The sequence below is a fragment of the Microcystis aeruginosa NIES-2549 genome, assembly GCF_000981785.2.
Classification (GTDB): domain Bacteria; phylum Cyanobacteriota; class Cyanobacteriia; order Cyanobacteriales; family Microcystaceae; genus Microcystis; species Microcystis aeruginosa_C.
Genome location: NZ_CP011304.1, coordinates 1,958,266 through 2,071,953 on the forward strand (window position 1 = coordinate 1,958,266; position 113,688 = coordinate 2,071,953).

The 113,688-nt window shown below is 42.1% G+C and carries 119 protein-coding genes, 2 tRNA genes and 1 pseudogene (2 of these 122 cut by a window edge); 46 read left to right on the top strand and 76 right to left on the bottom strand.

Annotation, left to right across the window (positions count from 1 at the left end; translation table 11 throughout):
• Window positions 1-518 carry the 3' end of a protein kinase domain-containing protein gene (locus myaer_RS09560; RefSeq protein WP_046661922.1) on the top strand. Its footprint begins 1,024 nt before the window's first position, so 518 of the gene's 1,542 nt are visible here — the last part of the coding sequence; its start codon lies off the left edge, out of view; the stop codon is at window positions 516-518.
• A gap of 48 nt (window positions 519-566) precedes the next feature.
• Here myaer_RS09560 and myaer_RS09565 read toward each other — a convergent pair whose 3' ends face one another.
• Window positions 567-1,379 carry a rhodanese-related sulfurtransferase gene (locus tag myaer_RS09565; RefSeq protein WP_052734174.1) on the bottom strand — a complete coding sequence of 271 codons (813 nt, stop codon included), beginning with the start codon at window positions 1,377-1,379 and terminating at the stop codon, window positions 567-569.
• A gap of 77 nt (window positions 1,380-1,456) precedes the next feature.
• Here myaer_RS09565 and myaer_RS09570 point away from each other — a divergent pair.
• Window positions 1,457-1,529 (top strand) — tRNA-Ala (locus myaer_RS09570).
• A gap of 398 nt (window positions 1,530-1,927) precedes the next feature.
• Window positions 1,928-2,122: pseudogene (locus tag myaer_RS09575) on the top strand (RNA-guided endonuclease TnpB family protein); the annotation flags it as partial.
• A gap of 14 nt (window positions 2,123-2,136) precedes the next feature.
• Here the strand turns inward: myaer_RS09575 and myaer_RS09580 are convergent.
• From myaer_RS09580 to myaer_RS09605, 6 genes are read right to left on the bottom strand one after another with little or no spacing between them, the layout of a single operon-like run.
• Window positions 2,137-3,132 carry a DNA cytosine methyltransferase gene (locus tag myaer_RS09580; RefSeq protein WP_046661924.1) on the bottom strand — a complete coding sequence of 332 codons (996 nt, stop codon included), beginning with the start codon at window positions 3,130-3,132 and terminating at the stop codon, window positions 2,137-2,139.
• A 46-nt stretch (window positions 3,133-3,178) separates the two neighbouring features.
• On the bottom strand, window positions 3,179-3,343 hold the full coding sequence (locus myaer_RS09585; RefSeq protein ID WP_002743277.1) for a hypothetical protein: 165 nt from the start codon (window positions 3,341-3,343) through the stop codon (window positions 3,179-3,181).
• A gap of 14 nt (window positions 3,344-3,357) precedes the next feature.
• On the bottom strand, window positions 3,358-3,594 hold the full coding sequence (locus tag myaer_RS09590; protein WP_046661926.1) for a DUF4926 domain-containing protein: 237 nt from the start codon (window positions 3,592-3,594) through the stop codon (window positions 3,358-3,360).
• 12 nt (window positions 3,595-3,606) lie between these two features.
• Complete coding sequence (locus myaer_RS09595; protein WP_002764286.1) at window positions 3,607-3,927, bottom strand: DUF6883 domain-containing protein; 321 nt, start codon at window positions 3,925-3,927, stop codon at window positions 3,607-3,609.
• Window positions 3,928-3,976: 49 nt separating this feature from the next.
• Window positions 3,977-4,171 (bottom strand): hypothetical protein, encoded by a 195-nt coding sequence (locus myaer_RS09600; protein WP_002743274.1) that lies wholly within the window; start codon window positions 4,169-4,171, stop codon window positions 3,977-3,979.
• Window positions 4,165-4,365, bottom strand: coding sequence for a hypothetical protein (locus myaer_RS09605; protein WP_002800319.1), 201 nt, complete (start codon window positions 4,363-4,365; stop codon window positions 4,165-4,167). The genes myaer_RS09600 and myaer_RS09605 overlap by 7 nt, the downstream gene beginning before the upstream one ends.
• 215 nt (window positions 4,366-4,580) lie before the next feature.
• Here myaer_RS09605 and myaer_RS09610 point away from each other — a divergent pair, with 215 nt between their 5' ends.
• Window positions 4,581-5,372 (top strand): transposase, encoded by a 792-nt coding sequence (locus tag myaer_RS09610; RefSeq protein WP_046661927.1) that lies wholly within the window; start codon window positions 4,581-4,583, stop codon window positions 5,370-5,372.
• Here myaer_RS09610 and myaer_RS09615 read toward each other — a convergent pair.
• The 4 genes from myaer_RS09615 to myaer_RS09630 all read right to left on the bottom strand — a co-directional run bounded on the left by myaer_RS09615 (window position 5,306) and on the right by myaer_RS09630 (window position 11,492).
• Window positions 5,306-6,910 (bottom strand): GUN4 domain-containing protein, encoded by a 1,605-nt coding sequence (locus myaer_RS09615; protein ID WP_235614834.1) that lies wholly within the window; start codon window positions 6,908-6,910, stop codon window positions 5,306-5,308. The genes myaer_RS09610 and myaer_RS09615 overlap by 67 nt on opposite strands.
• A complete protein-coding gene (locus tag myaer_RS09620; protein WP_046661928.1) occupies window positions 6,910-7,296 on the bottom strand; it encodes a hypothetical protein in 387 nt (128 codons plus the stop codon). Before myaer_RS09620 ends, myaer_RS09615 begins: the two co-directional genes overlap by 1 nt.
• A gap of 147 nt (window positions 7,297-7,443) precedes the next feature.
• Window positions 7,444-9,555, bottom strand: a complete 2,112-nt coding sequence (locus myaer_RS09625; protein WP_046661929.1) for a TIGR00300 family protein — start codon at window positions 9,553-9,555, stop codon at window positions 7,444-7,446.
• A 173-nt stretch (window positions 9,556-9,728) separates the two neighbouring features.
• Window positions 9,729-11,492, bottom strand: coding sequence for an SWIM zinc finger family protein (locus tag myaer_RS09630; protein WP_046661930.1), 1,764 nt, complete (start codon window positions 11,490-11,492; stop codon window positions 9,729-9,731).
• Between the two features lie 115 nt (window positions 11,493-11,607).
• Here myaer_RS09630 and myaer_RS09635 point away from each other — a divergent pair, with 115 nt between their 5' ends.
• Window positions 11,608-11,889 carry a ParB N-terminal domain-containing protein gene (locus myaer_RS09635; protein ID WP_046661931.1) on the top strand — a complete coding sequence of 94 codons (282 nt, stop codon included), beginning with the start codon at window positions 11,608-11,610 and terminating at the stop codon, window positions 11,887-11,889.
• A gap of 13 nt (window positions 11,890-11,902) precedes the next feature.
• Window positions 11,903-12,595 (top strand): helix-turn-helix domain-containing protein, encoded by a 693-nt coding sequence (locus tag myaer_RS09640; protein ID WP_046661932.1) that lies wholly within the window; start codon window positions 11,903-11,905, stop codon window positions 12,593-12,595.
• Between the two features lie 55 nt (window positions 12,596-12,650).
• On the opposite strand, the gene myaer_RS09645 is transcribed toward myaer_RS09640, so the two are convergent.
• Window positions 12,651-13,499 carry a M28 family metallopeptidase gene (locus tag myaer_RS09645; RefSeq protein WP_046661933.1) on the bottom strand — a complete coding sequence of 283 codons (849 nt, stop codon included), beginning with the start codon at window positions 13,497-13,499 and terminating at the stop codon, window positions 12,651-12,653.
• A 109-nt stretch (window positions 13,500-13,608) separates the two neighbouring features.
• Here myaer_RS09645 and myaer_RS09650 point away from each other — a divergent pair, with 109 nt between their 5' ends.
• Window positions 13,609-14,985, top strand: coding sequence for a flavin monoamine oxidase family protein (locus tag myaer_RS09650; protein WP_046661934.1), 1,377 nt, complete (start codon window positions 13,609-13,611; stop codon window positions 14,983-14,985).
• An 85-nt stretch (window positions 14,986-15,070) separates the two neighbouring features.
• On the opposite strand, the gene myaer_RS09655 is transcribed toward myaer_RS09650, so the two are convergent.
• Window positions 15,071-17,596: a mannose-1-phosphate guanyltransferase gene (locus tag myaer_RS09655; RefSeq protein ID WP_046661935.1), complete on the bottom strand. Its 2,526-nt coding sequence runs from the start codon at window positions 17,594-17,596 to the stop codon at window positions 15,071-15,073.
• Between the two features lie 206 nt (window positions 17,597-17,802).
• Between myaer_RS09655 and myaer_RS09660 the strand changes: the two genes are divergently transcribed.
• Together myaer_RS09660 and myaer_RS09665 are read left to right on the top strand one after the other, a co-directional pair.
• On the top strand, window positions 17,803-17,994 hold the full coding sequence (locus myaer_RS09660) for a hypothetical protein (protein ID WP_043998683.1): 192 nt from the start codon (window positions 17,803-17,805) through the stop codon (window positions 17,992-17,994).
• Between the two features lie 167 nt (window positions 17,995-18,161).
• Window positions 18,162-18,235 (top strand) — tRNA-Arg (locus tag myaer_RS09665).
• Window positions 18,236-18,534: 299 nt separating this feature from the next.
• On the opposite strand, the gene myaer_RS09670 is transcribed toward myaer_RS09665, so the two are convergent.
• Both myaer_RS09670 and myaer_RS09675 read right to left on the bottom strand, forming a co-directional pair.
• Window positions 18,535-18,810 (bottom strand): hypothetical protein, encoded by a 276-nt coding sequence (locus myaer_RS09670; RefSeq protein ID WP_002795807.1) that lies wholly within the window; start codon window positions 18,808-18,810, stop codon window positions 18,535-18,537.
• Window positions 18,811-19,151: 341 nt separating this feature from the next.
• A complete protein-coding gene (locus myaer_RS09675) occupies window positions 19,152-19,700 on the bottom strand; it encodes an RDD family protein (protein ID WP_046661936.1) in 549 nt (182 codons plus the stop codon).
• A 231-nt stretch (window positions 19,701-19,931) separates the two neighbouring features.
• Between myaer_RS09675 and myaer_RS09680 the strand changes: the two genes are divergently transcribed.
• Window positions 19,932-20,291 carry a DUF6464 family protein gene (locus myaer_RS09680; RefSeq protein ID WP_042790991.1) on the top strand — a complete coding sequence of 120 codons (360 nt, stop codon included), beginning with the start codon at window positions 19,932-19,934 and terminating at the stop codon, window positions 20,289-20,291.
• 67 nt (window positions 20,292-20,358) lie between these two features.
• The gene (gene bioF / locus myaer_RS09685) at window positions 20,359-21,516 is read left to right on the top strand and encodes an 8-amino-7-oxononanoate synthase (RefSeq protein ID WP_046661937.1); all 1,158 of its coding nucleotides are present in this window, start codon (window positions 20,359-20,361) and stop codon (window positions 21,514-21,516) included.
• A 109-nt stretch (window positions 21,517-21,625) separates the two neighbouring features.
• On the opposite strand, the gene myaer_RS09690 is transcribed toward bioF, so the two are convergent.
• From myaer_RS09690 to myaer_RS09745, 9 genes are all read right to left on the bottom strand, one after another.
• Window positions 21,626-22,864: an RNA-guided endonuclease InsQ/TnpB family protein gene (locus myaer_RS09690; protein ID WP_046661938.1), complete on the bottom strand. Its 1,239-nt coding sequence runs from the start codon at window positions 22,862-22,864 to the stop codon at window positions 21,626-21,628.
• Entirely contained in the window at window positions 22,836-23,429 is a 594-nt protein-coding gene (locus tag myaer_RS09695; protein WP_046661939.1) for an IS607 family transposase, read from the bottom strand. The genes myaer_RS09690 and myaer_RS09695 overlap by 29 nt, the downstream gene beginning before the upstream one ends.
• 235 nt (window positions 23,430-23,664) lie before the next feature.
• Entirely contained in the window at window positions 23,665-23,907 is a 243-nt protein-coding gene (locus myaer_RS09705) for an antitoxin family protein (RefSeq protein WP_046661940.1), read from the bottom strand.
• Between the two features lie 394 nt (window positions 23,908-24,301).
• Window positions 24,302-24,730 carry an aspartyl protease family protein gene (locus myaer_RS09715; RefSeq protein ID WP_046661941.1) on the bottom strand — a complete coding sequence of 143 codons (429 nt, stop codon included), beginning with the start codon at window positions 24,728-24,730 and terminating at the stop codon, window positions 24,302-24,304.
• Window positions 24,723-24,875 carry a hypothetical protein gene (locus tag myaer_RS09720; RefSeq protein WP_223210630.1) on the bottom strand — a complete coding sequence of 51 codons (153 nt, stop codon included), beginning with the start codon at window positions 24,873-24,875 and terminating at the stop codon, window positions 24,723-24,725. Before myaer_RS09720 ends, myaer_RS09715 begins: the two co-directional genes overlap by 8 nt.
• A 332-nt stretch (window positions 24,876-25,207) precedes the next feature.
• The gene (locus myaer_RS09730; protein ID WP_046661942.1) at window positions 25,208-25,612 is read right to left on the bottom strand and encodes a hypothetical protein; all 405 of its coding nucleotides are present in this window, start codon (window positions 25,610-25,612) and stop codon (window positions 25,208-25,210) included.
• 99 nt (window positions 25,613-25,711) lie between these two features.
• On the bottom strand, window positions 25,712-26,101 hold the full coding sequence (locus myaer_RS09735) for a type II toxin-antitoxin system VapC family toxin (protein ID WP_046661943.1): 390 nt from the start codon (window positions 26,099-26,101) through the stop codon (window positions 25,712-25,714).
• Window positions 26,094-26,333: a hypothetical protein gene (locus tag myaer_RS09740; protein WP_002739406.1), complete on the bottom strand. Its 240-nt coding sequence runs from the start codon at window positions 26,331-26,333 to the stop codon at window positions 26,094-26,096. Before myaer_RS09740 ends, myaer_RS09735 begins: the two co-directional genes overlap by 8 nt.
• Before the next feature lie 348 nt (window positions 26,334-26,681).
• Complete coding sequence (locus myaer_RS09745) at window positions 26,682-28,133, bottom strand: RecQ family ATP-dependent DNA helicase (protein ID WP_046661944.1); 1,452 nt, start codon at window positions 28,131-28,133, stop codon at window positions 26,682-26,684.
• 228 nt (window positions 28,134-28,361) lie between these two features.
• Here myaer_RS09745 and myaer_RS09750 point away from each other — a divergent pair, with 228 nt between their 5' ends.
• From myaer_RS09750 to myaer_RS09770, 4 genes are all read left to right on the top strand, one after another.
• Entirely contained in the window at window positions 28,362-28,547 is a 186-nt protein-coding gene (locus myaer_RS09750) for a DUF3285 domain-containing protein (protein ID WP_046661945.1), read from the top strand.
• Window positions 28,548-28,558: 11 nt separating this feature from the next.
• Window positions 28,559-29,071, top strand: coding sequence for an rRNA maturation RNase YbeY (gene ybeY, locus myaer_RS09755; protein WP_046661946.1), 513 nt, complete (start codon window positions 28,559-28,561; stop codon window positions 29,069-29,071).
• Window positions 29,072-29,099: 28 nt separating this feature from the next.
• On the top strand, window positions 29,100-29,588 hold the full coding sequence (locus tag myaer_RS09760) for a diacylglycerol kinase family protein (RefSeq protein WP_046661947.1): 489 nt from the start codon (window positions 29,100-29,102) through the stop codon (window positions 29,586-29,588).
• Window positions 29,589-30,191: 603 nt separating this feature from the next.
• Window positions 30,192-30,431, top strand: coding sequence for a DUF4327 family protein (locus tag myaer_RS09770; RefSeq protein WP_002738935.1), 240 nt, complete (start codon window positions 30,192-30,194; stop codon window positions 30,429-30,431).
• A 228-nt stretch (window positions 30,432-30,659) separates the two neighbouring features.
• On the opposite strand, the gene myaer_RS09775 is transcribed toward myaer_RS09770, so the two are convergent.
• Window positions 30,660-31,850 (bottom strand): class I SAM-dependent methyltransferase, encoded by a 1,191-nt coding sequence (locus myaer_RS09775; protein WP_046661948.1) that lies wholly within the window; start codon window positions 31,848-31,850, stop codon window positions 30,660-30,662.
• 286 nt (window positions 31,851-32,136) lie between these two features.
• Here myaer_RS09775 and myaer_RS09780 point away from each other — a divergent pair, with 286 nt between their 5' ends.
• The gene (locus tag myaer_RS09780) at window positions 32,137-33,417 is read left to right on the top strand and encodes an AAA family ATPase (RefSeq protein WP_046661949.1); all 1,281 of its coding nucleotides are present in this window, start codon (window positions 32,137-32,139) and stop codon (window positions 33,415-33,417) included.
• The gene (locus myaer_RS09785) at window positions 33,414-34,046 is read left to right on the top strand and encodes a retron system putative HNH endonuclease (protein WP_046661950.1); all 633 of its coding nucleotides are present in this window, start codon (window positions 33,414-33,416) and stop codon (window positions 34,044-34,046) included. The genes myaer_RS09780 and myaer_RS09785 overlap by 4 nt, the downstream gene beginning before the upstream one ends.
• 599 nt (window positions 34,047-34,645) lie before the next feature.
• On the opposite strand, the gene myaer_RS09795 is transcribed toward myaer_RS09785, so the two are convergent.
• Entirely contained in the window at window positions 34,646-36,346 is a 1,701-nt protein-coding gene (locus myaer_RS09795) for a hypothetical protein (protein WP_162496089.1), read from the bottom strand.
• 28 nt (window positions 36,347-36,374) lie between these two features.
• On the opposite strand from myaer_RS09795, the gene myaer_RS09800 reads away from it, so the two are divergent.
• Together myaer_RS09800 and myaer_RS09805 are read left to right on the top strand one after the other, a co-directional pair.
• Entirely contained in the window at window positions 36,375-36,590 is a 216-nt protein-coding gene (locus myaer_RS09800; protein WP_235614835.1) for a hypothetical protein, read from the top strand.
• A gap of 196 nt (window positions 36,591-36,786) precedes the next feature.
• Window positions 36,787-36,936, top strand: a complete 150-nt coding sequence (locus tag myaer_RS09805) for a hypothetical protein (protein ID WP_004163638.1) — start codon at window positions 36,787-36,789, stop codon at window positions 36,934-36,936.
• A 79-nt stretch (window positions 36,937-37,015) separates the two neighbouring features.
• Here the strand turns inward: myaer_RS09805 and myaer_RS09810 are convergent, their stop codons facing one another.
• Together myaer_RS09810 and myaer_RS09815 are read right to left on the bottom strand one after the other, a co-directional pair.
• Complete coding sequence (locus tag myaer_RS09810) at window positions 37,016-37,396, bottom strand: hypothetical protein (protein WP_046661953.1); 381 nt, start codon at window positions 37,394-37,396, stop codon at window positions 37,016-37,018.
• A gap of 59 nt (window positions 37,397-37,455) precedes the next feature.
• The gene (locus myaer_RS09815) at window positions 37,456-37,821 is read right to left on the bottom strand and encodes a phasin family protein (protein ID WP_046661954.1); all 366 of its coding nucleotides are present in this window, start codon (window positions 37,819-37,821) and stop codon (window positions 37,456-37,458) included.
• 431 nt (window positions 37,822-38,252) lie between these two features.
• Here myaer_RS09815 and hemB point away from each other — a divergent pair, with 431 nt between their 5' ends.
• Entirely contained in the window at window positions 38,253-39,239 is a 987-nt protein-coding gene (hemB, locus tag myaer_RS09820; RefSeq protein WP_046661955.1) for a porphobilinogen synthase, read from the top strand.
• Window positions 39,240-39,476: 237 nt separating this feature from the next.
• Here the strand turns inward: hemB and myaer_RS09825 are convergent, their stop codons facing one another.
• Window positions 39,477-41,594, bottom strand: a complete 2,118-nt coding sequence (locus myaer_RS09825) for a hypothetical protein (protein ID WP_046661956.1) — start codon at window positions 41,592-41,594, stop codon at window positions 39,477-39,479.
• 76 nt (window positions 41,595-41,670) lie between these two features.
• On the opposite strand from myaer_RS09825, the gene myaer_RS09830 reads away from it, so the two are divergent.
• A complete protein-coding gene (locus myaer_RS09830; protein ID WP_046661957.1) occupies window positions 41,671-43,008 on the top strand; it encodes a proton extrusion protein PcxA in 1,338 nt (445 codons plus the stop codon).
• Between the two features lie 35 nt (window positions 43,009-43,043).
• Here the strand turns inward: myaer_RS09830 and myaer_RS09835 are convergent, their stop codons facing one another.
• Together myaer_RS09835 and myaer_RS09840 are read right to left on the bottom strand one after the other, a co-directional pair.
• A complete protein-coding gene (locus tag myaer_RS09835) occupies window positions 43,044-43,838 on the bottom strand; it encodes an Rpn family recombination-promoting nuclease/putative transposase (protein ID WP_046661958.1) in 795 nt (264 codons plus the stop codon).
• A gap of 36 nt (window positions 43,839-43,874) precedes the next feature.
• Entirely contained in the window at window positions 43,875-45,182 is a 1,308-nt protein-coding gene (locus tag myaer_RS09840) for a hemolysin family protein (protein WP_046661959.1), read from the bottom strand.
• A gap of 267 nt (window positions 45,183-45,449) precedes the next feature.
• Here myaer_RS09840 and myaer_RS09845 point away from each other — a divergent pair, with 267 nt between their 5' ends.
• The 3 genes from myaer_RS09845 to myaer_RS09855 all read left to right on the top strand — a co-directional run bounded on the left by myaer_RS09845 (window position 45,450) and on the right by myaer_RS09855 (window position 48,791).
• Window positions 45,450-46,934: a glycosyl hydrolase family 57 gene (locus tag myaer_RS09845; RefSeq protein ID WP_046661960.1), complete on the top strand. Its 1,485-nt coding sequence runs from the start codon at window positions 45,450-45,452 to the stop codon at window positions 46,932-46,934.
• Window positions 46,935-47,155: 221 nt separating this feature from the next.
• Window positions 47,156-47,599, top strand: a complete 444-nt coding sequence (locus tag myaer_RS09850; RefSeq protein WP_071846451.1) for a cobalamin biosynthesis protein — start codon at window positions 47,156-47,158, stop codon at window positions 47,597-47,599.
• Between the two features lie 16 nt (window positions 47,600-47,615).
• Window positions 47,616-48,791 (top strand): lipid-A-disaccharide synthase-related protein, encoded by a 1,176-nt coding sequence (locus tag myaer_RS09855; RefSeq protein WP_046661962.1) that lies wholly within the window; start codon window positions 47,616-47,618, stop codon window positions 48,789-48,791.
• Between the two features lie 42 nt (window positions 48,792-48,833).
• Here myaer_RS09855 and myaer_RS09860 read toward each other — a convergent pair whose 3' ends face one another.
• Window positions 48,834-49,682, bottom strand: coding sequence for an alpha/beta fold hydrolase (locus myaer_RS09860; protein ID WP_046661963.1), 849 nt, complete (start codon window positions 49,680-49,682; stop codon window positions 48,834-48,836).
• A 58-nt stretch (window positions 49,683-49,740) separates the two neighbouring features.
• Between myaer_RS09860 and myaer_RS09865 the strand changes: the two genes are divergently transcribed.
• Window positions 49,741-50,634: an alpha/beta fold hydrolase gene (locus tag myaer_RS09865; RefSeq protein WP_046661964.1), complete on the top strand. Its 894-nt coding sequence runs from the start codon at window positions 49,741-49,743 to the stop codon at window positions 50,632-50,634.
• Window positions 50,635-50,650: 16 nt separating this feature from the next.
• Here myaer_RS09865 and aroH read toward each other — a convergent pair whose 3' ends face one another.
• Window positions 50,651-51,052: a chorismate mutase gene (gene aroH / locus myaer_RS09870; RefSeq protein WP_046661965.1), complete on the bottom strand. Its 402-nt coding sequence runs from the start codon at window positions 51,050-51,052 to the stop codon at window positions 50,651-50,653.
• Between the two features lie 68 nt (window positions 51,053-51,120).
• Window positions 51,121-51,942 (bottom strand): signal peptide peptidase SppA, encoded by an 822-nt coding sequence (gene sppA, locus myaer_RS09875; protein ID WP_002793030.1) that lies wholly within the window; start codon window positions 51,940-51,942, stop codon window positions 51,121-51,123.
• Between the two features lie 166 nt (window positions 51,943-52,108).
• Between sppA and myaer_RS09880 the strand changes: the two genes are divergently transcribed.
• Together myaer_RS09880 and myaer_RS09885 are read left to right on the top strand one after the other, a co-directional pair.
• Window positions 52,109-52,381, top strand: coding sequence for a DUF4160 domain-containing protein (locus myaer_RS09880; RefSeq protein WP_235614836.1), 273 nt, complete (start codon window positions 52,109-52,111; stop codon window positions 52,379-52,381).
• A gap of 2 nt (window positions 52,382-52,383) precedes the next feature.
• Entirely contained in the window at window positions 52,384-53,229 is an 846-nt protein-coding gene (locus tag myaer_RS09885; protein WP_046661967.1) for a DUF2442 domain-containing protein, read from the top strand.
• A gap of 4 nt (window positions 53,230-53,233) precedes the next feature.
• On the opposite strand, the gene ligA is transcribed toward myaer_RS09885, so the two are convergent.
• From ligA to myaer_RS09900, 3 genes are all read right to left on the bottom strand, one after another.
• Window positions 53,234-55,243 carry an NAD-dependent DNA ligase LigA gene (ligA, locus tag myaer_RS09890; protein WP_046661968.1) on the bottom strand — a complete coding sequence of 670 codons (2,010 nt, stop codon included), beginning with the start codon at window positions 55,241-55,243 and terminating at the stop codon, window positions 53,234-53,236.
• Between the two features lie 14 nt (window positions 55,244-55,257).
• A complete protein-coding gene (locus tag myaer_RS09895; protein ID WP_046661969.1) occupies window positions 55,258-55,824 on the bottom strand; it encodes a Uma2 family endonuclease in 567 nt (188 codons plus the stop codon).
• Between the two features lie 172 nt (window positions 55,825-55,996).
• On the bottom strand, window positions 55,997-57,319 hold the full coding sequence (locus myaer_RS09900; RefSeq protein ID WP_046661970.1) for an aminopeptidase P N-terminal domain-containing protein: 1,323 nt from the start codon (window positions 57,317-57,319) through the stop codon (window positions 55,997-55,999).
• 61 nt (window positions 57,320-57,380) lie between these two features.
• Here myaer_RS09900 and myaer_RS09905 point away from each other — a divergent pair, with 61 nt between their 5' ends.
• The gene (locus tag myaer_RS09905) at window positions 57,381-57,854 is read left to right on the top strand and encodes a hypothetical protein (RefSeq protein WP_002784701.1); all 474 of its coding nucleotides are present in this window, start codon (window positions 57,381-57,383) and stop codon (window positions 57,852-57,854) included.
• A 294-nt stretch (window positions 57,855-58,148) separates the two neighbouring features.
• A complete protein-coding gene (locus myaer_RS09910) occupies window positions 58,149-59,093 on the top strand; it encodes a PhzF family phenazine biosynthesis protein (protein ID WP_046661971.1) in 945 nt (314 codons plus the stop codon).
• A gap of 270 nt (window positions 59,094-59,363) precedes the next feature.
• Here the strand turns inward: myaer_RS09910 and myaer_RS09915 are convergent, their stop codons facing one another.
• The 6 genes from myaer_RS09915 to myaer_RS09940 form a co-directional block, all read right to left on the bottom strand.
• Window positions 59,364-59,663, bottom strand: a complete 300-nt coding sequence (locus tag myaer_RS09915; protein ID WP_046661972.1) for a ferredoxin — start codon at window positions 59,661-59,663, stop codon at window positions 59,364-59,366.
• Window positions 59,664-60,195: 532 nt separating this feature from the next.
• A complete protein-coding gene (locus tag myaer_RS09920; protein WP_046661973.1) occupies window positions 60,196-60,966 on the bottom strand; it encodes a peroxiredoxin-like family protein in 771 nt (256 codons plus the stop codon).
• On the bottom strand, window positions 60,963-62,099 hold the full coding sequence (locus tag myaer_RS09925; protein ID WP_046661974.1) for an anhydro-N-acetylmuramic acid kinase: 1,137 nt from the start codon (window positions 62,097-62,099) through the stop codon (window positions 60,963-60,965). The genes myaer_RS09920 and myaer_RS09925 overlap by 4 nt, the downstream gene beginning before the upstream one ends.
• 33 nt (window positions 62,100-62,132) lie before the next feature.
• Window positions 62,133-62,342: a sulfur carrier protein ThiS gene (gene thiS, locus myaer_RS09930; RefSeq protein ID WP_002743890.1), complete on the bottom strand. Its 210-nt coding sequence runs from the start codon at window positions 62,340-62,342 to the stop codon at window positions 62,133-62,135.
• Between the two features lie 136 nt (window positions 62,343-62,478).
• Window positions 62,479-63,495, bottom strand: coding sequence for a thiamine phosphate synthase (locus myaer_RS09935; protein ID WP_046661975.1), 1,017 nt, complete (start codon window positions 63,493-63,495; stop codon window positions 62,479-62,481).
• A gap of 136 nt (window positions 63,496-63,631) precedes the next feature.
• Window positions 63,632-64,243: an IS607 family transposase gene (locus myaer_RS09940; RefSeq protein ID WP_046661976.1), complete on the bottom strand. Its 612-nt coding sequence runs from the start codon at window positions 64,241-64,243 to the stop codon at window positions 63,632-63,634.
• Window positions 64,244-64,899: 656 nt separating this feature from the next.
• Between myaer_RS09940 and myaer_RS21995 the strand changes: the two genes are divergently transcribed.
• The 7 genes from myaer_RS21995 (at window position 64,900) to myaer_RS09975 (ending at window position 72,939) form a co-directional block, all read left to right on the top strand.
• The gene (locus tag myaer_RS21995; RefSeq protein WP_235614837.1) at window positions 64,900-65,616 is read left to right on the top strand and encodes a PEP-CTERM sorting domain-containing protein; all 717 of its coding nucleotides are present in this window, start codon (window positions 64,900-64,902) and stop codon (window positions 65,614-65,616) included.
• An 867-nt stretch (window positions 65,617-66,483) separates the two neighbouring features.
• Window positions 66,484-67,122, top strand: coding sequence for a PEP-CTERM sorting domain-containing protein (locus tag myaer_RS09950; protein WP_052734175.1), 639 nt, complete (start codon window positions 66,484-66,486; stop codon window positions 67,120-67,122).
• A 288-nt stretch (window positions 67,123-67,410) separates the two neighbouring features.
• Window positions 67,411-68,292: a glycosyltransferase family 2 protein gene (locus myaer_RS09955; RefSeq protein ID WP_046661977.1), complete on the top strand. Its 882-nt coding sequence runs from the start codon at window positions 67,411-67,413 to the stop codon at window positions 68,290-68,292.
• Between the two features lie 163 nt (window positions 68,293-68,455).
• On the top strand, window positions 68,456-69,091 hold the full coding sequence (gene hisIE / locus myaer_RS09960; protein WP_002751320.1) for a bifunctional phosphoribosyl-AMP cyclohydrolase/phosphoribosyl-ATP diphosphatase HisIE: 636 nt from the start codon (window positions 68,456-68,458) through the stop codon (window positions 69,089-69,091).
• Window positions 69,092-69,406: 315 nt separating this feature from the next.
• The gene (locus myaer_RS09965) at window positions 69,407-70,792 is read left to right on the top strand and encodes a dihydrolipoyl dehydrogenase family protein (RefSeq protein ID WP_046661978.1); all 1,386 of its coding nucleotides are present in this window, start codon (window positions 69,407-69,409) and stop codon (window positions 70,790-70,792) included.
• A gap of 25 nt (window positions 70,793-70,817) precedes the next feature.
• Entirely contained in the window at window positions 70,818-71,441 is a 624-nt protein-coding gene (gene tmk / locus myaer_RS09970; protein WP_046661979.1) for a dTMP kinase, read from the top strand.
• Window positions 71,442-71,445: 4 nt separating this feature from the next.
• The gene (locus myaer_RS09975) at window positions 71,446-72,939 is read left to right on the top strand and encodes a thymidylate synthase (protein ID WP_046661980.1); all 1,494 of its coding nucleotides are present in this window, start codon (window positions 71,446-71,448) and stop codon (window positions 72,937-72,939) included.
• Window positions 72,940-73,130: 191 nt separating this feature from the next.
• Here myaer_RS09975 and myaer_RS09980 read toward each other — a convergent pair whose 3' ends face one another.
• The 4 genes from myaer_RS09980 to myaer_RS10000 form a co-directional block, all read right to left on the bottom strand.
• Entirely contained in the window at window positions 73,131-73,562 is a 432-nt protein-coding gene (locus myaer_RS09980) for a DUF4278 domain-containing protein (RefSeq protein WP_004163613.1), read from the bottom strand.
• 616 nt (window positions 73,563-74,178) lie between these two features.
• Window positions 74,179-74,934 (bottom strand): ABC transporter ATP-binding protein, encoded by a 756-nt coding sequence (locus tag myaer_RS09990; protein ID WP_002781161.1) that lies wholly within the window; start codon window positions 74,932-74,934, stop codon window positions 74,179-74,181.
• Window positions 74,935-75,738, bottom strand: coding sequence for an ABC transporter permease (locus tag myaer_RS09995; RefSeq protein ID WP_174236442.1), 804 nt, complete (start codon window positions 75,736-75,738; stop codon window positions 74,935-74,937). It lies immediately after the preceding gene.
• 485 nt (window positions 75,739-76,223) lie between these two features.
• Window positions 76,224-77,099, bottom strand: coding sequence for an ABC transporter ATP-binding protein (locus myaer_RS10000; protein ID WP_046661982.1), 876 nt, complete (start codon window positions 77,097-77,099; stop codon window positions 76,224-76,226).
• Between the two features lie 163 nt (window positions 77,100-77,262).
• Here myaer_RS10000 and myaer_RS10005 point away from each other — a divergent pair, with 163 nt between their 5' ends.
• The 4 genes from myaer_RS10005 (at window position 77,263) to myaer_RS10020 (ending at window position 80,303) form a co-directional block, all read left to right on the top strand.
• Window positions 77,263-77,763, top strand: coding sequence for a L,D-transpeptidase (locus myaer_RS10005; RefSeq protein WP_046661983.1), 501 nt, complete (start codon window positions 77,263-77,265; stop codon window positions 77,761-77,763).
• 126 nt (window positions 77,764-77,889) lie between these two features.
• Window positions 77,890-78,144: a SemiSWEET transporter gene (locus myaer_RS10010; protein ID WP_002739519.1), complete on the top strand. Its 255-nt coding sequence runs from the start codon at window positions 77,890-77,892 to the stop codon at window positions 78,142-78,144.
• Between the two features lie 153 nt (window positions 78,145-78,297).
• Window positions 78,298-79,551, top strand: coding sequence for an FIST signal transduction protein (locus myaer_RS10015; protein ID WP_046661984.1), 1,254 nt, complete (start codon window positions 78,298-78,300; stop codon window positions 79,549-79,551).
• 38 nt (window positions 79,552-79,589) lie between these two features.
• Window positions 79,590-80,303, top strand: coding sequence for a Uma2 family endonuclease (locus myaer_RS10020; RefSeq protein WP_046661985.1), 714 nt, complete (start codon window positions 79,590-79,592; stop codon window positions 80,301-80,303).
• Here myaer_RS10020 and myaer_RS10025 read toward each other — a convergent pair.
• The 12 genes from myaer_RS10025 to myaer_RS10085 all read right to left on the bottom strand — a co-directional run bounded on the left by myaer_RS10025 (window position 80,300) and on the right by myaer_RS10085 (window position 93,386).
• Entirely contained in the window at window positions 80,300-81,079 is a 780-nt protein-coding gene (locus myaer_RS10025) for a DUF1350 family protein (RefSeq protein ID WP_046661986.1), read from the bottom strand. The genes myaer_RS10020 and myaer_RS10025 overlap by 4 nt on opposite strands.
• Window positions 81,080-81,398: 319 nt before the next feature.
• Window positions 81,399-81,947 (bottom strand): response regulator, encoded by a 549-nt coding sequence (locus myaer_RS10030; protein WP_046663685.1) that lies wholly within the window; start codon window positions 81,945-81,947, stop codon window positions 81,399-81,401.
• Window positions 81,948-82,103: 156 nt separating this feature from the next.
• Window positions 82,104-83,312 carry an RNA-guided endonuclease InsQ/TnpB family protein gene (locus myaer_RS10035; protein ID WP_046661987.1) on the bottom strand — a complete coding sequence of 403 codons (1,209 nt, stop codon included), beginning with the start codon at window positions 83,310-83,312 and terminating at the stop codon, window positions 82,104-82,106.
• A gap of 301 nt (window positions 83,313-83,613) precedes the next feature.
• A complete protein-coding gene (locus myaer_RS10045) occupies window positions 83,614-85,392 on the bottom strand; it encodes a S8 family peptidase (protein ID WP_046661988.1) in 1,779 nt (592 codons plus the stop codon).
• Window positions 85,393-85,527: 135 nt separating this feature from the next.
• The gene (locus myaer_RS10050) at window positions 85,528-85,962 is read right to left on the bottom strand and encodes a VOC family protein (protein WP_046661989.1); all 435 of its coding nucleotides are present in this window, start codon (window positions 85,960-85,962) and stop codon (window positions 85,528-85,530) included.
• Window positions 85,963-86,212: 250 nt separating this feature from the next.
• On the bottom strand, window positions 86,213-87,568 hold the full coding sequence (gene ovoA, locus myaer_RS10055) for a 5-histidylcysteine sulfoxide synthase (RefSeq protein WP_046661990.1): 1,356 nt from the start codon (window positions 87,566-87,568) through the stop codon (window positions 86,213-86,215).
• 40 nt (window positions 87,569-87,608) lie between these two features.
• Window positions 87,609-88,619 carry an L-histidine N(alpha)-methyltransferase gene (gene egtD / locus myaer_RS10060; protein WP_046661991.1) on the bottom strand — a complete coding sequence of 337 codons (1,011 nt, stop codon included), beginning with the start codon at window positions 88,617-88,619 and terminating at the stop codon, window positions 87,609-87,611.
• 229 nt (window positions 88,620-88,848) lie between these two features.
• Window positions 88,849-89,133, bottom strand: coding sequence for a hypothetical protein (locus myaer_RS10065; protein WP_046661992.1), 285 nt, complete (start codon window positions 89,131-89,133; stop codon window positions 88,849-88,851).
• A 32-nt stretch (window positions 89,134-89,165) separates the two neighbouring features.
• Window positions 89,166-89,759 carry a DUF3177 family protein gene (locus tag myaer_RS10070; RefSeq protein ID WP_002740183.1) on the bottom strand — a complete coding sequence of 198 codons (594 nt, stop codon included), beginning with the start codon at window positions 89,757-89,759 and terminating at the stop codon, window positions 89,166-89,168.
• A 175-nt stretch (window positions 89,760-89,934) separates the two neighbouring features.
• Window positions 89,935-90,159 carry a Calvin cycle protein CP12 gene (locus myaer_RS10075; protein ID WP_046661993.1) on the bottom strand — a complete coding sequence of 75 codons (225 nt, stop codon included), beginning with the start codon at window positions 90,157-90,159 and terminating at the stop codon, window positions 89,935-89,937.
• Window positions 90,160-90,261: 102 nt separating this feature from the next.
• A complete protein-coding gene (gene ltrA / locus myaer_RS10080; RefSeq protein ID WP_046661994.1) occupies window positions 90,262-92,106 on the bottom strand; it encodes a group II intron reverse transcriptase/maturase in 1,845 nt (614 codons plus the stop codon).
• A gap of 983 nt (window positions 92,107-93,089) precedes the next feature.
• The gene (locus tag myaer_RS10085; protein ID WP_046661995.1) at window positions 93,090-93,386 is read right to left on the bottom strand and encodes a hypothetical protein; all 297 of its coding nucleotides are present in this window, start codon (window positions 93,384-93,386) and stop codon (window positions 93,090-93,092) included.
• A 190-nt stretch (window positions 93,387-93,576) separates the two neighbouring features.
• Between myaer_RS10085 and myaer_RS10090 the strand changes: the two genes are divergently transcribed.
• Complete coding sequence (locus myaer_RS10090; protein ID WP_046661996.1) at window positions 93,577-93,912, top strand: hypothetical protein; 336 nt, start codon at window positions 93,577-93,579, stop codon at window positions 93,910-93,912.
• 58 nt (window positions 93,913-93,970) lie between these two features.
• Here myaer_RS10090 and myaer_RS10095 read toward each other — a convergent pair whose 3' ends face one another.
• The 6 genes from myaer_RS10095 to myaer_RS10120 form a co-directional block, all read right to left on the bottom strand.
• The gene (locus myaer_RS10095; protein WP_008207104.1) at window positions 93,971-94,252 is read right to left on the bottom strand and encodes a type II toxin-antitoxin system YafQ family toxin; all 282 of its coding nucleotides are present in this window, start codon (window positions 94,250-94,252) and stop codon (window positions 93,971-93,973) included.
• Window positions 94,249-94,464 carry a hypothetical protein gene (locus myaer_RS10100; RefSeq protein ID WP_002782275.1) on the bottom strand — a complete coding sequence of 72 codons (216 nt, stop codon included), beginning with the start codon at window positions 94,462-94,464 and terminating at the stop codon, window positions 94,249-94,251. The genes myaer_RS10095 and myaer_RS10100 overlap by 4 nt, the downstream gene beginning before the upstream one ends.
• A 299-nt stretch (window positions 94,465-94,763) precedes the next feature.
• Window positions 94,764-95,438 carry an HAS-barrel domain-containing protein gene (locus tag myaer_RS10105; RefSeq protein ID WP_002759297.1) on the bottom strand — a complete coding sequence of 225 codons (675 nt, stop codon included), beginning with the start codon at window positions 95,436-95,438 and terminating at the stop codon, window positions 94,764-94,766.
• A 2-nt stretch (window positions 95,439-95,440) separates the two neighbouring features.
• Window positions 95,441-95,635 (bottom strand): NAD(P)H dehydrogenase subunit NdhS, encoded by a 195-nt coding sequence (locus myaer_RS10110; RefSeq protein WP_002759298.1) that lies wholly within the window; start codon window positions 95,633-95,635, stop codon window positions 95,441-95,443.
• A gap of 559 nt (window positions 95,636-96,194) precedes the next feature.
• Window positions 96,195-96,374 (bottom strand): type II toxin-antitoxin system HicA family toxin, encoded by a 180-nt coding sequence (locus myaer_RS10115; protein ID WP_002782277.1) that lies wholly within the window; start codon window positions 96,372-96,374, stop codon window positions 96,195-96,197.
• Window positions 96,371-96,589 carry a type II toxin-antitoxin system HicB family antitoxin gene (locus tag myaer_RS10120; protein ID WP_046661997.1) on the bottom strand — a complete coding sequence of 73 codons (219 nt, stop codon included), beginning with the start codon at window positions 96,587-96,589 and terminating at the stop codon, window positions 96,371-96,373. The genes myaer_RS10115 and myaer_RS10120 overlap by 4 nt, the downstream gene beginning before the upstream one ends.
• Window positions 96,590-96,841: 252 nt before the next feature.
• Here myaer_RS10120 and myaer_RS10125 point away from each other — a divergent pair, with 252 nt between their 5' ends.
• Window positions 96,842-97,393, top strand: a complete 552-nt coding sequence (locus myaer_RS10125; RefSeq protein WP_046661998.1) for an REP-associated tyrosine transposase — start codon at window positions 96,842-96,844, stop codon at window positions 97,391-97,393.
• Window positions 97,394-97,903: 510 nt separating this feature from the next.
• Here myaer_RS10125 and myaer_RS22665 read toward each other — a convergent pair.
• The 5 genes from myaer_RS22665 to myaer_RS10150 form a co-directional block, all read right to left on the bottom strand.
• Window positions 97,904-99,754, bottom strand: coding sequence for an RHS repeat-associated core domain-containing protein (locus tag myaer_RS22665; protein WP_235614838.1), 1,851 nt, complete (start codon window positions 99,752-99,754; stop codon window positions 97,904-97,906).
• A 153-nt stretch (window positions 99,755-99,907) separates the two neighbouring features.
• Window positions 99,908-100,369 carry a hypothetical protein gene (locus myaer_RS10135; protein ID WP_046661999.1) on the bottom strand — a complete coding sequence of 154 codons (462 nt, stop codon included), beginning with the start codon at window positions 100,367-100,369 and terminating at the stop codon, window positions 99,908-99,910.
• Window positions 100,370-100,405: 36 nt separating this feature from the next.
• Window positions 100,406-102,058, bottom strand: coding sequence for a hypothetical protein (locus myaer_RS10140; RefSeq protein ID WP_046662000.1), 1,653 nt, complete (start codon window positions 102,056-102,058; stop codon window positions 100,406-100,408).
• Between the two features lie 9 nt (window positions 102,059-102,067).
• A complete protein-coding gene (locus myaer_RS10145) occupies window positions 102,068-102,826 on the bottom strand; it encodes a hypothetical protein (protein WP_046662001.1) in 759 nt (252 codons plus the stop codon).
• 40 nt (window positions 102,827-102,866) lie between these two features.
• The gene (locus myaer_RS10150; RefSeq protein WP_046662002.1) at window positions 102,867-104,513 is read right to left on the bottom strand and encodes a serine/threonine protein kinase; all 1,647 of its coding nucleotides are present in this window, start codon (window positions 104,511-104,513) and stop codon (window positions 102,867-102,869) included.
• Window positions 104,514-104,853: 340 nt separating this feature from the next.
• Here myaer_RS10150 and myaer_RS10160 point away from each other — a divergent pair, with 340 nt between their 5' ends.
• A complete protein-coding gene (locus myaer_RS10160; protein ID WP_046662004.1) occupies window positions 104,854-105,351 on the top strand; it encodes an HNH endonuclease in 498 nt (165 codons plus the stop codon).
• On the opposite strand, the gene myaer_RS10165 is transcribed toward myaer_RS10160, so the two are convergent.
• From myaer_RS10165 to myaer_RS10185, 5 genes are all read right to left on the bottom strand, one after another.
• Window positions 105,348-105,701: a hypothetical protein gene (locus myaer_RS10165; RefSeq protein WP_046662005.1), complete on the bottom strand. Its 354-nt coding sequence runs from the start codon at window positions 105,699-105,701 to the stop codon at window positions 105,348-105,350. The genes myaer_RS10160 and myaer_RS10165 overlap by 4 nt on opposite strands.
• Before the next feature lie 92 nt (window positions 105,702-105,793).
• A complete protein-coding gene (gene hypD / locus myaer_RS10170; RefSeq protein WP_046662006.1) occupies window positions 105,794-106,906 on the bottom strand; it encodes a hydrogenase formation protein HypD in 1,113 nt (370 codons plus the stop codon).
• 135 nt (window positions 106,907-107,041) lie between these two features.
• Window positions 107,042-107,305, bottom strand: coding sequence for a HypC/HybG/HupF family hydrogenase formation chaperone (locus tag myaer_RS10175; RefSeq protein WP_016517080.1), 264 nt, complete (start codon window positions 107,303-107,305; stop codon window positions 107,042-107,044).
• A gap of 456 nt (window positions 107,306-107,761) precedes the next feature.
• Window positions 107,762-108,541, bottom strand: coding sequence for an ABC transporter ATP-binding protein (locus tag myaer_RS10180; RefSeq protein WP_080949735.1), 780 nt, complete (start codon window positions 108,539-108,541; stop codon window positions 107,762-107,764).
• Between the two features lie 27 nt (window positions 108,542-108,568).
• Window positions 108,569-109,201: a 2OG-Fe(II) oxygenase gene (locus myaer_RS10185; RefSeq protein ID WP_046663689.1), complete on the bottom strand. Its 633-nt coding sequence runs from the start codon at window positions 109,199-109,201 to the stop codon at window positions 108,569-108,571.
• A gap of 191 nt (window positions 109,202-109,392) precedes the next feature.
• Between myaer_RS10185 and myaer_RS10190 the strand changes: the two genes are divergently transcribed.
• Both myaer_RS10190 and myaer_RS22005 read left to right on the top strand, forming a co-directional pair.
• A complete protein-coding gene (locus myaer_RS10190) occupies window positions 109,393-109,638 on the top strand; it encodes a helix-turn-helix domain-containing protein (protein WP_002749478.1) in 246 nt (81 codons plus the stop codon).
• A complete protein-coding gene (locus myaer_RS22005) occupies window positions 109,619-110,389 on the top strand; it encodes a hypothetical protein (RefSeq protein WP_235614839.1) in 771 nt (256 codons plus the stop codon). The genes myaer_RS10190 and myaer_RS22005 overlap by 20 nt, the downstream gene beginning before the upstream one ends.
• Here the strand turns inward: myaer_RS22005 and myaer_RS10200 are convergent.
• Complete coding sequence (locus tag myaer_RS10200) at window positions 110,381-111,721, bottom strand: DNA cytosine methyltransferase (protein ID WP_008199447.1); 1,341 nt, start codon at window positions 111,719-111,721, stop codon at window positions 110,381-110,383. The genes myaer_RS22005 and myaer_RS10200 overlap by 9 nt on opposite strands.
• Before the next feature lie 170 nt (window positions 111,722-111,891).
• Between myaer_RS10200 and pheT the strand changes: the two genes are divergently transcribed.
• A protein-coding gene (gene pheT / locus myaer_RS10205) for a phenylalanine--tRNA ligase subunit beta (RefSeq protein WP_046662007.1) crosses the window boundary here: on the top strand, window positions 111,892-113,688 show its 5' portion. 639 nt of this gene lie beyond the right edge of the window; only the first 1,797 of its 2,436 coding nucleotides appear in the window; it begins with the start codon at window positions 111,892-111,894; its stop codon lies beyond the right edge, outside the window.

A 113,688-nucleotide genomic window follows, 5' to 3' on the forward strand; every position in this document is an offset into this window, starting at 1 on the left:
ATTCTTTTATCGTTCTTATTATCGCAGCTTTATTAGGTGGTTATATCTGTTTTCGCTTACAACAATGGTCAACTTTTCAAGATTTAAATCTTAATTTTGATATTCCCAAAGAAATCTGGGTTTACTATGCAGCAGGATTAAGTGCAGCTGGAACAACAATTTTTGGTTTTGCTTTATTTATAGCGGCAATTATCTATAATATTCAAGCCAAAATTAACTTTACTCACGAACATATTGCCATTCTGACTGCTCTTGGTTTAGGAATAGTGATTAAATGGTTATATTATGTTTTCTTAGAATATCTTTTTAAAGCCACTATCGGTAAAATGTTTTTTGATTTATCCGTCACCGATAGCCAAGGCCGACGCATATCTTTTGCGAGAGCCAATCGCCGCTACTTACTAAAATTTCTCTCCACTGCTCCCTTATATTTAGGCTTTTTACTGGCAGCATGGACAAAGAAAAAGCGCACCATTCATGACATGATTGCAGGTACACAAATCCGCAAGAAAAAGTAACCATATATTAGAAAAGTAGGGAGAGGGGAGCGGGACGATAGGATAAAATTAACTACAATAGGGACAAGATATTCCTGCTTGGTAATTGGGGTATTGTTTATCTTTTTCATCGATGGGATGACCGCAAGCGGGACACATTTCATAATGTCCCACCTCTAAATTAGCTGTTAGGGCCACTCTTTGATCGAAAACAAAACATTCTCCTTGCCAAAGACTCTGATCGGGACTAACTTCTTCTAGGTATTTCAAAATACCTCCCTCTAGCTGATAAACTTGAGAAAAGCCTTGATTTAATAAAAAAGCTGCCGCCTTTTCACAGCGAATTCCCCCCGTACAAAAAAGAGCTATTTTTTTATCGTTAATACTATCAAAATTGTCGTGAATATACTCAGGAAATTGGCGAAAATGCTGGATTTCTGGGTTAAGCGCTCCCGCAAAAGTACCGATCGCCACTTCATAATTATTACGAGTATCGATCACTACCACGTCCGGCTCTTTCAGCAATTGGTTCCACTGTTCAGCTTTGAGATGAATTCCTGTTTTTTCGAGAGGATTAGCCTTGGCTTGACCGAAAGTCACAATTTCCCTTTTTAAGCGAATTTTTAAGCGTTGAAAGGGCAAATAATCGCAAACAGACTCTTTCACCTCTAGATTAGCCAAACGAGTATCGGTTTTTAACCAACTAATCACCTCAGCGATCGCTTGACGGTTCCCGGCGATCGTTGCGTTAATCCCCTCGGCTGCCAGAAGAATAGTTCCTTTAATTCCTCTTTCTTGGCAGTATTTTTGTATTTCTGGCTGTTTTTGACGATAATCTGACAAAGCCACAAACTGGTAAAAAGTGGCGACTAGATAAGACATGGCAGGCAAGGGAAAAATTAACTTGTAATATTTTTCACTATAGGTTATAATAACAAAAGTGTCCTAAAAACCAGATCGGGGGTTTAGCTCAGTTGGTAGAGCGCCTGCTTTGCAAGCAGGATGTCAGCGGTTCGAGTCCGCTAACCTCCATAGCATCTCTAGCCTTAGTGTTGGCCAATTCTCAGAACTACCATCCTGCTTGCAAAGCACCATCTCTCCGATTTTTCTCCCGTTTACTTCACTATCATAGGATGGTCAACCTGAAAAAAGTTAGAAATGGGTGTTACTCCTAATGTCTCCTACCCCCAGCGGTTGTTAGTTTCCACTACCCCACCACTGTGAGTTCTAATGTTATAGAGACATCATAAGTGCAAGTTATAATTAATATAACCAAGAGTTATCTAAAGGTAGTAGTGAAATGATTACCTAAAATGTCGGATGAATACCCCCGCTACATTTTTCGACAAGATACTTAGCAAAATTAGCGGGGGATGAAATCCGACCAGAATATCAACGTCTCGACTCTTCGGCGTAGTTCAGAGGCCACTTCGCTCGACGTTGAGTATAAACTAACAGGCTACAAACTATCTGATGAGCGACGTAAAATCAGATTTACTGACGGTTTTAACGCAGGAGAATTTGATTTATGGTGTAGTCAAAAGACATTAGTTTATTATTCAGAGCAACAGATTAAACGGGTAAGAATTGTTAGACGTGCTGACGGCTATTATCTAAAACTCCTGAGTCGAAAATAAACTTAATTAAGTTTTCGATTGAACGAGAATGAATTAGTTGATGCTTGCTCAACATCTAACCAAGACTCGATTACAGAATTAACCACAGCAGCTACGCAGGAAATCGCTACACTATTACCCGTTAATTTTCGCATAGTTTGATAACTGCCGACAATTTGATAATCATCAGGAAAACCTTGTAAACGTAGCATTTCTCTTTCTGTTAAGCGTCTTTTCCCATCCACTAACAAATAATTATAGGATGCTCCTGCTCGCAAGGCACAGGAATAGGGATAAGCACTGACATTACCTCCTTTATTTTCGTGCCAGATAGTCGGTTCACTATAAGGTTTTTTTCCCTCTCTTTTCAGCAGGCGACTTTTTTGAATTTTTTCGGAAGCATAATAAAAATCCGAAACATTTTCCTCTAAGATTTCTGTTAAACTTGTTCTAGATAAAGCTGGTTTTGGCCAGATAAAATCTCTCGCTTCTCGGAAACCAACGATAAAAATCCGTTCCCGTTTTTGCGGTAAACCAAAATTAAGAGCATTTAAAACCCGATAATCGGTATAGTAATCTAAATCTTGCAGAGTATCGAGAATAACTTCTAAGGTTTTTCCCTGTTGATGTCCCTGCAATTGCTTGACATTTTCCAGAATAAATGCTGCGGGTTGTTTGGCTTTTAAAATGCGAGCAATCTCAAAAAATAGCGTGCCTCTGGTATCGTCAAATCCCTTTAAATCACCACAAATACTAAAGGGTTGACAGGGAAATCCCGCCATTAAAATATCGTGATTGGGAATATCTAGGGCAGCAATTTCGGTAATATCTCCCCGGGGGTGGTCGTTAAAATTAGCCTGATAAATTGACCGAGCATCTTTATCTATATCACAGGAAAAAACACAATCAGATTCTAAGTTTTTTTGGCGACAAACTTGTTCAATTGCCAATCGAAACCCTCCCAAACCACAAAAGAGGTCAATAAAACGGATTTTTTTACTATCTTTCAGGAGATTCATCGATAGTTGAGATTGTGGTGATAGGGATATTCTCTTTGATTTTAACTTATTCAACTTTCACCAAAGAGCGGACGGTAAATATTTCATTGGCTTGTAGGGGTTTAATCGCCGAAATTGGCACAGTAACTACTGAAATTGACTCACCGAGAGCGTTAAAAACCTCTAAAATTGCTCCCATTTCGCCATTGCTAGGATGGGGGATTAAATCCACTAAGAATAACAGAATTATATAATTTGCAATTCATCCTGTTTAAGATTTTGAATCGATTCAATCTTGGAAACTTCTACAGCGATAACTGTATAGGCTTTTCCCTGATTATTTAACACTTCTAAAACATAGCCATCCTCGTGGCCTTCGGGTCTAGGACAATAATCCACGATAATCGCGTGAGTGCCACGAGACAAATTAGATTCTGGCAAATCTTCAGTTAATTGAACTTCGGAAAACATATCAAATTTCATAGTCTAACTCTTTTAATCTGGTAATAAAGTCACAAATCTTGTTTCTTTCGTAAGTGAGTCGATAATCCAATAGGTAGAGACTCGTAAGTTTATCCCGTTCACCCCTTGTAAAAGTCCTTTAATTTCATAAATATCACCGAACTTTGTTGGTTTATTTAAGGTGGCCTCGTTGAGAAGAATACGTCTTAAATCTTGTTCCAATACCTGCCAGTTGTCTAAATTATATCCCGCTTGTGCCAGAAAGCCTGATTTATCATCTTTGGGTTGTAAAACTAGCAAATACTGGGTTAATTTAGCTGGTGGGATTGTCGCATTGGGATTTAAATAAGGCATTTATATTGTAATTTAGCCAATTTCTTTATAGACTTCTATAAAATAGATTTTACAGTATATACGGGCAGTATTGCCAGGCTTTTTCTTTGTCTAGGATTTGATCATTTTCAACTTCTTCGATGAGTTTTCCTAGTCCGTAATCCTCTAGGATTTCTTCGATTTTTTCAAATTCAGCAATGGGAATCTGAACAGCAATCGGCTTTTGATCTTTGTCTAATACATAGCTTTTGTTAATTTCTAGCATTTGTTTCTCTCAATAGTATCATTTTCGCTATTTTTTGTCATGTTTTGGGCGGTATTTAACCGAACTAATTTTCTACCACTTTTCCCTTGTCTCTCCCTCCAATCGGCGCAAATCGCTTTTATATCGTAGTTGAAAGACTTGGCGTGTTCTTCTCTAATCTTATGAATTTCTTCGAGTATTTCATCTTCCCACATAGCTCATTCTCCCATTAACTCGTAAGGTGTACAGATTAGCGGTAATTTGTAGCCGAAATCCGCGCATATATTGAGAAGTTTTTTCTGAATTTGAGCATTAGTAATATGTTTACAGTTCCATGTTAACAGATAAAAGTTGCGGACAGGATAAAGATAGCGGTATCTTTCTGTTAGGTGTTATATTCTACAAGTCCTCGCGGGGAAAAATACGCAAAATGTCACGAGCAAAACGAGAACTAATCCCAGGCTATTCCTATCATATAACCATTCGCTGTAATAACCGAGAATTTCGCCTGACCCGTCTAGAATGCCGACAGGTATTACTCTACGCTATCAAAAAAGCGATCGAAAAGTACGGATTCAAACTCTACGCGCTCTGTGTGATGAGTAACCATATTCACTATCTCATCGAACCGAAAGACGCGGAAGACTTACCCAAAATTATGCACTGGTTGAACTGGTACACCGCCATGTGTTTTAACCGAATGCTGAATCGAACTGGTCACTTCTGGGAAAAACGCTATCACAGTAGCGGTTTTCCCACCACGGATACTAAGCGAGCGCTGAATACCCTACGCTATATTCACGCCAATCCGAAGGCTGCGGGAGTCCAAGTCGGATTCTTCTACGATTTTAGCGATTACGGGGTCTATGACCGACTCGGAGACGATGGCTTAACCACTTGGCATCCTGCGTTTTTGAGTCTGGGAGAAACCCTAGAGGAATGGGCGGCCAAATATCGCGGATTCTGCAAGAAATACCGGCCGCGACCGAAACCGGAAACCCGCAACCACTGGGGAAGTAAGCTACTCGCGGGGATAAAGCCGAAGAAAAGGTCTAAAAAATCCTCTCCGGGCCAATTGTCTCTCTGGTGGGAGGAGTGGGAGGAAGTCACCCCAGAAATTCTCGCGGTGGCGGATCAGTTCGTTTTTGCCAACGCCTACAACCCCCGCGTCGCCGGAGACATACTACAATCATGTCGCGGATCGGACCCGGGGCCTGGGTGAGGTACATCGAAAACCCAGAAGAAATACAAAAACCCCCGACCCAAAAACCCATACCAAAACCCAAACAAAACACCCGAACCCCGACGTACACCCAAAAAACCAAAAACAGAACCCCGACGTACACCCAAAAAACCAGAGGGTCCAGGGAGGTGTCCTAGGGGTGCTTTTAGGTCAAAAGTAACATCCCTGTAGTATATCCAGCTATTATTCACTCGCCAGCCTACCCTATCTCCGAAAGCGTTCCAAACTCTTTCATTATACTCCCCCGTCCCACCGAGTTCGCAGTAGATTTTCGCCTGCACGGAAAAACCAAAGCGACCGCCACTATATTTAACCCATAATTGGTCAATGGTTCGCAAATCCTCGTAGGGGAAATTATCCATATCCTCTACCTGTAGCCATCCTTCTTTTGTGCGATTTACCTGTAGCATCACGACTCTTGTTTCCTCGTCCGCTTCCCTCCATTGCTGCCGTTTTAATAAATCTTCTAAGTTCCGATAATCGATTCCTTTGGCGCTTTTAAGTTCGATTTCTGGCGGTGGTGCGGGTTTCGGGGTTTCTGTTATCGTTTTCGCCGACTCACCATTTATCGGTTCCGTTTTAGGGGACGGTGGGACGGGTTGTTGTGCTAGTTTCAGGGTAATCCGGTCATAAACTTTTAAAACCTTCGGATTCGTGGGGTCTAAGGCTAATACTCGCCTCATTAACTGTTTTGCTTCTTCTAGTCTCCCGTCACCTTCTAAATCTAACGCTTCCTCTCGCAGTAACGCGATATCGGTGATAGTTGCTTGTTTCGGTAACAGAATCAGATGATTCTTGTAGTTTGGTTCGACGGTGGAGTGGGGAGTCTGCGGGGGTTTGTTGTATTGTCGGTTGATTTCCGGAACTCGATGGAATAGATGATTACAAAGTCTCTCCACCGTCGCGCAATTCCTTTCCCCCTCAATTCGCAAAGCCTCCAGAAGCGCGTAGGTAAACGAACTCATTCCCAAAGCGGGAATTTGATAGGATTCTTCCCCCGGACTACAGGAAGCGATGGTAATCACTCCCTGTTGGGGTTTTCCTCCCGCGGATTTATTGCCGAATCGCGTCTCGTTCCGGCAAGAGTCCAACAACAGAATGATATTATCCGCGCCGCATTTGCGTAAGCGTTGGGTGAGATAGGTGAGAGAAATGGTGGTATCTGGGAGCAATTGGGAGTGTCCATCGTGGGGAACGAGGTAATCCTGTTCCTGATGTCGTAATCCGTGGCCGCTGAAGAAAAACCAGAAGTTATCCCCCGTCTCCAACTGCGGGGACTCGAAAAATTCATGGAGGAAGATTTTTAAATTTGTGGCGGTGGGTTTCGTTTCTAGAAAAGTACCGCTAGGCGTTTTAATGGAGTCAGAATCATCGGTAAAGAGGAAAACTTCGTCAAACTTGGCTTCTTCTTTACAATAGCGAAACATAGCCTTCGCGTCTTCGATGGCGCAATCTAGCTTGTTAAAGTGTCCCTGTTTATAGGCTGTAATGCCGATGATAAATGCCCAGTTCGCCATTAGTCCGCAGTCGGTGTGTTTTTCTCGTCTCGCTTGAATTTTAGGGTTAATCCGCCTTTGGTGCCGGTCTTAATCCCCGTCCCTAACAATTTTACTTCACCCTCCCCGGTAATCTCTACGCAAAGCTCTACTTCATCGAGTTTAAAACCGGTTTGTTGGTTGACCTGTTTCTGTGCTTGATTGAAGACTTTGCCGATAAGCTGGAGAAAATGGGAAAGTTCTGTCTCTAGCTTCTCTATGCTCACTTTTACGCCACGAGTCGCAGCTTCGGTGATAGTTTTCCTCGTGTCCCAGGGATTGCGATAGGTGTCGTTTCCTTTCGCATCTTCATCGACGGTGACGGGGGTATCTTCTGCGGTGATAATCCAAATGGTTTCTTCTGGCATAGCGCTCTCGTTTTTCGGCAATGGTTCTCCTTTATTATTCTAGTTACCCATTGCTAACTCACCTATAGAGATAGGGGTTAATAGTCCCAAAAAAGGGGGTTTAAATACCCCCAAAGCTCATAAGTTTTATGTTTTAGAGTATTGGTTTTAAACCGTTTCTACCAAGGGACGGGTTAACTTATCCAACTGTTGGGTTAACAGACTCAGGAATAAACCCACATCGGTGACGATACCCACGGATTCTACGGAACCTCGATCGCTTAATTTTGTCACCACGGCCGGGTTAATATCAACACAGACCATTTTCACCCCCGCCGGTGTCATATTGCCCACACCGATGGAATGGAGCATACTAGAGAGCATGAGAATCATGTCTGCACCTTGAATTAAGCGGGAATATTCTTCCTGTGCTTTAATTAAATCCATCTCCGTATCCGGAAGCGGACCATCATCGCGAATTGAACCGGCCAAACTGAAGGGGACATTATTCTTGACGCATTCATACATTACGCCTTTTGTCAATACCCCGGCCGATACAGCTTTGGCGATGCTGCCGTGGCGACGGATGAGGTTGATAATCTTGAGGTGGTGACGATGGCCACCGCGCACGGGGATGCCTTTCTGCATATCCACCCCTAAAGAAGTACCCATGATCGCCTGTTCCATGTCGTGAACTGCGATCGCATTTCCCCCCAGTAAAGCGTGAACGTAACCATCGCGGATTAAACGGGAGAGATGTTGCGCTCCTCCAGTGTGAATGACCACGGGACCTGCCGTTACTACCACTTTACCGCCCTGGTCGCGAATTTGGCGCATTTCCCAGGCAATCTGCTCGACGGTTAACTCGACTCGGCGCTCGCTGGAAACCCCCGCACCCATAAAGGTAAATTCCTGGGTGCTGTTGCGTTGTTCCCTGGATTCCGCCTGTCGGATAGTACGGATGCCCTCAACTCCCACCATAACGCGATCGCCAGCTTTTAAATCCCGCAGCAGAGTACATTTCGCGGTTTTGCCTTCTGGACTTTCAGTGACGACGATGGCTGCATCCATGCGTTGATTTTCCACCCGCACCCATTCACAGTTAACCCGCACTTCCGTGGGATAGATGGTGCTGACATAAAAATCATCGGGAGCGACCCCATCTTGAGCGACAATGGCGGTATTGACATCACAGATTTCTTGGGGACGAGCGGCCGCACCGAGGTCGATCAATTGTACCATGATCTCCTCCATTACCTCGTGAGAGGGTGCAGAAACGCGCACTTCGGCCGAGGAGGTACTTTGGCGCTCAATCCCTAAAGTGAAGTTTAAAACCTTGAAGCTGCCCCCATTTCCCACCACAACATCGAGAGCTTTATTCATAATTCCCGCGTCGAGCAGATGACCTTCTAACTGGAGAATGCGACTTTCAATGGTGACATTTGCGTGATGGTCTGGAATTAGGGGTTCGGTGGTACGCAGGGTTAAACATTTAGCGGCTCCTCCTGCTTTTAAGAACTCCGTCAGGGGAGTTTGTACCACTTCAAATCCTTTTGCGGCTAAGTTATGTTGTAAATCGTCACTAATTTTATTCATGACGATTACTTGACCGATATTCACTGCATTACAAGCAAAGTTAACCGCATCGGCTTCTTCAACGATAATGCGTTTTTCTTCGGGAATTTTTAACTCAATTAATCGATTAGAATAGGCATCAAAAGCATCAGGATAGTAGAGGAGATAACCGCCACTAAGGGGACAAAAACAGGTATCAAGGTGATAGAAACGTTCATCGATTAAACGTAGGGATAAAACCTCGATATCGAGCCATTTAGCGATTAAAGGGTGGGAATCTAACTCGGTTCTGAAGCCATATCCTGCCCATAACCAACGTCCTTCCCGATCTAATAATGCGTCTCCTGCACCTTCAAAGGGTAAATCTTTTGGCAGTTCGTGAACTGTAAAACCGTTATCTTCAAACCACTGTTTAAAATAGGGTTCTTCTCCCTGTCTTTCTTTGTGTAAAAAGCGACTGAGAACGACAGTTTTTTCCAGAACTAAACCTGCATTAGCGGTAAAAACCATGTCGGGCCAGCCTTTTTCTGGTGGGACTAAATCCACAATCGCCCGATCTTTGAGAACATGATAAAGCTGCTGCCATTGTTGCCTAGCTTTTTCCTGGGAAGATTTGTGAATGTTGCCCTCCATCCAAGGATTAATCACATAATCCACATCGTAATGATCGGGAGAACACATCAAAAAGCGAATGGTTTCAGTCATATTTTTTGACAATGAATATTCAGTATAAGTAGTCTGGAGATAAGTTTAGACCAATCTTCCATTATACTCCACTTTGCCCCGAAATGTCACTAGGTCTAAGATTAGGACAATTACCGCTCTACAAGCTAAAAACAGCCCAGTTTTAGCCGATAACTGACGGCTAGAAGCTTAAATCATTGTAAATCCTGATGTTTAAATAACCCCATAAATTTCGATTTGCGTCCGTGTTCCTTAATTAAATTTTCCCGATAAGTTTGCCATTCTTCCCGTCTTCCTGACATATAAAAGGCATTACGAGCTTTTTTTAGCCATTTAATCGCTTCTTCGTAGCGATCAGCCTTTTTTTCGTCGAGTATCTTTTCCGCAGGAGGACACGCGCGATCGATCACCCAGTTAGGATCGACGGTAGCAGCCGCATCCATTATCCGCCAAATTAGGTGAGACTGCACATAGGAATTATCAGAAACGACTTTAATTGCATCTCTAACTAAATTTTCGTGGAGAAATATATCGATTTTAGCCTCTGTGGAACGTCCACCGCTAAACTCGCGCAAGTAATCTAACAAGTCTAATTTTAAATCGGGCCAATCTTCCCCCGCTAAAGACTCAATTTTTTGGTAATGGGAAAAGGAAGGTTGGTCTTGAAATGCCTTAATTCTAGCAGCCAAAGCTGTATCTATATCCCCTAAAGACTGCGCTAGTTCACTTGTCCAGAGAGCTAATTGATAATAATAATTCCCAGGGAAATTTAGACCACCCCTGGCAATTATTAGGGCGGATTCTGGTGCGGATTCATCGCGTAAAGCTTTGGCAAAAAAGAAAGCTTCATCGTTTTTAGTTATCATATTTTTTGCCGCTGCCATCGCTTCGTCAATGCGATCAAGATAGACTAACTTAGTTAGGTATTCTACCACTTGTCCTGAAGCTAAAGCTAGATTCAAATATTCCTGATCTTTTTCCTGCTGCTCGAAAATTTCTAAGCGAATAGAAGTTAATTTTTGGGCATAATGGGGGATATTCCCTGACCACATTTCTGAAAAATTAGCCGATTCTCCTCGTAAAATCTTCTCTAAAACAGGATCGTCCCACCCCTGTTGTAAGGCTGCTAAACTCATCTCAAAATCGGCACTCCATTCATCTTGCCATTGCTCGATCTTTTCCATTAAATCTTGCTTTTTTTGGGGATTAAATTCTTTACTTAAAATTGCCTCAGTTAGAACTCGATCGATTCTAGCACTTAAATCATCATTGACAGCACCGTAATTTTCTAAATCATCCCATTCCTCGATACAGGCGCTAATAATTGCTTCTAAAATAGCGATCGCATTATCTGGTTCTCCCTTTTGATAATAATCTTGGGCCTCATCCACCAGGGCATAAATTTCATCAGAAATTGGATCTTCTTCGCAGTAATCTTCTTCGATCGCTCGTAGGGATTGCCGCAGTTCATTAAGGACAGTATTACGATAAGCTTTGACATTAATAGTTATCTTTCCTACCGCTTTATTAACTGGGATAGCTGGAAATAAAAACTTATCAATTGTCTCGATAATTTCTGGGTGTTTAGCCACTAAATGATTAAGCAATTTTCTTAATTTACTTTCATCAATCGGTGTCAATAACTCCTCTAGGGAGGCTTTTTTAATAATTAATTCTGGTTGGCGAGAACAGGTTAATAAAACCGCCACAATATGCTTACACCAACCCTCGTAATCGTAGGGACAGGAACAGGAGACATTCTCAAGATTTTCTTGGTTAAAATCGATAGCAACTCGATAGGGTTTAACCTCACTACCACTCACTAAAGCTTGCAGATTTTGCCCCCGTTGCCAAAGAGAAATAACTGCACCGCTATCGTAATAATATTGACCGCGCTGATAGGAAGCATTGGTGCTATTTTGCCGGATAATTTTTTCACTGATAGGAGGAATAGTCATAGTCAGCAAAGGAGAGGATTGGGTGATAAAATCTTGTCTGTGGCCAGAAAACTACCGGCAGCGAGGCGGACCACTGCATCAGCAACCGAGTCCACTTATCTTCAGTTTAGCCTAAATGTGCTATAGTAAAAACACTATGGAAATTAAAAACATTCCTCTGTCCCAAATTCGTCGTCCTTTACCGCGACAAACCGATCCCGAAAAAGTTAATCAGTTGATGCAATCGATCGCTGAGGAGGGATTACGCGAACCGATCGATGTTTTGGAGGTGGATGGTAACTACTACGGTTTTTCCGGTTGCCATCGCTTTGCAGCACATCAGCGTCTCGGTAAAGCAACAATTCTCTGTCGAGTTCGTCGCGCTCCTAAATCCGTTTTAGCTAAACACATCGCTTAAGCTGAGAAGTCCCATGAATGAGTCCTTATATAAATATCATCGGCAAAAATTAGAGCAGTTAATGGCAGAAATTGGCTGTAAAAACCTAGAAGAATTGAGTCGGTTATCGGGTCTATCTTCTTGGCAATTGCAGAGAGTTCGCCATGGTTTAATCGCCAAATTATCCTCTGAATCTTTGGTGAAATTAGCTAATGCGCTGCAGCTGCCAGTTAGCGATCTCCTCGCTCATTTTCAAATCCCGACGATGGGGACAGAGGATCGTTCAGGGGAATTAAAAATTCTCGAACAAGAGTATCAAAATTTACAGCAACAATTAGACCAGCAAAAAGAAGAATTAGCCGCAGAATTTCAACGTCAAAGCATCGAAGCGCTCGAATCTTGGTTAGTTCAATGGCCCACGGCCGAGGCCGTTGCCCGCAAAAATCCCGACCTAGCAGCCGTCAAAATCCTCTCCCTAGTTAAACCGATTATGCAGTTACTGGAGCGCTGGGGAGTGCAACCAATTCACAGTGTCGGTGATCATGTCGGTTATGATCCGCAAATCCATCAATTGATCGATGGTCAAGCGGAAATAGGTACACAAGTTCTAGTGCGTTATCGGGGCTATCGTCATGGGGAAAAACTACTTTATCGTGCTAGAGTGAGTTTAATTAAAGTAGAAATGCCGGAAATTCAACCAGTAGAAACAGAAAATGTCACCGCTTAAAGTGATAATTCTTCCAGAGCCTTGGTGCTGTGAAAAATTCCCCCGTAGTCTGCTTTTATCTTATCGGTAAAGATTGCAATCCAAAACAAAGACCTTGACACACTCGCGTTAGGAAATTTAAGTCTAAAGTAGCGATTGTATCCCGAGAACTATGATAATAGGGATTACGCATATTAGCAGTATCTGTCACCATAATTGCCGAATAACCGCGACTCCAAAAGGGAGAATGATCGCTGCGTCGAGTATCGGGGACGATATAACCTCCAAAAATTACCGGCAACCACTCGCAGGGAGTCTGATTTTCTCTCATGACTCGACTGAGAAAATTTAAATCCTTGCGGGTTTTGAGATTGCCAATCAAAGCGATAAAATCCCCGGTGTTGGGGTAAAAATATTCTAGAAAAGCCGGATATTTTTGAGAATGGGGATTTTTATCACAGTAACCGAGCATTTCTAAGGATAACATTAACCTTAAATCCTGCTTAGTTTGTTTTAATTTTTCTGCGTAGGCAATGCTCCCCAGTAATCCGTATTCTTCTAGATCGAAGGCAATTAAACGAATTGGATAATTAGCCTGATTCTCCCCAAAAAACCTCGCTAATTCTAATAATACCGCTAATCCCGTGGCGTTATCGTCGGCCCCCGGCGACCCCGGCACCGTGTCATAATGAGCGCCAATTAAAATCGGAGGTTTTTGACTATTATTAGGCAAATCCAAGATTAAATTTTCGTAATTTTTTCCCTGAAAATGGAAAAAATGTGATTCAACCTTTCCCCAATTGCCTAACTCTTGCCGCAGGTATTCTCGCACATAAAAATGTCCTTGACTAGAGAAAAAAGGGTTTCTTTCTCGGACAATTTGTTCTAGGTGTTGGCTTAAGCGATCGCTAAGAAGATCAAACATTGATGGTAGCAGATAATTTAATTAAAAGAGCCAATAGATAGAGAAACTGAGGTAAAAATCGGGGAGAATAATAATTGTTAATTATCAGGTATTCTGTGGGGCTAAAATCATGACCAATCTCCAGTGGACTAGCTATGATTGTATCGTTGTCGGGGCGGGATTAGCAGGATTAATCGCCGCGCGTAATCTCCAGAGGCGAGGTCATCAAGTTCTGGTGATCGAAGCGCGAAATCGTTACGGTGGCAGAATGTCTGGACAATATCTCCCCTCCGGACAGTGGATCGATCGAGGTGGTCAGTGGGTGGGCCCAACCCAAGAGCGTTTTTTAGCCCTCCTCGACGAGTATAAAATACGTCGTTTTCCCTCTCCCAATCAGGGAAAAACCGTCCTAGTGTTCAACAACAAACGCTATGAATTCAATGGTTTTTTTCAAGGTTTCCACGAGGGAGAAGTACCCGATATCGGCGCGGCAGAATGGCAAGATGCGATGTCAGCATGGGCGCGTTTTCAAGAACTAGCCAAAACCCTACCTTCAGGTTATCCCCAAAGCAACGATCACACCAAAAAACTAGACAGTAAAACTTTTGCCCAGTGGATTGAAGAAAACACCAGCACAGATTTTGGTCAATGGTATTTTGCTTATATGGCCCGTGCCGTCGGGTTTCTCGGACCGGCCGAACCCCAACAAGTCTCACTGCTGCACGTTCTTTGGGGACAAAATTGCGCCCCTCAGGCCGAACATCCAGAAGCCGAACTGATCCATGGCGGAGCGGGACAAATTCCCGACAAGATCGCGGCGGAGTTAGGAGAGCGAATTCGACTGGGGGAACCGGTTTTTCGCCTTAATTATGACTCGGCCGGCGTGACCGTAAAAACCAGCCAGAACACTTTTACCGCCAAATTTGCCATCATTGCCATGCCGCCCCATCTTGCCGGCCGCATTATTTATCATCCCCCGCTGCCACCCCAGCGAGAACAACTAACCCAACGAGTACCGATGGGATGCTGCGCTAAAGTCCTGATTTCCTACGAGCGACCTTTCTGGCGAAAACAGGGACTAGCGGGAGTTGCTCAGGGGAATTGTCAATGGTTGGAACTCTGTGCTGATAGTTCCGATCCCGAAACCGGCGTCGGGGTAATCGCCACCTTCCTAGTTGGCGATCGCTATAACCGTTGGCGCTCCATGAGTAGTCCGGCGCGTCGTGCCGCCGTCCTCTCGGATTTAGCTATTTATTTCGGTCAAGAGGCACTTTTCCCGATCAGTTACGATGAGGTGGATTGGCCCGGGGATCCCTGGACTGGTGGCGCATATTCCGCTTTTATGCCCCCCGGAGTCTGGACAAGTTTCGGCGAGGCTCTTTTTACTCCCGTCGGACCGATTCACTGGGCCGGCACAGAAATGGCCGATCGCTGGCCGGGATTTTTTGAGGGAGCGATCCGCACCGGTGAGGCGGCGGCCGATCGAATCGCCTTCCTTTTGCGGTAAAAATGAGCATTTACAGGGCTACGCCACCTTTTAGGTCAAAAAAGTCATCATAGTCAAGTTTCGGGGCTAATAGGGCAGAAAACTCTTAAATCATCACTATTTCGCCCTGGTAATGTTCGACGAAATACTGCACACGGTGACGATATTCTTTAATTGTCCGATCGACCCATTCCCGCTGCTCACTGTTAGCGTAGATATGCACTAAAGGTTCTCCGGCATCGGGTAAAATCAATACCCAGTCATCATTAAGGGGATTAATCACCTTGACTCCATCGATTAACTCTAGATTATCGGTAGCGTGAGTCTCCACCAGATAGCGCATCAAGGATCCCTTTACTTTCCAAGGACAACGCACCGCCGTATTCTTATTGTAAATGCGCGGTAACTCGGCCCGCACCTGAGCTAGAGAACGTTCCTGAATGGTTAACATCTCCAAAAGTTTCGCCACGCTGAACATGGCATCGAAACCGGGATGTAATTGCGGAAAAATAAACCCAGTTTGCCCAGAGCCTCCCAAAACCACGTTAGGATTGGTTTGACATCCTTCCATTAAAGCGCTAGGACTGGCTTTTGTCCGCACCACCCGGCCATCGTGACGACGCGCGATCTGTTCCACGGCACTAGAAGCATGAACCGGCACTACCACTGTACCGCGAGGATGGGCGGTCAGAATTGTATTCACCATTAGAGCAGTTAATTGTTCCCCGCGAATCGATAAACCACTCTCATCGACGAGGACTAATTGTTCCCCGTTGGCCGAAACTTGTACCCCTAAGTTCGCTTTCAGGGCCTCCACCACATGGCCCAATTGATGGATCAGTAACTCTCTTTCCTGCATGGAAAGGGCATTCTGACGTAAACTGGCATTGAGAACCACGGCATCACAGCCAAATTTAGCCAGTAATTCTGGTAAAATCGCGCCAGAGACTCCGTAGGCGTAATCAATGACGATTTTGGAGCTACTATTGCGAATAGCCTCCACATTTAGCTGAGTTTCAAAGGTTTTGCGGTAATTATCGAGAATATCAGCCGGATAGGACATACTGCCGATTTCCTGCATTCCCACCCGTCGCAGATCTTCTTTAAAATAGGCCCCTTCGATTTTCTTTTCCTTGGCTTTGGAAACATTAATCCCTTTTTCGTCTAAAAACTCGATTAAGAGAAAATCTGGGCGATCGGGATGGATACGGACGTGAATGCCACCGACTACGTTTAATTTAGCCACCAAAGTCCGCGAAATCGGTAAAGCATTCGCTTGTAGGTTTTGGATATTAACTCCCACGGACATTAAACCGGCAATCAGCGATCGACTGACCATGCGCGAGACACTACGTTGATCCCGGGAGACGATTACCGTTGACCCCGGTTTCAGGATGGAACCGTAGGCTGCCCCCAGTTTAACGGCGAATTCGGGCGTGATATCGATGTTAGCGAGTCCCGATACTCCTCGTTGACCAAAGAGGTTTTTATGGGCAGTATTTCCCCAAATCAGGTTAATATTGAGGATGGCTCCCGATTCGATCTGTTTACTCGGCCAGACTCTGACCCCGGAATTGATCTGCGCTTCTTCCCCCACGATCGATAATTGTCCGATCACCGCACCTTCGTGTACCTGGGCCCGTCGATCGATTCTGGTTCCCCTAGCGATCGTACAAGCGGCTAAATTGACCTCATCCCCGATCACCACACCATTCCAGAGAATGGGACGTTTCAGATCGGAACCGGCACCGATGGTGACATTATCGCCGATAACCGAACCCCTCTCGATCAGAACATTTGCACCAATGCGGCAATGATTGCCGATCATGGCCGGGGCCTCGATCTGGGCGCTAGGATCGATATAAGTATTAGTGCCGACCCATACCCCGGGGGATGTTTCTCGATAGGGAAATTCCAGGTTAACTTTGCCGGATAAAGCGTCGTATTGCGCTTCTCGGTAGGCCTCCAGATGACCGACATCGCACCAATAACCATCGGCCACATAACCATACATAGGTTCGCCCCTTTGCAGCAGCAGCGGAAACAAATCTTTAGAAAAGTCGGCTTCTTCTTTGTAGGGGAGATAATCGAGGACTTCTGGTTCAAGAATATAGGTTCCGGTGTTGACGGTATCGGAAAAAATCTCGCTGGTGGATGGTTTTTCGATAAAACGGCGAATTCTGCCTTCTTTGTCGGTAATCACTACCCCAAATTCGATCGGATTGGCAACCCGCGTCAGGACTAGAGTTGCTTTCGAGTTTTTGCTTTTATGGAATGCGATCGCTTTTTGCAGGTCAAAATCGGTGATACTATCGCCACTAATCACCAGAAAGGTATCATCTAACCATTCGGCGATATTTTTCACACATCCTGCGGTGCCTAGGGGTTGATCCTCCTCGACAGCGTAGGTGATTTTTACCCCAAAGTCGCTGCCGTCTTGAAAGTAGTCGCGCATGACATCGGGGAGATAGTGCAGGGTGGTGATAATTTCGGTAATGTCATGCTTTCGCAGTAAATTAATAATATGTTCGGCGATCGGACGGTTGAGAATCGGGACCATCGGTTTGGGAAGATCACAAGTAAGCGGACGTAATCTTGTCCCCGAACCACCTGCCATTAGTACCGCTCGCATAACTTCCTCCCAAGGCTATCTTTTCGCCGTTTTTAAATATTTTTTGCAAATTATGGCTTTAGTTTTCCTATCTCGATCGAGCTAGTTCCTAACCGGCATTCTAACACCGTCTCCCGGATTCAGGACAATATTTTCTTTTCCCAAGCCGGCAAAACCCAAGCTTACAATGGGAGATGTGAATTGTCTAAATCCAAGGATGAGATGGCATGAGACTGGTTATTTTTATCTTAATAATTTTTTACGGTGTCGGTGGTTGGAAATTCTGGAATGGATACAGAAGCACTAATTTTAGTTCCAGTTTACCCAATCGTTTAGCTCTAACACTGTTCTGGCCGCTTCTGTTGGCTGTTAATCCCGCCTACCGCAAGAATTTTCAAAAAGCCCTCAAGGGCAAATAAAATTAACATACTGCCAAGGTTGCGGCCATAAAAAAGAAAGGGGGTGGGTATCGAAGCGTTTTCTGCTGGATTAGTCGAGATTACCCCCCCCCAAAAAAAACCCTTAAATAATCCATGGTGATCAGCAATTTAGCTGTGGATGGCTTATCATGGTTAGGGAAAAAATTGGGGTCGTAGCTCAGTTGGATAGAGCGAGTGCCTCCTAAGCACTAGGCCGCCGGTTCGATCCCGGCCGATCCCGCCTTTTTCAGTGATCAGTGATCAGTAAACAGCGAAAAGATGCTGGGAAACTGCTATTTAGGGCTGGCTGAATAATGATAAAAACCTTGTTGGGTAAGACTTTTAGACTTTTTGTCAATCAAAAAGTACCAGGCATGGGAGTGATGAGGGGGAAAATTGAGGCACTTTTTCCCTGAAAATGAGGTAATTGGCCACCTCAAAACCGCTAAAACCCCACACCCCACACCCTGTCCCCACGAAAAACTTTTTCAGCAGACCCTAATTAAGCCCGTAGGCACGGCTACGGGCAACTTCTAGAGGTTAGGCTTGATCGCTTCTGTTTTCGTTAATCTGTCGGATGATTTCAATCATTTGAGCGTGTCGATCATCCATTCTCTCTAGATGCCGGTAAAAATCGGCTTGAGTCTCATAAAAATCTGATTGTGCGCTTGCTATTCGAGCTAGGTAATCGTAAAGCCCTTTTTTCTCCTGTTTCCGTTCCTCGCGGTCACTAGCGACGGCATCGGCTAGGGCTTGAATAGCGCGAGCGTTCGATTCCACTATTTTCTCGATCCGCTCTAATCTGTCTTCTGACATTTTGGTAAACTCCTAATATACTAATTCTTCTCCCCCACCGATGCCCGTCGGATGGGGGAATAACTTTAATTATGGGCTTTTCGATGCCAACGCTGATCCGATTCCCTAAATTCCCCCTGTAATGCGATCTCATCAGGAGTCTTAATCTTTACTGACTATTACCAAGTCATACTAAATCCGTTGAGTATAGGCTATATATCAGGACGGGAAAAAGGCACTCATGCAAGAGGCAAAAGGGGGAATAAATAATCAGTTTTTAATAACTGGATTTAGTATCACTCAAAACTCAAAACTTAAAACTGATAACTGATAACTGATCACTGATCACTGATAACTGACATTTATCTTCTCATTCTGCCCTTAACTTGATACCAAAGCCTTCTTAAACGTAGATCGAGAGAAAAACCTCGACGGGTGGGAATAACAATCGTGCCACCGATGCGATCGTGGAAAGCTTGGTTAAATCGATCATCACCGATCGCCATACCACAATCGGCGAAAAGGGGCGAAGATAATAAAATCAAACTTAAAGGATTGCCAAAAAAAGTATTTAACCCTAGCATCATTAAAGCTGCCCCGCCACCAGCGATCGCCTCTCGTTTGCTTAACTCCAAAATTCCGGGTAAACGCTGAAGTCGTAGATCGATGATCTTCATATCCAAGGCCCAACGTCCTAAACTCTGACCCTGATTCTGCGCCACCAATAACACCCGCAAACACCACCAAATCAGGAGAAAAAGGAAAAATTGCAGTACAGGCGCACTATTAGCAAAGGAGCTTAAAAACCAGATCGAGGCAAAGTCGATCAGGAAAGCATAGGCCCGACGATCTAAGGGAATTTTCGGAAATTTTTGCGGTAGATTATCTTCAGGCGGGATGGGGTAAACCATAAACTAAATTCTCGGAAAAATCCTGCGGTTTATCTTCTACTCTAATCGGGAAATTGGCAATTCTAGGGTAGTTGTCCCTTGTCTTTTTTCTCCCCCTGTCTCGGAGTCTTCTGTCTGGGAGTCTGCTTACCTAACCGAAGATTTTTGATTTTTGCAGGAGATATAATTATTAATCGACTCGGAGATCTAGGCTACCATTGAGCAAAGGTAGCCCAGAATACAGGGATAATCATGGAGCAAGATTCATTAACAACGGAGGTTATTCTAACCCATCCACGGCAAAGTTTGGGAGAGATCCAACTGGATTGGATGCCACAACCGGGTAATTATTTGGCCTTAAAAGGACAAACCTATGCGGTTTTGGAACGTCACCACCAGTATCAATACAAGATTGGTGGCTATTGTTTACGCAAAATTTCCCTTTATGTACAAACTGCTCCCACCCCTAACGAAAAAAGTTTGATTGAAGGACGTTGGGTGATGGGGGATGCTAGTTGTCGTTTTAACGCCAGATCCGAACTGTTACGCTGTGCGATTAACCCCCCAGGTCCCTGTCAAGATTGTCGTTTTTACGAAACTATTAAGCCTTAAAAGAGCCTTTTTCGGCAACAATCTGGCTATTTTTCCCCTAGCTGACTGCTATATTGACAAATCGCCTATGAATCATCCTTATTCTTGGATCGAGGACAGCTTAAAAACCCTCCATCGGGCCAATTGGTATCGAAGGGTTAAAACCATTCAAGGCCGGGGCGGAGCCGTTATAGAATTAGAGGGTCGATCGCTGATTAATTTTGCCAGTAATGATTATCTGGGATTAGCAGCCGATGAAAGAATGATCGCGGCAGCCATAGCAGCAACACAACGCTATGGAACTGGAAGCACCGGCTCGCGTCTATTAAGTGGACACCGAGATCTTCATCGAGACTTAGAATTAGCGATCGCATCCTTTAAAAATAGCGAAGACGCGATCGTTTTTAGTTCGGGATATTTAGCCAATTTGGGGACAATTACCTGTTTAGTGGGGCAGAAAGACCTGATTTTAGGCGATCAATACAATCACTCTAGCCTCAAAAATGGAGCCAAGTTAAGCGGTGCCACGGTGAAAGAATACCGGCACAATAGTCTCGAAGACTTAGAAAATCAGTTATTAGCCCACCGTCATCACTATCGTCATTGTTTACTGCTCACTGATACAGTGTTTAGTATGGATGGGGATATCTGTCCCCTAGCGGGAATTCTCGCTCTAGCCGAGATTTATAATTGCATGGTTTTGGTGGATGAGGCCCACGCTACCGGGGTTATGGGGGAAAATGGCACAGGTTGCGTGGAATATTGTGGTTGTCAAGGACGGGAATTAATTCAGATGGGGACCCTGAGTAAAGCTTTGGGCAGTTTAGGGGGATATGTGACCGGAAACGCCAAAATTATCGATTTTATCCGCAATCGCGCCGCCACCTGGATTTATACTACCGGTTTATCCCCCGCCGACACCGCCGCCGCTAGAATGGCTTTAGAGATTATTCGTCTGGAACCGGAACGTCGCCAACGCCTACACCAAAATATTAATTTTGTCAAGAGTAAATTAAATAATCTTAATATATTGCCTTCGGAAGCGGCGATTTTATGTTTACCGGTAGCCAATCCGGGTCAAGCCCTAGAATTATCACAAAAACTGCTAGAAAAAGGGATTTTTGCCCCCGCAATTCGTCCTCCTACCGTTCCCACCAGTCGTCTGCGGTTTACTGCCATGGCCACCCATAGCCGCGCCCATCTAGAGGTTCTTGTCCAGTCTATTGGCGAATCTTTGCCCATATAGGGAAAAAGTTTTTGGTGGGAGCAGGGTATGGGAACGGCTTATGCTGCGGCAGGTTTAGGGACTCTTGAAAGGATTGACAATTTTCAGCCCATCAATGTCTGAATAGTTACTAATTCTGTACGCAAATATTGCATCTAGAATTAGCTTTGTACGCTTTGACCCGTACTGGGTTAACTACGAACCTCTCTATCGGATTCCCGCTAAAGGCGGCCTCTCCGACTACCTTTCTTCCAATATTTAAGGAACCATTAATATCTGCTCCATAGAAATAACCCGACGAGCTTCTGAATAGTCCTCTTTTAATTCTCTTGCCTAAATAGCTTTTTTGCTTTTGAATAGACTCTAAGTCTAAGAAACTACATTTAGAGGTATAGCTTTCATTAGTTGTTTTGACCTCTATTCCTACTAAATTTGCTTTATAGGTAAGTTGTTCGATAAACCTTGAATGAGGAATATTTACGAATGACTGGTTATTTCTATCTCCAATATTAATGTTTTGTTTCCAGCCTTGATTATGACCAATAACTAAAAGGTTAATTTGATGAGCTAGTAATTTATCAATAATATATTTACTAGCGGTGTGGAGGTAATAATCCACCTGGCAATTACGCTTTAAAGTTAAACCTTGTATTCTTTTACTGGTCTTCTGTAGACTGGGTAATTCCGATTTGAGTTTAGCTAGTGTCTTGTTGTACTTTTGATTGCAGGATTTTAAGGCTTTTCCACATACTAAAGTTGGCTGAAATTCGGGAATATTAGAGGTAACAGCAGCTAGGTTATTTAAGCCTAAATCGATAAAAGCATATCTTTCTCCCTCTTGACTTGATGAGGATGGTTGTTCATAGACAATCTCTAAACAATAAGCACCCAATTTAGGAATAATCCTGACCTCTAAGACTTCCTTTAAATTAGTTTTAAATTCTAAATTAGTCCCTGATAGCTTGATTAAACCTTGCTTCAACGCTTTTTTAGAAATGGCTTGATAGTTATAAGTTAAAACGTTTCTACCTTTTTCCTTGTCTTTGTATCTTGGCAACTTAGGCTCTCCTGTAAATTTATCTGGCGATTTTTTGTATTGTTCTTTCGCTTTTTGGTAGGATTTAAAGGTTTTTTCTACTTGCTTTAATACTAACTGACTTACTTTGGCGGGTAAGGCTTGATAATCTGGACTCATTTTTAAGGCATGATGTAACTCAGTCATTGTTAAAAATGGTTGATGTGAAAAGAAAACTTGACGGTTTAAATAAACAGCACAATTATACAGATTCTTCGATAAAAATCCTAATTTATCAATTACTGAATAATTTTTGTGATTAAATTTAATTAGATGTTTTTGAACTAATTTCATCATTCTCCTCAAGGCATTTAATTAAACATTCTGTCTTTCTATTTCGTTGTCTTAATGAGTATAATCGAGCGCAAAATGAGGTAATTATGCTCACGAAGTCTTGCCTTAAATCGTCTTTTCTTTCTTCTGCTAGATTAACGACCTCTATATCTCTATTTGTTTGACTTAAAAGAACTTTCAGATAATTAAACCCTACTCTGCTTAAACGATCTTTATGTTCTACGACAATCAAATTATCATCAGTTTGTTCTAGAAGTTTTAATAATAGCTTTCGATGATCATTGACTCCACTTCCTACTTCTTTAACTACTCGAACAATTTGATAGCCTTTCGCAATACAATAAGCTTCCAATCTTTTTGCCTGAGTCTCTAAGTTAGATTGATTTTCTGAACTAGAAACTCGCGCATAAATAGCTACTTTATTTTCACCGCAAGAACGGTCATCTTCAAAAATAATAATTGTTCCTGTAGGAAGACGTTCTCCTTGTAACTGCCCTCGATTCCACATTCTCCAAGCAGTGTCATAACTGATCCCTTTTTTCTTAGCATAATCTGATAGTTTTATATGAACTGCAATGTAAACTTGTACTAACCATATTAGCAGTTGTTTGCAGTTATTTGCATATATTTTTTATAAAACTTTACAATACCCAAATGGCTCAAGTTTGCGGCTTGCCGCTAAATATTCGCAGGCAACCTGCCAAATTAAAACTCCCTCTGTCAGATTAGCTACTAGAGAAGCTGCGATTGCCTGCTTACTAGGATAACGCGAATCATTGACGTAAATTAAAACATTTGTGTCAACGGCGTTCATGCAACATATCTCTAGTAAACTGGGGAGCATCAGAGGGAATGGGGTTTTGTTGCATTCGCTCAACAAGCAGTCTTAAAAAATTCTGCCTAGCCGCAATATCGGTAATCTTTGGGGGAATAATTTGAGGTGATTTGACAAAAAGCTCCACCTCAGTGCCTTCAGGTAAATCGTAAGCTGTTTGAAGGATGAACGTACCACTATGATAAATCGCTTTCAAGGCTTGGGGCATGGGGAAATCTCTATCACAAGAATTAGGGGTGATTTAGTTAGCTGCTTACAGTCTAGCCTACAGGATTGCCCCTCTATTTTAACCAACGCTAACATTCCTCAACTTGGCCCACCAGAGCGGCATCGCACTTTAACCCACAGCTTCAATAAATGTGCATGGTGCGTTCCCCAAAAATCGATCAGTGGAGCAGTGGGAGCCACATTAGGGAACGCACCCTACAGCTACAAGATCAGCGTGCTGCTACGCAGTGCCTTCGGCATCGCACTACCTCCGCCAAAAGATGAAGCGGTATAACGGTAAAGTGCAGCGGCGGCAGATACCCTCAAACTCAACACAAGCGGCTTTCGCCCGTCCGCTGCCACGCAGTGTTAGCTGGCTGGCAAGAGCAACCAACCTATCCCGAAACAGGAGCTTTGGGGCTAACTGCAAACTCTAGCTGTGAACGGTAGAAGCAGACATCAAACTCCATAAAGAAGTTCACCTGCCCCAAGATAAGCGGCAGGTTGGTAGCTTGTGTCCAGGCAAATACCAGTTGCACGGGATCAAATTGCCCAACGACCGCTTGAGCAAGTACGACACGCGCCTCATATTGAGCCAAATTTCCTGTCAAACTCAGTGCTGTTGTTTGCCGATCCCATTCGTACCCAAGCTCGACTCCTACTGAATATGGTAGTACGTTTACACTTGCTCCAGTGTCCAATAGACCGGATGCTGTGACAGAAGCTTGTCTGTAAAACAGAGTAAAAGGCAAATGCGGACGAAAACTGGCTTCACCTAATGCCGCGTCACCAGAAACAAATGGATATCGCTCAGCGTTACCCATGGTCTTGAGCTTTGGTAGCCTGTAGCACTTTTAACATCGTATCTGCTGCCTCAACCGCATCATAGGGCGACCACACTGGGTAAGCCTGACCCTGTTTAATCAAATCTGTCTCCTGTTGGGCTAGTTCTGAAATCAGGAGCTGCATGATATAAAACTTATCTGAACGACCCAGTTCTCTCAATGCCGAGATTAATTCTGATGAAACCATATAAAATGAAATGCTCTTGTCAAGCTAGGTTTACCCTTTTATTCTAATCGCGCCAACCCGATGCAGTGACGTGCTCGCTGAGCATACACGATACAAGATCGGCGATCGCTTGGATGTTCGGCTAACTAAGCTTTCTTGAGCATTTTATCTCCTCGTCTTTACTCATTTTATTATAACAGGATTTGCTATCACAACTTCAATCAATGTGCATGGTGCGTTCCCCAAAAATCGATCGCTGGAGCAGTAGGAGTCACATTAAGGAACGCACCCTACGGCTGTAGCATTGAGGGATTTGCAATAAGTCCTCCAAGACCAATGGCTACTATTAAGAACAATAGAGCAAACGCGATTGACATATAGGTTAAAGTTTCGGCATGAGGTCGCCAATCAATTCCAAGTTCTGCCTGATGATGCTTCACCCAATTTGACAAATCCCAAGTCTTCCATGTGCCGAAACAAAACATAATGAACGTCCCGATGCTGAGTAGAAATGGTAGTTGAAGAGCAAGCCGGATTAAGTTTTCGCTAAGTTTAGCGCTGATTACATAGGTCAAAATCGCCCCAATAATTCCAAAGGAAAAAGAGGCGGATTTGCATAAATTTTCAAAATAAAATTTATGCAAATCTATCAGTTGTTCAAACTGAAGCCATTGATACTCTTTATCCTCGCTCAAGAACCAATTCTCCTTTTTTAACTTCAGATACCGATGAACTAGCCCTGTTTACACCCTCCACCGAGGACTTGCGGCATAACGGTCTAGTTAGGCTTTTCGCTAAGGGTAGGGTAATACATTTAAATTTTGAATAAATCGGTAGTCTCGTTGATTCTTGGTGATAAAAGGGTAATTCCATATTATTGCTGTACCTGCAATCAAGCCATCGGCAATCAGCAAACCGTGACTTAGCCGATACAAGCGAAGTAAGTCAACCGCTTTGTCTGAAATAAGTTGGTCAATTCTGATTACATCAAACTGTTGAAGGAATTTTTCCAGCGTCCGTAACTCTGACTTGTTAGTGCAGCCAACAATTAGTTCCATTTGTGTAACTACGCTAATTGCTAATCTGGAACTTGATTGTAGCCTTTGCAGACAATTGACTGCTTCAGAAATACCACGACCAACATCAATGATTATGTCGGTATCTACGATAGTTGAACTAGCCATTTGTCTTTGACCACTCGCTTTCTCGTAAATTTCGCACCCAAGTAGTACTATCTAAATCTTGACGATCGCGCCACATTCCAACAAAGGGATCATTAACTAAATCAACATTTGACGATGCAGACAGAGGTTCAGAATATATGTACTTTTGTTTCAAAAAAGCGATCAGGCTGACTACTTGGCTCTGTGCTTCAGCAGGCAAAGATAAAAATTCACCTAAAATCTCATGAGTCATGGTTGTATCCTCCCCTATATCACGCCCAAAAGCGTGTTAGCCAGATTAGCTTACTGCAAAAAGCTTCCTTTAAGGAGACTTATCACAGAAGCCTTCTGGGAATGTAGCAAAGATTCTTATATCTGGCTGCACTTTGTCACAAAATTTCACTATTATTTCGGGTAAGGTATGGTAAATCTCTTGATAGATAGGCCAGCGTTTTAATCGGGACTAACTTCTGGGAAAACCGCTATAGATCTCCTGCAAAAATCAAAAACCTGACCTTAGGTTAGGAGAATCCGAGACAGGAGGAGAAAAAAGACATAAAAATTTAGTACAAATGCTCTGCTCTCCCTGCTCTGGCGCTCCCTAGCTTACCAGAGGTCGATTGCGACGACAATTATCGCAATGACCACAGCGAAAATTATCGGCATTTTCCTGAAACCCAAAGGCATTTAAGAGAAAGTGCCAACGACAGCGACGGGTATAGAGGTAGGGAAATATCTCATTTTTGGGTTTAAAAGTCATCTTGGCTGAATTATGGCGATAAATAAGCCGATAATGAAAAGGATCGAGCCATTCTAGGCGATCGAGACTGTGTAAAAGGGAGAGAATGAGCGCACCATCGGGAAATTCGGCACTAATCGCCTCTACTTTGCCCTCTAGGGGAATTTGGGCTAAAATTTGCCAAGCTTGTCGGTATTGGCGTTCCTGTTGGGAGTTAAAGAATTTTTGCTGGTTTTTATCGCTATTATCTAACCATCCCGTCGGTTCACTAATTAAGGTGAGAGCCTGCATTTTACCCCCATCGCGACCACCGCGGCCGATTTCCTGTAGGTATTCCGATAGTAAAGCCGGGGGTTGGTAGTGGACAACCCAACGCACATCGGGTTTATTGATACCCATGCCAAAAGCTGAGGTACAGACAACAAAAGTTAAATCCCCCCGCAGCCAATTTTGTTCTATGTCCCGACGCTGAAAGGGGGATAAACCGGCATGATAGGCGCTGGTGCGATAGTGGAGAGATTGCAACCATGCCGCTAAATTTTCACTATGGCGACGGGAACGAGTATAGATCAGGCCGGATTGTCGAGGTTGACTGGTGAGGAAGTTTAATAGTTGATGACGACGACAACCGGGGCTAATACATATTTTGGTGCTTAAGTCAAGGTTTTGACGGTAAGGATTTATTAAGAAAAGCTGCGGTTTTTCTAGTTGTAAGACGCGGGTGAGAGTCTCACGGGTGGCGGGGTTAGCGGTGGCGGTAAAAGCAGCGATCGCTATTTGGCTGCCGGCCGGTTTCGATTGCAGCAGAGCGGGACGGACAGCACCGAGACGACGGTAAGCAGGACGAAAATTGTCGCCCCACTGGGTTAAACAATGGGCCTCGTCGAGGATGAGAGCGTTAATTTTAACGTGGGGAAGGGTTAATTTTGACCAGAGGGGCGGACTTAAGAGGGTTTCTGGGGAAAGATAGAGAAGTCGCAGGGTTTGATCTGCGATCGCTGCTAAGGTTTTCTTTCTCTGTTGTCGGGGGATTTCGTGATGAATCAGGGCGACGGGTAGTTTTTTGGCTAATAATTCCTCCACCTGATTTTCCATTAGGGCCACTAGGGGAGAAATCACTAGGGTTAAGCCAGTTTTTAATAAAGCGGGCAATTGAAAACAGATAGATTTACCGAATCCCGTGGGCATGACAATCAGGGCATCTTTTGCCGCTAGAATTGTCTCGATAATCTCCTGTTGGGGAAAGCGAAAGCTATCATAGCCCCAAATTTTCTGAAAAATAGTCTGGATGCTTTCGGTATCGTGGGAAGACATGGTTAGACTGCTGGGGAAGTGGGGTGTGGGGTGTAGGGGAGAGCATTTGTATTAAAATTCAGGGGACTGTTTAAAGGCGCAACTGGTTAGAAACCTCTGGTTTAAACAGTTTGAGCGGTTGTTACTATCCCGGACGGGTAACAATTTTTCCCATAATTGAATTTTTTTTGCACTTTTTTAATAATCTGTTACACTTATAGCGATCAATCCTTGTCTGGGGAATTACTGATGACTGAACCTGTTAGCACCACTGACCCCGCAGTAGAAACTGGCGCCGAAGCGCAACCCAGTTACGTCAAACTGGCGATGCGGAATATGGTCAAGAAAAAAGGCGTCTCGTTAAAACACTTTTTTTTGACTACAGCAGCCCTATTAGGCTTTTTTGTCGGTATTTCCTATCTGACGCGTCCCTAGGGTGAAATCTGGTGAGTGAGACTTTGCCCCTAGGGGTGGATTTATGCCTACAGGATAATTATTTTGATCCCGGAAATAGTCCTGTGGATGAGCAAACTTGGCACTATTGGTTGGAGACATGGTTAGGCTATCTATCGGATTATCTCCCCGTTGCCGACGGTTATGAACTAAGTTTGCGTTTAACAGACGATCGAGAAATTCAGACCTATAATTGCCAATATCGCCACAAAGATCAACCGACGGATGTTCTCGCCTTTGCCGCTCTGGAAGTGGATTTCCCGGTCGATGAGGGCATTTTAGAGACAGAACCTTTATATTTGGGGGATATTATCATCTCTGTGGAGACAGCACAACAACAGGCTTTAACACAAAATCATTCTTTGGCGCGAGAATTGGCCTGGTTAACTGCCCACGCTTGTTTACATCTTTTGGGTTGGGACCATCCCGATGAAACAAGTCTGTTAGAAATGCTATCTTTACAGGAAACTTTGTTAAAAACCGTCGAAATGCCGATACATAGTTAGTTGTTTTTGTCAAGCATTATTGAGGAATATGAAGACAAACTATCATCAAGCCAACCAATCTACCAGCCTATCTAATCCCTATCTCAACAATAATTTTATCCCTCGATCGGGACAGCTGAGTGAGGGCAACAATCCCAATCAAAGAGAATACGCTTGGCAAGTCGCCTCGAATCTATTAGTCAGTTTTCGCTACGCTTGGGCCGGAGTCCGTTATGCTTTTGTCAGTCAGAGAAATTTTCGCATTCACACCCTGATTACCCTAGTAGCGATTAGTTGGGGCTTATTTTTGCGGGTTAATGCCCTAGAAATGGCGATTGTCTCCCTTACCTGCGCTCTGGTGATGGTCTTAGAATTAATTAACACTGCCCTAGAATCAGTGGTGGATCTGACGGTGGGGCAATCCTACCATGATTTAGCCAAAATAGCGAAAGATTGTGCGGCCGGTGCCGTTTTAATCGCCTCGATCGCCGCTTTACTCGTAGCGGCTTTTATTTTTATTCCCCATTTGCTAGGGTAAGCGGGAAGCTTTTTTCAGTGATCAGCTGTACTGAATTTAAACTGCGTAGGGAAAAATTAAGTACAAATGCTCTGACTTCTCCTCCCTGCTGCCAACTCCGGCACTCCAGTGCAGTCCTAACCAGTAATTTAGATAGGGTTTGCGACAAAAAGTACGGGCGAAGCATTCGGATAGAAAATCTCCGGTTTCACCGATAGGTTATTGCCCGAATGCTTCGCCCCTACAGGACGCGGGCCGATGAAGATGCAAGGTTTTGAACCACGATTCTCTCAAAATCTTGCACCTGTTTCGCAAGAAAAGCCCCAAAACCCTTACCTTGCCTACATTTCACATTTATTCAGCCAACCCTAGATAGTCAACAGCTTAACTGATCACTGATCACTGATCACTGATAACTGATTTGGCATAAGGGGACTCGACAACTTTTAGCCGATAAATTTAACTTTTCTTAACCTAAGCCTAAACTGGCGAGGGGAGAGGGTTCCGCTATATATTATAAAAAATTGTCATCGTCGATACAGCAAAAAATCTCTTTTGTCCCTCTATAGGTTAGACTATAGTTAGTGATAAGACTTCTTTTGTAGATCTTGCAGGAAATCTCCCATGAGTGCCATAACTTTCTCCACCGCTCCCACCGCTTACTCTATCAGGATGATTAAGGACGAAGTCCGTCAGATGGTAGAACAGGGGGTAGTGAGCAGACACCAACCGATCTACACCCTCTGTCAGTTCATTCCCCCCCGGGAGTGGGTTTGTGTTGAATGTGAACTAGAACGATGTGACTACCTTCTCAGAGATCAAATTGGTGACTTGATCGCCTCGGAATCTTGGGATAATGATTAAACTCTCCCGGTTGCCGATGGGCAAAAATCGGACTGATCAGAAATTTAGCAGCCTTGTCCACTTCCTTAAACTATTATAATTCAGCCCCGGTTAATTCTGGGGCTGAAACTATGGGGACAGGAGGGGGATAATTGTTGAGAAAAAAGAAGTTTTTGTAAGATTTAGCCAAGTTAGTTCACAAGTTACCCATTGCCAAGGGACGCTATCTCTAACATCCCAGAATTTTCCCTAACTTAAAATCAGTAGTTGGCGCTGTTGTAAGGAACGCACACCAGTTAATCCTAAAGCAACTTGAGCGTCGATTTCTCCCACGCTTAAACGACCATCACAAGCTTGTAAAAAAGCAAATTCTCTTTCCGAGAGATTAACCGGCCGATAATCGTAATCTAGAACACTTGCACTAGGCCAACCGTAAAGACAGGGATGAACTTCGGCCACTGCATTCTCTAGGACTTGATCCCCGGACCAATCGGCAGTCAAAATCGGTGGTTTAGCGAGGAAAAATTCATAGTGGGTGATTTCTGGGTCTAATAATTCCGTCAAGCGATAACGTTCCCTTTCCCCTAAATTTTGCGCTCTAGCCATCAATTCGGGTGATTTACCCAATAAACGCTCTAATTGCCAGTAGGAAGGGTTAGAAAAGCCAATAAAAGCTAATCCTGACGCATCAATCAGGTGAAAGAGGGTATCGATATTATAGTCCACTTCCCGGGGGTGAACATACATATCAGCGAAGGACTCATCGCGATGATTTTCCATTGACCAACGCTCTTTTTCCCGTTTCAAAATGCGATTATTTTCCGGTAGGGAGGCAAAAATCTCTCGGCCGACAGCGACCCCATCTTTATAATCCCCGCGTCGGTCTCCCTGCAAAAGTGCGATCGCAGATTGCATTAACTGGATTTCCCAGCGTCCCAATTGAGCATAGACGAAAATATGCAGCAGACCACCAGGGGCCAGTTTTTGCGCGAGGGATTGAATACCTTTAATCGGGTCCGGGAGATGGTGCAGCACCCCGACGCAGTTAATTAAATCAAATTCTCCGGGGAGATTAGTGGCGGATTCAAGGGGTAAATGGTGAAAATCCAGAGAACCTCGGTGTTTTGCTGCGACTCCCGAACGATTACAGCGTTCTTTGGCAATTTCTAGAGCTTTTTCACTGATATCTATCGCGACTACATGAGCGAAAGGGTTGAGAGCGAGCAGATATTCGGTTCCCGCACCAGTACCACAACCTGCATCGAGAATCCGAATATCCTCTCGTTCGGGTTTACGATGACAACAAAAGTTATAGGCAGCAATCCAATTCCAGCGCCAATTGTAACCCGGAGGAGGTTCATCTAGGAGCGGTTCGGGGGGGAAAGGATAGGTATTGTAGAGACGTTGTACAGCAGTGCGAATAGTAGCGTCGTCGGACATGAAAATTGGCAGAGTTTAGGATAACACTCGATCGATTGTCTCACAGACGGCAGCGATCGGGAAAGTCAGCCTGGTTTTTTTTGAGTTAGTCGAGGGTAAATGATAAATAATCATTATGACTATCCGGTTCTGTGCCAAAATTAGATATTATTTCTTTGGTCGATATTTTTTTCTATTCCTTGTCCTACTGTCTCTTAAGCCTATCTAAGTTTTACTGGCAATTATTCGAGAGTCATTCTCTAACAATTATCTCAAATATAAGCAAATCTTGCCGATACAAAAAACCATGAGAATTAAGTCTATAAAGCTTATTAATTATCGAGGTGCAGTCAGTTTAAACATCGACTTTCATCGGCAATTAAACGTATTTATAGGAGTTAATGGGGCGGGAAAATCAACCATTTTAGACAGTTTGGCTATTATGCTTTCATGGTTAGTTAATCGCCTAAAAAACACTAATGCCAGTGGACAACAGATTAGCGAAACCGAGATTAATAATGGTCAGGGGACGGCTATAATTGAAATCACTGGGGTGACGGAAGATAGTCAAGAGATTACTTGGAAAATAGTAAAAACTAGGACTGGATATATCCACGCTGGAGAACGGAGTAATTTTAGCCAATTAAATGAATACAGTCAAGAAATACAACGACAAATTACTGAACATCAAGGACAAATTAACTTACCTTTATTTGTTTATTATTCTGTTAATCGAGCCGTGGTAGATATACCATTAAAAATTAAAACAAAACATCAATTTGATTCTCTAAGTGCCTACGAAAATGCTTTAACCAGTGGATCAGATTTTCGCACTTTTTTTGAATGGTTTCGCGAACGTGAAGATTTAGAAAATGAAAATAGAAAATATCAGGATTATCTAATTAAACCAGAAGGTTTTTGTTTTCCTGATCCCCAATTGGAAGCGGTTCGGGAAACGATCGAACGTTTTCTACCCGATTTTACTAATCTTAGCGTCCGTCGTAATCCTTTGAGAATGGAAGTAACAAAAAAGAATAAAATAGTTACTGTTAATCAACTTTCTGATGGAGAAAAATGTCTGATTGCTATGCTTGGAGATTTAGCTCGAAGAATGGCGATTGCTAATCCTCAAAATCCTTATCCCTTAACGGGTAATGGTGTTATTATCATTGACGAAATTGATTTACATTTACATCCTCAATGGCAAAGATTTGTAGTACCTAAATTACTAGAAGTTTTTCCTAACTGTCAATTTTTTATTTCCACCCATTCTCCTAATATTATCACTCATGTTCAACCAGAAAGTTTACACTTCATGGAACAAACAGAAATGGGAATAAAATTTCATCCCGTGCAAGAGTCCTACGGCAAAAATGTTGATCGAATTTTGGAAGATTTGATGGGATTAGAGACAACTCGTCCCAAGGAAATCGCTGAAGCTTTGAAAGATATCTATGAACAAATTTCTCAAAATCAATTAGAGGCAGCTAAAAATAAAATCAATGATCTCAGAGCTAAAATTCAAGATGATCCAGAATTAATTAAAGCTGAAGTTATTATTCGACGCAAGGAAATTATCGGAAAATGAAGTATATTAGAAAAAGACAAGAACCACCAGAGTTTAAGAATTGGAAAGAGCAAGCTAACTCAGATTGGCAGCCCGACTTTAGAAATTTAGCGGGAAAACCAAAAGAAATACTAATTAAAGCTTTGATGACAGAACAGGGGGAAATATGTTGTTATTGTGAAAATCGATTGATTGATGGTAAATGGCATATAGAACATTTTAAACCTCAAAGTGATCCCAGTGTTGATCCCCTAGATTATGCCAATTTGCTATGTTCCTGTCAGGCAAATCTTAAGCCTGGTGAACCTCGGCACTGTGGTAATCTAAAAGATAACTGGTTTGATGAAAATCTCTTAATCTCTCCACTTAATCCCGATTGTGAGTCTCACTTTGCCTTTAACTATGATGGTACAATTAAACCTGCACAAGAAGATGATCAAAAAGCAATTAATACTATCGAAAAGTTGGGATTAAACCTCAATAAACTCAAGGCACTTCGTAAGGCAGCCATCGATCCTTTTTTGGATGAGGAGATAGATAATGCTCAATTAAAAGTTTTTGTCAATGGATATTTATGCTTAGATGATCAACAAAGATACAATCCTTTCTGGACAACAATCAAATATTTGTTCAGTGATTTAATTGAATAATCTTTCCTTGACAAAAATACAAGAATTATTATAAAAGTTTGGATAAACCAGAAAAACTATAAAGTCTTATGAAGATTATTCAAGAATTATCTCAAAAGTCAACAATTGATGAGATTCTGTCCAGATAATTGGGGTGGTAGATCAACCTTATCCGAAACAGAGATTGTTGTCGAGAGTCGGAGAGAAAAGCAATGAATATCAAGGATACGTTACAGAATGTTGTCCAGTACCTAACAGACAGGGTAAGGGTATCTTAAAAATCCTTGACAAAATGAACTTTATGTGAGTTGCTTACCCAGATGACGATTCAGGCATATTTGAGGAGAATTTGCCATCTCAATTGTTAAACAAAAATCGACCAAATGGGTCCAGTTCGTAACTATTCTGATTGACTGGTATCACTTGAAATGCCCACACAATTTGCCAATTGTCAATAGGGTATGATACTAAATCCGTTTTTAATAGTACGATTAACTCCCAAGAATGATAAGGAGTAGCAAAATAAAAATGGTTTTTCGGTCACTCGATTGATTTCACTTGCAGTTCTATTGATTGCTAATCCTGCTACCAAAAAATTGATCGCCCGCAAAGGGAAATCGTTATTCCAGGGATTCTCGAAGATCACCGCCTCCCGATACGGTTTTCCAACCGATCACCAGAAAAATGATTAAAGCAACTATCGCCATAAATAAGCCGATCGGAGTACCGATCAGATCCCGGGCGAATTGTAAACTATAGTTAGTTTTTAGATCGGCATTTCCATCCCAAACTACCGTTTTTTCCGCACCGAGAAATAACAAGTGAATCCCCCGAGAAAGAACGAACTCTCCCACGATAGTGAAGAGAATTAACTGTTTCAGTCTCACGGGTAACATGGCCAGATATTCGGTAACGATCAAGAGCAACAGAACCACGATAGGAGTCATACTCTCGCCGATAATTCCCCCTCGATGAAATCCGGGTTGCAGGAAACAACCTCCCAAAAAACCGCTCGCGAGTACCGATACTAAAAATGATCTGGGAAACAAAGGTTTACCCTTAACTTTTCCGAAAACTCGTTTCCCGAAAACCGTCAGAAGGACGGCGCTCAGGGTTATCGTTATAGAGCCGGCTAAAACACTAAAATACAAGCGAAACCATGAATTCCACAGCCGATAGCGTAAGATGTAAAACTCGCCCCCCTCTCCGGGGCCTTTCTGGATTCGATCTTGAACCGCGTCGGAAAGTTCTAGGGGATAAACGGTAGACCACGCATTGTTGAAAGCATCGGAAATTCTAACGCTCGCGGTCGCCCCCCCCGTCGTTCCCATTGCCGTCTGGAAGATAGAAGCGAGACCGAAGTGAGAGATTCCCCATAAATACCAGGGAAGACACACGGCGATCATGAGGATTAATGGAAAAAATAACTGACGGACTACAAGAGCTAAATTTTTACGATTTACCCAGAGATTATCGATGATCGGGGCGATAACATAGAGTATAGCGGAAGGATGACTGAGAAAAGCTAATCCCCAACTAACTCCACAACCAATCCCAGAAAGCGAATAGACTCTTGTGCGGGGATTGTTTCTCAAGTCGAGATAGAAATAGATGCCGGTTAAGATATAGACCGTGGCCAATACCTTCGGCCAAGGGTAGGTGATTATATTACTCAAATAGGGACTAAAAGCCACGAGGAAAAAGGCTAACGGAATTAACGACGGACGCAGAAAGAGAGGGATTAGGAGGGTCAGGAATACTCCTGGTAAAATTGCGGTAATTTGATAAACCGCAAATGAATTTTCTAAAAGTGCCAGATAATAACTAGAAAATAGATTAAATAAAGGAGTTCTAGAAGTAACATTATAAGTTCCAAAGTAAACCGTATCGGTTTTCTGAAGTCCCAAAAAAATTTGAGCGATATCGAAGTGCATCCACCAATCCCCGTAGTAAAATCCCCCACTGTAAAGCACGACGAAGAATTGCATCCCTAGCAGGACGAGCCAGAACAAGATCGCTAGGTATAGCCATCTATAGTTTTCTCTTTCTTCCGCTTGCCACAATTGTCGCGTCAGTAACCATAGAGAGATAATAAATAAACCAGCCGTCGCTAACAGAAAAAAAGTTCTTCCGGAAAAGCCACAAAGAAAATTAACGAAAGCGATCGCCGATTGTAAAGCCATTCCCCAAGCACCAGCAAGGGCCATACATTCCTTGACGGTAAAGCGCGAGATCGCTCTCAGGCTAACATAGCCGAGGGTGAAAGTTAGGGTTAGCGAGATCGCCCCGAAAAAAAACAACTGTAAAAAGCTTATATTCACGATTAACTATTTACCTGAATCTATTTTAGTGACCCCATCTTTTAATACTATCGAAAAGTTGGGATTAAACCTCAACAAAATTAAAGAACTTCGTCACAAAGCCATCGAGCTTTTTTTGGATGAGGAGATAGATAATGCTCAATTAAAAGTTTTTGTCAATGGATATTTATGCTTAGATGATCAACAAAGATACAATCCTTTCTGGACAACAATCAAATATTTGTTCAGTGATTTAATTGAATAATCTTTCCTTGACAAAAATACAAGAATTATTATAAAAGTTTGGATAAACCAGAAAAACTATAAAGTCTTATGAAGATTATTCAAGAATTATCTCAAAAGTCAACAATTGATGAGATTCTGGCCAGATAATTGGGATGGAGGGGTGAATCAACCTGATCCGAAAAAGAGATTGTTGTCGAGAGTCGGAGAGAAAAGCAATGAATATCAAGGATACGTTACACAATTTTGTCCAGTACCTAACAGAGGCTTTCGCTCGCATTTTTAGTCCCAGCAATGATGAATATCCCGATGTGGGGATGCAGCCTTTTGATTCTGAACCTTACCATGCTCCCAAGGGTAATTCTTAACTAAAAATGACGGGTAATTGCTTTGAGATAAAAGCTATGGGTAGGGATAATAACCCTACCTGATTTTATAGAAAAATAACTAATTCTCTGCTTGCCAATCAGGACAACTATCACTATCCCAACCGTAGGGATGGAAACCGCAGACGAGAAGATTACCTCCGTAGATATAACCGTGATAATTACGGCAACCGATACAAGCAGGATGGGTGTTAGGATCGGGGTTAACCTTAGGAGTGAGGGTAAAATCCGAGGGTTCATCTGATTCCGAAAAGGGGTATTCATCGAGGTTAAAAAATTCTTCTAATTCCTGGGGTAAAACCTCTTGAATAAACTGTTCCAGATCGATGATAATCTCCTCATTAATTTCTTCGATAGTTTGGGCTACTTCTTGGAAAAAAGTTTCAATTCCCACCGCCACAGTTTCGATCACTTCCCAAAAATCTTTCTGCCAATCGTCCATGTTTATACTTGCATCCCTTGTCTGGTAATAATTAATTATTTGTTGCTAAAATCTAGGTTTTAATCCCGTTGCAGTTTCCGTAATTCTTCCTGAAGACGTTCCACCTGTTGCCGCAATTCATCTACTTTTGGATTGGCTGCCTTGGTGTCTTCCTCATCTTCAATGATTTCTATCCGTCGGGGTTCATGGGGAATATTAGATTCGTTACCTTCTACCGTTTGCTGTTGTGCCTGTTTCACCAACTCATCAACGTATTTGCGCGCTTCTTCCGCGTTTATTTCGCCGCGAGCAATCATCTCATCGGCTAATTTTTGGGCTTGATTTCTTAATTCTTGTAAATTTACTTCAGCTTTTTCGGCGGCATAAGTAGCAATGCCTACACCCAAATAAACTGCTTTTTTGACTAAATCACCTAAGTTGGCCATAGCAAAAATCCTGAATTGATCGCTCTTACCTACTAGAATAAACGATCCTTCTCCCAAATGGAGATGGGTTTTGAGAGTCAGTGAACAGTGAACAGTAATCGGTGAACGCTTGCACCTCTATCCAAGAGAGCCATCAGTGAACTGATAACTGATGAGGTAAAGTTTTGTAAATAGATGCGGTGGTGGCGACGGCAAAATTGATCGCTATAAAGATGAAATTTTAGTCAAATTGCTGGTTTTTCGCCTTAAAAACGACGATAGAGCCTCATTAGGTCATTTTTAACCTAAATAGTGTGATTAAGCTCAAAATGACTAAATATTGCCGATAGCTGCCAGCAGCCCGCAGCTGGCTGAATTGATTTGTGTTCATCCTAACCAAAGATTTAAACTAAAGAATCGAGACCAGATTCCCGATTTAATCACAAAAAACTATGTTTCCTATTCATCGCCCCCGTCGTCTGCGTCAAACCCCTCAAATGCGCCGTCTGGTGAGTGAAACCGTCTTGACAGCCAATGACTTTATCTATCCCCTTTTCGCCACGACGGGGGAAGGTATCGCTCAGGAAGTGAAATCGATGCCGGGGGTGTACCAATTATCAATCGATAAAATTGTTAACGAAGCCAAGGAAGTGCGTGATTTAGGAATCCCAGCGATTATTTTATTCGGGCTGCCAGAAAGTAAAGACACAGAGGCGACGGGAGCGTGGCACGATCATGGTATTGTGCAAAAAGCGGCCACAGCAATTAAAGAGGCAGTTCCCGATCTACTCATTGTCGCCGATACTTGTTTGTGTGAATATACCAACCACGGTCATTGTGGTTATCTGCAAACGGGAGATTTAACCGGCAGGGTGTTAAACGATCCCACTCTGGAATTATTGCAAAAAACCGCCGTTTCCCAGGTAAAAGCAGGAGTGGATATCATTGCACCTTCGGGAATGATGGATGGTTTTGTGCAGGCAATTCGTCAAGGATTGGATGAGGCGGGTTATAGTGATACACCGATTCTTTCCTATACGGCTAAATATGCCTCTGCCTATTATGGTCCGTTTCGGGATGCGGCGGATTCTACCCCCCAATTTGGCGATCGCAGAACCTACCAAATGGATCCGGGTAATGCCAGGGAAGCTTTAAAAGAGGTGGAATTAGATGTATTAGAGGGAGCAGATATGTTAATGGTTAAACCTGCTCTATCTTATATGGATATTATCTGGAGAATCAAGGAAATGACTAATTTACCCGTGGCTGCCTACAATGTATCGGGGGAATATTCAATGATTAAAGCGGCGGCGTTAAATGGCTGGATTGACGAAAAACGGGTGACTTTAGAGACTTTAACCAGCTTTAAACGGGCGGGGGCTGATATTATCTTAACCTACCACGCTAAGGATGCCGTGCGCTGGTTAGCAGAGGGTTAAACTTGTTGATTGAACCCACCATGCTGATTATCGGTTAAACGGCGAAGCATCGGACCTACCATGACAATATAAACGACTCTCTCATGATTCTCTGGCAATTCCTCATAATTCCCACATAATCCTCTAGATTTATCAACCCAGACCAAGTTCTCTCTATTATCCATCGCCGGGCTGCATTGGTGATGGTGAGATAGGAAGTTTTCCTTTTGGGTGGCCAGTCGTCAATAGCAACTTAGGTTATACTTCATCTTGAGGAGAAATGCTGTAATTATATTCTTTTGCCGCTTGTACTAAGGATAAAAGTTGTCCGGTTTGATCGGTTCCCGATACTCCTAAATCACTGTGACAGAGGATAACTTTTTCGCTTACCCTTGCTAACAAATCCCTTAAAACTCTCTGTAAACGGTCCTGATTTTCCTCTAATTCTGCTTCTGTTGTCCAGGGTTGATAGGGACTTTTTAGCCAAAAAATTGGCGCAGCAAAAAGAGTAGCAGCACCTCCTTGTTCCCAGAGTGGAGAAGAACAATCTAGCCAAAAATGCCAACGATGACTAGAACGAAAAGAACGATATTGAAAGATATTGCCTAGGGTGACTGCTGAGGAAGATTTAATAAATTGTCGCACAGGATAGGGATTAGCAGTAATTGTACCACGGCGCAAAAGTTGGATAAACTGACTAATAGTTTCGCTGGGACTTTGAAAAGAGGGTTCACTCTCACGCAAACGCCGATCGATCTCCCAAAAATGTTGGGCAGTTTCCATTAATTCTCGCAAAGCTGCCAAGTGATCGAAGGGCAAATTTTCCCCATCGTTTAATAATTGTTCGATCGCTTGATTTAAGACAAAAATCGGGAAAAGTTTGGCTTCTTGCTGCCGTTTTTTCATCCCTTCGATCCAGTGACAAATTCTTTCGTAGGCAGTACAAGCTTTTTGTCCTAAGCGATCCCAACGGGGAAAAGTTTCGATCGCTAATAAACGAGGATTTTCTGGATGCACTTGATAACAATGATCGGCAATTAATCCGGCGCGAACTGGATCGATATCGGGAATTAAATTTTGTTCTTCATCCCAGCGATAACGGCTAAAAATCACCAGCATTTCCGCTATGGCCTCTTGGGGGGCTAAACGCCCCAAATTTTCATAAACAAGGGCGAGAAGGGTCAATAATGCCCGAATCAGAGGACAACTGATCAGGGGTCGTTGTTCGTTCAGGGGTTGAACGGCTATCCCGGCACCGGTTAAAATTTCCATCAGGCTATAACGGGCGATTTCGTCTAAACCGGGGGCAATAACGGCGATTTCTTCGGCTTTTACTGCTCCTTGATTGACTGCTTGAATAATAGCTGTGGCTGTCTTCCGCAACAATTCAGCGCGAGAGGTGGTTTGCAGGGAGATGAATTGATCGGGAAGATTGCCAAGATAGTTACCGTCGCTGATTAAGGAGAGAATCGTCTCGCTAAACTGAGCCGCTAACCCGTTAGTGGTAGATAATGGCATAGTTTGACAGCGTGCCGCTAATTTTTGTAGATAATCGGGATCGGCAGTTAATCCTAAGCGGATTTTTCCCTGGGGATTGTAGGTAAAAACGCTAAAACAGTCATGATCGAGGAAAAAACTGAGTAAATCCTTGGCAATAGCCGGATAATCGTCCACATCGTCCGCAAAAACTGCCCGGAAGCGTTTTAATAGTTGCTGTTGATAACGACTATCAGGGAATAAATAGCGCCAATAGAGTTCGTAGATGATACCATAACTTAATAAACCACGTTCTAGAGACCAATCACGCCATTGAATGATTAATTCTCCCACTTTTTCTGGTGTTTCCTGCTCATTAATCGCTAAAACTCGTTTTAAATCTGTTTCTGATAATCCGTCGGCTAATCTTTCGGGTATCTTTTCTGCGGGAACACCACTAGCGCCGGCTAATTGTAACAGATCGAGAACTTGACGGACGAAACGATATTCATTTATGCTAGTAAGCTGGAATAATTTAGCGATCGCTGGTTGCCAGAGACGGGTGGCGAGTTCCTGCTCCGTTTCTGGGCGTAATCGGCGGGGAAATTGCGCTTTTAGCCCCAAAAACTCGAAAATTAACGGCCAAAACAGGATGACTTCATCGGTGAGAAAACCTAAAGGGGTTTTGCAGAGAATCGGATGGCTACCCTTAACAGCAAGGGCTAATCGATCGGCTAATTCCCCTTTATTATCATCGTTGGCAGCGAAAACTAAGATCGATCGAGGAAGGGGCGATGATTTCAGTTGATCGCGAGACACCCAGCGCTGAAATTCCCTGACTAAAGCGGTGGTTTTTCCTGATCGCGTGCCACCTTCGATCCAAATTGGTATGATTGACATCGTTTTTTCTCGATTGTATTTGTTAAGATGACTGATCGGTACTCTAGCTTTTTCCTTGTGGAAGTAATTGTTTTCTATGAATCTTAATCGGATTTTACAAGGTGTTAATCAATGGTTATTACAAACTCCTGAACGTTCTTTAGATGAGGCGTATCATGCAGCTTTGAAGATTAAGGAGATAGAAGACAAGCATTTTCAAGGGCGAAAAGTGGCCAATGGGTTCTCGAATTATGGCAGCAGCACTAATTCCTATTTTATCTCAGAAGTTAAAGGTTATCTGCAAAAAATTAAAGTCAGATTGACGGAGTTTAAAGCTAGTCGCTCGATCGTTAATACCTTTGGACCAAATCAACCGACAATTAATAATGGGGTGATTACTGTCACCACAGATGTTTGTCTGAAAAAACTTCAGTTTATCGATAGTGTTATCGGAAAATATCAAGATAATTATTGGCAAGAAGATATTCAAGATGTACCCAAAAGTCTCCAGAACCGAAATTTTGAGCAGGAAACATCTAAAAATAAAACTTCGAGAAATCGCTCTTTTTTAGCGGCCGGTAGTCCTGAAGAGGAGGAAATAATCAAAAGTAATAAATCCCAAAAAGCTACGGAAAAACCGGGGGTTTTACCCCGTTCTTTTGTCAATACTTTTAATCGCATTAAACAGGAAATCGATCCGCAAGCGGAGGAATCGGAGGAGGCAGTTTTAAAGAAATTTCGCAACTCTCGTTATAAAACCGCCATTTCTCTCAAGTTTATTTTACTGTTAATTATTGTTCCTTTATTAACCCAACAATTAACCAAAACTTTCCTGATTACCCCCTTGGTTAATAAATATTTCCAACAACAGGAACAGTTTATTTTTATCAATCAGGATTTAGAAGAAGAGGCTTTTTCGGAATTGAGAAGATTTGAGGAAGCTTTACATTTTCGAGGTATGATTGGTTTAGCACCCAAATTATCTAACGAAGAAATCGAGGGAGAAATTACTAAAAAAGCGGCGGTACTAAGTGAAGAATTTCGCCAACGAGGTTTAAATGCGATCGCTAATATTTTCGCCGATATTTGTTCCTTGATTGCCTTTGGTTTTGTTGTCGCTTTTAGTCGTCGAGAAATCGAGATTGTCAAGTCTTTTCTCGATGGCATTCTCTATAATCTTAGCGATTCAGCTAAGGCTTTTTTAATTATTCTCTTTACCGATATATTTGTCGGTTTCCACTCTCCCCACGGTTGGGAAGTGATCCTAGAAGGGTTAAGTCGTCATTTCGGTTTACCGGAAAATCGCGAGTTTAATTTTCTCTTTATCGCCACTTTTCCCGTGATCTTGGATACAGTCTTAAAATATTGGATTTTCCGTTATCTCAATCGCATTTCTCCCTCGGCAGTGGCTACCTATCGTAATATGAATGAATAGGGTAAAATCGGGGATAAACTTGTTAATTTACCCTTCTAATTTTGGGAGGATAATCTTGCCGCTGTCTCTTGTACTTTGGTAGATTCTAATTGCAAAGCAGTGGCAATCTGTTCTATACTTAAACCTAAAGCTAGTAAACCAGCGATCGCTTCAGTTTTAGCTTCTTCACGACCTTCTTGTTTAGCTTCTTGATAAAGTCGAGTTTGTCTGAGATCATCTAATCCGAACATAGCTTCTAACTCCGTGCGACTAAGATTAGTAAATTTATAGGCTAAGGTTCTTTCAATTAATTCTATAACTTTTTGCTGGAAAACTAGATCATCAATTTCAGCGATCGCTTTTTCTAAAAGTGGTTTCCCTCGTTGCTGTGCTAATTGGGGTGTAGCGACGATTAACTGAATAATTCCTAAACCCAGAGACGGATCGAGATTATCGATTAATTCATCTAAATAAATACGTCTGATCTGTCCCGTTATCTCAAATCCCCGCAGTTGATAGGGAAAGTTATTATCGAGATCCCTGGAGGCAAATAAAGCGACAGCTATCCAATCCTGAACGGGTTTATACTGATTGAGATAGATGACAATTTCTGTTAAAAACCGCCAATAAAAATCACTTTTATCCTGAAATTGCACTTCAACAAAGTAAATAATTAGTTCCGGTGCTGCTGTGGTCGGTAAAAAAATACCGTCAAAACGACGCGCTAATTCTTTGATTTCTCGGGAGGAGAATTGATAATTTTCAGCTTTCTGGGTTGATTCTCCCAGTAATTCAAAAATTAACCCCGGAAAAGTTTGCAAGAGTTGATAAAAAATTGTATCGGTCTTCACAAGCTTAAAACAATCTAGATATTTACTAACAATTACTTACAAATCATCCAACAATAGCGTTACTAACACCTTATCGACGCGATTACCGTCCATATCCACCACTTCCAAACGCAACCTTTGCCATTCAAAATGATCAGCAGCCCCCGGAATCCTGCCAAGATGGGTAATAATAAAACCCCCTAAAGTGTGATAATTGCCCTGTTTTTCCCCGGGTAATTCACTGATTTCAAATAATTCTTTAAAATCTTCGATCGCCACTGTGCCATCGATCAACCAAGAACCATCTTCCCGCTGCACGATCTGAGCATCTTCAATATTATCTAATTGGGGTAAATCGCCGACAATTGCCTCTAAAATATCCTTGCGCGTCACCAATCCTTGAATCACCCCGTACTCATCCACTACCAAGGCAATATGATGACCACTTTGCTGCACCAATTCTAAAACCTTTAAACCCCTAGTGCTTTCCGGCACAAAAAGCGGCTGTTGTAAATCCTTCGTTAGGTCGAAACTTTCACCGTTTAAACAATCCGCTAATAAGTCTGTGACTTCAATTACCCCCAAAACCTCATCTAAACTGCCCTGACAGACTGGAAAACGGGTATGATTGCTCTCAATTAGCTTCTGGCGGTTAATTTCGGCACCATCTTCCAAATCTAGCCAAACAACATCCGGACGCGTGGTCATAATCTGACTTACTCGGCGATCGCCCAATCCTAACACCCTTTCCACCATATCCTGTTCTGCTTCCTCAAAGGTTCCCGCTTCGGTTCCCTGTTTAAGCATAATTTTCAATTCTTCTTCCGTAATTGGGGAATCATTATTATCACCGCTAATCCCCAACAAACTGAGAATCAGATTAGTCGATTGACTCAAAAGATGGACAACGGGCGAAACAATTTTTGATAAGCGATCAAGAGGACCGGCAACAAGGATAGCGATTTTTTCGGGATTACTTAAACCTAACCGTTTCGGCACTAATTCCCCCACCACCAGGGATAGATAGGTAATAATTAACACCACTAATCCTAATCCCAAAGCTTGATTGTAGGGGGCTAAAACAGGAACTTGCGCTAATAATTTCGCCACACTTGCCGACAAATTCGCTCCTCCGTAGGCCCCGGCAAAGATTCCCACTAGGGTAATGCCAATCTGCACCGTAGATAAAATTTGATTGGGATCATTGGCCAATTTTAAGGCCACCGCCGCCCGTCGATCATCTCTGGCTAATTGTTCTAAACGGACTTTGCGGGCCGAGACAATGGCAATTTCCGAGAGGGCAAAGACTCCATTGAGGAGGATCAGGAAGAAGATAACAAGAATTTCGGTAGTCGCCGAGAACATGGTTAAAAGTTACAGGTAAAAGGGCGGATAGTTGTTTGGATCATAGTGCGAGGATCGGTTAAGTTCAGTAAAGAATCATCTTGATTTTTAACGAGTTACGAAGGCTTGTGTCTGGAGGGAGGTACTCCCAGTATAAATGGGATAGGATCAAGTCCGCACTCTTAGCTCAGTTAGCAGTGAACAGTCAAGAGTGACCTGTTGCCAGTCAAAAAAGTTGTCCCTGGGAGAGTGGGGACAAACCATCTCAATCTATTCGCCTGAAAAATTATGATCGCTACACCCGTATCATCGAAATCGAACGCTATCACGGAAATCCGCCCCGGACTACCGACTATTTGCGGTTGGGAACAGGAAATCGCAGCGATTGTCAATCACGATGATCCGATCTTTTTACGGACAACAAATCTCAAATTAGACAATATTAAGGCTGGTTTTGCCTGTGCTTTGCATATGCACCAACCCACCATCCCCGCGGGTGTTAACGGTGAATTAATCTGCAATCTCCAGCATATGTTCGAGAATCAGGGGGATGGTGATAACCATAATGCCAGCGTTTTTGCCTGGTGTTACAGTCGCATGGGCGATTTTATCCCAGAATTGGTGGCGGAAGGCTGTAATCCCCGGATTATGCTCGATTATTCCGGCAATCTCCTCTGGGGTTTGGTACAGATGGGACGGCAGGATATCCTCGATAAACTCAAATTAATCACCTGTAACAGTCAATATCAACCATTTGTGGAATGGTTGGGGACGATGTGGAGTCATGCGGTGGCCCCTTCCACACCGATTCCCGATCTAAAATTACAGATGCAAGCATGGCAAACCTATTTTGCCTCGATTTTTGGTCTGGATGCCCTAAAACGAGTCAAAGGGTTCTCTCCCCCGGAAATGCACCTTCCTAACCATCCTGATACCCTCTACGAGTATATTAAAGCTCTGAAAGAATGCGGCTATCGTTGGTTATTGGTACAGGAACACTCGGTGGAAAATCTCGACGGTTCGGGATTGAGTCAGGAACAAAAATATATTCCTAATCGCCTGGTGGCCCGTAATTCTCGCGGTGAAGTGATTGCGATTACTGCTTTGATTAAAACCCAGGGTTCCGACACCAAATTAGTTGCCCAAATGCAACCCTACCACGAGGCCAAATGCCGCGGTAAACAGCAAATCGGTGGCGTTTGGGTTCCTTCCCTAGGTTCCCAGATTGCCGACGGTGAAAATGGTGGCGTGATGATGAATGAATTTCCTCGCGATTTTCCCAATCCTTGGCGGGAAATGCAGGGGGGTTCCAGTGTGGCAGGATTTAACGGTACGGAATATCTGGAGTTAATCGAGGCTGCTGGCGTTAATCCCGAAGATTATCCGGCAATTCAAGCCGTACACCAGCATAAAATCTGGCAGCGAGTTAATCCCGATGCCGCTACCCCAGAAGCGGTAGAACAGGCGATCGCTGAGTTAAAACAGTCCGACCACCGTTTTAGCATGGATGGGGCCTCTTGGACAAATGATCTCAGTTGGGTGCGCGGTTACGAAAATGTCCTCGAACCGATGAACCAATTAAGCGCTCAATTCCACGAGAAATATGATCCTTTAGTACAGGCGGATCCTAGTTTTACCCGACGACCGGATTATCTGGAGGCACTGCTTTATAATTTGCTTGTGCAAACCAGTTGTTTCCGTTATTGGGGCCAGGGTACTTGGACCGATTATGCCCGCACTTTATACGCAAGAGGCGCGGCCTTAACCCGCTAGGATAGTAAGGTATCTAGGGCGCAGATTCTGCGCTCTAGTAGCACAGATGTATTAAACTAAATCCTGTTTAAAAGGTATCGGGGAGCGGCGAGAAACAATCCATCTTCTTTACATTAATTTACGAACCCTCTCTTCGATGTTTTTTAGCTGACCAAAAAGCCCCAAGGTGATTCTCCCCGTTGGCAACCCTAATCCCGCAACAATTAGAGGCAACACCGATGATGACTGGCGCTTCCCCTGCTTTCCACTCACCCGCCGATTCTTCCGGGGCAAAAGTGCAATGCCATGGACGATTATTATGGCTAGGCATAGGTTGCATCCGTGGCACGGAGAAAGCGGTCATAGATAGGGCAATTAGGGCTGTTTTTCAGCGTTATCACCTCTCTTTAGCCGCTATTGCTGGTATCGCCACCCTTGACATCAAAGCTGATGAACGGGGTTTAATTGCCTACTGTCAGGAGAAAGGATTGCCCCTAAAAACTTTTACTGCCCAGGAGTTGAGAGATATTAAGGTCCCCAATCCCTCAGCTATTGTCAAGAAGAAAGGGGGAACCCCTAGCGTCGCTGAGGCTGCCGCTTTAAAAATGGGCGAGATTTTGCTAGTTAGCAAGCAAATAGAAGCCAAATCGGTGACGGTGGCGGTTTCTTTGGCAGCAAGGGAATAGAGAGGATACCAAATCGATGCTTAAACAGGTTTTATTTCTTAGTAATGGTCATGGCGAGGATTTAAATGCTAGTTTAATTGTGGGGGAATTACAAAAAATTCAGCCCCAATTATCTATAGCTGCTTTGCCTTTAGTGGGAGAGGGAAAAGCTTATCAAAAATTGCCAGTACCAATTATTGCCCCCACTGCCACTATGCCATCGGGGGGAATTATTTATACCAATCCTTTTAATTGGATTAAAGATATTGGCGCGGGATTAATTAGTCTAACTATTAAACAAATTCAGGCAGCTTTTAAAGTTAGCAAGAATTGTGATTTATTGATAGCAGTGGGGGATATTGTGCCGATTGCGATCGCTCGTTTAACCGGTCGTCCTTTTGTGGCTTTTATTGTTTCTACTTCCAGTTATTACGAAGGTACAATTAAATTACCTTTACTCACAGAATTATGCTTAAGATCGAAGAATTGTTTAAGGGTTTTCACTAGGGATAAATATACAGCAACAGATTTACAAAATCGGGGTATTAAAAAAGCGATTTTTGCTGGTTATCCAATTATGGATGTGTTAACACCAACGGGTAAAGATTTAGAATTAGATAGTCAAATTCCCATGATTGCTTTATTAGCGGGGAGTCGTTTACCTGAAGCTTTGAGTAATTTAGCTTTACAGTTAAAAGTCTGTGAGGAAATAGTTAAAATTAAACCGATGCAGTTTCGGGCTGCTATCATTCCTAGCATCAGAGAAACCGACTTAGAAAATTTGGCTAAACAAGAGGGATGGCATTATTTAGGAGCGGGAAAATTAGAGAAAAATGGGGCTTTATTGTGCTGTTATCGTGATGCTTTTGCCGATATTCTACACCATTGTGACGCTTGTTTAGCCATGGCGGGGACAGCAGTAGAACAAGCGGTAGGATTAGGAAAACCCGTCCTACAAATACCCGGATTTGGTCCCCAATTTACCTACCCTTTTGCTGAGGCACAAATGCGCTTATTAGGGGAATCGGTGATAACTATTGGAAAGAAACCCACGGAGGTAAATTTATTTAAAAATGCTGCGGTTAAAATTATCGATATTTTGGCAGATTCTCGTTATTTACACAGATGTTTAGAGAATGGCAAAATTAGAGTGGGAGAGTCCGGAGGTAGCAGGAAGATTGCCGAGGAAATTTATATAAACTTAGGGTGTTAGGGCAGCGTAATCCAGCTTAAAATTAACTCAATTACCTTCTAATTAAACATCGTCATTTTCCTGAACGGATAAAAACTCAGCCACCGCTTGATTAAAAGTTTCAGGTTCCCCTAAAAATGCCCAATGATTACCCGGTATCTTTTTAATTTCTAGAGACTTTAAATACTTTTTATAGGATTGAATTTGCCAAGCAGTGCGATTTAATCCCTGTTGAGGAAGGATCAATAAACTGGGAATATCTAAAGCTTTAGTTAATCCGGCAAACCCCATGACATCCTCAAAAATTTCCCCGCGTGCCGATAAAGTAAATTTACTGCTCCAACTGCCATCCGCTTTTTGTTCGATGGCATTTTTAAACACCTCTTGCTGTAAATTTGACCAACCTTTATATTGTTTTAATTGACGAGCGATCGCTTCTATGCTCTGATAACTATCAAAGGAACGAGTAATCTTTAAAAAGGGCAAAACTTGATAGAGAATTGGAAAAGTTATCCTCATCCAACTAGGCATTTTATCGATAAAAAAGGGATCGACTAAAATTAAACTCTTAAATACTTCCGGCTGTTTAGTTGCCCAAATTGCCGCTATTTTAGCACTCCAAGAATGACCTAAAATATGTGCTTGCGTCCAACCTAAATGATTAATTAAAGCCCTTAAATCGCTGATATAATCCTGAAAGTGATAACCAGTTGCCGGTTTATCGCTTTCCCCATGTCCCCGCAAATCTGGAGCAATAACTTGATAATTTGAGCTTAAATAATCGCCCAAACTTGACCAAACCAAAGCATGATCCGCCATGCCGTGCAATAATAATAGAGGTATACCTCGATCGCTCCATTGTAAATAGGAAATTTCCATCGAGTTATTGGTAAAAGTCTGGCGTTGTGGCATAAATTCTCGACCGATTTTTATTCTATAATTTAAATATCACTTAATAAAACTTCATACAATGGCACTACAATCGCCCCTCACTGCCACTAGCTTAGAGCAATTGTCTTGGACATGGCAAGGTCACACCATCCCCTACACCGTGCGGGGAGAAGGACAACCCCTAGTATTAATTCACGGTTTTGGGGCATCTATCGGTCATTGGCGCAAAAATATCCCCGTTTTAGCGGAAAATGGCTATCAAGTCTATGCCCTAGATCTCTTGGGATTTGGGGGTGCGGATAAGCCCGCTTTAGATTATAGTCTCAACCTTTGGCAGCAGCAAATACAAGACTTTTGGCGGGAAAAAATCGCAAAACCGACCGTATTTGTCGGTAATTCCATCGGGGGACTGATTACCTTAATGCTGATGGCAGAATCTCCCGAAATCACTGCCGGAGGCGTAATTATTAACTGTGCCGGAGGATTAAACCATCGTCCCGAAGAATTAAATTTCCCTTTGCGTTTAATCATGGCTGCCTTTACCGGTTTAGTTAGTTCCCCCGTGACAGGAAAGTTTATTTTTGAACAGGTAAGACAGAAAAATCGCATCCGGAACACCTTAAAACAAGTTTATCGGGATCATACCGCGATTACCGAGGAATTAGTCGAAATTCTCTATCAACCCTCCTGTGATGCGGGTGCGTGGGGAGTGTTTGCATCGGTGTTGACAGCACCCCCCGGACCTTCTCCCCAGGAATTATTACCGCCAATCGATCGCCCTTTATTGGTACTCTGGGGAGAGGATGACCCTTGGACACCGATCGCCGGTTCGGTAATTTACCAAGAAAGAGCTAAAATGGGAGATAATACCCAATTTTATCCGATTGCCAAAGCTGGTCACTGTCCCCACGATGAACATCCCGAAAAAGTTAATCAATTAATTTTGAGTTGGCTGTCGGAAATGGGGATTTAGTCAGTTATCGAAGATTTTAGCGATTAATAGTTACTGGAGAAATCTGCCAATCGGGGCGAAGATTTTTCGCCCCCCGGAGATAGACGTGCTGCATTTCCCCTTGTAGTTTGAGAGTATTAACGTGGAGAATTACGCGAATACACTTGTCCAGACTACCAGCGACCTGCATCTGTTGCACATCGAGGAGGGGGACATTTTGCCAATGGGGACGTTCGCGAGCGATAGCAGCGGGGAAAATCACGTCTAAATCCTGAGTTGCCGTAAAGATAACACTAACAATATCATCGGGGTCGAGACTATTGTGAATTTCGATCGCTTCGAGGAGTTCTGTTACTGCTTCTCGTATAGCTTCAATAGTATTAACCGTTACTGTCGTCGCTCCCCGAATGGCTCGAACCTTCCACTGCACGATTGTCATCCTCCGCTAATCCTGATGAGTCAATTTTAGGGGTTAACGCGCCCTTTTTCTCGACTTTAATCTGGCCATCAGGGGCGGTATAACCACAATAGTTGTCCGTTAACTTCCAATTCAAATTCTAGACGCTGTAGGGTTTTTTGTAATCCTGGGGGTATTTGGGAACGATTGCCCGTCAGACGACTGAGGAGGGGTTTCGGTTCTTCGATAGTCTGACATTTAGTTTTATCTGGGGGTAATCCTGCCAATTCTAGCGCCCAAAGTCGGGCATCTTCCTCGGTTCCCAGGCGATCGACCACTCCTAATTCTAACGCCTGTTGACCGGTAAAAATGCGCCCATCGGCAAAACTTTTCACCTGATTGACATCTAAATTTCTGGCTCCGGCGACGGTTTGCAGAAATTGCTGATAACTGGTATCGATCATATCTTGGAGAATTCTTTCTTCTTCATCAGTTAATTCTCGATCGAAGGAGAGAATATCTTTATAGGGGCCAGATTTAATCACTTTAAACGAAACTCCCACCTTATCCAACAATCTTTCCAGATTGTTCCCTCTCAGGATAACACCGATCGAGCCAGTAATCGTGCCGGGGTTAGCCATAATATAATTAGCCCCCATACCGATATAAACGCCACCAGAGGCGGAAATATTGCCAAAACTAGCGATTATTTTCGTGGTTTTTTGTAACCGCTTCAATGCTTCATAAATTTCCTGGGAATCCCCCACGGTTCCCCCGGGGGAGTCAATGCGGAGAAGTAGGGCGGGATATTGCCTTTCTTTGACGATTTCTAGGGCTTTTAAGACCCTTTTGCGGGTATCGGAGGCAATTGCACCTGTAATTTCTATTCGAGCGATTTGTTTGCGGGTTTTCGGTTTAAAAGGCCAGACCATCAGGTTTAAATATCTCTCAAAAAAGGACTCTTTCTAATCTAACGCTTTGATCGTTCTAGGTTAAGCAGACATTATATTTCAGAATTTAAGGACAAAATGTCTGGTTAAGTGTATAATAGCATTAAGTGACCAGAGTTGAGGTAGGCGAGGTGAAGATTTGGGCAAGGTGGAATCCTTTAATTTAGATGGCTTAGATCTGTTTTTCAATTCTCACGATCATTGGCCACCTCATTTTCATGTTCGTAAACCGGGCCAATGGGAAATTAGAGTTTTTTTCTTACTTTGTAATCAAGAAAATGGTCTAAATTTTCAGGTGAAATGGCCCGCCAATGCCAAAATATCTAGTAAGGAAAAAAAGCAAATACTCGACCACGTTTTAGCCAATCGTTCTACACTCCTGATTGAATGGGAGGCAAAGGTCTGTACCTGGGAGAATTAATTATGTTAAATAAGCCAGAAATTACTGTTATAATTGAGGATAAAGAAATTTATAATTTCTTGCCAGAGTTTCAATCTGTGCAGATTCTTTCTTTACCAGATTTAAAGAATATTGATTCTTTAAAAAACATCTTTATTTGTACTTCTTTGAACGGTTTAAAATCAGTGTCAGATATTGCCAGAAATGCTAATGATAAACATCATCTGCGAGGTCTTTTTATCCGAGCAGACATTGATTCTATCTGCTTGCCGCAACTATTTAAACGGGCCAATTTACGCACCCTGCGAAATACCCTCGTTTATCGAGATTTTACTTTACCGACAAGGGTGATTAATGCTTGGAGTTGGGGAGCGCAAGAGCATTTAATCGCCACAGCTTTAGTTATTGAGGAAAGTTTATTAATCAGTCGCTGTGATCTCAATGAGCTAGAAATTCCCTTTGCATCTATGCCAGCTTTACAGCGTATTCCTCTAGAAGAAAGAGAGAAGTTTATCATAGCAGAAGATGGTAGTTATATTCATTGGCCAGTCGTGGACATTCATCTTGATATAGAGGCTTTTTTGAGTGTGATTGAACCAAAAGCAAAACAAAAGTTTGCAGCGATTAAATTAAAACATGATCAGATTTTTGGTCGAGCGATTGCCTCTTTACGCAAACAGCATCAACTGCGACAATCAGATATTATAGGAGTATCCGAGCGTCAAGTGAGACGCATTGAACAGGGAGAAGGAACAAAGGTAGAAACCCTTAATTTATTTGCCCAAGCTCACAAAATGGAACTTAATGATTATCTTGATGCTGTTGCTGGGTTAATCGATAATACTTCAGTAGATTTGCTCCAATCTTAAGCTTTTAACCCTTGATTAATTCGAGTAATTGTGCTTCGGTTAGCTGAGTAATGCCCAATTCTAGGGCTTTTTCTAGCTTAGAACCCGCCGCTTCTCCTAGCACTAAATAATCGGTTTTTTTGCTGACAGAACCCGTCACTTTCCCCCCAGCTTTTTCGATTAATTCTTTCGCTTCCTCCCGTTTGAGAGTTGGTAAAGTGCCAGTAATCACAAAGGTTTTCCCTGCTAAAGTCGCTTTCGTGGTGGTGGTTTTTGCTGCTGCGGCAAATTGTAAACCCGCTGCCTGTAATTTAGCGACTAAATCCCGATTAGCGGCGATTCTAAACCAATCATAGACCGATTGAGCGATTTCTTCACCGATACCATAGACAGAGGCTAAATTAGTCACGCTGGCGTTAGCTAACTCCTCCACTGTCCGAAAACTTTCGGCGAGAATTTTGGCGTTAACGCTGCCCACATAGCGAATTCCTAGCCCATAAAGTACCCTCGACCAGCTTTGATTTTTGCTTTGAGCCATAGCTGTAATCAAATTTAAGGCGGATTTATCGCCCATTCGGTCTAATTTGGCAATTTCCGTTTTTTCGAGGCTGTAGAGGTCAGAAATGGCGGTAACTAATCCCTGTTCAATCAGCAAAATTACCACTTTTTCCCCTAATCCCCGGATATCGAGAGCATCGCGACTGGCCCAATGTACCACACTTCCCCGCAAAATCGCTGGACAGGAACTATTAACACAGCGCGTCACCGCTTCCCCCACCGGACGGACTAGGGGAGATTGACATTCAGGGCAATTAGTGGGCATCTGGAAAGGTAAAGTCTGGCTAGGACGCAATTCTGGTAGGATTCTCACCACTTCCGGGATAATTTCCCCCGCTTTGCGGATAATTACCGTGTCACCGACTCGGATATCTAATTCGGCCACTCGATCGCTATTATGTAAAGTAGCCCTTTGTACGGTGGTTCCTGCTACCTGTACCGGTTCCATCACCGCCATGGGTGTGACTGCGCCGGTGCGTCCCACATTGACGATAATATCTTTAACTACCGTGGGGACTTCTTCGGCTGGATATTTTAAAGCGATGGCCCACCTGGGGAATTTTTGGGTGAATCCTAAGCGATTTTGTCGCTGTAAATCGTTGATTTTGACTACGACACCATCGGTCATGTAGGCTAATTGATGACGTTTTTCTTGCCAATCTTGATAGTATTGCGCCACTTCTTGCAGGGATGGACAGAGTTGACGGTGGGGATTAACCAGAAATCCCATGGTTTTTAATCTATCTAAGGATTGCCATTGAGTAGTGATATGGTTATCGTCTAAATGCAGGGTATAGGCAAAAAATTGTAAGCGTCTTTTATCAACTATTTTCGGATCTAATTGTCGTAGGGTTCCTGCTGCCGCATTGCGGGGATTAGCAAAGAGAGATTCCCCTTTTTCTTCTCTTTCTTGATTGATTTTATCGAAGGTATCGAGGGGTAAAAAAGCTTCGCCGCGCACTTCCACAATTGCCGGGGGATTGTCTATATTTAAGCGTAAAGGAATAGAGCGAATTGTCCGCACATTGGGGGTAATATCTTCGCCAGTGACTCCATCCCCTCTAGTAACACCTCTGACTAAAAAGCCGTTTTCGTAGGTTAAAGCTAATGCGGAACCATCGATTTTTAATTCACACACATATTCTGTGTCTTGGGTTTCATTTACATATCTTTGCCAACGGCTGCCCCATTTATTTAATTCTTCGAGGTTAAAGGCATTTTCGAGACTATAGAGGGGAATATTATGACGGACAGAAACGAATTGACTAGAGATTTTATCTCCGACTCTTTGGGTGGGACTATCGGGGGTGATTAATTGGGGATAACGCTTTTCTATGTCCTCTAATTCCCGATAAAGTTGATCATAAACGCTATCGGGTATAAAAGGATCATCAAGAACATAATAAGCATAACTGGCTCTTTGTAGTTCTGTTTTTAGTTGTTGGCAACGTTGTTGGATTTCTAAGGGGATAGTCATAATCGTTAATAATGCTACTGTGCAAAAACCATTTGAGGAGTTAATTGTAAATCGGGAAATGTCACCGATATTATTCTATCTTCGTTGTGAAATTCTGCCAGTTCATAAAATCCCGAAATCAGGGTTAAAACCGATATTTTTAGGGACATAGGATCGATAATCCAGTATTCAGGAATGCCTCTCACCGCATATTCTGAACGCTTATAACGGTAGTCATCATCGGCATTACCCGGGCTAACAATTTCTACAACTAAGAGGGGAGGAAATTCAATCACTGCTGTGGTCATATTTCTAATCTCTTGACATTGTTCAGCAGTTAAAATCATTAAGTCTGGGATTCTCGATTTAGCTTTATCGGTGCGAATTCCTACAGTAGCGGGCATAACTTGCCAGTCTAATTGTAGCCTCTCTATTTCCCTTTCTAACACCTTAAATATATATCTAAGTATCAAAGCATGAAAGCCACTAGCAGGAGGCATGGTAATTAATTCTCCGTTAAATAATTCGTATTTATTATCTGTGGAGTCCTGATAATTTAAATATTCTGTAAAGGTATATATTTTTTGTTGGGTAGCAACCATAATAATCTCTAAAAAAAACTTAATTGAATCTCCTTAAGGGGGGTAGGGTTGATTCATGAATCAACCCTACTATAAATCAACCCTACCATGAATCAACCCTACCATGAATCAACCCTACTATGAATCAACCCTAGGGTTAGGGGGGAACTGACAATTTTTAACACCTAGCTTTTTACTTAGATTCGATATCCTCAACTTTTTTGGGAACTGTTGCAGTTAAAACCTCATTTCCTGTGGCAGTAACTAACACATCATCTTCGATACGGATACCGATACCTCGCCATTTTTCCGGCACTTCTGGCTGTCCTTCAGCTGGTTTAATATCGGTGGCGATATAAATACCCGGTTCCACGGTTAAAACATGACCAGGCTGCAAAGTTTGCCAAGTTTCTTCGTTAACTTTATAACCTCCTGCATCATGGACATCTAATCCTAACCAATGACCAGTTCTGTGCATATAAAAAGGCTTATATTTTTCCTCTTTAATTATCTCATCAATATCGCCGACCAATAGCCCTAAATCTATTAATCCCTCCACAATTGTCCTCACGGCTGTGTCATGAAAAAGATTATAAGGATTACCTGCTTTCACCACTTCAATCGCCTTTAATTGCGCTTCCAGAACAATTTCATAGATAATTTTTTGTTCGGGGGTAAATTTACCATTAACGGGAAAAGTGCGGGTAATATCACCGTTATAGTAATTGTAGGCACAACCGGCATCAATTAACAAAAGCTCATTTTCTTGTACTTGGCGATTATTGTTGATATAGTGCAGAATACAGGCATTAGCACCACTAGCGACAATAGAAGGATAAGCCGGACCCATACCCCCTTCTAGACGAAAAGTATGCTCGATTTCCGCTTGAATTTGATACTCATAGTGACCAACTTTGGTAAATTCTCTGGCCCGATTATGTGCCTGTGCTGAAATAGCAGTTGCTTGGCGAATATTGTCCAATTCGGCTGCGGTTTTCAGCAAGCGCAAAGGATGGAGAATAAAATTAGTATCCTCTAAAGCAGTCGGTCCAGTGCCGCGACGGGGAAAAGTGGCGATTAATTTTTGCCAGTGATTGAGAACATTTGTATTAAAAGTTTTGTCCCGTCCGAGATGATAATAAATTCTTTCGGCTTTTTCGAGATATTGGGGTAATTTTTCCTCCAATTCTTGGATAGAATAGGCCTCATCAGCACCAAAAATCTCCTTTGCTCCTTCCACACCGTGGAGATAGCCGGTCCAGGTTTCTTTTTCGGGGTCTTTTGGCTGCACGAACAGGATAAACTGATGTTCGGGGTGATGGGGTGCTAAAATCGCCACCGCGTCCGGTTCATTAAATCCTGTCAGGTAAAAAAAGTCACTATCCTGACGATAGGTGTATTCTACGTCATTGTGCATGACCGCCATGGGCGCACTGCGAAAAATTGCGGTTCCATTGCCGATTTTTTCCATTACTTGCTGACGACGGTGCTGAAACTCTCTGCGATCGATGCTCATAGATATTCCTAAAAATGTCACAATAAGTCTTAGAGTCTATTATCGCTAATCTTTTTAGTTTATGACCCCTGAAGAACCAGATTTTTCCCAAGATATCATCGAAAGGCGTGAGTTTACCCTAGCAGATTTTATCGCTCAAGAGGGGGCGGATTTCCTCAAAGGGGAATCACCCGTCCCCAAATTGGTGCAAGTTACCACAGAGATTAAACAATTTATTGCCGCTAATTTAGGGGATTCTTCGGGAGCTTTGCAGATAATTTTACAGCTTATCGTCGATGAAGAATTAACCAAAGTCAGTCAAAATTTAGATAATCCCGTTCAAGCTTTAGAGTTAATCCTAGAAGAAATTTTAGACAATCAAGAATTACTCTATGAATTAGTACACCGAGTCGATGTGAAATGGGGACAATTATACGGGGAACGTCCCTATTTTCAAAAACCCCATCAAAAACCCCACCCTGAAGACGAATACACCCACAATTCCGTCAGAGATAAGTTAGTCAGTTTATTAGCCAGATTAGAACCGAATAAGTAGTAGAGTCTATAGCAGTTAGGCTCTCTTATTCTTTGTGTTATGAGTTTAACTTATATAGGAGCGATCAATCTTTGTGTCCTTTGTGTCTTTGTGGTTTTTCCCATAGGAGACTCCGAGACGATTCAAGACATACCTTATCTTTAGGAAAAACTCTGTATTTTAATTATTTCTTAATAGAAACCAACAGGACTGACAAGGAGTATCTATCCCTAGACAGACAACCGGGGGGCGGTCAGAGGTGAAAATAGGTGTAAGATCAAAAAATTCTCCGATAACTGTTGCCCTATCCCCCGCGTGCCTACCTATTCCTACTATACCGCCGATGTTTTTAGCGATTGCATTTTTGGCGGTAATCCCTTGGCGGTTTTTCCGGAAGCATCTGGATTAACCCGCACCCAGATGCAAAAAATCGCCGCCGAATTTAACTTCTCGGAGACAGTCTTCGTTTTTCCGCCAGAAACGCCCCAAGGCACTAAAAAAGTCCGGATCTTCACCCCCAGTACCGAATTACCCTTTGCAGGGCATCCTACCGTCGGCACAGCCTATATTTTAGCCCTAATCGGTGCTATTCCCCCTTACCGAGAAACCACGATTTATCTAGAGGAAGGAGTCGGTTTAGTACCGGTAAAAATTCTCATGGAGGGGGAAAAACCGGTCTATAGTGAGTTAAAAGTGGCACAATTGCCAGAATTAGTGACGGATACTTATGCTCTCGATGATTTAGCGGCGATTCTTTCCCTAAGCGTTGCCGATTTCTTACCCGGTTATCCCCCCCGCGCCTTTTCCTGCGGCCTTCCTTTTTTATTCATACCCGTCAAAAATCGCGATATTTTAGGGAAAATAAAACTAAATCTAACTCTCTGGTCATCATTATTGGGACAATCCCCCGCTAATTCCCTTTTTGTCTGCTGTTTTGACCTAGAATCTCCCCTATCTCGTCTCTATGGCCGAATGTTTGCCCCCGGTTTAGGAGTTATGGAAGATCCGGCCACCGGTTCGGCTGTGGCCGCTTTAGCGGGCTACCTAGGAGGGTTAGAATCTTCTAGGGAAGGGATGAATCAATGGACAATAATCCAGGGGGTGGAAATGGGCAGACCCAGCAGTTTACAATTAAAGTTTCAGAAAAACAACCGTAAAATTACGGAAGTTTCTGTGGGTGGTGCATCAGTTCTGGTCTGCCAAGGTAAGATGATAATTCCCGATGGGGAAACAAAAAGCCCTACAAAAGGGTCATTGTGATACTAAATCTGTTGAGTATAGGCTACATATCAGGACAGGCAAAAGGCAATAGGCAATAGGCTTCGGCCGTGAGCTCAGCCTTCGACAAAAGCTCGCCGAACATCCGAGGTCCGAACGGCAAAAGGGGGAATAAATAATCATTCTTGAATAACCGGATTTAGTATCACTTTCGAGTCAAGAGGCAAAAATACAAATAAAGCGAGAACTGTCGCTCTTGCAGTTCCCGCTCTATTATTGTTGGAGTATCTAACGCCCGAATATTGAGTTAAATTAGTACAAATCTTCTTCTTTGTGAGTTTCGATCACACAGTTAGAGGTAGGATGGGCGACGCAGGTGAGGACATAACCCGCTTCAATTTGATCCTTATCTAAGAAGGATTGTTCGGATTGATCGACACTACCACTTATAAGTTTACCAGCACAGCTGGAGCAAGCACCAGCGCGGCAGGAATAAGGTAAGTCCAGTCCTTGCTCTTCAGCTACATCGAGAATGTACTCATTATCGGGAACATTAATTGTAGTCTTAAGTCTTTCAGCTTCATGTATCAGGGTGACTTTATAAATTGCCATAGGTTGTTCCTCAGTCTCAAAATCCCTTCTCTCCCCGTTCAGTCTAAACGGGTCGAATGAGTTTCCTTTTTGATACTACGCGAAAATTTACCCGGCTCAACTTACCATTAGTAATGACAGCCTTAAATAAACTTAAAATAATATTTACTTATCTCTTGAGTAAATAGGGCTTGCTGAATAAGTCTAAAAACCTTGTTGGATAAGGCTTTTAGACTTTTTTGATCTCAAAAAGTGCCGACCATTGGAGGGATCGGGGGTAAAATTCAGGTACTTTTTCCCTGAAAATTAGGTAACTGACTACCTCAAAATCGGTAAAACCCTACACCCCACACCCCACACCCCACACCCTGCCCCCACCAACAAACTTTTTCAGCAGACCCTAAATAACTCCCGATAGTTGTGGATGAATCGTCAAATAATTTCATCAATCTTTAGGTAATAAGTAGTCGGACAACATTAAAGTTTTTTAGCCATCAGCTAGAAAAGCTAAAAGGCAAGAGTTAGGAGTGGGCGAGATGGAGAAGAAACAAGCTTAATCCTGCAAAAAAGCGAGAGGATAACTCATATTCTCAGCAAAGCCCAAGATACCTCCATCTCGATGCTCATAGAGTAAATTTCCTTGACTATCAAATAAAAAAGTCCCTCCCCGTTGGGTGAGATAACTACTATCGGGGATATATGTTGACCAATTGCCCAAAACTTGACCCATATTACGCAGTCTCAGGGTGGCTAATTCAAAAGGTCGCTGAAAACCTTGACCCCCAGCAAGATTGAATAGGGAACCCCGGAAAGGTGGTAAAGGCCGCGCTTGCATTGTTTCCTCCTCGGCAATTAATTGGGGGGCTTTGCGATCGCCAAGATAACCCCGCAGCACTTCGGCCAGAGTCCCCGGACTACCCACACCCGCACACATCAAAATTAGATTTAACCAGGCATTTTGTCCGGGAGAAAATCCGGGTAATTTTAGCGATAAACCCCGATAAAGTCCTAATAAATCGTGTAATTCGGCTTTAGGGTCAACAAAAAGCCAATCTTGCCGAAATTTCGTATATTCAGAGAATTTTAAGCCTGAATTGCGATCGCCGATACCGATGGCACGAATGGTGATCCCGGCATTTTGCCAAAGGGCTGCCTCTTTTTCTAGCCACCAAGCATATTCGAGACTGTCAAAATCTCCCAATTGCGGCCAAACAAGAATTAAAAGACGTTTGTAGTCGCTACAATCGCTTAAAATTGGCACTATTTGCCCATCGCTGACCCTTTGGCGTTGAATTGTTGAAAATATTTCATAGCTACTGCTCATCTGTAAATTTCTCCTAATAAAACCTCCTCTTTTGCCCCCGTGACTTGCGGTAAATTACCGGGGAAATCGTGCCAGCGCCAATAGGCCAAGAGGGCAAAAGCGATCGCTTCTTTAAAATCGCTATTTAATCCTACCTCATCAGTGGTCAAAAGCTTGACATTTGACCCCAAATGTGTTAGGAGTCGTTGGCGCAGGTAGGCATTGCGAGCGCCACCACCACAGAGCAGCACTTCTGCGGGCATTTCCGGCAAAAAGGTTTGATAGCTGTGGGCGATCGAAATGGCGGTTAAATCGGTTAAACTAGCCAACCAGTCGGCATCACCGAGGGAATAAGCTTGGGCATCCCGGTGCAATTGGGCTAGATAGGCGGGACTAAATAACTCTCTGCCAGTGGATTTAGGGGGATATTGTTGAAAATAAGGCTCCTGTAGCCATTTATGAACTAATTCGGGGCAGGGTTGACCCTGGGACGACCATTGACCGTTATGGTCGTAGGTTTGTTGGCCTTGGCTCAAAAATTGTACGGCCAAATCGATAAGGACATTGCCGGGGCCGGTATCCCAACCGAAAATTTTTTGCTGCCAATTTTTCCTTTGTCGAGGGGGTAGATAGGTTAAATTGGCAATACCGCCGATATTTTGGACGCAGCGGGCTTTAGTGGGGTGAGAAAGCAGATAAGCGTCAATTTTCGGCACTAGGGGCGCACCGTGACCAGCTTGGGCGATATCGGCAGCGCGAAAATTACTAATGGTGGGAATACGGGTAATTTTTGCGATCGCTGCTCCCCGTCCTAATTGTACCGTGTAACCGAGGCGATCGTTTGCGGGGGGTCGATGAAAAACGGTTTGACCGTGACTGCCGATTAATTGGGCTTTTGGGGCTTCTTTTTGGATATTTAAGGCGGCTTGGGCAAATTCTGCGGCAATATCATCATCTAAGCTGGCTAAAGCTTCAATAGATAGCTTTTCTCCCCCACAGACTTGTAAAATTGTCTCGCGTAATTGGGGGGAATAGGGATAGGTTTCCCCTGCTAATAACTGCACCTGTGGAGATTCCACCGTACCGCTAATCTCCACTAAAGCGGTATCGATGCCATCCACCGATGTGCCACTCATTAAACCGATAACTAACAAGTTTTTTCCCTCAAGTGTCGATTGTTGATTATTTTATCCCCCTCCGACAATAGTAACAATTTCTAATTGATCCCCCTCCTTGATTTCCGTGTTTTCCCAATACTGACGATGGAGGATTTCCCCGTTATATTCCACTGCAACTAACCGAGGATTCATGCCCAAATTTTCTAGCATTTGCGGTAGTTTAGTTGCGGGTAAACAGGTTTGAGTTTTGCCGTTGATTTGCAAGGTTATTTCTGACATGGATTTCGATATCAACGAATCAAGTTAATCGGAGTATTCAGGAGACAGGAGACAGTATTCAGGAGACAGTATTCAGGAGACAGGAGACAGCTTTTTTCTCCCCACACCCCACACCCTACACCCCCCTCCCCACACCCTACTTTAATTGGGTTAATAATTGTTGTGTCACCACATCGGGGTGCTGCGCTTCCATGATGGCCCGGACTACAGCCACCCGTTGCGCTCCTGCCTCTAAAACCTCTTTAATGTTACTACTATCAATACCACCGATCGCAAACCAGGGTAAAGGGCAATTTTCCCGCGCATAACGGACATATTCCAATCCTGCGGGAGTTTTTCCCGCCTTGGTGGGGGTGGCATAAACTGGACCGACTCCCACATAATCGGCCTTTTCTTGGATTGCTTTGGCCATCTCTTGGGGATTAGTGGTGGACCGGCCGATAATTGCCGTCGGGCCGAGAAATTGCCGCGCTAGGGAAATCGGTACATCCTGTTGGCCGAGGTGAACACCATCAGCATGAATGGCCTGAGCAATATCGACGCGATCGTTCATAATAAATAAAGCATCGTAACGGTGGCATAATTGGCAGAGTTTAGCGGCTTCTTCTAAACGAATGGTATCAGCGGCGGTTTTATGGCGGTACTGCACCAATTTTAAACCTCCTTTTAGGGCTAATTCGACGATTTCTAGCAGATTTTCGGCAGGAGAAGTGACTAGATAGAGGGGAGATGCTTTCAGTTTTTCCAGAGGTGGAGAAATTAATAGTTTACTCTCTAGCTGATAAACCCGATAGCGCAGCTGTTTACAGGCTATGCCTAGCTCTAGATCATAGAGTTTACCGTATTCTTCTAAAACCCTAAAAGCCTCCTGTACGCGAGCGAGATTGGCCTGCAGCAGTCCCTCGACAGTCTCCCGGATTTCTTCCCTGGGATGGCTTAAATCCCTGCCGATATCGCCGGCTGTGTCCCGATGTAGTTTAAGATCGATCGAGTGCCAACTAGCTAATTGATGGCGCATTTCTTTACATTCTTGGGCTAAATCGGGATTATCTAAGCCAAAACGACACCATTCTTCGATAATTCGCAGTCCTTCTCTAGCGCGGTCAAGGTTAGCATCGATAATCCGTTTAATCGCCGTGGTTTCTAGTTTCATTTGCCGTCAATGGGGAGTGATTATAGCCGTCAGCCGTCAGCTAAAATATTACTATTCTTGGCCCTTGTTCGGGGAACAGTAGAAGCAGCATCAGACAGCTAAAAAGAGGGGTAAGAAACCGATGCCAAGAATAATTTTAAGCCGCACGGACATTCTTGAGCGCCCCTAGGTATTCTAGCAATTGCTGATGAGCCGGGTTATGTAGTGGGTAGAGACGATTGTAACAGATGGTGACGAGGGCTTGCAGATCGTCCACTAAATCCTCAGCTGCAATGGATTCATGGGGTTGATTGAGGAGAATGACTTGGATTTTAAAGAGACTGCACAAACCCAAAATAAAATCATGAGAAAAGCGACTAACAGTTTCCGCATGGGTTAAAACTAGAGATTTCACCTCACCGCGACAAATCATCTCCACTAGACGCATAAAATTAGGGCGATTGTAGCTGACTCCATCGCCGATATCGATGAGAATTTCAAAGGGTTGACCCTGCTGATGACAAAAATATTCTAAAGCTTTTATCTGGGCGTCTAATTGTGGTTTTTGTTCAGGTCGATTAACACGAGCATAGCCAATAATAGATGGGTTTGCTTGGCCTGATTGTAAGAGGTCTTGTCGTCGAAATCGGCGATGACCGCCGGGGGTACGAATTGAGGAAATTTTCCCCTGTTGTTCCCAGCGCCGGAGGGTTTTAACGCTAACTCCCAGCAAATCGGAAGCTTCTCGAATAGTGATGAGGGTATTCATATCTATAACTCGGTTTTAAATTAAAGAAATTTATCGGGTGAGAATTGTCCAACTTGAGATAGTCAGTTGTCCACTTTCATACTTTGATCATCTCTCATTGGTGATTGTAGATGAGTTAGGAAAATTAATAATATTCCTTGAGATAGATATATTAAACTGGATTTTTTGTCTTTCTCAAATTTGAGTTTGTCACAGGACTGCAATGGGGACATTTTTATAGGTATAAAAAGACGTTGCTCTAGGCGCAAATGCAATTCGTCGCCGTTTCCTCCCGCTAGGGAGTTGATGGCCGTCGAACTCCAGTTTGAAGGCTCAAAACTATTCAGTTTTATATATTTTTTTTCTCTCTTGATTGAATTTTGTAATCACTGGAGATATTTTTAAAAAGTATAGCTTATTTATTTGTACAAATTTCACCAAAAAGCTTGGGTATATTTGTCCATTTTTGGGTAATTTTGTTTAACAAAAACTGCCATAAATTGGACAAATTATATACAAAATTTTCCCAAAAAACTTCCCAAAAAACAAGTTTTTTGGGAAAAAATTTCGTTATATTGCTGTTAAGCCAAATAAAAAGTTATCAGCGAGCTTAACGCTTGTCTAAATTTTTTTGATGGCTATAGTACACATAATCAACAATGAATAATTCAGTTATAATGACAACAAACAAATTAACCAAAATCCTTTCCGGTGTGGCCACCCTCGGTATCGCCACCGCTATGGCCACCCCCGCTCAAGCTAGTACTTTTCCCGTTCCACTTGTAGGTGGCAATGGTTTTGTCAATGCTACTATTGCTTTTGGCGGACTCTCGATCGGCGCAACGGTATATGATTCTGTTAAGCTTGGCGACCAATTGTTCTCCGATTTCAGTTTCGGTGGCGATGTTGGTGTAGGCGATACACTGAGATTCATTCTCAATCAAGATGTTTGGACTGTAAATTTTCGTGAAGAAAATAGCTTGGGTGTTGCCAATGGTACATTGGAATACAAAGTCAAGATTGTCGCTATTTCAACCCCCCCCCTAGTTTTCGATACGATTAGATTCGATACAGATATATCTGGACCGGGTGGAAGCACAAATTATCTCGCTACCAAGGAGGTTTTCACACTAGGTGGTACTCCGCTTATCACCCTAACTTCCACAAACGGCTCTGAGGCCTTTGGCAGTATTCTGTCTTTCAATGCTAGTCCCATCAAAGTGGTCGATACCTTCACAAGTGGTGACAATGGTAAATCTCTATTACAATCTTCCACTAACAGCTTCACTCAAGACCTAGACCCCCCTAGTTCTATCCCCGAACCGGGTACTATCCTCGGACTTCTCACCGTTGGTGGTTTAGGATTGGTTTCCCGCTTCAAGAAACAAAAATAACAGTTACCAATGTCTTGCACACATTGATAACTGTGACGTTGAACAAGAACAGCTAAAGGTTAGATGCCCTGGGGGGATTTCTAGCTTTTAGCTTTTCCCTTTAGTATTAATTCTAACCCAAGCCAAGACCTGATTTTTGTTTTTAATCAACAGGTCGTTAGAGGGTTTTGGGGTTTTCTACCAATTCTCGCGCCTAAAAACTGGACATCAGACTAAATCCAGTTATTAAAGACTGATTATTTATTCCTCCTTTTGCCTTTTGCCTTTTGCCTAAAACCCATAACTTTTGTACCTCAGCAGACTGAAAAACGCTATATATAACTCGGTTTTAAATTAAAGAAATTTATTGGGGCAGAATTGTCCCAATTGAGACAGTAGGATAATTAATAATACTCCTTTAGATAGAGGTATTAAACAGGATTTTTTGTATTTTTAAAACCTGAGTTTGTCCCAGGGTCGCACGGGTGACATTTTTATAGGAGCAAAAGGACGTTACTGTATTGCCCTCGAACTCGAGTTTTGAGGTTCAAAACCATGAAGTTTTATATATTGTCTCTCTCTTGATTAAATTTTGTAATGACTGGAGAATTTTTCTAAAACTATAGCTTATATATCTGTCCAACTTTGACCAAAAAGCTTGGGTATATTTGTTAACTTTTGGGTAGTTATGTTTAAGAAAAACTCCTATAAATTGGACGAAAAAATAGATAAAAATTGCCAAAAAAAGTTTTATAAAACACTTGACTTTTTTTGAAAATTTTCGCTATAGTTCTGTCAAGTCAAATAAAAAGTTATCAGCAAGCTTAACCCTTGCCTAACTTCTTTTGATGGCTATAGGACACACAATTAACGCTGGATAATTCAGTTATGATGACAACCAACAAATTAACCAAAACCTTTGCTTCTGGCTCTCTAGCGATCGGCATCGCTACCCTTTCCTCTGTTGCCGGTTCTCTACTCGTTGCTCCCTCTGCCCAAGCAGTTCAAGTATTCTGCAACACGGGCGGTTCGTGGACGGTAGGAGACAAGACGATCTCCGATATCCTGTGCGATGGTTTTACCACCCCAGATAGCTTCCTCAGATTCGCCCAGTCTGGCCTTACTTACGATTTTGGTGGTCTGTTCGACCCCCTTGAAAACACAGCAGGAAGTGTTTCCTATAAGCTCCAAATCAACGGTCCTAAGGAATTCGCAGGTGTGGAATTAGATAGCGATTGTGACGATCTGCTGGGTGGTGCTTGCAACGTAAATAAAAAAGTATGGGGCGATGCTCTAAATGGTACAAACCTTCTTGCCGACCTGTATTCATTCAACGGTGAAGAAGACTTCGGCTCCCTTTCAGGACAAACTATCTATGTTCTCGATTCATGGACTCCCACCGATTCAGCTGCACTTTCTGGTATCGAAAACGCCTACACCCAAACCGTCCCCGAACCGGGTACTATCCTCGGACTTTTGGCAGTGGGTGGTTTAGGATTGGTTTCCCGCTTCAAGAAGCAAAAATAACAGTTACCAATGTCTTGCACACATTGATAACTGTGACGTTGAACAAGAACAGCTAAAGGTTGGATGCCCTGGGGGGATTTCTAGCTTTTAGCTTTCCCTTAAGTATTGATTTTAACGCAGGTCTTGACCTGATTTTTGTGTTTAATCAACAGGTCGTTTGCTCCCCCCTGCCCCCCTTGAAAAAGGGGACTTCTGGGGCCAAATCTTCATCTTTCCAGAAAATTAGAGTATAGATATTTTTTTCCTTTTTCCTTTTTTCTTTTAACTTTATCCCTTAAATCATCGCCCATGTTCTCTATCTACATCCTTACCCATAACGAAGAAATCGATATCGCCGCCTGTATTGAATCGGCACAACTATCTGATGATATTATTGTGGTGGATTCCTTTAGTAACGATCGCACTGTGGAGATTGCCCAACGTTATCCCGTCCGGGTTATCCAACACACTTTTGAAAGTCACGGAGAACAACGCAGCTGGATGTTACGTTCTATTCTCACTAAACACGAATGGGTGTATATTTTAGAGGCTGATGAACGGATGACCCCGCAGTTATTCCGAGAATGTTTACAGGCAATAAAATCCCCGGATAATGTGGGTTATTACGCGGCCGAAAGGGTGATGTTTATGGGGAGATGGATTCGTCACAGTACCCAGTATCCCCGCTATCAATTGCGTTTATTGAAAAAAGGACAGGTCTGGTTTTCCGATTATGGTCACACGGAAAGAGAAGTTTGTCTAGGAGCAACCGGTTTTCTGCAAGAAACCTATCCCCATTACACCTGTAGTAAAGGTTTAAGTCGCTGGATAGAAAAACACAATCGTTATTCTAGCGATGAAGCAAAAGAAACTCTCTCTCAATTAGAAAATGGTGCGGTGAAATGGTGGGATTTATTCTTTGGTGATAACGAAGTGGCCAGAAGACGCGCTTTAAAAGATTTATCCCTGCGTTTACCCTGTCGTCCCCTCTTGCGTTGGTTGTATATGTACTTTATTTTAGGGGGAATCCGGGACGGAAAAGCCGGTTTTGCTTGGTGTACTTTACAGGCTTTTTATGAGTATTTAATTCTTTTGAAAGCTGAAGAAATCAAAACCGAGAATTTTACCGTTAATGATCAGATTATCATTGAATCGGAACCAGCGATCGAGGTGACATCCGATTGTTGTTAATTAAGTGGTCGGACAGAAATTTTCTTGTCTATCTTAAGAAATGTAAACTTTCCTCACTCACCGTTGATGTAATTCTCTGCGGCCATTTAGGGGAATTCCTCAAGGCTATATAATTAAGCTTTGGGCAATTTGTCCCACCATAATTCTTGACCGCGAAAAACTGATGTCCTCTTTACTCTCCGCTATTCCCCTCGACGCGATCGCTTATAATTCCCAGGGTTTAGTACCAGCGATCGCTCAAGACTATCTTGATGCTACAGTGTTAATGATGGCCTGGATGAATCGGGAATCCCTCGAAAAAACCCTCACCACCGGGGAAGCGTGGTATTGGAGTCGTTCTCGTCAAGAATTATGGCACAAAGGAGCCACCTCGGGCCATATCCAAAAGGTGCGTCAAATTCGCTACGATTGCGATAGTGATGCTATCCTGCTGACTATTGAGCAAATCGGTGATATTGCCTGTCATACCGGCGAAAGAAGCTGTTTTCATCAAGTAAATTGGCAAAAATCACCGCCAGCGGCCGACACCCTCTCGGAATTGTTTAAGGTAATTTGCGATCGCAGAGACGATCCTCATCCGGAATCCTACACCTGTAAACTTTTGGCCGGGGGAGATAACAAAATTCTCAAGAAAATCGGCGAAGAATCGGCAGAAGTGGTCATGGCCTGCAAAGATAATGATGGCGATGCTATTGCTGCAGAAGTGGCCGATCTTTTTTATCATACCCTCGTCGCCCTCGCCTATCATCAAGTCCCCCTGCGAGATGTCTATAAAAAACTGCAAGACCGGCGCCGGTAATCAGTTATCAGTTATCAGTTATCAGTTATCAGTTATCAGTTATCAGTTTTAAGTGGGTGGGTGGAATTAAATATAAGATGAACGTAGGTTGGGTTGAAGCATGAAACCCAACGCCCGATTATGTTACGCTACCGCTAACCCATCCTACAAATAATTGTGCCTCCCTACTTAAGTGTTAAGTTTCCGATTCCTGAATACCGTCTCCTGATTCCTGAATACTGTCTCCTGACTCCTGAATACTGTCTCCTGAATACTGTCTCCTGTCTCCTGACTCCTGACTCCTGAATACTGTCTCCTGATTCCTACTTTATATTTGTGGTTTACGACTTAGTAATTATTGGTGCCACTCCTGCGGGGATAGAAGCGGCTTTGTTGGCTGTTCACCTCAAAAAAAGGGTGGCTTTAGTGCAACAGCCTTCTAGGGACAATTTAGAGGCATCTGAGGACGTTTTTAGCAAGGGGTACAGCCAAATTATCCATCTCTATAAACTGCTGAATCATTGGCAAGAAACGGCCATTTATCCCCAATGGCAACGGTTGCGGCAATGGTTAGAGGAAGTGGATAAAACTATTAATAAAAATCATTCTTTGGCAAGATTAGCCACGGAAGGAATAGATGTGATCCCGGGTGGGGGGGAATTTGTCCGGCTGCCCCATTTGGGATTCGTGGTTAACGGTCGGCAATTGTTGGCTAAACACTATCTTATCGCCCCAGGTTTTTATCCACAAGTACCGAAAATTTTCGGCTTAGATGAAGTTAATTATTTTACCGCTCAAACCCTTTGGCAAGAGCCAAATTTAGATAAGTTGGGACAACATTTAGGGATTATTGGCAACAGCAGCATGGCTGTGAGTTTAGCGCAAATTCTCCGACGTTTGGGGAAAGAAATTAGCTTAATTATCGAGGATAGTTATCTACTGCCGGATATTGATCGGGAAATTTCCCATTTAGTTACTGTCATTTTAGAAGCGGAAGGAATTAAGATTTTACCCGGTTATTGTCCTAGTCAAGTGAAAGCGATCGAGGGTCAAAAATGGTTACAATTAGGCAATCGTGTGATCGAAGTTGATGATCTGATTTTTGCTGGTAATTATCAAGTGGATGAACAGGGATTAAATTTGGCTGGGGTGGGAGTTAAACTAGAACAAGGACTAATCAGGGTTAATCAGCAACTACAAACCGATAATTCCCGCATTTATGCCCTAAATTTGCTCAGAAATAATTATCCCGATCCTACTTTAAATCATCGGGCCGCTTTTGGGTTAGTCAAGCATCTGCTCACGGGAGAAAAATTTAACTTTAATCCCGATCAAATTCCCTCATTTATTGCTTTTGATCCGGCTATTGCTTGGGTGGGTTTAACTGGAAAAGCGGCCCAGGAGAGCTATGGTAAGGAGGTAAAGATGATCAACTATCCCATCAAAAATATGGTCTCACAGCAAATCTGGGGAGAAACCACGGGATTTTGTCAGTTAATCTACCGACAAGATGGTAAAATACTGGGAGCGCAAATAGTCGGTAATCAAGCAGCAGAAATGATCAGTATCATCGGTTTAGCTTTACAAGAAAATCTAACCATACAATCCCTCAATAAAAATATTTATACTTGGGGAAGTATGGGAGAGATTATCGGAGAAATGACGCAATTAATCCCCCAGAAAAAATCTTGGTTAACTTGGCTAAAAAAATTATTCAGATAATTAGATTGAAAAAGAAGATTAAATTATGAAACCGAAGTTTATTGTCTTTGAAGGTATTGACGGATCGGGAACAAGTACCCAAGCAAAACTCCTACAAGAATATTTTTTCAAGCGCGGGGAAAAAGCAGTTTTAAGTCCGGAACCTTCCGAGGGAGTCATCGGTCGTTTGATTCGAGAAATCATGCAAACTAATCTTATTTCTATCCAAGATCAAAATCAATTTGACCGACAAATGGCTTATCTGTTTGCAGCCGATCGCCATTATCACTTATATAATGATCAGGATGGCGTTTTTAAACTTATTCACCAAGAACAAACCCACGTTATCACTACGCGTTATTATTTTTCTTCCCTGGCCTACAATGGCAATAATCCCGAAGAATTGGCTTTTATTCGGCAGTTAAATCAACATTTTCCCAATCCCGATTTAGTCATTTATATCGATGTTCTTCCCGATATTTCTCTGGCAAGAATTAAAAACCGAGCCATCACAGAAGTGTACGAAAAACAAGAAAAGTTAATGAAAGTTCGTCAGATGTTTCTCCAGATATTTAAAGAATATAAAGATAATTGTTTACAACTGGATGGCAATGATACAATAGAACACCTTCACCAAAATATTATTAATTATCTTGACCGATTAATTTAAATCCATGCTCAGTATAGAAACCACCCCTAAATTCATCTACCAACCCCACTATAAACCCAATCAATTAATCTGCGGTCACGGCCAAACGGCAATTATCACAGGATGGACAGTAAAACAGTCCCTTGCTAAACATTTAAATCCCGACCAATACGCAGTAATTGGCAATCTTTATAGTCCCACCAGAGGAATTAATCCCCTGCTGAGAAACTTAATAGCAAATCCCCACGTTAGATATTTAGTTATTCTCAACGCGACTAAGGAAGATAAAAACTCCGGTAGCTGTCAATGTTTACTAGACTTTTTTAGTCAAGGATTCCAGCTAGGAAAAAGTGACACAGGTAGAGAATGTTGGCTAATTAATTCTTCTATCACGGGATACATTGACAAAGAAATTGACCGAGAAACCCTTGAAAAATTACGTCAATCGATTCAATATCAACCAGTTAAATCCATTCAAGAAGCGATTGAAACTGTCAAAAATTATGCAGAACAATCTCCCTTACCAACTTGGGGAGAACCCTTAATCTTTCCTCTCTTAGAAAATCTTCCTTCTCTGCTACCTGGGACAAGATACGGTCATCGTATTGAAGGAAAAACTATTGCCGAAACTTGGGTAAAAATTCTCCAAAAGATTAAAACCACCGGCACAATTAGACCCACAGGATATGATGGTAAATGGCAAGAATTAATTGACCTAATGGCCGTTGTCACCGATGAACCCCCAGACTTTTATTTTCCTGAACCTAATTATTTGCCTATAGATAGAGCTTTTCTCACGGAATATATCGGACAAATTCTCGATGATTCCCCTATACACCAAGGAGTTAAATACACCTATGGTCAAAGATTGCGCTCTTGGTTTGGCCGGGACCAAATTGCACAGGTTATCAATAAATTAATCTCAGAAATTGATGCAGCTAGTGCAGTCATGTCCCTCTGGGATGTGAAAGACCACGAAAAGGGAGGTAGTCCCTGTTTAAATCATATTTGGGTGCGAGTGGTGGAAAATGAATTATCTCTCACCGCAATATTTAGAAGTAATGATATGTTTGCCGCTTGGCCGGCAAATGCCATGGGATTGCGTGCTTTACAGCAACATATTAGAGATGAGATTAGCAAGCGCTCCGACTACAATTTATCCATGGGTCCATTAATTACTATCAGTCAATCGGCCCATATATACGATGATACTTGGGAAAATGTCGAACGATTAATCGCCACCCAGTACGATAAAATTGTCAATCAGCGCGATTTCTTTGACCCTAGTGGTAACTTTTTGATTTCTGTGGAAAAAGAACAAATTCTTGTCCAACAAACTACCCCCGGCAGCGGGGAAGTTGTCGCTTGTTATCAAAGCAAAAATCCCCTGAAATTAATCCGCGAGATTGCCGCTACCAATCCCGCAATTATTCCCGAACATATCGGTTATCTGGGAATCGAGTTACAAAAGGCATACAATTGTCTCAAAAATAATCAGCTTTATATTCAAGACCAGTAGATAAGTGGGAAGTAGGAAGTGGGAGCATCTCAATAATATTATTGTAGGGGCGAATTGCATTCGCCCTCTTTTAATAACTTCTGCTGCTCACCATAAGTGAGAGAAAATCACAAATACAAGATGCACCCAATCAGTGAACTGAAAACTCAAATCTGATAACTGATAACTGATAACTGATAACTGATAACTGATTACTGGTCCTTGTTTGCCGAACCAGCGCCGCGATATTTGAGAGATGAGGAGCGAATTGGGTTGGCCACCGTGGGATTATTGGTGATTTTAACCTCCGCACCGCGATATTTACCCCCTCGCTCCTTGACAGGAGCTTCGGCGACTGTTGGCTCCATATAGGTGGCCCCACGATACTTTTTCTCGCCGGCGGTTTCCGGAGTGGGGACGGGGACATTCTTCTGCTCTTCTCGTCCTTGCCATAAAAAGGTGACGACAATCACAACTGTCAAGAGAATTAATAGCTGAATCTGCCAAGGAGCTAAAACCAGACTCAACACTAAACTGATTACCGTGGCGGCACTGGCGAGATAAGCGATCTCATCGCTGGACTTCTGCCAGAAATAGGCAGCCAAGGCAGCGGTGAACAGTGGTAACAAAAACAAATAGGACATTCTGGGTACACCTTGTCACGCTAGTGAACCAATCTCTCTATTATTACCTCCCTTGCTTCGATCGGCGAAAAATATTAACTCAGCTTATAGCTCATATAAGTTTTATTTTGTCAATTCTTCTTTACAATTCGTAAAAATATTGTTACATTTATTTACATGAACTAAAAGTTAAAGCAAAACAGCCAAGACAGCAAGCCAGTTAAGATTGTTTCGGGGAGTATCGGACAGAATATGATTCCTTGAGTCCGAGACAACGGTAAAAAACTTGGCCTACTAGCTTAAAAAAGTTTTCGGGGTTTGGGTTTACCCCATTGACAGATTTGCTTGAGTTCTCCTACATAACTTAGCGCTACCTCGGCTGGACACCGAGGTTTTTTATTTAGTTACAACGTTTTCGACTAAGTAAAACGTAGGCTCTCTTCTTCTTTGTGTGATAAGTTTAGATTATCTAGAAGCGATCAATCTTTGTGTCCTTTGTGTCTTTGTGGTTCGTTCCAGTTGGTCTCGCGTAGCGAGCGCGTTGCGACCGCCAGCAGGAATGTACCCTATAATACATTTTACCCACCAAACCCAAGAGAGCCAAACGTAGATAAATTAATTGAGATTACCTACTTAATTAAAAATTAACTTCATTTTGATGCACGGAATCCAAATAAAACTTGATTACATCTTCTGATGTACCCTGACATTGCAACTGGCCTTTATTCAGCCAAATTGCTTGGTCACAGGACTCTTGAATTAAAGTCAAATCGTGGGAAACTACTAAAATAGTAGCGTTAGAATTCCAGAATTTTTTTAAACGTCGTTTACACTTATTTTTAAAACTTTCATCCCCGACGGAAAGGACTTCATCAAGAATAAGAATATCGGGGTGAACCTCTGTGGCGATCGCAAATCCTAAACGAGCCACCATCCCAGAAGAAAGAGATTTCACCGGCGCTCCCATATATTCTTCTAACTCAGCAAAGTCAAGAATATCTTTGGTTTTTTCCTTCATTTCCTGACGAGAAAATCCCAGCATTACCCCATAGAGAATAATATTATCTTTTACCGGTAAATCTGGATCAAAACCCGCTCCTAATTCAATTAGAGAGGCAATTTGTCCCCTGACTCTCACCTGTCCCTTTGTCGGTTCTAGAATACCACAAATGACTTTTAAAAGAGTAGATTTTCCCGCGCCATTAGCTCCAATGATACCTAATTTTGCTCCAGAATTAATGACTAAATCTATATCATCTAGAACTAATTTTTTGGCAGGTTGACGATATTTACCTTCAAGAAGAGAGAAGATTGTCCTTTTTAGATCATAGGAGAATTCTTCTTGAGTACGTCTTTCGAGAGACACTTGATCGAGTCGAATTACTTCTGTCATTTATAATAAATCCATAAATAAATGTCGCCAGAGTCGGAAGCAAGTCCAACCAATTCCTAAGATGATAATCCCCCCAAGTAGAGATTGAAAAATCAAACCAAAATCTGGCAATCCCGGGGAAAGGGACAATTGACGAATACTTTCGATTACCGGTAATAATGGGTTTAATAGCAGGAATGGTTTTACGGAAGGAGGAATAATTTCTGGAGGATAGAAAATCGGGCTGCTAATCCAAGCGACAAAACAAACAATTTCGTAAAAATAGGGTAAGTCTCTGAAGAAAACGTAGAGGGTACTGACAAAAAAACCCACTCCCGTGCAAACCAGAGAAAGACCGATCACAGGAAAAATCAGAGCAATTACATTAATTAAACTTTGAGACTTCCAAAGAGTTACTATGACCAAAAGGGGAAAGATACTAATAGCAAATTGAAAAATATTTGCCACTACCATGGAAACGGGAAAAATGCTAACTGGCAGACGAATTTTATTTAAAATACTGCCATTACCAACGATACTAGGTAAGGCTTGGTTAGTGGAAGCATTAAAAAAATTTATTACTACTAAACCAGTGAAAGCCGCTAGGACATAGTTAACTATAGAATTATCAAAATAAGAGGCGAAAACCGTGCCGAAAATTGCCGTGTATAGTGCAGTCATAATCACGGGATTTAACAAAGACCAGTAAACCCCCAGAAAAGAACCCCGATAGCGTCCCTTGAGATTACGTTCCACTAAAACACTAAGCAATTCGTAATATCGCCGCGCTGTTGACCATCTAGTTTTTGCTTGGAGATCGGTCATAGGGATAATTGTCATCTCGTCAGTATTCAGTGCTTTATTCTAAACGATTAACGTCAATTTTGTCTATCGATCGAGGGGGGACTCTAGTTTTTATCCAGTCCCCGACGACTCTCCCTCTCGGGAAAAAGTTCCCCCACTAGGCCATTTATCCGGCTCAAAAAGCTTAAAAAACGCTAAAAGCCTCTTTTTTTAGGGTTGAATTCGGTTTTTAGGGACAGCCTCAGCTAATTGACCTAGACTCTAGCAGGTTTGCCAATAAAATAGACACCAGATAAAAGTCAAGAAATGCCGATTTAAACAGAGCTAATCTCAGAAAAACTGGAGTCAAAAACCGATAACTGAACAACTTCCTAACAGCTAAGTAGGTAGGTGTTAAAAGTTGTCAGACACCCCCCTTATCAAGGGGTGATTAAGGGGGGATTAAGGGGGGATTAAGGGGGGATTTATCTTCAATTTAATTATAACTACTTACTTAAACCAAGAATTTAATCTAATTGATGTCCTGTGAGTTCCACAAAGATATCTTCGAGGTTGGAAGGGCGACACATTACTCCAGTTTTATCGCTCAAAGTGTCGAGATAGGCATTGGCATCAGCGACGGTGGGGAAGAATTTATAATCAATTTTATCGCCAACTTGTTTGATAACTAAACTCTCACCATACTTAGCACGAAAATCCGTTAGAGTTCCTAATTCGATTAATTTGCCCGCATCCATAATGCCAATTCTGCCCGGTTTTCCTGCGGCGTTATCCTGACAGAGAAATTCCACTTCTTCCATGTAGTGAGTGGTTAACAAAATTGTCATTCCTTGCCGGTTTAAATCCCGAATTACTTCCCACAAACGACGACGATTTTGGGGATCTAAACCGACTGTCGGTTCATCGAGAAAGAGAATTTTTGGTTCGTGAAGAAGAGCGCGAGCAATCTGTAAACGTCGTTTCATCCCTCCAGAAAGAGTTTTGGCAAGGGCAGATTTTCGATCGCTTAAACTGACATAATCTAAATAGCGATCGATTAATTCCTGCCTCTGGGGATTGGGGATATGGTGCATCCGGCCGTGAAATTCCATATTTTCCCAGACGGTTAATTCCCCATCAACGCTAATCTGTTGTAAGACTACCCCAATATTTCTTTTCACCTGATCGCGGTATTTTTTGACATCATACCCCGCCACTGCGATTTCTCCTTGACTTGCTTCGGTTAGAGTGATAATCATGCGGATTGTCGTCGATTTTCCCGCACCGTTGGGACCGAGTAAACCAAAGATTTCCCCTTTTTCGATGGCAAAGGAAAGCTCGTTAACTACTGGCAGATTGTTATAGATTTTAGAAACGCGATCGAGAGCAATAGCGGCGGTCATAGTTACAAAAGTTAATATTCTAGCTATGGATTAGTGTAACCGAATTAGCCTAACTGACGGCGATTTTATCCTTTCCTCTCAAGGTACTCCTATCGACTTTGGTTTGACATCTTCACAATCAGATTAGAATACGGATAAAAAATCTTGACTTTGCCGGTATCCGATGGGAGTTTTTCTGCCAATTCTGTGTTTATGTCTAGGAATAGGGGAATTTTTCCTCAATCCCCCCATTAGTCTCGGTAATTCCCCCCCCGCAACCACGGTAATCCGAACGGAAACCCGTTTGCTGCTAAATTTAAAAAAAAGACGAGTTTTTGTTTACCAAGGACAGAAAATAATCGCTTCTTACCCTGTGGCGATCGGTCGTCCGGGTTGGGAAACCCCGACGGGACAATTTAGGGTGATTCAGATGGTGCGGGAACCAGTCTGGGAACATCCTTTCACTGGTCAACTGGTGCCATCGGGAAAAAACAACCCTTTAGGGGCGCGTTGGATTGGATTTTGGACCGATGGCGCGAATTTTATCGGTTTTCACGGTACACCCCAAGAAAATCTCATCGGCCGGGCCGTCTCCCACGGTTGCGTTAGGATGCGAGATCGAGATATAAAGGCTTTATTTGAAAAGGTACAAATCGGCACTTCAGTGATAGTAATCGCTCAATAGAAACAATGGCACAAAATGTCACATTTACGAACACTTTACCCCCATGATGTCGAGAGAGCCGTCTTAACCAGTAATTTAGATAGTCAACAGTTTAAAATGAGAGAAACTGAGCCAAGAGGATAATCGGTGAATATTATTGAACTAATCGGGATCGTGGCGGGAATATTAACCACTGTATCTTTTTTACCCCAAGTGATTAAAACTTGGCGTTATCGTTCGGCTAAGGACTTATCCCTAACTATGTTTATTTGCTTTTGTCTGGGGGTTTTTCTTTGGCTCATATACGGCCTTTATATGAACAGTAAACCGATTATTATCGCTAATTTTGTTACTTTTATCTTAGCGGGGACAATTCTCTATTTTAAGATTAAATATGATTAAAATAACTGACAATCCCTTGCGGCCCTATTGGCTCACGTCATGACAATTCTACAATTTATTGGGCCATCTAGGGGCGCGGATAGGATTTTTAGGTTAATTTATTGTTAAGATAATCATCTTTGACCATTGAGACCAAATTTGGGGTCAAGAAACATGAGCAATCGCATCGAGTGGATTAATGCCCTATCAACCCGTCCCTCCCTAGAAGCGGCGGTGACGGAGGTAGTAGAAAAAGTGCAAGATAAGTTAGTTGGATCGGCAGATCTAGCCATAATTTTTATTTCTTCTGCCTATGCCAGCGACTATCCCCGTTTAGTTCCCTTAATCTTGGATAAACTCCCCGTTCCTGTGCTGATCGGCTGCGGTGGGGCGGGGATTGTCGGCATGGGTGAGAGGGAAAAAGCGCGAGAAATCGAAGCGAGTCCGGCTTTAAGTCTCACCGTCGCCCATTTGCCCAATGTGGAAGTGCAGCCCTTCTATATCGAAGCGGCGGAAATGCCCGATCTCGACAGTTCCCCCTCTAGTTGGACAGAATTATTAGGGGTAGAAGCGGCCAAAAATCCCCAATTTATCCTTTTAGCCGATCCTTTTTCCAGTCGCATCAATGATCTGTTAGAGGGTTTGGATTTTGCCTACCCCGGTTCGGCCAAAATCGGCGGTTTAGTCAGTGGTGGCATGATCGAACGTTCTGGGGGTCTATTCTACCACGATCAAAAAAAACCGCGTAATACCTATCTCTATCGTCAGGGAACCGTAGGAATCGCCCTTTCTGGCAATATTATCGTCGAAACTATCGTCGCCCAGGGTTGTCGTCCCATCGGACCGATTTATCAGGTGAGTGAGGGAGAACGCAATATTATCATCTCCATGACCGGTAAAGGGGCCGATGGTACTCCCCAACCACCTTTAAACCTACTGCGGGATTTAATCCCCTCCTTAAGCGAAAAAGACCGAGAATTGTCGCAACACTCCCTTTTTATCGGTATTGCTAGGGATGAGTTTAAAATGCAGTTGCGGGCCGGGGATTTCTTAATTCGCAATGTTTTGGGAGTAGATCCTCGCCAAGGTGCGATCGCAATTGGCGATCGAGTTCGTCCGGGGCAGCGGGTACAATTTCACCTGCGCGATGCCGACACTTCCGCTCTAGATTTAGAATTACTTCTGCAAGCTTTTCCCCGAGACAAACCTAATAGCTCAGAGGTACTAGGTGCTTTAATCTTTTCCTGTCTCGGTCGCGGGGAAAATCTCTACGAAAAACCGGACTTTGATTCGGGTCTTTTTCAGCGTTATTTCGCCAATGTTCCCCTTGCCGGTTTCTTTTGCAATGGGGAAATCGGGCCGGTGGCCGGTCGCACTTTTTTACACGGTTATACCTCGGCTTTTGCCCTCTTTCGTCAGGGAATTTAAGGCTATACTAAATAGTTAGTACGCTAGGGAGTAGAACGATGGTAAAAGCCCAATCTTTCTCTGAGTCGGAGATTATCTATGCCGATAGTGACGGTAAACCGATGGCCGATCATACCAAACAGTTTCGCTGGATTGTGACGATTAAGGAAAATCTCGAATGTTTATTCGCAGAGAATGACCATGTGTTTATCGCCGGCGATCTGTTGTGGTATCCCGTCGAGGGGGATAATAAAACTTGTCAAGCGCCGGATGCTATGGTGGTGTTTGGCAGACCCAAGGGCGATCGAGGTTCCTATAAGCAATGGTTAGAAAACCAGATTGCGCCGCAGGTGGTCTTTGAAATTCTCTCTCGGGGCAACACCAAAGCGGAAATGCGCCGAAAATGGCAATTTTATCAGCGTTTTGGCGTAGAAGAATATTATCTCTATGATCCCGATGCTAATTATCTACAGGGTTGGTGGCGCAGGGGTGATCACTTGGAGTTGATTCCTGCGATCGATAATTGGCTGAGTCCGCGGCTACAGATTCGTTTTCAACTGGAGAGTCCCCAGTTAGCTATTTTTTATCCCGATGGCTCGCGGTTTTTGACCACCCTAGAAATCAAGCAAAAGGCTGAATTAGCCGAACAAAGGGCCAGGACCGCCGAACAGCAAGCCCAACAGGAACGGCAACGGGCCCGGGAAGCTGAGGCAAAATTAGCCCGCTTAGAGGCGCAATTACGGGCCCTGGGGATTAATCTAGAGGAAAGCTAACGAGAGGCGGGAAGAACGGGATTTAACCACTGGAGAATCTCATCTTTGAGACGGGAATTATCCCGGGCAAGTCCCTGTTTTAACCATTGGCCGATCGCATCGAGGGGAGTAAATACTTCTCCGGTTTGCCAACTGACATCTTGACTCAAGGGAGTGAGATGATTACCCGGGAGAGTTCGCAGGGCAATTAAATCATTAAAGCGTTTTTTTAGCAGGGGATTTAATACCAGCGATTGATCGATCGTGTCGTCTTGAAAACGGATTAAAAGATTGCGACGAATGGCATAATCTTGGAAAATTAACTCGTTTGTTTCTTCGGGGGAAGGGGTAAATTCGAGGTTAAAAGTGGTGTCAATTTGTAAAGGTTCGATAAAAGGAATAGCCCGACGAATGGGATAATTATTAAAGGAAATGAGGATATTTCCTTCCCGTTCCACTTCGTAGAGACTACCGATTAATAAATGTAGTTTACAACCCATACTGTGACCCAATCCGTAGATGGGGAGATAACCTTGGGGCAGACTATGATTCCAGCGCAGACGTTCAATAATATTATCAAAACGGTTTAAAACTGTGCGGGCGATCGATTTGTGATCGAGGGTATTAATAAAGGGAGTCGCGACAATAGCGTATCCTGAATTGCCAAGACTTTCTAATAACCAACGATAGGTAATATTCGGGGCTGCCGCCACAAATGCCCCCCCTAAAAAGTGAATGATACCCCGGGGACGACGGGGGAGAAAAACCCAATTACCTGCTATTTCTTGCCAATTCATAATTAGTTATCAGTGAATTAAGTAGCTGGTTATAATTAAATTAAAAATAGATTTTAGGTTCGATCCCTCCTTAGTCCTAGGGTTGATTCATAGTAGGGTTGATTCATGAATCAACCCTACCTTTAGTCCCCCCTTGATAAGGGTGGTGTCTGATAATTTTTAACGCCTACCTACTTAATAACTTAGTCACTCACCAAATAAATACCACTTCATATTATACTAAATCCTGTTTAAAAGGGATAGGATATTAGTCAGAGATTGGCACGGCTGGATAAGGATAACTGCTTACCCAAGTCATCAAAAATCGGGATGAATAGTTCTAGTCGAGTTTTTTCTTAATAAAAGCCACTAATTGAGACATTTGTTTCTTGATAGTTTCCATTTCTGTTTGCATTTGGGCAATTTGGGCATGGAGAGTCTGAATATCGGTGCTATAATCCCCAGTGAGTTCCTCTAGTTTCGGGCTAGAAACTGTCGGTTTGGGAGAATACTGTTTTGCCTTGGCTATCGCTTCTTTAATCGCTTGTATTAATTGTTTTTGGTCGAAAGGCTTCTCAATAAAGGCAAAATACTGGAAAGGTTCGGGTATTTTCTCTACTAGCTCCTCTTTCCTTCCCGACATTAACACTAGGGGGATACTTTTGAGATTATCTTCGCTTTGGATTTGCTGAAACACCTCCCAACCGCTCATTTTTGGGAGAAGGAAGTCCAAAATAATCAAATTCGGGTTTTCAGTACGGATGAGATTATAGCCCTCTAATCCGTCTTTAGCTTCGAGGAATTCAAAGTTACCCTCTGGTAACATATCGCGAACGCGCATCCTAATCACTTTACTGTCATCGATAACGAGAATTTTATGATTTGACACGATAGACACCTTAGACAAGAGACAATAGATAAACTCGATGATTCGAGGGGATATTGGCGAAAACTTTCGGCATAGGCATTGAGGATTCCCAAAAAACCCTTAGAAACTAACATACATCTTGACACTCCCGTCGCGCTCATGCGAGAGATTCTTGGTTCATCGAGTTTCCTTAATCTGGCAGGACGTATCCAACCAAACCAGAGGGAATCTCTCCCCAAGCGTATTAGTTTCGGTATGCCCTACCGTACTTAGTCCCTTTTTGAGAATGTTGATAGCGGCGTTAATATCTCTATCTTCTACATAGCCACAGTGGGGACAAATATGGGTTCTTGTCGATAGAGATTTAGGGACTTTTTGACCACAATTAGAACAATTTTGACTCGTGTTATGGGGGGCTACTGCTACCGTAGCCTTACCATATTTAAAGCCAAAATATTCTAACCATTGCCGAAAAGTTGACCAAGCCACATCATTAATAGATTTAGAGAGTTTAGAGTTTTTTACCATGCCTTGAATATTTAAGTTTTCGTAGGCGATGAAATCGTTAGATTTAATGACGTGCAATGCCTCTTTTTCGACAAAGCCTTTACGTTGCCTACTTACTCTTAAATGCTTTCTAGCATATCTCTTTCTAGCTTTTTGGTAGTTGTTTGATTGGGGTTGACCTTTTCTAAACTTTTTAGATTTTTTCCGATTCAGACGGTTTAATCTTTTTTCTGCCTGGCGATAGTATTGCGGTATTTCTACCGTTTCCCCATCACTATTAGCGTAGAAAACTTTTAAACCTACATCCAATCCCACACATCTTTTAGTCGGTTCTAGCGGTTTAGCATATTCCCGAATATCAACACTTAGACAGAATTGGACATAATAACCGTCTGCTCGTTTAACAATCCTAACTCGTTTAATTTGGTCTATGGGGTAAAAGTTTAGGTCTCTAGTTCCTTTTAGTTTAACCGTGCCAATGTTTTTCTTATCTGTGAAAGTGATTTTCTTTCTATCCTCTGATAATTTCCATCCGGAGTTTTTATATTCCACAGAACGATTATTTTTCTGAAATTTAGGATAACCTTTTTTTCCTTTAACCTTTTTCTTACAATTATCATAGAAACGGGCAATAGCTGACCAAGCTCGTTCGGCCGATGCTTGTCTGGCCGTAGAATTTAGAGTATCGACAAACTTGAACTGTTTGGCGAGAACTGCACAATATTTATTGAGAGAATATTTATCGATTTTGTCTTCTCTCTTGGCATCCATCCAAAGCCTTAAAGCCTTATTTCTGATGAATTGTACTGTACGAATAGCTTCATCAATGGCAGAACATTGACTTGGTTTGACCACGGCTTTCATTTCTAAGACAATCATTGTTGATCGACCTCAAACAACTTATTTTAAGTTAACCTGTAGAGCATCGGATTGTCAAGATTTTAGTTGTGCTTCGCTGTTTTATATTGGTCGGGGTTTCATCCCGTTGCGCTCAAGCAAGGGCTTCGGCCGTGAGCTCAGCCGAACGGTCTTCACCCCGACATTTGAGATAAAGAAAAAACCTCGGTTAATGTCCGAGGCTGCTGTTGTAGGAGAACTCAATGCAAAACAAAAGGAAGATACCAAAACCAAAGAGGTTTTTATCGGTAAATCACCCTTATTGTCCCATTGTAACCCCTGTTTAAGCGTATCGGGATGAAGTAGCACTTTTTAGGGCTAAATAACCTAAACCGAGACATAAAAGCGCATTTACGCCCAAAAATGCCTGAGCGCTCCTACCAGAACCTAACCAGACCAGAGTAGGATCGATAACAGCACTGATCCCTAAAGTCACCGCCATGGCTAAACTTACCCCCACCGCTAACCATTTTGCTTGGGGATGACCTAAAAGCAGAGCAATCAGGACAAAAGGCAGGATAACACTGGCAAAAAGCGGATTAAGGACAGAACTTCCCTGAATAACGCCTCCTAGGTCGGAAAGAGAACTCCCCATGACTCGGAAAGGCCATTGGGGTAAATCGAAGATATAAAGACCTCTGAGGAAAAATAAGCCAGAACTGCCAAAAATTAGACCAGCATTCAAAAATCCGTTCCAGGAGAAGGGAAAATAATTTCTCAGCCACCAAGCGAGGAGATAAGAACCCAAAACCATAGCCATTTTGGGTAAAACTGCCACCGCACCGCCATCAATCCAGAAACGAGGATTGAGATAACCGTTATCGCGCAACCAACGCCAAAAATCCCGGAAAGTAATCTGTCCTTTTAGGGCTAATTGTAGGGCATTGCCCGCGTCTAATTGTCCGGCCCCAAAATGATTAAAGGGATCATCATTGATCTTACGGGCCGACTGTTGCAAAACCCCTAAAACTGCATTGGGTTCTTTAATTCCCGCAGCCTTGATTAAAGCTACCACGCCGGCAACGTGAGGGGCTGCCATGCTGGTTCCCTGAAAACCGAGGAACGCCGGTTCCCCTCCCTTAGCCGGATCGATGGTTTCTTGGATAATTTTACCCGTATCGGAGCCGCCTGGGGCAGCAATATCGATTCCGGCCCCGAAATTAGAATAGGGGGCTTTATTTCCGGAGGCATCTACCGCAGAAACGCCGATAACGTGCGGAAAACGGGCGGGATAGGCGGCGGAATTATCATCGCCATTACCGGCAGCGGCGACGATTACCACACCTTTACTATAGGCATATTCGATCGCCTCTTTCATTACTTGGGTTTCCCCTCCACCCCCTAAACTCATATTGATGACATCGGCTTGATTATCGACGGCAAAACGGATCGCTTCGGCGATATCTCCCACGGTTCCCCCACCCGTCCCGGAAAGCACCTTGAGGGGCATAATTTTGGCTTTGTAGGCGATGCCGGCCACCCCGTAGTTATTATTGGTCGATTGGGCAATTGTTCCCGCTACATGGGTTCCGTGACCGTTATCGTCCTCGCTATTGCTGCGATCGTTGACGAAGTCGTAGCCTTCCACAAACTCGGTTTCTCGCAGATCGGGAACTCTTGATACACCTGTATCAATGACGGCGACGGTGATCCCTTCACCGTGATTTTCTTCCCAAGCGCGTTCGATATTTATCCCCCTCAGGTTCCACTGTTTGCTATAGTCGGGGTCATTGGGGGCGATGAAAGCATGATAAATATAATCGGGTTCGATCGATTCGGTGTATTTTTTAACGTCGGAATTGCGGAGAGTTTTCAGGAGTTTGCTATCTCCTGCCACGGTGTAAAGATGTTCATCGATGGAAAAAATACTATTTAAACTGGTGGTTTTTCCCGCTTTTTTGTTGATAGCATTTAACTGTTCATCTAGTACGCTGACGGGTATATCGTCCCTGAAGTCGATTAAAATTGATTGATACTCGCCCCGATGTGCTAGTCCAGTAAAGTTAAAGATAGCAAATCCTAGACCGAGCATAAATAGGGTTAACAATAAAATTTTTTTCATAGATTTCCTAAGAATTTATCATTACAAGCTAAGGTTTTTTTAGTTTTGATGAGAAAATTTGCTCGAAGTTCCCCTATTTTTGTCTCAGTTGAAGATAGAACTAACCAGTTACAAAAAAGTCACCTGTTGTTTATTTTAAGCTCGATCGCCGATCACTGTTAATTGCCGACTGGCAAAAATAGCTTCATAGTGGCGATAATGTTTAAATTCCAGGAGATTATAGAAAGGATCCTCCAGAAAAAAGGTTTTATGTTCGGTTATCTCCCCATTAAAGCGAGTTTTTGGTTCTAGATAAAATTTTAGTTGATTGACTCGTGCTTTTTCGAGAAGATTGTCCCAATCCCTGGCATCTGGCAGAATTAGACCAAAATGGCGAGGATAAATGCTATTTTGGGGAGTAAGAGGCATTTCAGTGACGTGAGCGACTACCTGATGACCGTAGAAATTTAAGATTATCGCTTTCTCGGTTTCCCTTCCCGCTAAACAACCTAAACCATCACAGTAGAAGCTTTTAGCGGTGGACACATCGGTAATCGGAATAGCGAGATGAAAAATTGCAGGTTGATTCATGGCGATCGAGTTTATCCGCATTCTACTAGGTTCCATTGTAGCGATCGAGGGGCAACTGTTACAGGAATTTTTTCTTGAAATTGGCAATTACCTAGGGTTGCCTGAATAAATCTAAAAAACCTTGTTGAATAATATATTTAGGCTTTTTTGACATCAAAAAGTGCCGACTCTTAGAGTAATCGCAGGGAAATTTTAGGCACTTTTTCCCTGAAAATCGATAAAACCCCACACCCTACACCCTACACCCCACCTAAAGACTTTGTGCGATTCTAAAACCAGCGTGTTGATAAAAATTCCGGCGAAACCAATTGCGATAGTAGGGTAGGATTTCTGTGCCGTTAGTCACCCAAGCTCCTCCTAACATCATTTTATGTTGACTATTAAAGAACGGAGTGGAATTGTCAGCATAGAGGTAATGGGGTTGAAAGTCAGTTAAGGGATTAAAATCATCTTCTAGCCATTCCCAGACGTTACCGCGTAAATCATAAATTTCTGAGTTATTACCAGAATTTTTTAACATTCCTACGGGAGTGGGAGAACAGAATTTTAAATTGAGGTTATAATCATCAAATTTATCGTTTTCTAGGGTATAACATCGATTTTTTTGACTGCCATAGGTGGCTAAATTCCACTCAGCTTCCGTCATTAAACGTATTCCTTGACCTTGAAAACGACAGTAAGCGATCGCTTCATAATAGTTAACTTCTACCGGCCAATCAAGAGGTAAATCGAGAACATCAAACATGGCTCGATGTTGATAATTTCCCCCCTTATCTACCAGCCAAAATTTAGGATATTTGACTCGATAATGATTTTTCCATTGCCAAGCTTCCTCATCCCAATAACTGGGATTTTCGTAGCCACCATTATGGACAAATTCTTTAAATTCTCCGTTGGTAATCATATATTTACTCACCAGAAAATTGTTAACTTGAACTTGCCGATAACCATACTCGTTATCCCAACCATAAATAGGAGAATCTTGGGGTTTACCAATTTCTACTATTCCCCCAGAAACCTCCACCATTTGATTAGGATAAGCTTGACCAAAAGAAGGGGCATAATGCCAACCTTGAGGACGTTGCAGACAGTCTAAAGGCAGTTGTCTGAGTAACATTGAAGATGTTTCAAAGTGAACACGCTGATGCTCGATTCCCATCATTAATGACCAGAGAGAATGCCGAGGATGAATAGGAAGATTAAGGGGTACATTTTTAATTATTTCGACCACAATTTCATAGACTTGTTGTCGATATTCCCAAACTTTAGCCACCCCAGGCCACTGAATATGGGCGGTAGCAGAGTTTAATTCTTCAGGAGTTGCTGGATCTACTCCCACTCCAAACAATAATTCATAGTCAGGATTAGGGCTTTTTTTTAATAGGTTAACCAGCTGCAATTTATTCAGATAAAAAGCGGCCGCATGACCTAAATAAAAAATGAGGGGATTTCTTAAATCGTCAGGGTTACAGTAAAAAGCTTCTTCTTTGATGATGCTTTTTAACAGCATATCTTCTAATTGCCAAGCATTTTCAAAATAGTCCAGTATATTTTCTCGACTACAGTTACTTAGAGAGATAGGAGCCTGTGCTTGAATCTTTTCCATGTTTTTATGCCTCTATTACTGATGATAATTTTCTCATTATTTACAGGGATAACTGACAGAGAATTAACCCAAATAAATTTTCAGGATCGGTGAAAACCTTGAGCGGGTTTAATCCCTTTGATTTTAGGTCTTTTTGCATAGTTTCTAGGTTGAATTTACGCGAGATTTCTGTTAAAATACTTTCCGACGCTTGAAAATTAACCGTTAAATCGAGTTTTTTAAGATGAACAGGATGAGTTTTTTGACAAATTAAATACATTTCAATTTGAGATTTATCTTGATTATAGATAGCTTGATGACTAAATAAATCAAGGTTAAAATCAGCTTGAAAACGCCAATTTAAATGGGAAAGCATATTTAAATTAAAAGCGGCTGTCACCCCTTGAGCATCATTATAAGCTGCTTCTAAAATTGCCACTGGTTTTTGGAGATCAATCCCTAATAAAAAATAATCTCCAGCTTTTAGGACAGTGGCAATTTTTTCTAAAAATTTATCACATTCAGCCGCAGAAAAATTACCGATAGAACTTCCCAAGAAAAAAATCATTCTGGTATTATCAGAAGGGTTTTGACAATAGGCTAAGGCCTGTTCATAGGTTCCAATTAACCCCTGAATGGGTAAATTAGGATATTCTTTTTGTAATTCTATGGCACTAGCTTTGAGAATAGTTTCACTAACATCGATAGGTACATATTTAGAGGATTTTTGTTGCTGATAATAAGCATCCAATAACAGACGAGTTTTAGTGGAACTACCACTGCCTAATTCGATCAATTCGCAGGAGCCTGTATAGGCGACAATTTCTTGAGCATATTCTTGGAGAATAGCCGCTTCTGTCCTAGTGGGATAGTATTCTGGCAATTGACAGATTGCTTCAAAAAGTTGGGAACCTTGCCGATCATAAAAATATTTAGATGGTAAACTTTTGGGGGTTTTAGTTAATCCTTCAATCACATCTTTGCCATCATCTTTAACTATATTTTGTCGCGTAGCATCGGTGGCTAAATACTCAATTTGTAACAGTTCTTGGTTAGATTGTTTAAGTTGCATAGATTCTCCAGATTATTCTCCAGTTTTTTGATTGTTCTTGATCGATACCGAGGATGAAATCCACTTTGACAGCTTGAATACTGGCAGAGATTATCGTTCTTTGGTAATTTTACCACTAAAACCCCGCAAAATTTACCTCTTGTCTAGATAGACAAGGTTTGTGGATGGTAAATAAAAGCCGTTAAATTGATCGCCAGTAAGCTGATGCTATTCAAGTAAAATTACTGGTTTAATTAATCAGTAAAGACTGCATTTCCTCTAAAGTAAGATTTTCTTGAATATAGCGAGGATTAAGGGGATGATAGGGACTAGCAAGACGATCTATCCTAATAATTGTCGCCGTTTCAGGAATGAGCGGAATATCGGGATCGTAGGGGGTGCTGCGGGTAAGGGAACTAGAAAAACCCTTAAAAATAGAGATTTCTTCTTCCTCCCCATCCACAGCAATAGTCACCAATAAAACCTCGTGGGGATTTTTGAGGGTGTATTGTTCGAGTTGTTGACCAATATTCATAGAAAAATGGCTAATTATCGATAGCTAAAAACTTATTGTTGTAAAGCTGAACGTCCCTGTTTGCCGAGGCGAATAAGAAGAAAATGGGCAAAATAGAGAGTATAAAAAGAGAGACCAACTAAACCAAAAAAGCCCAAAACATTAGCAGTAGCTTCTGAATGAAAAATCTCGCGAAACTGCCAGGGTGCTTCCTGCCAAACCTGACAATAGGGAGAATTTAGCAATTCCCCTGACATAGCACAGGAGAGAAAAGGTAAGGTAGAAATTGCACCCAAAGGAGAATAGATAGTTACTGCCCAACGCCAAGCAGTGGTGACAAATTTAATCGGACTGGCGGGTAAATCTTTAATTTCATCGTTAATATCTACCCAAAACCATAGAGAAATCGGGATTAAAATCTTAGCTAAAAAACTGGTGACAAAACCAATTGGCCAGGAAGCAATCATTAAATATACGGTAATTAACAAAAGACTAGCCACTCGCCAATAGATAATCAACAATTTTTGTAATGATTCGATTTTTGCAAATAAAGACCAAATTAACAAAATTGCCGGAATAATCACCGTAAATAGGACGGCTAAACGATAATCTATCCAAACGAGAGGACGAAACCAAAGTTGATTCATAAACTATTTAGACATAATTACACTGTCACCATTTTACTGTCTTCGGACGCAGGAGCCAAAATCGGCCACAGCTTGACCAACAAACAAAAAAACGAGGGGCGATCTCTTTATAGCTGAGATCGCCCTAAAGCTAGGATTCTACTGTGAGGAGAGAAAAAACCGCTGCCCGACTCCATTAATCGTCATAAACGCGACACTCGGCGGCATCGGGATTATCATCACAATACTTTTGGAAGTAGGTTTTTTGGGGGTGGTCCTGACGTTGGTGAGCTGCTTCTGCTTGTAATTCTTCCACCGCATCCCAAGCGGCGGCGCATTCGCCAGAGGTGGCACCTTCCGTACTACAGACGGTTCTGGCGTTTTCTAGCTCTTCTTGAATTTTATCTTGGATATTGCTCATGATTCCTCTGGAATTGATCTATTGAATTAGGGGTCGAGAAGGTCGTCACCGACCTCCCCTCCCATTCAGAACCGTGCGTGAGATTTTCACCTCACACGGCTCCTAGTTTGACTGTTCCCTTGTTAAGGATACAGCTTGACTTCTTTTGGTTTGCCTTGTATTATCTAGTTTGACTTCCTTAGATGTCAAATCAGGTGATTTCAGGCTTCCATCAGATGCCGATTTATCATCGTGACAGTGGCGGTGTAGTAATTGAAGGTTTTTATATTCATTCTTTCCGCCTAAGCTGAGAGGGTGAATGTGGTCAACTTCAATTAAATCCGATGGGGTGAAATACTGTCCACATCGGCTACACTTGCCTTGTTGCTTCTTAAGTAGTTTAGCTACTCTTGTCGGTGTGTCGATTGCTTGTCCTCGTCTGGTCGCCCAGTAAGTCCAATTTCCGTCGTAAGGTGAAGCGTCGGGGCGTACTAGGGTATGTCTGACGATTGGTGTCCAATTATGTTGCCATAAATGAAGACCATCTTTGGTCTTAAATAACCAAGATTCTTGTCTTTCTTTCTCATTGCTGAGTTTAACTGTACCCGGTCTAAAGTAGTTTCTCAGCTTTTCGTAGTTCGCTTTACCGCATCTTGAGACTGTCCATGCCCTTAACATTAACCAGATTGTGTGGTCTAGTTTACTGAAGGTATCCATAGATACTGCTCCTGAGTAGTAGTTAGCCCAACCTCTAATGATTGGGTTTAATTGACTAATCAGGGCTGATTGAGGTGCTGTCTTGTGTTTTTTGATTACACCTTTAATCGCTTCTGTGTGGGCTTTAATTGCTTTTTGGCTGGGTTTAATGTGGGTTTTGTGACCAATTAATCGTCTTCCCCCTCCTATTTTCCCAGATTTGTATTTTCCTACTGGATATTGCCTGATATTGAATCCTAGAAAATCAAAACCGGGTTCTTCTGTTTTCCCATTGTACTCAATGGGGTTAAGTGTATGACACACTCTGGTTTTTTCTGGTTTGAGTTCTAATCCAATTGGTTTTAACCATTCAGAAATGGCAATCTTGCACTGTTCAATGATTTCGAGTGAGGGGGAAATCACTACAAAGTCATCGGCATATCTTATGAGAACAGCTTGATTAGTAGCTTTCTTTTTGGGAAATAACGTTTCAATTAGTCTCGCCATTCCATCCAGTGCGATGTTGGCTAGTAGTGGACTTATTACCCCTCCTTGTGGTGTCCCGGTTTCTGTTTCTTCAAATACGCCTTTATCCAATACTCCTGCTTTGAGCCATTGTTTTATGTCTCTTTTCAGGGAGCTTGGATAATGAATTTTGGACAGTAAACAGTTGTGATTAATTCGGTCAAAACACTTGGCAATATCAGCATCTAATACAAAGTAGCTACCTTGATTAATGGTGATGTATATCTTTGATATTGCGTCATGGGCAGACCTTCCCGGTCGGAAACCATAACTGGTTCCTTCCATTTTTGATTCCCATTCTGGCTCAAGTGCCGATTTAATCAATGCTTGTCTAGCTCTGTCTTTGATGGTTGGTATTCCTAATGGACGTTTTTCATCCTTACCGGGTTTAGGAATCCATACCCTTCTTAATGGTTTTGCTTTAAGTGTTCCCTTGATTTCTTCGGTTAGATTTAGCCTTTGTTCTGGGGATACTGCTATCACTCCATCGACTCCTGCTGTTTTCTTTCCTTGGTTGTCTTGGGTTACTTTGCGAACTGCTAATAGACGAGCGTAGTACGATTTCACCAATAGACGTTGCAACCTTCTAACCTTTGCATCCTGTCCCGATTTAGCCGCTTGGTATATCCTCTTTTGAAGCTTAAAAACGTATCTTTGGACTTTCGCCCAATTGATAGCTTTCCATACATTCGTAGTCTTAGTGGTTTTCGGTTTTCCGAATCCTTTACCTTCTCTCGATTTCGTCATATAGACTTCTACTAGACTCTATCCTTACAATCAAACCGTAACCTGTTAGCATATCTTGACTATTACCGTCAAGCGTTGGCTTTTGGTTACATCTCACACCCTTAAAGGCTTGCGCTTACACTTGTCACTACTGGGTATTTCGACCGATACTCAGAGCCTAAAAGGGGTTATCACGTTCCGTTTATATGGGCATTCCATCTTTAGATTTGTCCTTTCCATCGGGGTACTTTTAAAGGTCTGTGTAAGTGACTAAGCGAGTTTCTTACTTTTCCCCTTGTTCTTTTGAACGTAGTGTATCAACCTATTTCACTACTTAATCGTTACGATGGTTCAGGTCAGACATTCGGCTCACGCCTAATCTTGGATGGTTGGCAGTGGTCTCGTTTCTGGTGTTAGGTTACACCTCGGAGCCTTCCGTTCCCCGCTTCAGTCCCAGAGTTGTGACTTCTGAATCTGGGGGTGGCTATCGCCGTTACTCTCACCTTTGTAGTAATTGTAAATAATTGTTACAAAGTGTTTTGACCTTGAGTCCCCTTGCCTAGTTTGGTATCGGGTGATACTAAACGTCGGGACATATAAACAGTTATAAGGTTGGTCTGGGTTGACCTCTTAGATTCAGTCAGGGGACTGAAGACCTTATTAGGCGGTTATTTCGGGCATTTCAGCCCTATTTCATGCCTAAACGTTTCGCACCACTCTAACAATTATACAGTCACCTTCTCAAACCATAGGATCGGTTATCCCACTCGATCGCCTTTCCTGTGCTATTGAGCCAATCCTAGCGCAATTGTTGGGGAATTTAAGATCAAGATTTCCTGACTAGGCCAATTTTTAGCCCAGATTTCGCACTGGAGAAACGCCACAGGGATTTCTCCCCGGGATAGACAGCGAGCAGAAGCATATATCGACTTATTTAGGCCGTCTTAGCGGTCTCGATGCTCCCTTAGACAGGGTGGCGCAGATCGAATAAGTTATTCTAGGGACTAGGGGAAAAAGACTGTTTTGCTGGCAATAGTCAGCATTCCTGTCACCAAAATGCCGACAATGCTAAGGAATCCAATGGTGGTAATGTTGACTCGTGCGTTGAGATCGTCAACCCGCTTTTCTAGTCGCGTAACTTTGGCATCTAAGGCCTTAATATCCCCTTTAATTTCTCCTAAACTGTTTTTGATCGCCTTCTGTCCATTTTCTAGGTTTGTCAGTCGGGATTCGATCGCTTTCTGTCCGCTAACGATTAAATCTTCTAACCTTTTCAGATCATTCTCGGTAACTGCCGTCATCAGTGACAATCCTCTTAAAGTTGAATTTTTCCCCAGTCTCCTATCAATACTCTATCAATATTTTCTCGGTCGAGCATTTCTACTCTAGAATAAAAGATATTGCAATCCCTGTTAGGGAATTTATTAGAAACTTGAGGTATGTAAATGTGACATAATCACAGTTTCGCATTTAACCTTCATAAGATGGAATATGAATATCATTGACGCTTTAAATCTCAAAAAAACCCAAGATTACCCTTCTAGAGAAGCTTATCAGCAAGACGTTGTCAAAGCGGTACAGGTATTGATGCGTCTAGGTATTATGGATAGTCCCTCGGCCGATTTAACCGCTTCCCTAGACTCTATCCTTGAGAAATTACAAGAGGATGAACTGGCTATCTACGGTAGAAAACGCAGTAAACAGGAAATTATCGCCGATTTAAAGCAAGTTAATAGTGAAATTGTCGAACTCGATCGAGAAATAGCCGACTTAGAATGGCAAATTGCCCTCAAAAAAGCTGAAATATCTGTTAATGAAACATCTTAGGGTTTTTTATCTTGATTCTGGTTCGGTTTCTCCAAACTGAGCGTAATAATCATCCGCACTAATAAACTTCATCGTGAGTCCCAATTGACTCCAAAAGAATTGCCTGTTTCTGCTCATATTCAACGAATTTAAAGACAATTCTTAAATCATAGCCCACACTACAAGCATAAGAGTCTTTAAGCTCCCCTTTTAATTTGTGTGTTCTTAATCGAGGTTGAAATGGATCTACGGATAATAAAGCTAAAGTTTCTTGGATATTTTGAGCTAAAAAAGCCTGTTTTTTCACAATTTTTCGAGCATTTCTAATAAATATATTCGAGCGTAATAAAACAAAATTCACGAAAGGATTTCCTCCATGATTTGTTCAGGTGTCAGGGGTTGACATTGACCTTGTGCAAATTCTTGTTGAGCTTCTTGAACATCTCTAAACAACTCTGTTCTTTTTTGATCTCGAAGACGATTCTGTAAAATATGAATGAGATTTTCTTGATCTTCAAGGGGAAGTTGCTCGGCTGCTTCTAGAATCTCTGCAAAGGTTGTTTGTATTGCCATTTTCTTAAGGGGCGATCGATTAAACTATCTAGAATTTACAATCAAGGCTAAAAATAGCGAGAGTTACCGCATAAACATTCATTATATCGATATTTTTTGTCTAGTCAACCCAGAGAACAAAAAAACAGAAACTTGACCTATATTCACTGGGTAGAGAATGTTATCTAGAAACATTCCCGACATTTCCGAGAATGGCCAAGGGTTGCTGATTTTTTTCTTAACCACAAAGAGACAAAGGACACAAAGAGAGGGAGTAAGGGATTTCCACCATTCTAAGAGCGCCAAGAGAGCCGAATCATCTAAGGACTAATATGAATTTGACTGAGAATATAACGCAAGCGATCATAATCATCCTTAAGTAAAACACTTAACTGTCTGCCCACATTCACTAACCATTGTCGATCGGCTTGACGCAATTGATACATCTGACGGATAGAAGCGGCTGCCAAAGCTTCCACGGGAGTATTTTTGACCTGTAATAAAATTCGTAAAAAGTCTAATTGTTCACTAAAATAAACCACTTCTAACGACTCACATTGATAAACCGCCTGATGAATTTGTGGGGGACGGGGAGGAATATATTGATAGATATAACCTCGCCCAGCACCATTGCCATTAAATTGTCCGGGTAAGGTTTCAAAACCGACAATAGTTGCCCGAAATTCCGTTTTTAACATAGCGAAAATCTGCGGCTGTTGTTCCCGCAATTCAGCCAAAGATAACCCCAAAGCTCTAGCGCGATGTACCGAATCGATGGGTGCAGTGGTGGCAAAGGTGACAATCCCAAAAATCTTATTACCCGTTTCTTCATCGTAGGCTTTCACCCAACTACCAAAAGCGGGCATAAAAGGAAAGTTTAACTCCTCTGGTTCCAAACATTGCGCTAAAAACTCGGTCGTCGTCGTCTCGATAACTTCGGCGATATGATCGGGATGGCGGTTATCCGTGGCCAATTGCGGTAAGGGTGGACGCATGGTTATTTTTTGCCTTTAGCCGGGGCAATAATTACTTCTTCTAATTCCGAGAGATTAAAGGTGACTAACTTATCCCAGTTACCCCCCTCAAAAAGAACGGCCACTTTCCCATCGCTTAAACGCTGGGCTAAACCTTCAAATTTATAATAGGTATCATCGGGATTGGTGACTCGAACGGTACTACCTGGCAAAATCATAGGATTGACGACGAAATTATAATTAACTGTCTCTTAGCTTATCAAAATTTAGTGATCAGGGAGTCGTGACTTACCCCTACCTTCTGTTATCCTTCTTAGGCAATACGTCCCTGTTCTCTACCCGATCAGGCGATCGCAATTCGTTCCTCAGGCGACAATTGTTGTACTGCTTAAATAAGCTGTTCTAAAGTTAAGGGAATGGTTCTCATCGATTTTGCTTTAATAATTTATAAGTAGGTAGGCACAATTATTTGTAGGATGGGTTAGCGGTAGCGTAACATGAGCGGGAGTTGGGTTTCATGCTTCAGCCCAACCTACGTTCATTTTATATTTAATTCCACCCACCTACTTAATTTGCTCTATTCAACCCTCAACCCCAGCCACAGGAGATCGCAATAACTACTAGGATGCGCTTTTCGATAGCGTAACGCACCAATTTAATAATAAAGTTAGTGCGCGGGGCGCGGATTGTTAATTTTGGTTTTTTATCAGAGATTATCACCGCAAACACGCACCCTACAAGATCGGTGTACTGCTAGGCAGTGCCTTCGGCATCGCACTATTGAGCATTCAGGTTTCTGAGAATTTTTTGTGCTAAAAATTCTTTGATTTCTGTATGTCGTGGTACAGCTTCAATCACCCCAGTTTGAGGGTTAATCCAAAGAGAATGAGATGCACCCTCTCGCTTAAGATAACAACCAGCTTTCCGCAACTTTTTTTCTAATTCTTGACGTTTCATGGAATGGAAATTGTCTCCTCGATCGCCTCTTTCGGTAGTCCTCGACGAATATCAGCCAAACGATCTTCAAAAATTAGTTGAATAGCACTTTTTAAGCTTTCTTTGGCTTCTTCAATGGTTTCTCCTTGACCATTCGCACCAGGCACTTCAGGACAAATCGCCCAATATCCTCCTTCTGTTGCTGCCTCAATGATGGCGGTAAACTCTGCTTTCATGAAAATTCCCTTAGATGTTTTATTAATTATGATAATACAGATAATGTTGGGTTTCGTTCCTCAACCCAACCTACAAGATCGGCGATCGCACTAATTCGTAGGGTGTGTTAGCGATAGTTGCTCTATGAGTCAATAGTCAGCAACGAAAGTAGTAAAATGTAGGGTGCGTTAGACGGCAACAATCTCTGCTCTTACTTAGGATTAGCAATCCGTCGTAACGCACCACCCACCAGATATATTAAAGATAGAATAATGCCTAATTATAGAAGACCTAATGTTTCTGGTGGTACTTATTTTATCACCCAAGTTACTTATCAACGTGAACCCTGGCTCTGTAGTGAAATTGGACGGAAGGCTCTCAGAGAAGCTCTTCAAAAGGTAAGAGAAAAACATCCTTTTTTAATTGATGCTTTTGTTTTGTTGCCAGATCATTTTCATTGTTTGTTAACTTTGCCACCAGAAGATAAGGATTTTTCTATGAGATTGCGATTGATTAAAACGTATGTCACCAAGCATTATGCAGAACAATTAGGTATTAATCGAGAAGTTTCTCAGTCACGAATAAAGCGCAGAGAGAGCAATCTTTGGCAGCGTCGCTATTGGGAACATTTGCTTCGAGATGAAAGAGATTTTGCTCTGCATTGTGATTATATTCATAATAATCCCGTAAAACATGGATTATGTGCGAATCCGCAAGATTGGCAGTTTTCGAGCATCCATCGGTTTATCGCTCAGGGAATTTATCCGCCTAATTGGGGGAGCGATGGGATTAAAGAAATACCAACAGCAATTTGGGATGAATAATTTAATTATCAATTCTCGCAGGGTGCGCCATTCGATAGCGTAACGCACCAATTTAATAATGAAGTTGATGTGTTACAGCCGATTGTTGATTTAGTTTTTTATCAGAGATTATCGCCGCAAACAAAAACATAAATCGTAGGGTGTGTTAGCGAAAGCGTAACACACCAATTTAATAATAAAGTTGGTGCGTTACGGCGGATTGTTAATTGAGGTTTTTTAACAAAAATTATCGCCGCAAACAAAAACATAAATCGTAGGGTGCGTTAGCCAAAGCGTAACGCACCAATTTAATAATAAAGTTGGTGCGTTACGGCGGATTGTTAATTTGAGTTTTTATCAGAGATAATCACCGCAAACAAAAACATCAATCGTAGGGTGCGTTAGCGACAGCGTAACGCACCAATTTAATGACAAAGTTGGTGCGTTACGGCGGATTGTTAATTTGAGTTTTTTATCAGAAATTATCGCCGCCTAACGCACCCTACAAGATCGGCGATCGCACTACAATATCTAAAACAACATACTTAAAAACTCAAGCAAATTTAGTCCATTCAAAATTGCTCCAAGCTTTTCTAATCTTACAGGGAAATAAGGTAAATACAATGGACTAAAAGGACTTGATGGACGTAATAAAAATGGAATTACTCTTGTCAAAGTAAATATTTTAACATACTCTATTAAAGCCACCTCCCCACTAGGATCGATCGCATTTACCGGATTAACCCCAGCGTATAAATAATCATGCAAGGTTATCGGTTGATTATTGAAACCCTCAAAGGGATCAACGGAAGCAAAACGCCCTGTATTAGGATCATAATACCTTGCTCGTAAATAATAACCATCTACCGCATCATCAAACTGCTCACCAGCAAACAGATAATTATTCTCCGCATCCCCGACTTTACGGGTTAAATTACCATAAGCATCATAATCATATTCTACAATGACAGAACCATTATTACCCGTCATCAAACGAGTGCTACCTAAACCATCCACTTGATAGTAAATCCGATTTGCACCGTCCTCTTGAGAGATTAAATCCCAACCGTGAGTATAGGTAGTATTAACTGTACCATTAGTTTGATATTCCTCAATCACTTGGGCGTATTGCTGTTGATTATTGTCGATTAAGAAGCGAGTCACCTCACCATCCACATCAATCGCCACTCGGATACCATTGTGATCATATTCAAACTCAATGCGTCCGGTTTCGCCGTTTTCCGTGACTTCTACTGCGGTTAATTCACCCTTAGCATTCCACTCATAATTAGTGGTAGTTGCGCCATTTTCTACCTTAGCAAGGAGATTACCCTCCTCATCGTATTGATATTGGGTAACATTTCCGCCAAGAATTTCTTTTAATAATCTGTCGTTTTTATCATAGTTATAGGTGGTTTTACCTGCCACTGAATCGACTTTTTCTAAACGATTTCCTACTGCATCAAAACTATAAGTAATCGTTTTGTTACCTGCTACAGTGTCAGTAATTTTCTCTTGGGTTAAACGATAGAGATTGTCATAGGTGTACTCCACAGTGCGACCATCATTTTCTACCACTTTCACCCGATTACCCATCGCATCTAGGGTATAAGCATAACTAGAAATAATGCTCGTATCATTGCGGTTTTCGAGGTAGGTTAAGCGATTTAATAAGTCATATTGTTGATTTTCAATCACCCCATTGGGGAAGACTGTTTTAATCAAATTACCCACCGCATCATAATCGTAGTCTGTTACTCCATTATCGGCATCTTTAACAGTATCAAGGCGATTCAACCCATCATAAGTATAAGTGGTTGTGCCTGAAGGTACGGTTAAGGTAAGAATATTACTAGCCTTGTCGTAAGTATAGCTAATAGTACGGTTATCGGGTTCGGTACGACTAATTAACCTGTCACGCTCATCATAAACATAATTTGTCATCCCTCGGTTATCGATAACGGTAGCTAATTCCCCCGTCAAGGTATAGGTAAAGGTTTCCGTAGCTGTACCATCAGAGAAAGATTTTTCGGTTAACCAGTTACGCTCATTATATTTATAGGTGGTGACTGCTCCATTAAAGTCAGTTACTTTGATTAAATTACCGATTTTATCGTGAATTGTCTCGTTACGTTGTCCACCAGGTAAGATGGTAGCTTTTAGACGGGGTAAACTGTCATATTCAAACTTAGTGATATTACCATTTGCGTCTTTTTGCTCGATTAAATTACCCACTAAGTCATATTTATACTCAGTGCGTTGATTTAAAGCATCAATTACCGCCGTTAGTCTTCCTAAAGCGTCATATTCATAATTAGTGGTATTTCCTGCTAAATCGGTTTCTGCTATCACTCGTCCTAAAGGATCATAAGTGGTAGTCATTACCGTATTATTAGCATAAGTTGTGGTAAGAAGACGATCAAGCTCGTCATAATCATACTCAGTGATGCGCCCTAACGCATCTGTTTTGGCAATTTGTCGCCCGTCTGCATCATAAGTATAGCTAGTAATTTGATTGAGGGCATTAGAAACTACTCATCCTCCCCATTCAAACTCAAATTCAGGTTCAGGTAAAGATTCAACCTCTAAATCTTGAGGTTCCAATAGAGGAGTGTCATTAAACTCATATTCTGGCTCTAACATTGCTTCAGGTTCATGTGTTGTTTCAGGTTCAGGCTCAGGTTCTGGAGAAGCTTCAGGTTGATCCTCTTCTTTGCATTTTATATCAATAGTTTTTGTGTCGTTATCCCAAAATGGAGCATCCACTTCTTTTACAGAAATACTTTCAGGTTCACAACTTTTTGTATCTATAATAGTATTATTTTGATCGCCTTCGATAATATCTCCTTTTTGAGTAAAATTTTCGATGTTGGTAGTTCTTTCAGAACTATCTTGATTAATATCTCTGCCAGCAAAGTTATCTGGACTATCTTGCGTCAAACGTTCAACGAAATCCTCTGCGAAGTTTTTTAAACTCCAATTGCTTTTTTCGGACATAGTTCATCACTCTCCTAAGTAATAATCAGTCAAGCCTTAAGATGATAGCGGTTTATACTCGTCTAATCCTAGCACATAATCTACTAAATTTCTAGTCTGGGATGTGGCATCAGGGGCTAGGGCATCTTTAAGCAGAGTTTTAATATTAGCGAGTAGTTCATCCTCAAAATCTATCCAAAAAAGTTTGCGTTCTTCCTGAAGTTGAGGCGATTGTAAAAGTCCCGTAAAGCGACCACTCATTTGTAAGGATCGATTCGCTACACCTGGATTATCTTCTCCTAAAGATAATTCATAATCTTCTCTCTTTTCTAATCGTACTTTTGTAATTCCACTAGCATTAGGACTGTAACGCTGAATGGTGGGACTTATGGGTAAGTTAGGTAATCTATCACGCATTAGGTTGGTTAAAGTTGGGATTCCAGGACTTAAGGATAATAGGGTTTGGTAAACGTGCTTATTTTGTTCCCAACGTTTTTGATTGTCGGGAATAGTGGGAGCGACTTCAACTAAACCGACATTAAATTCTCGTAGATAGTCACCAGCAAGCCCCAATGTACCGACAGGAAGCCGATGAGTTTCATCAAGAATAGCTAAGATTTTTTCACGGGGTTTATCATCTTTGGGTTGGGGATTTGGCCCTAGTTCCAGAATACGAGTGAGTAGGTTGTCTAAAAATAATGGACCAACAATATTTGATGATGATTTAGAGAGTGGTTGGCTTAAAATAACGAGGGCGCGATGATAAAGAATGTCATCCAAGTCAAGCATTTTTAAGTCTGGATGAGGTTCTGTATATTCTAATAAATCCTCATGGTTTAACATATCTTTAAAAAGTTGTACCCCCCGTCTTGTTAAAGTAAGTTGAGGCTGATTAAGATAGAAGAAATTGGCCATGTTAAGTTGTTGTTCAATATCTTCTAACAGTTGTAAATCTTTTGATTTTAAAGAGGTTTCCTGCCTTGCTGCATTCTCTTTTAGTTTTTCTTTGACTTTATCTGGAAAATACAATAAATGAACTAATTTTCTTAATGTTGGTATTTTTTCTGATTCAAAATTTTGAAGATATATTAACAGATATTCTGCAATTGTGGCCGCATTATAGACAACGGCAACTGTTTCACCATCCAGTTGATAATGCTCAACGATAACCTGAGCAATCATTGCAAAAAATTCGCGTCTATCTTGGGGATTGTTGAGATACCGCAACGGGTTAAAACAGCAGTTACCACGCGGCCAACGATAACGGATAATATCAGGAAATTTCTGTTGTAAGTAATCGGCAAGATCGGTAAATGCTGCGCCTTCTTTTCCGCCATTAATACCGCCTTTAGCTTCGCAAACAATGACAGTACCATACCACTTTAAAGCCCCTGAAATTAATCTTAATAATACAGTAGTTTTGCCAGATCCAATTGCTCCACCAATAAACAAATGAGTAGAAAGTAAATCTACAGGCAACCAAAAAGGATATCTAGTTGTTGTTTCGGGATAGGATGCCGCTTGTCCTAAATAAATTTTGTTTTTTCCCGGTTTAATTTTATCGCCATCGTATGGATTATCAGCATTATCGTCATCAGAATTAAGATTTGCTAAGACTGACTGAAGACTTTGAGGAATCCGTTTAGGCTTTCCTAGATTATTGCTTTTTTGAGCTAGGGGAATAGGTTTGAGAGAAAAAGGATAGGACATAATTTATTCTTATTGAAAGGGATGGTCATTTATGTCTTCACTATGATCAGCCTCTATTGGACGATGTAAGGAGCTTCCAAGTAAAGGATTATCAGGGTCTAATCGCTGCATTACTGAATCCATAATTTCCAATAATTCCTTCCCTTGTTTTCCAAAAGAAGCTCTGTTTGTTTGCATGGCCAATAAAATATTATACGCCTGAGCAACTACATCTAAAAGCGTTTGTTGAGTTTTTTCTTTCAATTCAAATTTTTGCTTGAGAATCCTTAGTTCCTCACTCAATTTATAAATTCTTATATCTTTTCTTTGTTTAATATAATCATAAAATGTTGGTGTCAAACGTATAGAATTTTGATAATGTCGTCCATAGATAAACAAAAGTCCAAGAGTCAAAAATATTCCTATCATTGTTGTTGACGAATTAAAACTCCTAACAAAAAAGTCATCCCATTCATCAAACTTTAAGAAAATTACTACTGTCAACAAGTCTAATACTGGTTTAAATAAACAAAAGACTATGCCAACCTGAATCAGGGAAAATACAATCAGATACCATGTTGAGATTTTAATCCCTTCTTTGTATTTACCCAATAAATCTTCGTTGTTACTTTTTAATATGTGTATTCGCACAGCGTTAATTGTTGCTTGTGGCCATATAAGCGCGTGCAAAAATTTATCATTTTTGGGTTGCTCCGCTAAGTGAACAATTTCATCTACGAGATGAGCAAACTTATCATCTTCAGGGTTAATGGATTCAATGGTTGTCATGTTAAAAACTCCTTAAACAAGTTAGAAATAAATTAAAAAATCAAGGCTCAATAAGTTTTCGAGATTCTTGTTGACGGTATTGAGATTTAAGATAGTTTAATCTTAAGGGTGGATAAATTGACAATCCTGTTAATGAAACCGTAGATAAAACACTTGCTGTAAGAAGGTAGGTGTTAAAGCCATTAACAAAACCTAAGCCTGTGGAAATGCTTACACAAGAAGTCAATAAAATATATGAAGTTGCTCTCACTCTGTTTTTCAATGGTTTTTCATAAAATAATTGACAAAATAAATGCCATAAATCGTTGTAATATCTCATCCAAAGACGTAGAATGATTACAAGAATTACGCCTAAACTCCCTCCTAACAAACCGCCTATCATAAGTCCACTAAAAATTTGAACGAACGAATTCTGATCGTGAGCAAGACTCCAACCATAGACATTAAACATTCCTACTGATGAAAAAGCTAAAAATACACCTAAACCTAACAACGCTAGATAGGGAGGAAAAGCAACATCAAATTTAATTTTTGCCGTTTGAATAGAAACATTAAAACGGATGCGCTCCTCGTTAGCATTACTTTCTAAAACAATTTCTCGCTGATAAATCTTATCTGCTTTGAGTTTACTTGTATCAATCGTAATCGTGCAAGTTACCTCTTCCTCATAGTGCGCTTCAAACCGTTTGGGAGTAATGCGAATCCAGACATGATCATCTGGTGTATGGGGCGGATCATTCGGATGAGGCGCAACATACCATTGCCCTTGTAAAATCGTCTCAGAAACCGTATTTTTTAGCGTAATTGTTTGGCTTAACTTTTCCCCTACTTTGCCAGCAACAAACCTCAATTCTGACTTATCAAAAGTAATATCAGGAATCCGAACAATATAAAGCGGTTGTAAAGCCTCTAACGCCGTTTTTGCATCAGGAAAGCGATTCACTGGCTCAGGTTCAACCATTTTTTCCAGCCATTGAATAAACTTAAAACTAAACTTGGGAACCCGAACTTTAAAAATAATACGATTTGTGGAAAAATTGACTAATTTTCCAATATCGGATGTCTTATTTTTGGTAATTAAACAGATTAAGGTTGCCCCTAAACCATACAAATCAGACGCTTCTGTTAACTTTTGATTATGAACTTGTTCTGGTGGCATAAATCCCAAAGTACCGCCCATCATGGTACTAAATGCCATTGTATTATTACCAATTCGTGCCAAACCAAAATCAATTAAATAAACCTTAATATTATCATCTACTAAAATATTTTCAGGCTTTAAATCTTTATGTATAATGATAGGAATCTGATTTTGTAAATAGATCAAGATTTCTAAAATTTGATTAGCAATATCCTTAATTTCTTCTGGGCTAAACGTGCGAGGTTTTGATAAAGGAGCGGCATTCTTATATTCCTGTACAAAACATAACCCATCCCCCGGATCAAATTTAGTCAGAAATTTTGGTATTCCTGGATGCTTTAACCCCCGCAGTACCTCAATTTCTCGCTCAATCGCCTTGTACTCATCCCAGTTGTTAGTTTTTGCAAAACAAAACTGCTTAATCACCACCGCTTGCTGTGAGTTAAGATCAAGAGCCTTATAGGTAATCCTGCCGCCTGTGGCATTGTTGTTCAGGCATTCTGTCACTTCATAACCAAATTGACGAAAATCGGGGAAAGTAGTCATGGATAGACCTCTCAGCGAAATAAGTCAGGACATTTGCCCAGAGTCATTTCTGGCCAAAATGCCTTGTTTGAACGATGCTATCAAAAATTAGTGAAGTTTTCTACCTCTGGACATTTTTATTTTGAAAATATTGATCTCCCCCACCCGTCAAATTTTCCAGTTAAGCTGCCAGATTTGCTAGGAGAAGATAGGGTGAGAGGCGTGACTTGAGGAAGCACCTCTACCAGATCGGCGATCGCAATGAAAAAAGCTCCCCACTTCCCCAACAGTGAATAATAGGTTCCCATCTCAGGGATCTGTGTTACCATGCGGGGTAAATTCAAGCGATCTCCAGACACCTATGAGCAAGGTTCTCGTGTTGAATGCCTCCTACGAACCGCTAAATATCACCAGTTGGCGGCGCGCGATCGTTTTATTGTTGAAAGGAAAAGCTGAATCCCTAGAACATAACGGAAAAGTGGTTTGTCGTGACTTACCCCTACCCTCCGTTATCCGTCTTAGGCAATACGTCCGTGTTCCCTACAAGGAAATTCCTTTAACCCGTCGTAATATTCTCGAACGAGACCATCACACCTGTCAATACTGTCTCTACCGAGGTGAACAATTAACCATCGATCATGTGATTCCCCGTTCCCGCGGAGGGGGTGATACCTGGGAAAATTTAGTGGCGGCTTGTGTGCGTTGTAATGTGCATAAGGGCAATCGTACACCAAAAGAGGCCAATCTGTCCCTGCGCGCCCAGCCGCGTCGTCCCTACAGTAGTCTCCACTTTGAGCTATTAAAGCACACCAGGGGCAATCACAATCACGAATGGCGTAAATATGTCATCGGCATTTAGGGTGAGAAAGGCATGGTGAAACCAAGACCAAAATTGATTCCCATGCCATTATTATTAGTCTGGGTGCGAGGATTGGCAACTCCCGTGCCTAGATAAACCGCACAACCAGGACAGGGGGAATTGACTCGGTAGCGCACCGCCATGGGATCATTAGGATCGGTGATGGTTACTCCCTGATGGTTTAAATCTTTAATTAGATTAGTAACGGGTTTGAAAAAATCGGCACTGGGGGGTTGACTTGGTTGCAGTTCTAGGGTTTGTTCTTGGGAAGCAAAAACAATTTCCGAAGCGATAACTAGCAGTAGAGAGGTAGTTAAGCCAAATAAACCCAGATTATTTTTGATCTTCATTTTTTTATCACCGAGAGACTGTTAATTTCTTCTGGTAAGAATTTTAGCGTTTTCTCACCGGAAAGGACCCTACCCTAATCAGTAAAATTTTTTTACTGATTTCTACCATACTTATAATAAGCGGCACAAGCACCTTCACTAGAAACCATACAAGTACCGATGGGATGTTCTGGAGTACAAGCAGTCCCAAATACTTTACATTCCCAGGGTTTTAAAACACCTTTAAGAATTTCGCCACACTGACAAGCTTTGTGATCTTTAACGCGCTGATTGGGTAAGGTAAATTTCTTCTCCGCGTCAAAATTACTGTACTCATCTCGCAGTTTTAATCCTCCTTGAGCAATTTCTCCTAAACCTCGCCATTCAAACTGATCCCGCAGTTCAAAAACTTGGTTGATTGCCGATAAAGCGACTCTATTTCCTTGATTTTGTACCACTCGATTGTACTGATTTTCGATCTCACATCTCTGCTCATCTAATTGTTTTAATACCATCCAAATTGATTGGAGAATATCCAAAGGTTCAAACCCAGAAACTACTACAGGTTTATGATATTCTTGGGCAATAACTTGATAGGGTTCTGTGCCAATTACCATGCTAACATGACCGGGACCAACAAAACCGTCTAACTGTAAATCTGGGTTATCTAACAAAGCTTTCAGAGCGGGAATAATCACCACATGATTAGAAAATAAACTAAAATTAGTGATGCCATCTCTTTGCGCTTCTAAAACGGTTAAAGCTGTGCTAGGAACGGTTGTTTCAAACCCTAAGGCTAAAAATATTACTTCTTTATCAAGATTTTCTCTGGCAATTTTTAAGGCATCGCGAGGAGAATAAACCATGCGAATATCATCACCTTTTGCTCGCGCTTGCAGCAGACTCAAATGGGAACCGGGGACACGCATAGTATCGCCAAAAGTTGTCAGAATTACGTTCGGTTGTTGTGCCAGAAAAATGGCATCATCTAAACGACCTCGCGGCAGCACACAAACGGGACATCCAGGACCATGAATTAATTCGATAGTTTCCGGAAGTATGGCCTCGATACCGTATCTAAAAATTGAGTGGGTATGACCTCCACAAACCTCCATAATTTTAGTAACTTTTTCCCGCTTTTCAGAGATTCTTATCGATAATTGTTTAATTTGTTGAATTAATCCTGCCGCTTTAACTGGCTCACGAAATTCATCAACGTATTTCATAACAAGCTTTCTCTCTATAAGTGGTTGGACAAAAGTAAAGTTAATACTGGAGTCGGTAGTCAGTAATAATTGCCGTAATTTACATTTCTTATAGATAGACAACAGCATTAATTTATGGCTAACTAATTAAGAACGTTAATTATGATTAAATTCTGCCTCTAATTCCGCTAATTGTGTTAATAAATTTAAGGTTTCTTGCGCCTCATCTTCATCGATTCGATTCATGGCAAAACCCACATGAACTAATACCCAATCCCCTACACAAGTATTAGCGGGATGGTCTTCATCAACAATACAAGCGATATTTACTTCTCTTTTTACACCCCCCACATCGACGAGAGCGAGATGATGGTTTTCATCAATAATTGCCGTAATTTGTCCCGGTATGCCTAAACACATAGTTTTTACCTTAAATCTAGTTTTTGTTAATTATGCGCCGATTTTTTGGCTAGATATTGCAGTAATATCAACTGACAGCCCTTCTCATAAAGATGAAGTATAACCTAATTTGGTATTGACGACCGACGACCGGCTCCCGAAAAGGAAAACCTAGTCAAAGGTTATCCTTTTTACTTGCTCTTACCTGCCATTCTGGACTATTGCCCTCAAGAACAGCTTTTTTTCTCGTATCTTTTTTAAGATTTCCCCTGTCCCAGACTCTGGACATTATCCCGGCAAGGGTAAAACTTTTGTATTAGGGACTAGATCTTGCGGGAGAAATCGGGGGATTTCACTGATTAGCTTCTGAAGGCAAGCGGCACTCATGCAAGAGGCAAAAGGCAGCAGTCAGTATTCAGGAGCCAGCTTTTATTTATTCTCCCCACTTCCCACTTCCCACTTCTGTCAATTGGCAGTTTACTGAATCGGTCCGTCGATACTGCCGGTAAAAAATTGCTTGAGTACGGGGATTTCGGAGTGATAAGCCTCTTGAGTCGGTCCAACCCATTGAAATTGACCTTTATAGAGAAAAACGATGCGATCGGTGGTATTTTCGATGGTGCTGTGGACGTGGGTGACGATGAGATGGGCCCCACAGGCTTTTTTTAGCTTGAGAAGTTCCATAATTACCGTCTGGATGCGGGTAGAAGCGACGGGATCGAGTCCGGCAGTGGGTTCATCGTACAGGAGAATGTTCGGTCGATCGGCGGCGATCGAGGGATCGCTGATAATTGCTCTGGCTAAACTGACGCGTTTTCGCATCCCTCCGGATATTTCAGAGGGATAGAGGTCGTAGGAACCAGACATTCCCACTAAATCGAGTTTTTCTTCCACTAAATCCCGGATTTCGGCTCGTTTTAGCTTTGAGTGGCGATAGAGAGCAAAACCGACATTTTCCCCGACGGTGAGGGAGTCAAAAAGGGCCGATTGTTGGAAAACTAGACCAACACCGAGGGGATCTTCCCCCTGTTCTACGGTTCTCTGGCGTTTTGTGCCGTAGATGTACACTTCTCCCCGATCGGGGGCCAGTAATCCGGCGACTAAGCGCAAAATCGTCGATTTTCCCGTACCAGACGGACCGATCACGCCGATCGCTTCCCCTTCGTACACTTTCAGATCGACGTTATTTAAGATTACTTTCTTGCCGAAAGCTTTGGTTACTCCCCTTAATTCGACGATCGGTTCGCGCATCACCATCTAGAATATCTTTACAAAAATCCCCTTTTATTGTAGGGCAATGACCCGATCTTTCTTTTTTTTCTTTTCTGGTTTTATGGTTCGCGATTCTATCTGCATTTCGGGAATCTCTCGCAATTCTTCGGCATCTAAACGATATTGTTCGCAGACAAGACTGAGACGAATACCGGAACAGCTAACGGGATTAACTGAATGGGTGAGATCTCCTTGAAATAAGATCAGGGTGTTAGCACAAGGACGAATCTGGGCCACGGAACGATTGCCTGTTGCTAGTACCAGTTCCCCCCCTTGAATATCTTTAGGAACCTGCACATAAAGGACGCTAACTAGAAGCGGAGGATCGATTGTTTTACAATAGGAGCGCAGGGAGCGATCGATATGGGGATCGACGCGTGAACCGGTTTGTAGGAGTAAGGGATTAAGATAAAAAGCGTTGCAGTCAGCTTGTAAACTGCGATCAAGATAGGGTTTAAAATAGGGAAACATTCGTGCAACTTCGCTGATTTGTGTGCGTCGAAAAGCGATAGAAAAGCCTTTGGTTTTAACGAAATCTCGATTTAAATTGTTAACTGTGAAGTGGGGACAAGCGAGAATCTGTCCTTGTAGTTCGCTCAGATAACTGGGAGTAAAAGCGTCGGGATATTGGGAATAGTAAGGCACGGATAGAATCGCAACGGTATGGCAATCTTTAGGATACATTTTTAGTCAAACACAAAATCAGAGTTTTTGCCGCTCCCGAATACAGGTTTATTCAGAATCAGCTTTTGTGACTTATAGTCCGTAGATTAATAGTCATCATAGAAGGAAAATGGACTGTAGAGAATTTCAATATCTTCTTTGGTAGTTTATATATGGCAGGAAAGCTAGTCACTGCTGTTGCTGTGACTGTAAGAAAATTGCGGAAGAAACGTAATCTGAGTCAAGAAGCTTTAGGGTATAGAGCTAATCTTGACAGAACCTACATATCTGGAGTTGAAAGGGGAGTAAGAAACATTACTTTGGACTCCTTAGAACAAATTATTTCAGCTCTGGACATGGATATTGTTACTTTTGTCAATACTGTTGCGGAAGAAATTAATGAGTTATATCATAAATAAACATTCTGATACCAGCTTTTTCTCAAAACAGGGTCAGAAAATAACTATCGATAAAGTCATATTTGAGCATTCATTAGTTGAATGTCATTCTGTTGTTAAAAAAATAGTCCAAGATATACCCGTAGATATATTTAGAATTCTAGGTATAAGAAATCTTTCTGCATTTATTGGTGAGCTATTTGCCATAGAATTTGCCAATAAATCCCAGGGATTATTTATCAACAATCCGCATCAAGACGGCTATCCAGATTTGCTGTTAATGGATAAGAATGGCAAAGTTTTTTTTGAACAACTTTCCCAAGAAAGACGAATGCGAGATAAGTCTCCATTTAGTCCATTTGCTAATGGGGGAGTAGAGGTTAAAGCCACTTGTGGCAGTGTTCCTACACCAAGAGAATTAAAGAAGACTGGAAAAGAAAAACCCGATATGGGAGACACAAGAATCGAGGTAATGAAAAGCTATGATTGGAAGGCTCACCATAGAGAAACTAACAATCTTATTGGCATTCTCTGGGATTTTGAGAATACTATACCTCAAATAGTTGCTGTCTTTTTTGGCAACAACTTAACTGACAATGATTGGGGTAAAATTGTTCAGCCAAAAGAAGGCGGTGGAAGAACAACTAGCGTCTCAATTATGTCACGACAAGGCGTTAAGAAAATGTATAAAAACTGGATTATGATAAAGAATGACGATAGATATATTAATTTTGTCAACAAATATAACAAAGACAATTTAATTTTAAAATAGACAGAGCTGCTCATATTTTTCCTTGATTTGCTCCTCAAGAGAACAATCATCATTGAGGATGGATACTAAATGATCAAATATTTTTTGTAATCCAGCAGGTGGGATACTTTCGCCAATTAACTCTCTAATTAGTTTATCACTAACTCTTTTGTCATCTGCCCGTTTCCATGAAAATGGGTATTCGGTAATTGTGTGAAGAATCATTGCTTCATACAGAGATAATACTCTATTTTGAATAGGATGTAGTTTATTGTCACTACAAGCATAGGAGAGATTTCGTGTAATTGTACTGGCTGGTGCGTCCCAACTCATTCTTTTATAGGCACTGGTATAACCTTTCATCAACCTGTATTTTCCATCTTCTTTAACCCATGGACGAGGAAGAATGTGTCCACATTTAAGGCAGTAAAGGGGGGTTTCTGTACTAGCTCGATTAATTCCTTCATTATTTTTGCGTGCGCTGTGTGTTGGATTACCATTATATCTACAAACAGGGTTAATACATTGATTATCAAATGAACTTTTTTCTTCTGGTGTATTACTGATCCAAAAATATTTTTCTTCATCTAATAGGGGTACATAGTGATATGGTATATCATCTGATTTAGCAGTTTCTGTTCGTTGAGAGTCAAGTGGTGGTAAATGATATATTGCGTCTCGAACAGTTTTCCATCTGGGAAGTTCTAATCCTTCTTTACTATGAGTTGGTTTAGGAAAAAGAGAATTGTTCTTTTTTAAATAATTCTTCAGTTTCTCATTTTTAGTAAATATTGAAATAAGTCGTTGACGATTCTGCGGGACTCCATAATCAGCAAAATCTATAATGCTAATCGAACTTAAAAACTTATCACCAATACGCTGTTTTATATAACATAAAATATTTACCAAATAATCATCTTTCTCGGGAAAGGGTATATAAGTATTTTGCATTTCTGGCACATTTTCCATGACCAGTGTTTCTGCTCCACTAGCCAGAAAAACTTCTAGGGTGGGAATGATTAATAAATTTCTCTGGTCGATTTCATTTTTTGAGCCTTTACGAATAGAATTAAGCAGCTTACCTCTGCCATTTCTAGACATACCTTGGCAGGGAGGAGTCGCAAAAACAATGTCTAAATTTTGTCCAGAGAGTCGCTGCTTTGTTTCTGCGACTATCTCATTTTTTGTATCCCATATATCCCCAATAATCATTAATGATTCTGGGTGGTTAAATTTAAATACTTCTGCACGATCTTTCAATAATTCATTCGCCACTACAACTTCAAATCCCCCAGAGCGAAGAGCCATATCTCCAATTCCACCACAGGCAAATAGACTGATTGCTTTCCTCATCGATTTTCTTACTCCATGTAACTTATAGTCTATAATAATAATTGGCTGAAGGCAACTTTTAAAAATGAGTATCCCCAGCAAACCTGAAAGCGATCTTTCCTGTCAACCCAGTCGCGGTGACAACCCACCGTTTACAATAGTTAAGAACCAACGGCAAGCAAGAATTAACGATGCGGATTTCGATCAACTGGTTACGAGAATTAGTCAAAATTGTCCAATCTCCCCAAGAATTAGCCGAATTATTGACAATTGCGGGAATAGAAGTGGAAGAGATCGAGGATCGCCGAGAATGGGCAAAGGGTGTGGTTATTGGTAAAATTATCGATCGCCAACCCCATCCCAACGCAGATAAATTAAGTGTCTGTCAGGTGGATATCGGTCAGGAAAACCCTAGTACAATTGTCTGTGGTGCGCCCAATGCTAGGGCTGATATTCTAGTTCCCGTGGCTACTTTGGGAACTCATTTACCAAAAATCAATTTAACGATTAAACCGGCTAAATTGCGGGGGGTAAAATCGGAAGGGATGATCTGTTCCCTCGCAGAATTAGGATTAACTAAGGATTCTGAAGGAATCCACATTTTTAGTCAGGAAAATCTCCCTTTAGGTACAGATGTTCGTCCCCTTTTAGGACTCGATGAGGTGATTTTAGATATTTCTCCCACCGCTAACCGTGCCGATGCTTTGAGTATGATCGGAGTTGCGCGAGAAGTGGCGGCTTTGACAGGAGGAGAATTAAGCCTACCAAAAGTGAAATTAGGGGAATTTTCCCCTAAAAAAGATTTAACGCTGGAAATATCAGAAAATACAGCCTGTCCTGCTTATATTGGTACGGTGATCGAGGGGGTAAAAATTGGCCCATCTCCGCTATGGTTGCAACAGCGTTTACAGGCAGCCGGACTGCGATCGATCAATAATGTGGTCGATATTACTAATTATGTCCTCTTGGAGTGGGGACAACCTTTACACGCTTTCGATCGCGATCGTTTACAAAGTTTTGCCGGAGGTAAATCCGTTACTATTGGGGTCCGTTTTGCCGAGGAAGGGGAAAAAATTATTAGCCTTGATGGTCAGGAAAGAAGCTTAAAAGAGCTTAATTTGTTAATTACTGCCAATAATAAGCCGGTAGCTTTAGCGGGGGTGATGGGAGGTCAAGATACGGAAGTTAACGAGGAAACCGTTAATCTTGTGCTAGAGTCGGCTTTATTCGATCCGATCGCTATCCGTCGTTCCTCAAAAGCGCAGGGTTTACGCAGCGAATCTTCTGGACGCTATGAACGCGGTGTTAATCCCGCCGCTTTGGAATATGCTTGTCAAAGGGCGATCGATTTAATTCTAGAGTTAGCTGGGGGAACTGTCAGCAGTCAGGTTAAAGCTGATTATCGTGCCGATCAGTCCAGTCGTTTGATCGAATTGCGTTTAGAACGTTTGCAGCAGCTACTGGGTCAAGTTACCCTAGATAATGGTGCGATCGGTGAAATTCTCGCCGAAGATGTGGAACGGATTTTAGGCAATTTAGGCTGTGAATTGCAGTTAACCTCGAAAAATCCTGTTCTGTGGACTGTGACAGTGCCAGACTACCGTTATCGGGATTTAGAACGAGAAATTGACTTAATTGAAGAAGTGGCGCGACTGTACGGATATGATCGCTTTGTCGATACTTTGCCAGCAAAAACCGCAGCCGGAGGATTATCCTTTGAGGAAACTATACAGCGTCGGGTACGGGAAGCTTTTCGCGCAGTGGGTTTGACGGAATTAGTCCAGTATTCCCTAGTTAAACCGGAATTAGCGGAAGTTGTCCTCGCTAATCCCCTTTTTGTCGAGTATTCTGCTTTGCGGACTAATCTCCTCGACGGTTTAATCGAAGCGTTTGAGTATAATCAGTCTCAGGGTAACGGTTCCTTAAATGGCTTCGAGATCGGGCGAGTTTTCCGCTCAGAATCGGATAATATCAACGAATACGATGCG

What these genes read in the sequence shown, in the direction of transcription:
- myaer_RS09565 (WP_052734174.1), bottom strand. Translation starts at nt 1,379, where the DNA reads ATGTCTTATCTAGTCGCCACTTTTTACCAGTTTGTGGCTTTGTCAGAT.
- myaer_RS09580 (WP_046661924.1), bottom strand. Translation starts at nt 3,132, where the DNA reads ATGAATCTCCTGAAAGATAGTAAAAAAATCCGTTTTATTGACCTCTTT.
- myaer_RS09590 (WP_046661926.1), bottom strand. Translation starts at nt 3,594, where the DNA reads ATGAAATTTGATATGTTTTCCGAAGTTCAATTAACTGAAGATTTGCCA.
- myaer_RS09595 (WP_002764286.1), bottom strand. Translation starts at nt 3,927, where the DNA reads ATGCCTTATTTAAATCCCAATGCGACAATCCCACCAGCTAAATTAACC.
- myaer_RS09600 (WP_002743274.1), bottom strand. Translation starts at nt 4,171, where the DNA reads ATGCTAGAAATTAACAAAAGCTATGTATTAGACAAAGATCAAAAGCCG.
- myaer_RS09605 (WP_002800319.1), bottom strand. Translation starts at nt 4,365, where the DNA reads ATGTGGGAAGATGAAATACTCGAAGAAATTCATAAGATTAGAGAAGAA.
- myaer_RS09610 (WP_046661927.1), top strand. Translation starts at nt 4,581, where the DNA reads ATGTCACGAGCAAAACGAGAACTAATCCCAGGCTATTCCTATCATATA.
- myaer_RS09615 (WP_235614834.1), bottom strand. Translation starts at nt 6,910, where the DNA reads ATGGCGAACTGGGCATTTATCATCGGCATTACAGCCTATAAACAGGGA.
- myaer_RS09620 (WP_046661928.1), bottom strand. Translation starts at nt 7,296, where the DNA reads ATGCCAGAAGAAACCATTTGGATTATCACCGCAGAAGATACCCCCGTC.
- myaer_RS09625 (WP_046661929.1), bottom strand. Translation starts at nt 9,555, where the DNA reads ATGACTGAAACCATTCGCTTTTTGATGTGTTCTCCCGATCATTACGAT.
- myaer_RS09630 (WP_046661930.1), bottom strand. Translation starts at nt 11,492, where the DNA reads ATGACTATTCCTCCTATCAGTGAAAAAATTATCCGGCAAAATAGCACC.
- myaer_RS09635 (WP_046661931.1), top strand. Translation starts at nt 11,608, where the DNA reads ATGTGCTATAGTAAAAACACTATGGAAATTAAAAACATTCCTCTGTCC.
- myaer_RS09640 (WP_046661932.1), top strand. Translation starts at nt 11,903, where the DNA reads ATGAATGAGTCCTTATATAAATATCATCGGCAAAAATTAGAGCAGTTA.
- myaer_RS09645 (WP_046661933.1), bottom strand. Translation starts at nt 13,499, where the DNA reads ATGTTTGATCTTCTTAGCGATCGCTTAAGCCAACACCTAGAACAAATT.
- myaer_RS09650 (WP_046661934.1), top strand. Translation starts at nt 13,609, where the DNA reads ATGACCAATCTCCAGTGGACTAGCTATGATTGTATCGTTGTCGGGGCG.
- myaer_RS09655 (WP_046661935.1), bottom strand. Translation starts at nt 17,596, where the DNA reads ATGCGAGCGGTACTAATGGCAGGTGGTTCGGGGACAAGATTACGTCCG.
- myaer_RS09660 (WP_043998683.1), top strand. Translation starts at nt 17,803, where the DNA reads ATGAGACTGGTTATTTTTATCTTAATAATTTTTTACGGTGTCGGTGGT.
- myaer_RS09670 (WP_002795807.1), bottom strand. Translation starts at nt 18,810, where the DNA reads ATGTCAGAAGACAGATTAGAGCGGATCGAGAAAATAGTGGAATCGAAC.
- myaer_RS09675 (WP_046661936.1), bottom strand. Translation starts at nt 19,700, where the DNA reads ATGGTTTACCCCATCCCGCCTGAAGATAATCTACCGCAAAAATTTCCG.
- myaer_RS09680 (WP_042790991.1), top strand. Translation starts at nt 19,932, where the DNA reads ATGGAGCAAGATTCATTAACAACGGAGGTTATTCTAACCCATCCACGG.
- bioF (WP_046661937.1), top strand. Translation starts at nt 20,359, where the DNA reads ATGAATCATCCTTATTCTTGGATCGAGGACAGCTTAAAAACCCTCCAT.
- myaer_RS09690 (WP_046661938.1), bottom strand. Translation starts at nt 22,864, where the DNA reads ATGAAATTAGTTCAAAAACATCTAATTAAATTTAATCACAAAAATTAT.
- myaer_RS09705 (WP_046661940.1), bottom strand. Translation starts at nt 23,907, where the DNA reads ATGCCCCAAGCCTTGAAAGCGATTTATCATAGTGGTACGTTCATCCTT.
- myaer_RS09715 (WP_046661941.1), bottom strand. Translation starts at nt 24,730, where the DNA reads ATGGGTAACGCTGAGCGATATCCATTTGTTTCTGGTGACGCGGCATTA.
- myaer_RS09720 (WP_223210630.1), bottom strand. Translation starts at nt 24,875, where the DNA reads ATGCAGCTCCTGATTTCAGAACTAGCCCAACAGGAGACAGATTTGATT.
- myaer_RS09735 (WP_046661943.1), bottom strand. Translation starts at nt 26,101, where the DNA reads ATGGCTAGTTCAACTATCGTAGATACCGACATAATCATTGATGTTGGT.
- myaer_RS09740 (WP_002739406.1), bottom strand. Translation starts at nt 26,333, where the DNA reads ATGACTCATGAGATTTTAGGTGAATTTTTATCTTTGCCTGCTGAAGCA.
- myaer_RS09745 (WP_046661944.1), bottom strand. Translation starts at nt 28,133, where the DNA reads ATGTCTTCCCACGATACCGAAAGCATCCAGACTATTTTTCAGAAAATT.
- myaer_RS09750 (WP_046661945.1), top strand. Translation starts at nt 28,362, where the DNA reads ATGACTGAACCTGTTAGCACCACTGACCCCGCAGTAGAAACTGGCGCC.
- myaer_RS09760 (WP_046661947.1), top strand. Translation starts at nt 29,100, where the DNA reads ATGAAGACAAACTATCATCAAGCCAACCAATCTACCAGCCTATCTAAT.
- myaer_RS09770 (WP_002738935.1), top strand. Translation starts at nt 30,192, where the DNA reads ATGAGTGCCATAACTTTCTCCACCGCTCCCACCGCTTACTCTATCAGG.
- myaer_RS09775 (WP_046661948.1), bottom strand. Translation starts at nt 31,850, where the DNA reads ATGTCCGACGACGCTACTATTCGCACTGCTGTACAACGTCTCTACAAT.
- myaer_RS09780 (WP_046661949.1), top strand. Translation starts at nt 32,137, where the DNA reads ATGAGAATTAAGTCTATAAAGCTTATTAATTATCGAGGTGCAGTCAGT.
- myaer_RS09785 (WP_046661950.1), top strand. Translation starts at nt 33,414, where the DNA reads ATGAAGTATATTAGAAAAAGACAAGAACCACCAGAGTTTAAGAATTGG.
- myaer_RS09805 (WP_004163638.1), top strand. Translation starts at nt 36,787, where the DNA reads ATGAATATCAAGGATACGTTACACAATTTTGTCCAGTACCTAACAGAG.
- myaer_RS09810 (WP_046661953.1), bottom strand. Translation starts at nt 37,396, where the DNA reads ATGGACGATTGGCAGAAAGATTTTTGGGAAGTGATCGAAACTGTGGCG.
- myaer_RS09815 (WP_046661954.1), bottom strand. Translation starts at nt 37,821, where the DNA reads ATGGCCAACTTAGGTGATTTAGTCAAAAAAGCAGTTTATTTGGGTGTA.
- hemB (WP_046661955.1), top strand. Translation starts at nt 38,253, where the DNA reads ATGTTTCCTATTCATCGCCCCCGTCGTCTGCGTCAAACCCCTCAAATG.
- myaer_RS09825 (WP_046661956.1), bottom strand. Translation starts at nt 41,594, where the DNA reads ATGTCAATCATACCAATTTGGATCGAAGGTGGCACGCGATCAGGAAAA.
- myaer_RS09830 (WP_046661957.1), top strand. Translation starts at nt 41,671, where the DNA reads ATGAATCTTAATCGGATTTTACAAGGTGTTAATCAATGGTTATTACAA.
- myaer_RS09840 (WP_046661959.1), bottom strand. Translation starts at nt 45,182, where the DNA reads ATGTTCTCGGCGACTACCGAAATTCTTGTTATCTTCTTCCTGATCCTC.
- myaer_RS09845 (WP_046661960.1), top strand. Translation starts at nt 45,450, where the DNA reads ATGATCGCTACACCCGTATCATCGAAATCGAACGCTATCACGGAAATC.
- myaer_RS09850 (WP_071846451.1), top strand. Translation starts at nt 47,156, where the DNA reads ATGACTGGCGCTTCCCCTGCTTTCCACTCACCCGCCGATTCTTCCGGG.
- myaer_RS09855 (WP_046661962.1), top strand. Translation starts at nt 47,616, where the DNA reads ATGCTTAAACAGGTTTTATTTCTTAGTAATGGTCATGGCGAGGATTTA.
- myaer_RS09860 (WP_046661963.1), bottom strand. Translation starts at nt 49,682, where the DNA reads ATGCCACAACGCCAGACTTTTACCAATAACTCGATGGAAATTTCCTAT.
- myaer_RS09865 (WP_046661964.1), top strand. Translation starts at nt 49,741, where the DNA reads ATGGCACTACAATCGCCCCTCACTGCCACTAGCTTAGAGCAATTGTCT.
- aroH (WP_046661965.1), bottom strand. Translation starts at nt 51,052, where the DNA reads ATGACAATCGTGCAGTGGAAGGTTCGAGCCATTCGGGGAGCGACGACA.
- sppA (WP_002793030.1), bottom strand. Translation starts at nt 51,942, where the DNA reads ATGGTCTGGCCTTTTAAACCGAAAACCCGCAAACAAATCGCTCGAATA.
- myaer_RS09885 (WP_046661967.1), top strand. Translation starts at nt 52,384, where the DNA reads ATGTTAAATAAGCCAGAAATTACTGTTATAATTGAGGATAAAGAAATT.
- ligA (WP_046661968.1), bottom strand. Translation starts at nt 55,243, where the DNA reads ATGACTATCCCCTTAGAAATCCAACAACGTTGCCAACAACTAAAAACA.
- myaer_RS09895 (WP_046661969.1), bottom strand. Translation starts at nt 55,824, where the DNA reads ATGGTTGCTACCCAACAAAAAATATATACCTTTACAGAATATTTAAAT.
- myaer_RS09900 (WP_046661970.1), bottom strand. Translation starts at nt 57,319, where the DNA reads ATGAGCATCGATCGCAGAGAGTTTCAGCACCGTCGTCAGCAAGTAATG.
- myaer_RS09905 (WP_002784701.1), top strand. Translation starts at nt 57,381, where the DNA reads ATGACCCCTGAAGAACCAGATTTTTCCCAAGATATCATCGAAAGGCGT.
- myaer_RS09915 (WP_046661972.1), bottom strand. Translation starts at nt 59,663, where the DNA reads ATGGCAATTTATAAAGTCACCCTGATACATGAAGCTGAAAGACTTAAG.
- myaer_RS09920 (WP_046661973.1), bottom strand. Translation starts at nt 60,966, where the DNA reads ATGAGCAGTAGCTATGAAATATTTTCAACAATTCAACGCCAAAGGGTC.
- thiS (WP_002743890.1), bottom strand. Translation starts at nt 62,342, where the DNA reads ATGTCAGAAATAACCTTGCAAATCAACGGCAAAACTCAAACCTGTTTA.
- myaer_RS09935 (WP_046661975.1), bottom strand. Translation starts at nt 63,495, where the DNA reads ATGAAACTAGAAACCACGGCGATTAAACGGATTATCGATGCTAACCTT.
- myaer_RS09940 (WP_046661976.1), bottom strand. Translation starts at nt 64,243, where the DNA reads ATGAATACCCTCATCACTATTCGAGAAGCTTCCGATTTGCTGGGAGTT.
- myaer_RS21995 (WP_235614837.1), top strand. Translation starts at nt 64,900, where the DNA reads ATGACAACAAACAAATTAACCAAAATCCTTTCCGGTGTGGCCACCCTC.
- myaer_RS09950 (WP_052734175.1), top strand. Translation starts at nt 66,484, where the DNA reads ATGATGACAACCAACAAATTAACCAAAACCTTTGCTTCTGGCTCTCTA.
- myaer_RS09955 (WP_046661977.1), top strand. Translation starts at nt 67,411, where the DNA reads ATGTTCTCTATCTACATCCTTACCCATAACGAAGAAATCGATATCGCC.
- hisIE (WP_002751320.1), top strand. Translation starts at nt 68,456, where the DNA reads ATGTCCTCTTTACTCTCCGCTATTCCCCTCGACGCGATCGCTTATAAT.
- tmk (WP_046661979.1), top strand. Translation starts at nt 70,818, where the DNA reads ATGAAACCGAAGTTTATTGTCTTTGAAGGTATTGACGGATCGGGAACA.
- myaer_RS09975 (WP_046661980.1), top strand. Translation starts at nt 71,446, where the DNA reads ATGCTCAGTATAGAAACCACCCCTAAATTCATCTACCAACCCCACTAT.
- myaer_RS09980 (WP_004163613.1), bottom strand. Translation starts at nt 73,562, where the DNA reads ATGTCCTATTTGTTTTTGTTACCACTGTTCACCGCTGCCTTGGCTGCC.
- myaer_RS09990 (WP_002781161.1), bottom strand. Translation starts at nt 74,934, where the DNA reads ATGACAGAAGTAATTCGACTCGATCAAGTGTCTCTCGAAAGACGTACT.
- myaer_RS09995 (WP_174236442.1), bottom strand. Translation starts at nt 75,738, where the DNA reads ATGACCGATCTCCAAGCAAAAACTAGATGGTCAACAGCGCGGCGATAT.
- myaer_RS10000 (WP_046661982.1), bottom strand. Translation starts at nt 77,099, where the DNA reads ATGACCGCCGCTATTGCTCTCGATCGCGTTTCTAAAATCTATAACAAT.
- myaer_RS10005 (WP_046661983.1), top strand. Translation starts at nt 77,263, where the DNA reads ATGGGAGTTTTTCTGCCAATTCTGTGTTTATGTCTAGGAATAGGGGAA.
- myaer_RS10015 (WP_046661984.1), top strand. Translation starts at nt 78,298, where the DNA reads ATGAGCAATCGCATCGAGTGGATTAATGCCCTATCAACCCGTCCCTCC.
- myaer_RS10020 (WP_046661985.1), top strand. Translation starts at nt 79,590, where the DNA reads ATGGTAAAAGCCCAATCTTTCTCTGAGTCGGAGATTATCTATGCCGAT.
- myaer_RS10025 (WP_046661986.1), bottom strand. Translation starts at nt 81,079, where the DNA reads ATGAATTGGCAAGAAATAGCAGGTAATTGGGTTTTTCTCCCCCGTCGT.
- myaer_RS10035 (WP_046661987.1), bottom strand. Translation starts at nt 83,312, where the DNA reads ATGATTGTCTTAGAAATGAAAGCCGTGGTCAAACCAAGTCAATGTTCT.
- myaer_RS10045 (WP_046661988.1), bottom strand. Translation starts at nt 85,392, where the DNA reads ATGAAAAAAATTTTATTGTTAACCCTATTTATGCTCGGTCTAGGATTT.
- myaer_RS10050 (WP_046661989.1), bottom strand. Translation starts at nt 85,962, where the DNA reads ATGAATCAACCTGCAATTTTTCATCTCGCTATTCCGATTACCGATGTG.
- ovoA (WP_046661990.1), bottom strand. Translation starts at nt 87,568, where the DNA reads ATGGAAAAGATTCAAGCACAGGCTCCTATCTCTCTAAGTAACTGTAGT.
- egtD (WP_046661991.1), bottom strand. Translation starts at nt 88,619, where the DNA reads ATGCAACTTAAACAATCTAACCAAGAACTGTTACAAATTGAGTATTTA.
- myaer_RS10065 (WP_046661992.1), bottom strand. Translation starts at nt 89,133, where the DNA reads ATGAATATTGGTCAACAACTCGAACAATACACCCTCAAAAATCCCCAC.
- myaer_RS10070 (WP_002740183.1), bottom strand. Translation starts at nt 89,759, where the DNA reads ATGAATCAACTTTGGTTTCGTCCTCTCGTTTGGATAGATTATCGTTTA.
- myaer_RS10075 (WP_046661993.1), bottom strand. Translation starts at nt 90,159, where the DNA reads ATGAGCAATATCCAAGATAAAATTCAAGAAGAGCTAGAAAACGCCAGA.
- ltrA (WP_046661994.1), bottom strand. Translation starts at nt 92,106, where the DNA reads ATGACGAAATCGAGAGAAGGTAAAGGATTCGGAAAACCGAAAACCACT.
- myaer_RS10085 (WP_046661995.1), bottom strand. Translation starts at nt 93,386, where the DNA reads ATGACGGCAGTTACCGAGAATGATCTGAAAAGGTTAGAAGATTTAATC.
- myaer_RS10090 (WP_046661996.1), top strand. Translation starts at nt 93,577, where the DNA reads ATGAATATCATTGACGCTTTAAATCTCAAAAAAACCCAAGATTACCCT.
- myaer_RS10100 (WP_002782275.1), bottom strand. Translation starts at nt 94,464, where the DNA reads ATGGCAATACAAACAACCTTTGCAGAGATTCTAGAAGCAGCCGAGCAA.
- myaer_RS10105 (WP_002759297.1), bottom strand. Translation starts at nt 95,438, where the DNA reads ATGCGTCCACCCTTACCGCAATTGGCCACGGATAACCGCCATCCCGAT.
- myaer_RS10110 (WP_002759298.1), bottom strand. Translation starts at nt 95,635, where the DNA reads ATGATTTTGCCAGGTAGTACCGTTCGAGTCACCAATCCCGATGATACC.
- myaer_RS10115 (WP_002782277.1), bottom strand. Translation starts at nt 96,374, where the DNA reads ATGAAACGTCAAGAATTAGAAAAAAAGTTGCGGAAAGCTGGTTGTTAT.
- myaer_RS10120 (WP_046661997.1), bottom strand. Translation starts at nt 96,589, where the DNA reads ATGAAAGCAGAGTTTACCGCCATCATTGAGGCAGCAACAGAAGGAGGA.
- myaer_RS10125 (WP_046661998.1), top strand. Translation starts at nt 96,842, where the DNA reads ATGCCTAATTATAGAAGACCTAATGTTTCTGGTGGTACTTATTTTATC.
- myaer_RS22665 (WP_235614838.1), bottom strand. Translation starts at nt 99,754, where the DNA reads ATGACTACCACTTATGATCCTTTAGGACGAGTGATAGCAGAAACCGAT.
- myaer_RS10135 (WP_046661999.1), bottom strand. Translation starts at nt 100,369, where the DNA reads ATGTCCGAAAAAAGCAATTGGAGTTTAAAAAACTTCGCAGAGGATTTC.
- myaer_RS10140 (WP_046662000.1), bottom strand. Translation starts at nt 102,058, where the DNA reads ATGTCCTATCCTTTTTCTCTCAAACCTATTCCCCTAGCTCAAAAAAGC.
- myaer_RS10145 (WP_046662001.1), bottom strand. Translation starts at nt 102,826, where the DNA reads ATGACAACCATTGAATCCATTAACCCTGAAGATGATAAGTTTGCTCAT.
- myaer_RS10150 (WP_046662002.1), bottom strand. Translation starts at nt 104,513, where the DNA reads ATGACTACTTTCCCCGATTTTCGTCAATTTGGTTATGAAGTGACAGAA.
- myaer_RS10160 (WP_046662004.1), top strand. Translation starts at nt 104,854, where the DNA reads ATGAGCAAGGTTCTCGTGTTGAATGCCTCCTACGAACCGCTAAATATC.
- myaer_RS10165 (WP_046662005.1), bottom strand. Translation starts at nt 105,701, where the DNA reads ATGAAGATCAAAAATAATCTGGGTTTATTTGGCTTAACTACCTCTCTA.
- hypD (WP_046662006.1), bottom strand. Translation starts at nt 106,906, where the DNA reads ATGAAATACGTTGATGAATTTCGTGAGCCAGTTAAAGCGGCAGGATTA.
- myaer_RS10175 (WP_016517080.1), bottom strand. Translation starts at nt 107,305, where the DNA reads ATGTGTTTAGGCATACCGGGACAAATTACGGCAATTATTGATGAAAAC.
- myaer_RS10180 (WP_080949735.1), bottom strand. Translation starts at nt 108,541, where the DNA reads ATGGTGATGCGCGAACCGATCGTCGAATTAAGGGGAGTAACCAAAGCT.
- myaer_RS10190 (WP_002749478.1), top strand. Translation starts at nt 109,393, where the DNA reads ATGGCAGGAAAGCTAGTCACTGCTGTTGCTGTGACTGTAAGAAAATTG.
- myaer_RS22005 (WP_235614839.1), top strand. Translation starts at nt 109,619, where the DNA reads ATGAGTTATATCATAAATAAACATTCTGATACCAGCTTTTTCTCAAAA.
- myaer_RS10200 (WP_008199447.1), bottom strand. Translation starts at nt 111,721, where the DNA reads ATGAGGAAAGCAATCAGTCTATTTGCCTGTGGTGGAATTGGAGATATG.